99 protein-coding genes and 11 pseudogenes (1 of these 110 cut by a window edge) are annotated in these 115343 nt (G+C 60.7%); 49 read left to right on the top strand and 61 right to left on the bottom strand.

Annotated features, from left to right (window positions below):
* The 7 genes in view from ACN9MO_RS31760 to ACN9MO_RS31730 are tightly spaced (at most 23 nt apart) and all read right to left on the bottom strand, a layout consistent with a single transcriptional unit that may run on beyond the window.
* Positions 1-1651, bottom strand: partial view of an electron transfer flavoprotein-ubiquinone oxidoreductase gene (locus ACN9MO_RS31760; protein ID WP_425989190.1) — the 5' portion only. It extends 14 nt beyond the left edge of the window; only the first 1651 of its 1665 coding nucleotides appear in the window; its start codon is at positions 1649-1651; its stop codon lies beyond the left edge, outside the window.
* Positions 1652-1658: 7 nt separating this feature from the next.
* Positions 1659-2600 carry an electron transfer flavoprotein subunit alpha/FixB family protein gene (locus ACN9MO_RS31755; RefSeq protein WP_057251393.1) on the bottom strand — a complete coding sequence of 314 codons (942 nt, stop codon included), beginning with the start codon at positions 2598-2600 and terminating at the stop codon, positions 1659-1661.
* A gap of 23 nt (positions 2601-2623) precedes the next feature.
* Positions 2624-3388, bottom strand: coding sequence for an electron transfer flavoprotein subunit beta/FixA family protein (locus tag ACN9MO_RS31750; RefSeq protein WP_057251392.1), 765 nt, complete (start codon positions 3386-3388; stop codon positions 2624-2626).
* 17 nt (positions 3389-3405) lie between these two features.
* Entirely contained in the window at positions 3406-4263 is an 858-nt protein-coding gene (locus tag ACN9MO_RS31745) for a sugar phosphate isomerase/epimerase family protein (RefSeq protein WP_057251391.1), read from the bottom strand.
* A 2-nt stretch (positions 4264-4265) separates the two neighbouring features.
* Positions 4266-5414, bottom strand: a complete 1149-nt coding sequence (locus ACN9MO_RS31740) for a dihydrodipicolinate synthase family protein (RefSeq protein ID WP_057251390.1) — start codon at positions 5412-5414, stop codon at positions 4266-4268.
* 7 nt (positions 5415-5421) lie between these two features.
* A complete protein-coding gene (locus ACN9MO_RS31735) occupies positions 5422-6201 on the bottom strand; it encodes a 3-ketoacyl-ACP reductase (RefSeq protein WP_057251389.1) in 780 nt (259 codons plus the stop codon).
* Positions 6198-7340 carry an acyl-CoA dehydrogenase family protein gene (locus ACN9MO_RS31730; protein ID WP_057251388.1) on the bottom strand — a complete coding sequence of 381 codons (1143 nt, stop codon included), beginning with the start codon at positions 7338-7340 and terminating at the stop codon, positions 6198-6200. Before ACN9MO_RS31730 ends, ACN9MO_RS31735 begins: the two co-directional genes overlap by 4 nt.
* 155 nt (positions 7341-7495) lie before the next feature.
* On the opposite strand from ACN9MO_RS31730, the gene ACN9MO_RS31725 reads away from it, so the two are divergent.
* Positions 7496-8512, top strand: coding sequence for an aldo/keto reductase (locus tag ACN9MO_RS31725; RefSeq protein ID WP_057251387.1), 1017 nt, complete (start codon positions 7496-7498; stop codon positions 8510-8512).
* A gap of 39 nt (positions 8513-8551) precedes the next feature.
* Here ACN9MO_RS31725 and ACN9MO_RS31720 read toward each other — a convergent pair whose 3' ends face one another.
* From ACN9MO_RS31720 to ACN9MO_RS31710, 3 genes are read right to left on the bottom strand one after another with little or no spacing between them, the layout of a single operon-like run.
* Complete coding sequence (locus ACN9MO_RS31720) at positions 8552-9811, bottom strand: glycerate kinase type-2 family protein (RefSeq protein ID WP_057251386.1); 1260 nt, start codon at positions 9809-9811, stop codon at positions 8552-8554.
* Positions 9812-9861: 50 nt separating this feature from the next.
* Entirely contained in the window at positions 9862-10635 is a 774-nt protein-coding gene (locus tag ACN9MO_RS31715) for an enoyl-CoA hydratase/isomerase family protein (protein WP_057251385.1), read from the bottom strand.
* Positions 10632-12203: an acyl CoA:acetate/3-ketoacid CoA transferase gene (locus ACN9MO_RS31710; RefSeq protein ID WP_057251384.1), complete on the bottom strand. Its 1572-nt coding sequence runs from the start codon at positions 12201-12203 to the stop codon at positions 10632-10634. The genes ACN9MO_RS31715 and ACN9MO_RS31710 overlap by 4 nt, the downstream gene beginning before the upstream one ends.
* Before the next feature lie 134 nt (positions 12204-12337).
* Here ACN9MO_RS31710 and ACN9MO_RS31705 point away from each other — a divergent pair, with 134 nt between their 5' ends.
* Entirely contained in the window at positions 12338-13156 is an 819-nt protein-coding gene (locus ACN9MO_RS31705) for an aldo/keto reductase (protein WP_057251383.1), read from the top strand.
* Positions 13157-13208: 52 nt separating this feature from the next.
* Here ACN9MO_RS31705 and ACN9MO_RS31700 read toward each other — a convergent pair whose 3' ends face one another.
* From ACN9MO_RS31700 to ACN9MO_RS31670, 7 genes are all read right to left on the bottom strand, one after another.
* Positions 13209-14804 (bottom strand): GMC family oxidoreductase, encoded by a 1596-nt coding sequence (locus ACN9MO_RS31700; RefSeq protein WP_057251397.1) that lies wholly within the window; start codon positions 14802-14804, stop codon positions 13209-13211.
* The gene (locus ACN9MO_RS31695) at positions 14804-16300 is read right to left on the bottom strand and encodes an aldehyde dehydrogenase family protein (protein ID WP_057251382.1); all 1497 of its coding nucleotides are present in this window, start codon (positions 16298-16300) and stop codon (positions 14804-14806) included. Before ACN9MO_RS31695 ends, ACN9MO_RS31700 begins: the two co-directional genes overlap by 1 nt.
* A 22-nt stretch (positions 16301-16322) precedes the next feature.
* Positions 16323-17357 carry a zinc-dependent alcohol dehydrogenase gene (locus tag ACN9MO_RS31690; RefSeq protein ID WP_057251381.1) on the bottom strand — a complete coding sequence of 345 codons (1035 nt, stop codon included), beginning with the start codon at positions 17355-17357 and terminating at the stop codon, positions 16323-16325.
* A 9-nt stretch (positions 17358-17366) separates the two neighbouring features.
* Positions 17367-18308, bottom strand: coding sequence for an ABC transporter permease (locus ACN9MO_RS31685; RefSeq protein WP_057251380.1), 942 nt, complete (start codon positions 18306-18308; stop codon positions 17367-17369).
* A gap of 7 nt (positions 18309-18315) precedes the next feature.
* Complete coding sequence (locus tag ACN9MO_RS31680; protein ID WP_057251379.1) at positions 18316-19821, bottom strand: sugar ABC transporter ATP-binding protein; 1506 nt, start codon at positions 19819-19821, stop codon at positions 18316-18318.
* 8 nt (positions 19822-19829) lie between these two features.
* Positions 19830-20795, bottom strand: coding sequence for an ABC transporter permease (locus ACN9MO_RS31675; protein ID WP_057251396.1), 966 nt, complete (start codon positions 20793-20795; stop codon positions 19830-19832).
* 76 nt (positions 20796-20871) lie between these two features.
* Positions 20872-21981: a sugar ABC transporter substrate-binding protein gene (locus ACN9MO_RS31670; RefSeq protein WP_057251378.1), complete on the bottom strand. Its 1110-nt coding sequence runs from the start codon at positions 21979-21981 to the stop codon at positions 20872-20874.
* A gap of 273 nt (positions 21982-22254) precedes the next feature.
* Here ACN9MO_RS31670 and ACN9MO_RS31665 point away from each other — a divergent pair, with 273 nt between their 5' ends.
* Positions 22255-22914, top strand: coding sequence for a TetR family transcriptional regulator (locus ACN9MO_RS31665; RefSeq protein ID WP_057251377.1), 660 nt, complete (start codon positions 22255-22257; stop codon positions 22912-22914).
* Positions 22915-22977: 63 nt separating this feature from the next.
* Here the strand turns inward: ACN9MO_RS31665 and ACN9MO_RS31660 are convergent, their stop codons facing one another.
* The 8 genes from ACN9MO_RS31660 to ACN9MO_RS31625 form a co-directional block, all read right to left on the bottom strand.
* On the bottom strand, positions 22978-23964 hold the full coding sequence (locus tag ACN9MO_RS31660; RefSeq protein WP_425989174.1) for a zinc-binding dehydrogenase: 987 nt from the start codon (positions 23962-23964) through the stop codon (positions 22978-22980).
* A 91-nt stretch (positions 23965-24055) separates the two neighbouring features.
* A complete protein-coding gene (locus ACN9MO_RS31655; protein ID WP_057251375.1) occupies positions 24056-24574 on the bottom strand; it encodes a VOC family protein in 519 nt (172 codons plus the stop codon).
* 254 nt (positions 24575-24828) lie between these two features.
* The gene (locus ACN9MO_RS31650) at positions 24829-25902 is read right to left on the bottom strand and encodes a lipocalin-like domain-containing protein (RefSeq protein WP_113133917.1); all 1074 of its coding nucleotides are present in this window, start codon (positions 25900-25902) and stop codon (positions 24829-24831) included.
* The gene (locus ACN9MO_RS31645; RefSeq protein WP_057251373.1) at positions 25892-28303 is read right to left on the bottom strand and encodes an ABC transporter permease; all 2412 of its coding nucleotides are present in this window, start codon (positions 28301-28303) and stop codon (positions 25892-25894) included. Before ACN9MO_RS31645 ends, ACN9MO_RS31650 begins: the two co-directional genes overlap by 11 nt.
* Positions 28300-28953 carry an ABC transporter ATP-binding protein gene (locus ACN9MO_RS31640; protein WP_113133924.1) on the bottom strand — a complete coding sequence of 218 codons (654 nt, stop codon included), beginning with the start codon at positions 28951-28953 and terminating at the stop codon, positions 28300-28302. The genes ACN9MO_RS31645 and ACN9MO_RS31640 overlap by 4 nt, the downstream gene beginning before the upstream one ends.
* Positions 28954-29049: 96 nt before the next feature.
* Positions 29050-29337, bottom strand: coding sequence for a hypothetical protein (locus ACN9MO_RS31635; protein ID WP_057251372.1), 288 nt, complete (start codon positions 29335-29337; stop codon positions 29050-29052).
* A gap of 199 nt (positions 29338-29536) precedes the next feature.
* The gene (locus ACN9MO_RS31630; protein ID WP_113133918.1) at positions 29537-31981 is read right to left on the bottom strand and encodes a class I SAM-dependent methyltransferase; all 2445 of its coding nucleotides are present in this window, start codon (positions 31979-31981) and stop codon (positions 29537-29539) included.
* Entirely contained in the window at positions 31978-32730 is a 753-nt protein-coding gene (locus ACN9MO_RS31625; RefSeq protein ID WP_112996711.1) for a protein-L-isoaspartate(D-aspartate) O-methyltransferase, read from the bottom strand. The genes ACN9MO_RS31630 and ACN9MO_RS31625 overlap by 4 nt, the downstream gene beginning before the upstream one ends.
* A gap of 319 nt (positions 32731-33049) precedes the next feature.
* Between ACN9MO_RS31625 and ACN9MO_RS31620 the strand changes: the two genes are divergently transcribed.
* The 12 genes and pseudogenes from ACN9MO_RS31620 to aac(3) form a co-directional block, all read left to right on the top strand.
* The gene (locus tag ACN9MO_RS31620) at positions 33050-34075 is read left to right on the top strand and encodes a BMP family protein (protein ID WP_057251369.1); all 1026 of its coding nucleotides are present in this window, start codon (positions 33050-33052) and stop codon (positions 34073-34075) included.
* A 126-nt stretch (positions 34076-34201) separates the two neighbouring features.
* Positions 34202-35731 carry an ABC transporter ATP-binding protein gene (locus ACN9MO_RS31615; RefSeq protein ID WP_057251394.1) on the top strand — a complete coding sequence of 510 codons (1530 nt, stop codon included), beginning with the start codon at positions 34202-34204 and terminating at the stop codon, positions 35729-35731.
* Positions 35721-36770, top strand: a complete 1050-nt coding sequence (locus ACN9MO_RS31610; RefSeq protein ID WP_057251368.1) for an ABC transporter permease — start codon at positions 35721-35723, stop codon at positions 36768-36770. The genes ACN9MO_RS31615 and ACN9MO_RS31610 overlap by 11 nt, the downstream gene beginning before the upstream one ends.
* Position 36771: 1 nt before the next feature.
* Entirely contained in the window at positions 36772-37713 is a 942-nt protein-coding gene (locus tag ACN9MO_RS31605; RefSeq protein ID WP_057251367.1) for an ABC transporter permease, read from the top strand.
* Positions 37710-38997 (top strand): annotated as a pseudogene (locus ACN9MO_RS31600) (amidohydrolase family protein). Before ACN9MO_RS31605 ends, ACN9MO_RS31600 begins: the two are co-directional and overlap by 4 nt.
* A 46-nt stretch (positions 38998-39043) precedes the next feature.
* Positions 39044-39258, top strand: a pseudogene (locus tag ACN9MO_RS31595) (type II toxin-antitoxin system VapC family toxin); the annotation flags it as partial.
* A 176-nt stretch (positions 39259-39434) separates the two neighbouring features.
* On the top strand, positions 39435-40130 hold the full coding sequence (locus ACN9MO_RS31590) for a UdgX family uracil-DNA binding protein (RefSeq protein ID WP_425989163.1): 696 nt from the start codon (positions 39435-39437) through the stop codon (positions 40128-40130).
* Between the two features lie 766 nt (positions 40131-40896).
* Positions 40897-42201 (top strand): sn-glycerol-3-phosphate ABC transporter substrate-binding protein UgpB, encoded by a 1305-nt coding sequence (gene ugpB, locus ACN9MO_RS31585; protein ID WP_057251363.1) that lies wholly within the window; start codon positions 40897-40899, stop codon positions 42199-42201.
* A 65-nt stretch (positions 42202-42266) separates the two neighbouring features.
* Positions 42267-43148 (top strand): sn-glycerol-3-phosphate ABC transporter permease UgpA, encoded by an 882-nt coding sequence (gene ugpA, locus ACN9MO_RS31580; protein WP_057251362.1) that lies wholly within the window; start codon positions 42267-42269, stop codon positions 43146-43148.
* A gap of 7 nt (positions 43149-43155) precedes the next feature.
* Positions 43156-44004: a sn-glycerol-3-phosphate ABC transporter permease UgpE gene (gene ugpE, locus ACN9MO_RS31575; protein ID WP_113133920.1), complete on the top strand. Its 849-nt coding sequence runs from the start codon at positions 43156-43158 to the stop codon at positions 44002-44004.
* The gene (locus ACN9MO_RS31570) at positions 44004-45056 is read left to right on the top strand and encodes a sn-glycerol-3-phosphate import ATP-binding protein UgpC (RefSeq protein WP_057251360.1); all 1053 of its coding nucleotides are present in this window, start codon (positions 44004-44006) and stop codon (positions 45054-45056) included. The genes ugpE and ACN9MO_RS31570 overlap by 1 nt, the downstream gene beginning before the upstream one ends.
* 255 nt (positions 45057-45311) lie before the next feature.
* A pseudogene (aac(3), locus tag ACN9MO_RS31565) lies at positions 45312-46087 on the top strand (aminoglycoside 3-N-acetyltransferase); the annotation flags it as partial.
* Between the two features lie 23 nt (positions 46088-46110).
* Here aac(3) and ACN9MO_RS31560 read toward each other — a convergent pair.
* The 5 genes and pseudogenes from ACN9MO_RS31560 to ACN9MO_RS31540 form a co-directional block, all read right to left on the bottom strand.
* A pseudogene (locus ACN9MO_RS31560) lies at positions 46111-46328 on the bottom strand (ABC transporter permease); the annotation flags it as partial.
* 86 nt (positions 46329-46414) lie between these two features.
* Entirely contained in the window at positions 46415-47011 is a 597-nt protein-coding gene (locus ACN9MO_RS31555) for a hypothetical protein (protein ID WP_162728157.1), read from the bottom strand.
* On the bottom strand, positions 46989-47510 hold the full coding sequence (locus ACN9MO_RS31550) for a hypothetical protein (RefSeq protein ID WP_113133921.1): 522 nt from the start codon (positions 47508-47510) through the stop codon (positions 46989-46991). The genes ACN9MO_RS31555 and ACN9MO_RS31550 overlap by 23 nt, the downstream gene beginning before the upstream one ends.
* Before the next feature lie 90 nt (positions 47511-47600).
* The gene (locus ACN9MO_RS31545) at positions 47601-48083 is read right to left on the bottom strand and encodes a SyrB-like regulator (protein ID WP_255571497.1); all 483 of its coding nucleotides are present in this window, start codon (positions 48081-48083) and stop codon (positions 47601-47603) included.
* 566 nt (positions 48084-48649) lie between these two features.
* Entirely contained in the window at positions 48650-49579 is a 930-nt protein-coding gene (locus tag ACN9MO_RS31540) for an adenylate/guanylate cyclase domain-containing protein (RefSeq protein ID WP_057251356.1), read from the bottom strand.
* Between the two features lie 323 nt (positions 49580-49902).
* Here ACN9MO_RS31540 and ACN9MO_RS31535 point away from each other — a divergent pair.
* A pseudogene (locus ACN9MO_RS31535) lies at positions 49903-50079 on the top strand (helix-turn-helix domain-containing protein); the annotation flags it as partial.
* A 131-nt stretch (positions 50080-50210) separates the two neighbouring features.
* On the opposite strand, the gene ACN9MO_RS31530 reads toward ACN9MO_RS31535, so the two are convergent.
* On the bottom strand, positions 50211-51122 hold the full coding sequence (locus ACN9MO_RS31530) for a LysR substrate-binding domain-containing protein (RefSeq protein WP_057251354.1): 912 nt from the start codon (positions 51120-51122) through the stop codon (positions 50211-50213).
* Between the two features lie 104 nt (positions 51123-51226).
* Between ACN9MO_RS31530 and ACN9MO_RS31525 the strand changes: the two genes are divergently transcribed.
* On the top strand, positions 51227-52375 hold the full coding sequence (locus ACN9MO_RS31525) for an acyl-CoA dehydrogenase family protein (RefSeq protein WP_057251353.1): 1149 nt from the start codon (positions 51227-51229) through the stop codon (positions 52373-52375).
* Here the strand turns inward: ACN9MO_RS31525 and gltA are convergent.
* Positions 52372-52542: pseudogene (gltA, locus tag ACN9MO_RS31520) on the bottom strand (citrate (Si)-synthase); the annotation flags it as partial. The gene ACN9MO_RS31525 and the pseudogene gltA overlap by 4 nt on opposite strands.
* 98 nt (positions 52543-52640) lie before the next feature.
* Between gltA and ACN9MO_RS31515 the strand changes: the two are divergent.
* Entirely contained in the window at positions 52641-53183 is a 543-nt protein-coding gene (locus tag ACN9MO_RS31515; protein ID WP_244495620.1) for a ProQ/FINO family protein, read from the top strand.
* Positions 53184-53371: 188 nt separating this feature from the next.
* Here ACN9MO_RS31515 and ACN9MO_RS31510 read toward each other — a convergent pair whose 3' ends face one another.
* Complete coding sequence (locus ACN9MO_RS31510; RefSeq protein WP_112996702.1) at positions 53372-53626, bottom strand: hypothetical protein; 255 nt, start codon at positions 53624-53626, stop codon at positions 53372-53374.
* Positions 53627-53993: 367 nt separating this feature from the next.
* The gene (locus tag ACN9MO_RS31505) at positions 53994-54521 is read right to left on the bottom strand and encodes a hypothetical protein (RefSeq protein ID WP_309239077.1); all 528 of its coding nucleotides are present in this window, start codon (positions 54519-54521) and stop codon (positions 53994-53996) included.
* Between ACN9MO_RS31505 and ACN9MO_RS31500 the strand changes: the two genes are divergently transcribed.
* Positions 54405-54698 carry an SHOCT domain-containing protein gene (locus tag ACN9MO_RS31500; protein ID WP_425989336.1) on the top strand — a complete coding sequence of 98 codons (294 nt, stop codon included), beginning with the start codon at positions 54405-54407 and terminating at the stop codon, positions 54696-54698. The genes ACN9MO_RS31505 and ACN9MO_RS31500 overlap by 117 nt on opposite strands.
* A 101-nt stretch (positions 54699-54799) precedes the next feature.
* Here ACN9MO_RS31500 and ACN9MO_RS31495 read toward each other — a convergent pair whose 3' ends face one another.
* Complete coding sequence (locus ACN9MO_RS31495) at positions 54800-54982, bottom strand: hypothetical protein (protein ID WP_057251349.1); 183 nt, start codon at positions 54980-54982, stop codon at positions 54800-54802.
* A 502-nt stretch (positions 54983-55484) separates the two neighbouring features.
* The gene (locus ACN9MO_RS31490) at positions 55485-56252 is read right to left on the bottom strand and encodes an alpha/beta fold hydrolase (protein WP_057251348.1); all 768 of its coding nucleotides are present in this window, start codon (positions 56250-56252) and stop codon (positions 55485-55487) included.
* A gap of 172 nt (positions 56253-56424) precedes the next feature.
* Between ACN9MO_RS31490 and ACN9MO_RS31485 the strand changes: the two are divergent.
* Both ACN9MO_RS31485 and ACN9MO_RS31480 read left to right on the top strand, forming a co-directional pair.
* Positions 56425-56517 (top strand): annotated as a pseudogene (locus ACN9MO_RS31485) (MarR family transcriptional regulator); the annotation flags it as partial.
* 30 nt (positions 56518-56547) lie between these two features.
* Positions 56548-56859, top strand: coding sequence for a MarR family transcriptional regulator (locus tag ACN9MO_RS31480; protein ID WP_375374153.1), 312 nt, complete (start codon positions 56548-56550; stop codon positions 56857-56859).
* A gap of 318 nt (positions 56860-57177) precedes the next feature.
* Here ACN9MO_RS31480 and ACN9MO_RS31475 read toward each other — a convergent pair whose 3' ends face one another.
* Positions 57178-58221 (bottom strand): sulfate/molybdate ABC transporter ATP-binding protein, encoded by a 1044-nt coding sequence (locus tag ACN9MO_RS31475; RefSeq protein WP_057251346.1) that lies wholly within the window; start codon positions 58219-58221, stop codon positions 57178-57180.
* Between the two features lie 778 nt (positions 58222-58999).
* Here ACN9MO_RS31475 and ACN9MO_RS31470 point away from each other — a divergent pair.
* Complete coding sequence (locus ACN9MO_RS31470; protein WP_113479946.1) at positions 59000-59440, top strand: hypothetical protein; 441 nt, start codon at positions 59000-59002, stop codon at positions 59438-59440.
* Between the two features lie 236 nt (positions 59441-59676).
* Here ACN9MO_RS31470 and otnK read toward each other — a convergent pair whose 3' ends face one another.
* The 4 genes from otnK to ACN9MO_RS31450 form a co-directional block, all read right to left on the bottom strand.
* Entirely contained in the window at positions 59677-60957 is a 1281-nt protein-coding gene (otnK, locus tag ACN9MO_RS31465) for a 3-oxo-tetronate kinase (protein ID WP_057250138.1), read from the bottom strand.
* Positions 60958-60960: 3 nt separating this feature from the next.
* On the bottom strand, positions 60961-61737 hold the full coding sequence (gene otnI / locus ACN9MO_RS31460; RefSeq protein ID WP_113737380.1) for a 2-oxo-tetronate isomerase: 777 nt from the start codon (positions 61735-61737) through the stop codon (positions 60961-60963).
* Positions 61738-61750: 13 nt separating this feature from the next.
* Entirely contained in the window at positions 61751-62695 is a 945-nt protein-coding gene (ltnD, locus tag ACN9MO_RS31455) for an L-threonate dehydrogenase (protein WP_057250135.1), read from the bottom strand.
* 67 nt (positions 62696-62762) lie between these two features.
* Positions 62763-64073, bottom strand: a complete 1311-nt coding sequence (locus tag ACN9MO_RS31450) for an MFS transporter (RefSeq protein ID WP_425989332.1) — start codon at positions 64071-64073, stop codon at positions 62763-62765.
* Positions 64074-64289: 216 nt separating this feature from the next.
* Between ACN9MO_RS31450 and ACN9MO_RS31445 the strand changes: the two genes are divergently transcribed.
* Together ACN9MO_RS31445 and ACN9MO_RS31440 are read left to right on the top strand one after the other, a co-directional pair.
* The gene (locus ACN9MO_RS31445) at positions 64290-65288 is read left to right on the top strand and encodes a LacI family DNA-binding transcriptional regulator (protein WP_112995785.1); all 999 of its coding nucleotides are present in this window, start codon (positions 64290-64292) and stop codon (positions 65286-65288) included.
* Between the two features lie 15 nt (positions 65289-65303).
* Positions 65304-65972 carry an aldolase gene (locus tag ACN9MO_RS31440; RefSeq protein WP_057250129.1) on the top strand — a complete coding sequence of 223 codons (669 nt, stop codon included), beginning with the start codon at positions 65304-65306 and terminating at the stop codon, positions 65970-65972.
* Between the two features lie 24 nt (positions 65973-65996).
* On the opposite strand, the gene ACN9MO_RS31435 is transcribed toward ACN9MO_RS31440, so the two are convergent.
* The 7 genes from ACN9MO_RS31435 to ACN9MO_RS31405 all read right to left on the bottom strand — a co-directional run bounded on the left by ACN9MO_RS31435 (position 65997) and on the right by ACN9MO_RS31405 (position 73157).
* A complete protein-coding gene (locus ACN9MO_RS31435) occupies positions 65997-66896 on the bottom strand; it encodes a carbohydrate ABC transporter permease (protein ID WP_057250127.1) in 900 nt (299 codons plus the stop codon).
* 15 nt (positions 66897-66911) lie between these two features.
* The gene (locus tag ACN9MO_RS31430) at positions 66912-67844 is read right to left on the bottom strand and encodes a carbohydrate ABC transporter permease (RefSeq protein WP_053249896.1); all 933 of its coding nucleotides are present in this window, start codon (positions 67842-67844) and stop codon (positions 66912-66914) included.
* 95 nt (positions 67845-67939) lie between these two features.
* Positions 67940-69256, bottom strand: a complete 1317-nt coding sequence (locus ACN9MO_RS31425; RefSeq protein ID WP_112995784.1) for an ABC transporter substrate-binding protein — start codon at positions 69254-69256, stop codon at positions 67940-67942.
* 157 nt (positions 69257-69413) lie between these two features.
* Complete coding sequence (locus ACN9MO_RS31420) at positions 69414-70481, bottom strand: ABC transporter ATP-binding protein (protein WP_112995783.1); 1068 nt, start codon at positions 70479-70481, stop codon at positions 69414-69416.
* 98 nt (positions 70482-70579) lie between these two features.
* Positions 70580-71356 (bottom strand): SDR family oxidoreductase, encoded by a 777-nt coding sequence (locus ACN9MO_RS31415; protein WP_057250120.1) that lies wholly within the window; start codon positions 71354-71356, stop codon positions 70580-70582.
* 1 nt (position 71357) lies between these two features.
* A complete protein-coding gene (gene denD, locus ACN9MO_RS31410; RefSeq protein WP_112995782.1) occupies positions 71358-72341 on the bottom strand; it encodes a D-erythronate dehydrogenase in 984 nt (327 codons plus the stop codon).
* Between the two features lie 39 nt (positions 72342-72380).
* A complete protein-coding gene (locus ACN9MO_RS31405) occupies positions 72381-73157 on the bottom strand; it encodes a FadR/GntR family transcriptional regulator (RefSeq protein ID WP_113737383.1) in 777 nt (258 codons plus the stop codon).
* 565 nt (positions 73158-73722) lie between these two features.
* On the opposite strand from ACN9MO_RS31405, the gene ACN9MO_RS31400 reads away from it, so the two are divergent.
* Positions 73723-73926 (top strand): hypothetical protein, encoded by a 204-nt coding sequence (locus tag ACN9MO_RS31400; RefSeq protein ID WP_113737382.1) that lies wholly within the window; start codon positions 73723-73725, stop codon positions 73924-73926.
* Positions 73927-75201: 1275 nt separating this feature from the next.
* Here ACN9MO_RS31400 and ACN9MO_RS31395 read toward each other — a convergent pair.
* From ACN9MO_RS31395 to ACN9MO_RS31385, 3 genes and pseudogenes are all read right to left on the bottom strand, one after another.
* Positions 75202-75697 (bottom strand): annotated as a pseudogene (locus ACN9MO_RS31395) (ferritin-like domain-containing protein).
* Positions 75698-75871: 174 nt separating this feature from the next.
* Positions 75872-76180 carry a DUF982 domain-containing protein gene (locus ACN9MO_RS31390; RefSeq protein WP_113737384.1) on the bottom strand — a complete coding sequence of 103 codons (309 nt, stop codon included), beginning with the start codon at positions 76178-76180 and terminating at the stop codon, positions 75872-75874.
* 229 nt (positions 76181-76409) lie between these two features.
* On the bottom strand, positions 76410-77012 hold the full coding sequence (locus ACN9MO_RS31385; RefSeq protein WP_309140596.1) for a hypothetical protein: 603 nt from the start codon (positions 77010-77012) through the stop codon (positions 76410-76412).
* Positions 77013-77622: 610 nt separating this feature from the next.
* Between ACN9MO_RS31385 and ACN9MO_RS31380 the strand changes: the two genes are divergently transcribed.
* The 4 genes and pseudogenes from ACN9MO_RS31380 to ACN9MO_RS31365 all read left to right on the top strand — a co-directional run bounded on the left by ACN9MO_RS31380 (position 77623) and on the right by ACN9MO_RS31365 (position 80265).
* Positions 77623-77808 carry a hypothetical protein gene (locus tag ACN9MO_RS31380; RefSeq protein ID WP_082615811.1) on the top strand — a complete coding sequence of 62 codons (186 nt, stop codon included), beginning with the start codon at positions 77623-77625 and terminating at the stop codon, positions 77806-77808.
* Between the two features lie 654 nt (positions 77809-78462).
* Positions 78463-78753: pseudogene (locus ACN9MO_RS31375) on the top strand (PepSY domain-containing protein).
* Positions 78754-78782: 29 nt separating this feature from the next.
* Entirely contained in the window at positions 78783-79388 is a 606-nt protein-coding gene (locus tag ACN9MO_RS31370; protein ID WP_057250099.1) for a general stress protein, read from the top strand.
* Positions 79389-80016: 628 nt separating this feature from the next.
* A complete protein-coding gene (locus tag ACN9MO_RS31365) occupies positions 80017-80265 on the top strand; it encodes a hypothetical protein (protein WP_082615809.1) in 249 nt (82 codons plus the stop codon).
* 485 nt (positions 80266-80750) lie between these two features.
* Here ACN9MO_RS31365 and ACN9MO_RS31360 read toward each other — a convergent pair whose 3' ends face one another.
* On the bottom strand, positions 80751-81227 hold the full coding sequence (locus ACN9MO_RS31360) for an Hsp20 family protein (protein WP_057250097.1): 477 nt from the start codon (positions 81225-81227) through the stop codon (positions 80751-80753).
* A gap of 385 nt (positions 81228-81612) precedes the next feature.
* Between ACN9MO_RS31360 and ACN9MO_RS31355 the strand changes: the two genes are divergently transcribed.
* The 3 genes and pseudogenes from ACN9MO_RS31355 (at position 81613) to ACN9MO_RS31345 (ending at position 83669) form a co-directional block, all read left to right on the top strand.
* A protein-coding gene (locus ACN9MO_RS31355) for an IS3 family transposase (RefSeq protein WP_113738009.1) occupies positions 81613-82832 on the top strand; the annotation gives its coding sequence in 2 pieces (ribosomal slippage) (positions 81613-81946 and positions 81946-82832; 1221 coding nt in all).
* Positions 82833-82899: 67 nt separating this feature from the next.
* Positions 82900-83201: pseudogene (locus ACN9MO_RS31350) on the top strand (DUF982 domain-containing protein).
* Positions 83202-83447: 246 nt separating this feature from the next.
* The gene (locus ACN9MO_RS31345; RefSeq protein WP_425989140.1) at positions 83448-83669 is read left to right on the top strand and encodes a PAN domain-containing protein; all 222 of its coding nucleotides are present in this window, start codon (positions 83448-83450) and stop codon (positions 83667-83669) included.
* 164 nt (positions 83670-83833) lie between these two features.
* Here the strand turns inward: ACN9MO_RS31345 and ACN9MO_RS31340 are convergent, their stop codons facing one another.
* From ACN9MO_RS31340 to ACN9MO_RS31330, 3 genes are read right to left on the bottom strand one after another with little or no spacing between them, the layout of a single operon-like run.
* Positions 83834-87100 carry an error-prone DNA polymerase gene (locus tag ACN9MO_RS31340; RefSeq protein ID WP_425989137.1) on the bottom strand — a complete coding sequence of 1089 codons (3267 nt, stop codon included), beginning with the start codon at positions 87098-87100 and terminating at the stop codon, positions 83834-83836.
* Positions 87097-88620 carry a Y-family DNA polymerase gene (locus ACN9MO_RS31335; RefSeq protein WP_113737924.1) on the bottom strand — a complete coding sequence of 508 codons (1524 nt, stop codon included), beginning with the start codon at positions 88618-88620 and terminating at the stop codon, positions 87097-87099. Before ACN9MO_RS31335 ends, ACN9MO_RS31340 begins: the two co-directional genes overlap by 4 nt.
* Positions 88535-89296, bottom strand: coding sequence for an ImuA family protein (locus ACN9MO_RS31330; RefSeq protein WP_057250094.1), 762 nt, complete (start codon positions 89294-89296; stop codon positions 88535-88537). The genes ACN9MO_RS31335 and ACN9MO_RS31330 overlap by 86 nt, the downstream gene beginning before the upstream one ends.
* A gap of 230 nt (positions 89297-89526) precedes the next feature.
* Here ACN9MO_RS31330 and ACN9MO_RS31325 point away from each other — a divergent pair, with 230 nt between their 5' ends.
* Complete coding sequence (locus ACN9MO_RS31325; protein WP_113737917.1) at positions 89527-90198, top strand: SOS response-associated peptidase; 672 nt, start codon at positions 89527-89529, stop codon at positions 90196-90198.
* 52 nt (positions 90199-90250) lie between these two features.
* Positions 90251-91291 (top strand): DNA polymerase IV, encoded by a 1041-nt coding sequence (dinB, locus tag ACN9MO_RS31320; protein WP_113737923.1) that lies wholly within the window; start codon positions 90251-90253, stop codon positions 91289-91291.
* Between the two features lie 70 nt (positions 91292-91361).
* Here dinB and panD read toward each other — a convergent pair whose 3' ends face one another.
* Positions 91362-91814, bottom strand: coding sequence for an aspartate 1-decarboxylase (gene panD, locus ACN9MO_RS31315; protein ID WP_113737916.1), 453 nt, complete (start codon positions 91812-91814; stop codon positions 91362-91364).
* 616 nt (positions 91815-92430) lie between these two features.
* Between panD and ACN9MO_RS31310 the strand changes: the two genes are divergently transcribed.
* The 10 genes and pseudogenes from ACN9MO_RS31310 to ACN9MO_RS31265 all read left to right on the top strand — a co-directional run.
* Positions 92431-92736 (top strand): DUF982 domain-containing protein, encoded by a 306-nt coding sequence (locus ACN9MO_RS31310; RefSeq protein WP_082615807.1) that lies wholly within the window; start codon positions 92431-92433, stop codon positions 92734-92736.
* A gap of 142 nt (positions 92737-92878) precedes the next feature.
* Positions 92879-93220: a hypothetical protein gene (locus tag ACN9MO_RS31305; protein ID WP_156414627.1), complete on the top strand. Its 342-nt coding sequence runs from the start codon at positions 92879-92881 to the stop codon at positions 93218-93220.
* Between the two features lie 456 nt (positions 93221-93676).
* A complete protein-coding gene (locus tag ACN9MO_RS31300) occupies positions 93677-94984 on the top strand; it encodes a hypothetical protein (protein WP_057250082.1) in 1308 nt (435 codons plus the stop codon).
* On the top strand, positions 94971-95750 hold the full coding sequence (locus ACN9MO_RS31295; RefSeq protein ID WP_113737914.1) for a hypothetical protein: 780 nt from the start codon (positions 94971-94973) through the stop codon (positions 95748-95750). Before ACN9MO_RS31300 ends, ACN9MO_RS31295 begins: the two co-directional genes overlap by 14 nt.
* Before the next feature lie 192 nt (positions 95751-95942).
* Complete coding sequence (locus ACN9MO_RS31290) at positions 95943-96275, top strand: hypothetical protein (protein ID WP_162728089.1); 333 nt, start codon at positions 95943-95945, stop codon at positions 96273-96275.
* Between the two features lie 92 nt (positions 96276-96367).
* Entirely contained in the window at positions 96368-97456 is a 1089-nt protein-coding gene (locus ACN9MO_RS31285) for a YihY/virulence factor BrkB family protein (RefSeq protein WP_113737913.1), read from the top strand.
* A gap of 1512 nt (positions 97457-98968) precedes the next feature.
* Positions 98969-99349: a hypothetical protein gene (locus ACN9MO_RS31280; RefSeq protein ID WP_113737912.1), complete on the top strand. Its 381-nt coding sequence runs from the start codon at positions 98969-98971 to the stop codon at positions 99347-99349.
* A gap of 423 nt (positions 99350-99772) precedes the next feature.
* Positions 99773-101884 carry a catalase gene (locus tag ACN9MO_RS31275; RefSeq protein ID WP_113737922.1) on the top strand — a complete coding sequence of 704 codons (2112 nt, stop codon included), beginning with the start codon at positions 99773-99775 and terminating at the stop codon, positions 101882-101884.
* A gap of 351 nt (positions 101885-102235) precedes the next feature.
* Complete coding sequence (locus ACN9MO_RS31270; protein ID WP_113737911.1) at positions 102236-103333, top strand: extracellular catalytic domain type 1 short-chain-length polyhydroxyalkanoate depolymerase; 1098 nt, start codon at positions 102236-102238, stop codon at positions 103331-103333.
* A 42-nt stretch (positions 103334-103375) separates the two neighbouring features.
* A pseudogene (locus ACN9MO_RS31265) lies at positions 103376-103584 on the top strand (SDR family oxidoreductase); the annotation flags it as partial.
* Between the two features lie 787 nt (positions 103585-104371).
* Here ACN9MO_RS31265 and ACN9MO_RS31260 read toward each other — a convergent pair.
* Together ACN9MO_RS31260 and ACN9MO_RS31255 are read right to left on the bottom strand one after the other, a co-directional pair.
* Positions 104372-104710 carry a response regulator gene (locus ACN9MO_RS31260; RefSeq protein ID WP_309140547.1) on the bottom strand — a complete coding sequence of 113 codons (339 nt, stop codon included), beginning with the start codon at positions 104708-104710 and terminating at the stop codon, positions 104372-104374.
* Complete coding sequence (locus ACN9MO_RS31255; RefSeq protein ID WP_113737908.1) at positions 104700-109079, bottom strand: PAS domain-containing protein; 4380 nt, start codon at positions 109077-109079, stop codon at positions 104700-104702. The genes ACN9MO_RS31260 and ACN9MO_RS31255 overlap by 11 nt, the downstream gene beginning before the upstream one ends.
* Before the next feature lie 305 nt (positions 109080-109384).
* Between ACN9MO_RS31255 and ACN9MO_RS31250 the strand changes: the two genes are divergently transcribed.
* Positions 109385-109903 carry a sigma-70 family RNA polymerase sigma factor gene (locus ACN9MO_RS31250; RefSeq protein ID WP_057250062.1) on the top strand — a complete coding sequence of 173 codons (519 nt, stop codon included), beginning with the start codon at positions 109385-109387 and terminating at the stop codon, positions 109901-109903.
* 613 nt (positions 109904-110516) lie between these two features.
* Here ACN9MO_RS31250 and ACN9MO_RS31245 read toward each other — a convergent pair.
* Together ACN9MO_RS31245 and ACN9MO_RS31240 are read right to left on the bottom strand one after the other, a co-directional pair.
* Positions 110517-111008, bottom strand: coding sequence for a ferritin-like domain-containing protein (locus ACN9MO_RS31245; protein ID WP_113737906.1), 492 nt, complete (start codon positions 111006-111008; stop codon positions 110517-110519).
* A 333-nt stretch (positions 111009-111341) separates the two neighbouring features.
* Positions 111342-111656, bottom strand: a complete 315-nt coding sequence (locus ACN9MO_RS31240; protein ID WP_113737905.1) for a plasmid stabilization protein — start codon at positions 111654-111656, stop codon at positions 111342-111344.
* Between the two features lie 599 nt (positions 111657-112255).
* Between ACN9MO_RS31240 and ACN9MO_RS31235 the strand changes: the two genes are divergently transcribed.
* The 4 genes from ACN9MO_RS31235 to ACN9MO_RS31220 all read left to right on the top strand — a co-directional run bounded on the left by ACN9MO_RS31235 (position 112256) and on the right by ACN9MO_RS31220 (position 114223).
* Positions 112256-112423, top strand: a complete 168-nt coding sequence (locus tag ACN9MO_RS31235) for a hypothetical protein (protein ID WP_113737904.1) — start codon at positions 112256-112258, stop codon at positions 112421-112423.
* A 196-nt stretch (positions 112424-112619) separates the two neighbouring features.
* Entirely contained in the window at positions 112620-113477 is an 858-nt protein-coding gene (locus tag ACN9MO_RS31230) for a TIGR02587 family membrane protein (protein WP_113737920.1), read from the top strand.
* Between the two features lie 7 nt (positions 113478-113484).
* The gene (locus ACN9MO_RS31225; protein WP_057250055.1) at positions 113485-113892 is read left to right on the top strand and encodes a hypothetical protein; all 408 of its coding nucleotides are present in this window, start codon (positions 113485-113487) and stop codon (positions 113890-113892) included.
* A 124-nt stretch (positions 113893-114016) separates the two neighbouring features.
* Positions 114017-114223, top strand: coding sequence for a hypothetical protein (locus ACN9MO_RS31220; RefSeq protein WP_162771043.1), 207 nt, complete (start codon positions 114017-114019; stop codon positions 114221-114223).
* On the opposite strand, the gene ACN9MO_RS31215 is transcribed toward ACN9MO_RS31220, so the two are convergent.
* On the bottom strand, positions 114220-115302 hold the full coding sequence (locus tag ACN9MO_RS31215) for a zinc-binding metallopeptidase family protein (RefSeq protein ID WP_113737902.1): 1083 nt from the start codon (positions 115300-115302) through the stop codon (positions 114220-114222). The two genes, ACN9MO_RS31220 and ACN9MO_RS31215, sit on opposite strands and share 4 nt — an antisense overlap.
* Positions 115303-115343 lie beyond the last annotated feature (41 nt).

The following is a 115343-nucleotide window of genomic DNA, read 5'->3' as shown; positions in this document are numbered from 1 at the left end:
AGACCGGGCCTTCGCCGCCCTGTGGCGGCACCCAGTCGATGTTCTGGTTCGGGTCCTTGATGTCGCAGGTCTTGCAGTGCACGCAGTTCTGCGCGTTGATGACGAAGACAGGCTTGCCGTCCTTCTCCACCCATTCGTAGACCCCGGCCGGACAGTAGCGCGTCGACGGGCCGGCAAAGACGTCGAGTTCCGACGTGCGCTGCAGCTCCGGATCCTTGACCTGCAGGTGGATCGGCTGGTCTTCCTCGTGGTTGGTGTTCGACAGGAACACCGAGGAGAGCCGGTCGAAGGTCAGCACGCCATCGGGCTTCGGGTAATCGATCTTCTGGTGCTGCGCTGCCGGCTCCAGCGACTGGGCATCGGTCTTGCCGTGCTTCAGCGTGCCGAAGAACGAGAAGCCGAACAGCTGGTTGGTCCACATGTCCAAGCCGCCGAGCGCAACGCCGATCGCCGTGCCGAACTTCGACCACAGCGGCTTGACGTTCCTGACCCGCTTCAGGTCCTGGCCGATGGCGCTGTCGCGCCAGCCGCGCTCGATCTCGATCGGCTCGTCATTGGCGCGGCCCGCTTCGATCGCCGCCGCCAGCTTCTCGGCCGCGAGAATGCCCGACAGAACCGCATTGTGGCTGCCCTTGATGCGCGGCACGTTGACGAGACCGGCCGAACAGCCGATCAGCGCGCCGCCGGGGAAGGACAGCTTCGGCACCGACTGGTAGCCGCCTTCGGTGATCGCACGCGCACCATAGGAGAGCCGCTTGCCACCCTCGAAGGTGCCGCGGATCGCCGGATGGGTCTTGAAGCGCTGGAACTCCTCGAACGGGAAGAGATAGGGGTTCTTGTAATTGAGGTGCACGACGAAGCCGACCGCGACCAGGTTGTCTTCGAGATGATAGAGGAACGAACCGCCGCCGGTCTTCATGCCGAGCGGCCAGCCGAAGGAGTGCTGCACCAGCCCGGGCCGGTGGTTCTCGGGCTTCACCTGCCAGAGCTCCTTCAGGCCGATGCCGAATTTCTGGACGTCGCGATCCCTGGAGAGATCGAATTTCGCAATCAGCTGCTTGGCGAGCGAACCGCGCACGCCCTCGCCGATCAGCGTATATTTGCCCAAGAGCGCCATGCCACGGGCGAAGTTCGGTCCCGGTTCGCCGTTGCGCTCGACGCCCATGTCGCCGGTGGCAACGCCGATGACGGCACCTTCGTCGTTATAGAGCACTTCGGTCGCGGCAAAGCCCGGATAGATCTCGACACCGAGGGCTTCGGCATGGCTTGCCAGCCAGCGACAGACGAGCCCAAGCGAGACGATATAGTTGCCGTGATTGTTCATCAGCGGCGGCATCATGAAATTCGGCAAGCGGATTGAGCCGGCCGGGCCCAAGAACAGGAAGTGGTCGTCCGTGACCTCGGTCTTGAACGGATGATCCGCCTCGTCGCGCCAGCCCGGCAGCAGCCGGTCGATGCCGATCGGATCGACGACGGCGCCCGAGAGGATATGCGCGCCGACTTCGGCGCCCTTCTCAAGCACGACGACCGAAAGCTCCGGATTGACCTGCTTCAGCCGGATCGCCGCCGCAAGACCGGCAGGCCCCGCCCCGACGATGACAACGTCGAACTCCATGCTCTCGCGTTCGGGCAGATCAATCATCTCGGCCATGTGTCTTTCAAAGTGCTTTTTCGAATTCAGGCAACGCTTCGAACAGATCGGCAACCAGGCCGTAGTCGGCGACCTGGAAAATCGGTGCCTCTTCGTCCTTGTTGATCGCGACGATAACCTTCGAGTCCTTCATGCCGGCGAGATGCTGGATCGCCCCGGAGATGCCGCAGGCGATGTAGAGATCGGGTGCGACCACCTTGCCGGTCTGACCGACCTGCCAGTCGTTCGGCGCGTAGCCGGCATCGACGGCAGCGCGCGAGGCGCCGACGGCAGCACCGAGCTTGTCGGCAACCGGCAGGATCACTTGCCTGAACTTTTCCGAGGAACCGAGCGCGCGACCACCGGAGATGATGATCTTGGCCGAGGTCAGTTCCGGGCGGTCGGACGACGACAGCGCGTCGGCGACGAAGGAGGAAACACCCGGGTTGGCGGCAGCCGCGACGCTTTCGATCGCGGCCGAACCGCCTTCAGCGGCGGATGCGAAGGAGGCGGTGCGCACGGTGATGACGCGCTTGGCTTCCGTCGTCTGCACCGTCTGGATGGCGTTGCCGGCATAGATCGGGCGTTTGAAGGTATCGGCAGAGACCACCTCGATGATTTCCGAGACCTGGGCGACGTCGAGCAGCGCTGCGACGCGCGGCAGGACGTTCTTGCCGACCGAGGTCGCGGCTGCGACGATCGTGTCGTAGTTGCCGGCGAGCGAGACGATGAGGGCTGCCAGCGGCTCTGCGAGGTTGTTGGCAAGCGAGGCGTCGTCGGCGACTAGCACCTTGGAGACGCCAGCGAGCTTGGCGGCCTGCTCGGCCGCGACCTTGGCGCCGGCACCGGCAACGAGGATGTGCACATCGCCTCCAGTCCCACTGACGATCTTGGAGGCTGCGGTCAGCGCCTTGGCGGTCTGGTCGGAAAGGTGGTTGCTGGCGTGGTCAGCCAGAAGAAGAATGGCCATGATGATGTCTCCCTTTCCTGAACTTAGAGCACGCCGGCTTCGACTTTAAGCTTTTCGACGAGCTCGGCGACCGACTTGACCTTGATGCCGGCCTTGCGGCCCGACGGCTCCTCGGTCTTCAGCACCTTGAGGCGGCCAGCGGTGTCGACGCCGAAGTCCGCAGGGGTGTGTCTGTCGAGCGGCTTCTTCTTCGCCTTCATGATGTTCGGCAGCGAGGCGTAGCGCGGTTCGTTGAGGCGCAGGTCGGTGGTGACAACTGCCGGCAGCTTGATGTCGATGGTCTGCAGACCGCCGTCGACTTCGCGCGTCACCCTTGCTGTGCCCTCTGGTGCCTTGCCATCGCCGATCTCGACCTTGGAGGCAAAGGTGCCCTGGGCCCAGCCGAGCAAAGCCGACAGCATCTGGCCGGTCTGGTTGCTGTCATCATCGATCGCCTGCTTGCCGACGATGATCAGGCCCGGCTGTTCGGCCTCGGCAACGCCCTTGACGATCTTGGCCACAGCGAGCGGCTCGACCTGGTCTTCGGTCTCAACCAGGATGGCGCGGTCAGCGCCCATGGCAAGGGCCGTGCGCAGCGTCTCTTCGGCCTTGGCCGGACCAACGGAAACGACGACGACTTCCTCCGCCTTGCCGGCTTCCTTCAGCCTGAGCGCCTCTTCGACCGAGATTTCGTCGAAGGGGTTTATCGACATCTTCACGTTGGCGAGCTCGACGCCCGAACCGTCTGCCTTCACGCGGATCTTGACGTTGTAGTCAACGACACGTTTGACGGTGACCAGGATCTTCATGCATGCCTCCCATATCGTCAGCAGAACGTGCGGAAGCGTTCGACCATCACGTCGAGGACTTCGCCTGGGTCCCGCTTCCACCAGTTGTTTGCAGAAAAAATCTCCACTTCGCAGGGACCGGTATAGCCCGCGTCTTCGACGCTCCGCCGCAAAGCCCTTAGATCGGCTACCCCATCGCCCATCATGCCGCGATCGAGCAACACATCGCGCGTGTCGGGAAGCCAGTCGCAGAGGTGATAGCCGAAAATGCGGTCGGCGCCCGCACGCTGCAAGTGTGCCGCGATCTCACTGTCCCACCACACATGGTAGACATCTATGGCGACGCCGAGGTTGGCCGCGCCGACTGCCTCGCAGATATCGACGGCTTCGCGCAGTGTCGTCAGGCAGGAACGGTTTCCTGCATAAACGGGATTGAGCGGCTCAAGTGCCAGCTTGACGTTTCGGCCCGCGGCATAGGGCGCGATCTCGCCGACACGGTCGGCGACGATCTTCAGGCTCTCGCCGGTGCCCTTGGTGCCCGGATGCACGCCGCCCACCACGATCGTCAGCACCGATGCTCCAAGGCCCGCAGCCATGTCGATCGAGGCCTTCGCCTCGTCGATGACCCTTTGTCGATCGACGGCTTCCGTGCCGACAAGAAACGGCGTCCGGCAGAGACCGGCAACCGAAAGGCCGCTTGCGCGCACTCGTTCGCCAATTTCAATCGCCCGCGAACCGATTTCGCGGCGCCAGAAAACGATCGAGCCGAAGCCGCGCTCGGCGCAAGCATCGATGATACGGTCAGGCGACCACCCTGCCCCGTGACCTTCGAGATTGTGTCCCAGGCTTGCGGTGTTGAGCGCAAGGGCGGAATGGTCCGTCTTGAATTCACGCATGGCTACACTCCATAGAGCGCAAGCAGCTTCTTCATCCGGTCCGCGGCGAGCGTCGGATCGCGCAACAGGCCGCACTGGTCAGCGAGCCGGAAGAGCTCGACGAAATGCGGCAGCGGGCGCATGGCCTGCGCACCGTTCAACATCACGAAGTGATCCTGGAAGCCGTTCAGCCAGGCAAGGAAGACGACGCCGGTCTTGTAGTACTGTGTCGGCGCCCGGAAGATCAGCCGTGCGAGCGGAACAGTCGGATCGAGCGTCGCGCGGAAGCCTGCGCGGTCTCCTTCACCAAGCCGCTCCACCGCGTAAGCCGCAGCCGGCGCCAGGGGATCGAAGATACCGAGCAAGGCGTGCGAGAAACCTTCACTGTCGCCCTCAATCAGTTCAGGGTAGTTGAAATCGTCGCCCGTATACATCTTCACGCCGGCCGGCAGCCGGCGGCGCATGACGATCTCCTTGTCCTTATCGAGGAGAGAGATCTTTATGCCGTCGACCTTGGCCGTATTCTCGTCGATGACGGCAAGTGCGGTTTGCATAGCCGGTTCGAAATCTCTGCCGCCCCAATAACCGGCGAGCTGCGGATCGAACATCTCGCCGAGCCAGTGCAGGATCACAGGCGCGTCGCAGGCGGCCAGCACATCGCAGTAGACCTTGATGTAATCTTCGGGTCGCTGCGCGACCCGCACCAAGGCGCGAGACGCCATGAGGATAAGGCGCCCGCCGACCTTCTGGATCGCCTCAACTTGCTCCAGGTAGGCTCTTCGAACGTCATCGATGCTGGTGACGGTCGCTGGATCGAGGTGGTCCGTACCGCAGCCATTGGCGACAAGGGCGTCCGGCAGCTCCTCACGCGTGCGACGGATGAGTTCCAGGGCGCCTGGCCAGTCGAGGCCCATGCCGCGTTGCGCCGTATCCATCGCCTCGGCGATCCCGAGCCCCAAGCTGGCAAGATAGCGGCGGAACTCCATCGTCTTTGCCCAGTCAATCGCGGCTCTACCGGACGGGTCATTGGCGGCGAATGGGTCGGCGACCACGTGAGCTGCGGAATAGACAACGCGCGCCGGGTTCTTGCCAAGTGTCGCAGCCGCGATCGGCTTGCCACTCAGGGCATAGTCAGACAGGCGGCCATCGGTATCGGGAAGCGCGATTTTCATGGGAACCTCAAAAGCGCGGGACGAGCATGCCGGCATCGGCCGGGATCGTCATTCCGGTGGTGTAGGGAAGACGTCCCGTCGCAAGCGATGCGATCAGGGCGCCGACTTCTTCAGGTCTTCCGACACGCGGAAAGAGCGTGAGCCCCCGTTCCGCCCGCTCGCGATAGGCATCGATGACGGGTGCCGTCATCTCCGTTGCAATCAGACCCGGCTGGACGTCGTAGACGGCGACCTCCTCCCGTCCGAGCCGGACGGCCAGCGCCTTCGAGACCATCGCGGCGGCGGCTTTCGACGCGCAGTATTCCGACCGCTGTTCGGCCACGGCGACAGCGTTCGACGAGGTGACGTTGATGATCGCGTGGAAGAGCGGCCCTTTGCTGCGGGCAAGCAGCCGCCGCGCAAAAGCCTGGCTCAGAAAGAACATGCCTTTGGTATTGACGGCGAAGCAACGGTCCCAGCTGTCCTCCGACACCTCCAGCATGTCGCCACGCCGGAGAACACCGACACCCGCATTGTTGACAAGCGTGGTGATCGGACCGAGTTCAGCCTCAATAGCCGCAAGTGCCGCGCCGTGGCCAGCGATCGCGCTGACATCGAACGCCGCAGCCATGACCGGAACCCCGTGGGTGGCTAGGCGCTCGACCGCCGAGGGCAGCTCTGCATCGCCCGGCGGTCCGTTGACCGCGACAGCGAAGCCTTCGCGCGCCAGAGCTTCAGCTGCAGCAAGCCCGATACCGCGCGACGAACCGGTCACGAGCGCGACCGGGCGAAGGTCAGACCCGGTCATGCCCGTGCGCCCTTCTTCAGCAGTTCGCGCGCGATTATCATGCGCTGGATCTGGTTCGTGCCCTCATAGATCTGCGTGATCTTGGCATCGCGGTAGAGGCGCTCGACCTCAAAGCCGCGAATGTAGCCGGAGCCACCGAAGACCTGCACCGCATCTGCCGTCCGCTGTACGGCGACATCGCCGGCAAAACACTTGGCGATCGAACACGCTTTCGTGGCGTCCGCGCCGCTGTCGATCTTGGAGGCGGCCGAGTGGACGAGCAGGCGCGCAGCCTCGATATCCTTCGCCATGTCGGCCAGCAGCCACTGCACGCCCTGGAAATCGGCAATGGCCTTGCCGAACTGCTTGCGTGTTCCGGCATAGTCCAGAGCCGCCTCGAGGCCCGCCTGAGCGATACCGACCGCGAGCGACGCGATGCCGACACGACCCTTGTCGAGCACCGACATCATCATGTGGAAGCCGCGCCCTTCCGTGCCCAAGAGAGCATCGGCCGAAAGCTTGACGTCGGCGAAGTTCAGCGCGCCGACCTGGCTCGCCCGCTGGCCCATCTTGTGTTCCTTGGGCCCCTTCTCGACGCCCGCCGCGTGCAGGTCGACGATGAAGATCGACATGCCGCGGTTTCCCGCCTCCTTATCGGTGCGTGCCAGCACGAAGCCGTAATCGGCGACCGGCGCATTGTGGATCCAGATCTTGCCGCCATTGAGCCGCCAGCCGTTACCATCGCGTTCAGCCGTTGTGCGGATGCCCGAAACATCGGTACCGGCCTCCGGCTCGGTGATGCAATAGGCGACCTTGGCGCGCATACCGAGGATATCCGGAAGCATGGCCTGCTGGCTTTCGGTCCCGTGGCGGACGAGCAAGGTCGAGATGAGCTCGATCAGGCCGCACTGATCGGCAACCGAAGCGTAGCCACGGCTGAGCTCTTCCATCACCAGCGCGTAGGTGAGCGTATCGAACCCTGGCCCACCAAGCGCTTCCGGCACGCCAATACCGAAAAGCCCCAGCTTTGCCATTTCGTCGTAAAGCCCTGCGGGGAAGCGCTCCTCACGATCGAGCTCCTCGGCCATCGGGCGGATCATTTCGTCGGCAAAGGCACGCGCCATCTCGCGCACCTGCTCCTGCGTTTCGGTGAGATACATCTGCCTCGCCTCATCTCTAGTAACTATCTAGTTACATATATTCTGAGGCCAGATGTCGTCAAGACGAAAAACTTGGAGACCGGAAAGGATGCTGCTTGCACAGCTGGTTAGGGGCATGCATAGTATTCACCATTCAGTTACTTAAGGAGGAAAACATGCACCCTGGCCAAAAGCGAAAATTCGGGCGGACTGATCTGGAGGTAACCGCGTTCGGCTTCGGAACAGCACCGCTCGGAAACATCTTTCGCGAGATCGACGAGGCGACCTCGGAAGCGATGTTCGCACGCGCCTGGGAGGCCGGCGTCCGCTTCTTCGACACCGCACCGATGTACGGCCACGGCCTTGCCGAACTGCGCACGGGGCACGCGCTACGCTGGAAGGAGCGCGACGAATTCGTTCTTGCCTCCAAGGTCGGACGACTTCTGCGTCCGGCGCGACGCAATACCATCGATTTTGCCCCTTGGACGAATGCCGCACCCTTCACCATGCATTTCGACTACAGCTATGACGGCACCATGCGCGCCTTCGAAGACAGTCTGCAGCGGCTGGGGCTGGAGCACATGGACATGTGCTTCATCCACGACATCGACGTCTTCACGCGCGGCAGCGAGCAGCCGGAAGTATTCGAACAGGCTATGGACGGCGCCTGGCGGGCGTTGGAAAAGCTGCGAGCGGAAAAGGTCGTCAAGGCGATCGGCGTCGGCGTCAACGAATGGCAGGTCTGCCATGAAGCCTTGCTGCGTCACGACTTCGACTGCTTCCTGCTTGCCGGACGCTACACGCTCCTGGAACAGGAAGCGCTCGATACCTTCCTACCGCTCTGCCAGGAGCGCGGCGCAGCCGTCGTCGTGGGCGGTGGCTTCAACTCGGGCATTCTGGCAACCGGCGCCAAGGAAGGCGCCAAGTACAACTATGCGCCGGCACCGCGCGAGATCCTGGAGAAGGTTACAAAGATCGAGGCCGTCTGTGCCGACCATGACGTGCCGCTGGCCGCGGCCGCGCTGCAGTTCGTCGTCGCACATCCCGCCGTCCCATCCTTCATGGCCGGCACGCGCACGCTCGCGCAACTCGAACAAAACCTCGCCTGGTTCTCGCATCCGATCCCGTCAGACTTCTGGGCGGACCTCAAGCGCAAGGGCCTGCTGCGAGAAGACGCACCCGTTCCAGCCTGAGCAGCAACCGCACCCGCGCCGGCGACGGCGCGGGCTCTCTTATCGGATCAGGATTGCCCGGAAGTCGTTCACGTTGGTTCCGGTCGGCCCAGGCACGAACAGATCGCCCAGGTGATGGAAGGCTGTCCAGGCATCGTTGTCGGCGAGCAAGGTCGAAGGATCGCGTCCCAGTTTCCGCAAGCGTTCCATGCTCTGCCCATCGGCAAAAGCACCGGCATTGTCTTCGGAGCCATCGATCCCGTCGGTATCGGCAGCGATTGCCGAAAAGCCAATTCCTTCAGCCGCAAGGGCAAGGGACAGCAGAAACTCCGTGTTGCGCCCGCCTTTACCACTTCCCTTGATCGTAACGGTGGTTTCTCCGCCCGAAAGAATAACGATAGGGCGCGCGAAAGGGCGGCCGCGAGCAGCGACTTCACGCGCGATTGCCGCGTGAACGCGGGCAACGTCTCGGGCCTCGCCCTCGATGGAATCCGACAGGATAACGGCGGGCACGCCAAGTGACGCGGCGCGCTCAGCAGCGGCCTCCAGTGAAAGACTGGCCGAGGCGATCACCCGAACCTCGTTGCCGGCGAAGACCGGATCGCCCGGCAACGGTGCCAGGCCTTCGTTGCCTTCCAACCACGCGGCGACCCGCGCCGGAAGGTCAATGCCCCAGGTCTTGACCAGTGTACGCGCGTACGCGCGATCCGCCGTGTCGGGGATGGTCGGTCCACTGGCAACCTGCGCCGGGTCGTCACCCGGCACATCCGACACCACCAACGTCACGACCTTTGCCGGATGACAGGCGGCGCCAAGGCGCCCGCCCTTGATGCCCGAAACCTGTTTGCGAATGGCGTTCATGACCGAGATCGGCGCGCCACTCGAAAGCAGCGCTTCGTTCAGCATCGCTTCGTCTTCCAGTGTCAGCGGACCCGGCGGAGACGGCAGCAGGGCCGAACCACCGCCGCATATCAACGCGATAACGAGGTCGTCTTCCGTAAGATGCCGCACAGCTTCGAACAGCGCATTGGTGGCCTCCAGTCCAGCGGCATCTGGTACGGGGTGAGCGGCCTCGAGTACGCGGATGCGCTCGCACGGGACGGCATATCCATAGCGCGTCACGACAACACCTTCGAGTGGACCATGCCAGAGCCTCTCGAAAGCGGCGGCGAGTTGCGCCGCGCCCTTGCCCGCACCAATGACCACAGTCCGTCCCCGCGGCTCGCTCGGGAGATTGGCGCGCAGGGCATTCTCCGGATCTGCGGCTTCGATCGCCGCGTGAAAGAAGGTTGTTAGGAGTTCTTTGTCGTCAGGTTCCATGAGACACCGCCATGAAGGGCCGGGTTGCCGGGCTGGCGAACGGCACAGGTCTATCTGTCAAACTGGGGCGAACGCTTCTGGCGATAGGCCGCCAGGCCCTCCGTCAAGTCGCTCGAAGCCGCTGCCACAGCACCCGCAAGCGCTTCGACCACGCGTTCACTTTCCTCACCTTCCGCAGCATTGATCAACATCTTGGTGAGTTCCGTCGCACGGGGTGAACGTTGCAGCACGCGCGCGGCGGCGGCATCAGCCGCAGCAAGCCCCTCGCCCCTTGTCACGACCTTGTCGACGAGCCCAAGCGCCAGTGCCTCCTCGGCGCCGTAGACTTCGCCGAAGAGCGCCATGCGTCGCACCAGCTGCGCACCGAACCGCCGGGAAGAGCGCTGCGTGCCTGACCAACCGGGGATGATACCGAGGCCCGGCTCCGGTTGGCCGATCTTCACATGGGCCTCCGCGATGCGCAGATCGGCGCAGGCTGCGAGCTCCAGTCCACCGCCGAGCGCGTGGCCGTTCAGCACGGCGATCAGCGGCACGGAAAGGCGCGCCAATGCATCGAAGGCGTCGTGGCCGTCACGCAGCCAACGGCGAGAGAACACATCTGGGTCGAGACTGCTCCACGCGTCGATGTCGCCACCGGCGCAGAAGGATCTCTCGCCTTCGCCAGAGAGGATGGCAACGCGTGCATCCGAACGTTCGATGGTGCGACACGCCTGCATAAGCGCTTCCACCATGTCGGCGTCGATCGCGTTCAGCTTTTCCAGGCGACGGAGCGTCAGCCGCGCGACGCGGTCATGAACGACGAGTTCAATCCGCGGATCGCTCACAGCACGAGGCCCATGGCTTCGGGGCGAAACAACGCGCTGTCCATCCTCTTGAGCGCATTGGAAACGCGAAGGGGCGTAGCGGCTTGGTCAAGGACATCCCGTTGAAGGTCGAGACCCGGGGCGACCTCGGTGACAATCAGCCCTTCGCTGTCGAGGCGGATGACACAACGTTCCGTAACGTAGCTGATCTCCTGCCCTTGGGCCCGAGCGCGCTTGCCGGAGAAACTCACCTGGTCCACCTTCGGCACGAACTTGGCGATACGGCCTTCCTTGTCGATGACCAAACGGCCATCCTCGACACGCATCTTCGCACCGGCATTGAAGTTGCCGGAGAAAACGATCTTCTTCGCACGAGACGTGATGTCGACGAAGCCGCCGGCACCGGCCGTGCGGTGCGGGGTGGCCGCAAGACGGCTGACGTTGACCGAACCATCGGCATCGATTTCGAGGAAGGACAAGAGCGAGCAGTCGAAGCCACCCGCCTGGAAATAACAGAACTGGTGCGGCGAGGCGACGAAGGCCTCGGCGTTGGAAGCACAGCCGAACTTGAAGTCGAGCAATGGAACACCCCCAACGGCCCCCTGTTCGATCACCCAGGTGACCTTGCCGTGATTTCCTTCCTCGATCAGGATGCGCGGCACGTTCGCCGAAATGCCGAAGCCGATGTTAACCGCCCAGCCATCCTGAAGCTCCTGCGCCACCCGGCGAGCGATGACCTTGCCGACGTCAAGCGTCGGCATACGGAAGGTTTCAAGGGGTCGGAAAAGCTCGCCCGAAATAGCCGGATCATAAGGCGTCGCAGTCGTTTGCAACTGATCCGGCGCCTCGACGATGATGTCTACGAGAATGCCGGGAACCCGCACGTCGTGGGGACGCAACGTCCCGCTTGCCGCTACTCGTTTGACCTGCGCGATCACCAGGCCGCCGGAATTGCGGGCGGCGAGCGCCATTTCCATCGCCCCGAGCGTCGCGCCCTCCTGTTCAAAGGTCAGGTTGCCCTTCTCGTCGGCGGTCGTTGCCCGGATGATCGCCACATCGGGGCGGATGGCCGGGAAATGCAGCCAGTCCTCGCCCTCAAATGACACGCGCTTGACGATGGGCTCGGCGCGCGCCCGGGCGTTCATGGCACAGCCGTCCTGCTCAGGATCCACGAAGGTCTCCATGCCGACTTTCGTCAACACGCCTGGACGCTTGGCAGCCCCTTCGCGCAGCATGTCGAAGACGATGCCGGAGGGCACGTTAAAGGCGGCGAGTTCCTCCTTCAGGATCATCTGCCAGATGAGCGGCGGCTCGGCATTGCTCGGCCCCGAGGGATAGGAACCGCCGATGATCTTCACCAGCATCCCAGGCTTGGCGATGTGATCGACGCCGCGGGTGCCGAAGAAGTCGCCAGCGGCGATCGGATGAATGGAGGTAAGCCCGCGCGGATGGCCCTCGCTATCGAAGCGTTCGCCGAGCGCCTTCAACACGGCATCGGGGCAGCACAGACCCGAGGAAGAGTTCACGGCGACGACCGAGCCATCCTTGATGAGCCGGACCGCCTCCTGCGCGCTCTTCACCTTCTTCATCGCCTGACCCTCCGTTTTTCATTGCCTGAAGTAACTAACTAGTTATATGTTAATTACGGACAAGACAAGCCGGTAAGCGCGATTTTCGGGCCGCCGGCAAATGACGCCGGCTCATCACCAAACAAGGGGGAGGCATGAACATCTACTTCCAGAAGACCTTTCAGCGCGGCTTCGGCACCTATCCGCTGAAGGGGAGCGAACTTCGAAGCGCAATCGACGCCGCAATCGACGTCGGCTATCGGGCATTCGACACGGCGCAGATGTATGCCAACGAGGCCGACACAGGCGAGGCGCTGGCCGAATGTGGTGTTCCCCGTCACGAGCTTTGTATCACCACCAAAGTGCATCCCGACAATTACACGGAAGAGAAGTTCGTCTCTTCGGTCGAGGCGAGCCTTGAAGCGCTCAAGATCGATTGCGTCGACATTCTTCTGTTGCACTGGCCGCCGGCGAACGGAGAGATCGCGCCCTCCCTTCGTTTGCTTCGATCCGCGTTCGCGAAAGGGCTGGCGACGTCGATCGGCGTGTCAAATTACACGGCGGCCATGATGCGAGAGGCGCGGTCCATCGTCGATGTTCCGCTTGTGACCAACCAGGTGGAATTCCACCCGCTTCTCAACCAGGAAAAATTGCTCGCGGCTGCCGCGGAAACAGGCATCCCGATCTCTTCCTACGCATCGATTGCACGTGGCGAGATCTTCAAGCACCGCCTTTTCGCCGACATCGGCGAGACCTACGGCAAGTCCGCGGCACAGGTGGCGCTACGCTGGATTCTCCAGAAAGGCGTGCCGCTCAACACCATGTCCACGAAACCGGAAAACATCCGCGCGAACTTCGAGATCATGGATTTCACCCTCTCGTCGATCGACATGAGCAGGATCGACGCGACGACGGCCACCGGCTACCGCATCATCAAGCCAGGGCAACTGCCCTGGGTTCCGGAATGGGACTGACGTAAGAAGGGCGGCTCCAGAGCCGCCCTTTCTCGTTGTCGATCAACGACTATCAGGCATTGCCGCGGATCATGTCCGCGGCTTTTTCGCCGATCATGATCGTCGCCGCATTGGTGTTGGAGCCCACCAGGCTCGGCATGGTGGAACTGTCGCAGATGCGAATGCCATCGAGGCTATGCACGCGCAACTGCGGATCGACCACCGACATCTCGTCGCGCCCCATCTTGCAGGTGCAGGTCGGATGATAGGACGTGCGGCCGTATTGGCGGGCATAGGCGACGTAATCCGCTTCCGTACGGACATCGCGGCTCGGGAAGTGCGTCACCTTGATGTATTTCTGAAGCGACGGCTGGGCGAAAATCTCCTGGCTGATCTTCACCCCTTCAACCGAGACCTTCACGTCTTCGGAGTGGGCAAGGAAGTTCGGATCGATGATCGGAAGATCACGCGGATCCGCCGAACGCAGGGTCACAGTCCCACGAGACTTGGGACGCAGCGTGTAGGAGTTGAGCGTGATGCCTGAAGAACCCTTGGGCACGCTGGGCACACCGGCTTCCGCGCCTGCACCTGCAAGGAAATGGAACTGCAGATCCGGATAGGGGCTACTCTTGTCACCGTACCAGAATGCCCCGCCCTCCACCACGTTGGAGGTGATGGGACCGGACTTGAACAGGGTATATTGAAGGCCCGCCCAGATCGACCAATGCAGCTTGTTGTACTTGTCGAGACTGTCGTGGTCCTTCAGCTCCGCAACGATGTCGACACCGAAATGATCCTGCAGGTTCTCGCCAACGCCGGCCAGGTCCTGGATGATGTCGATACCATGTCTGCGAAGCGTTTCGGCCGGGCCGACACCTGAAAGCATCATCAGCTTCGGCGTGCCGATTGCGCCCGAAGTCAGCAGAACCTCACTATCCGCCCGTGCAGTCACCCGCTTGCCATCGACCTGATAGTCGACGCCGACGGCACGTCGTCCTTCGAAGACGACGCGAAGCACGAGCGCTCCGGTGATGACCGTGAGGTTCTTGCGCTTTAGAGCCGGTCGCAGGTAGCCGACCGCCGCAGAGCAGCGGCGATTGTCCCGCGTCGTGGTCTGGTAGACGCCGGAACCTTCCTGAACCGGGCCATTGAAATCCGGGTTGTAGGGTATGCCGCGTTCCTGGCAGCTTTGCACGAAGGCACGCGTCATGCGCTGCGGGTCGGGAATGTTCGATACCCCGAGCGGACCATCCGTTCCGTGCCATTTACCCGAGAGGATCGAATTGCCCTCGGAACGCAGGAAATACTTCTGGATGTCCTTGAAGCCCCATCCTTCGGCACCCTCTTCGACCCAACGGTCGTAATCACCTGGATGCCCGCGCGTAAATACCTCGGCATTGATCGACGAGCCGCCACCAAGCACTTTTGCCTGAGCGTAGAGGATTTCGCGGTTGTTGGCGTGCTTCTGGGGCGCCGTCTTCAGCCCCCAGGTCAACGGGCCGGCGGTCATCTTGGCAAAGCCGACGGGCATGTGGATCAGCGGGTGGCTGTCGCGCCCGCCCGCCTCGATGAGGCAGACGCGCGCCGACGGATTTTCGGAAAGCCGCGCCGCCAGTACGCAACCGGCGGAGCCACCGCCGACGATCACATAGTCATAGCCTTTCGACATCATGCGATCCAATGCGAACGCTTGCCGATCTCGACGTGAACGGACTTCACCTGCGTGTATTCCTCCACCCCGTACATGCCGGCCTCGCGGCCCCAGCCGGACTGCTTGAAACCGCCGAGCGGCATTTCGGGGCCCCCCGCCATGATCGTGTTGACCCAGAATCGGCCTGCACGCACCTTCCGCGTCACTGTCAGCGCCTTGTCGATGTTCTTTGTCCACACGCTCGCCGCAAGACCGTAGACCGTATCGTTTGCGAGCTGAATGGCCTCCTCCACCGTATCGAAATGCATTGAGCACAGAACCGGACCGAAAATCTCGTCTCGCGCGATCGCCATGTCGCGGGAAACGCCGGAAAAGAGTGTCGGCGCGATATATTGGCCACGGCCAAGGTCGATCGGCTCGCCGCCGGTGAGGAGCTTGGCGCCCGCAGCCTTGCCCTTGGCGATATAGTCTAGGATCGTGGCATTCTGGGCGTCGGTGGTGATGGCGCCGACCTGGGTGCCATCATCAAGTGGGTCGCCGACGCGAATCTTTGCCATCTTCTCGACCAGCAGTTTCTCGAACTGTGCAGCGACCGAACGCTCGACGATCAGGCGCGACGACGAGACGCAGCACTGCCCGGTATTGAAGCTGATGCCGAAGGCAGCGCCGTCAGCCGCGTCCTCGAGATCGGAATCGGCAAAGACGATGATGGGGTTCTTGCCACCGAGTTCGAGGCCAAGCTTCTTGAAGTTGCTGTCGGCAGCTGCGTGGACGCAGGAGCGGCCCACAGCCGTCGATCCCGTGAAGGAGAGCATGTCGACATCGGGATGTTCGGCAAGCGCCTGACCGATCGAGCGGCCCGAACCGGTGACGACATTGTAGACGCCGGCAGGCAGGCCGGCTTCAGCCAGTACCTCGGCCAAAAGCAGCGTGGTCACAGAGGTGACTTCGGATGGCTTCACCACCATCGTGCAACCGGAAGCCAGGATGAAAGGCACACGCTCGCACAGGATCAGGAACGGGAAATTCCACGGCGTGATCAGGCCGATGACACCGATCGGCTCGCGCAGGACCATGCCGAACAGATCGTCACCGAGCGAATTGAAGCTGTCGCCGTGCAGAAGGCGCGCAGCACCGGCGCCGACCTCGAAGCAGGCTATGCAATGGTCAATCTCACCGCGTGCCTGCGAGATCGGCTTACCGTTTTCGAGCGTCTCCCAGTAAGCGATCTCGTCCCTGCGACGTCGCAGGATTTCGGCGACGCGCAAGAGCACGCCGGCGCGCGCGGCACCGGAAAGACCGGACCAGCGGCGGTCTTCGAAAGCGTGGCGCGCCGCGGCGACGGCGGCGTTTAGATCATCGACCGTGCAACGAACGGTGCGGGTCACCGGCGTGCCATGGCCCGGCGACGTGCGCTCGAAGTGGTCGGTTCCTTCCTTCCACTGCCCGTCGACGAAGAAGCCGAAGCTGCGCGCTGCGGTCGGGGGAGCAAGAAATGTGTTCGTCTGGTCCATCTGGTACCTCCACTTCGATAGTTTACGCCGCGATGGCGATCTGGGTCTTCAGGTGTTGCGGCCGCTCGGCGATCGTTTCGAAGGCCTCCTGGATGGCCTCCAGCGGATAACTTGCCTTTGTGAAATCCTGCGTTCGGAACCGGCCATGCGACAGAAGCGTGAGCGCGTCGTGCATGTCCTCACCCATGCCGGCAACAGAGCCTTTGAGGCTGCCTTCTTCCAACACGGTCCGCAGACTGTCGAGGGCAACGGTCTCTCCGGGTGGCGTGATGCCGAAAAAGGCGACATGGCCGCCGCGGCGCATGAGATCGAACGCCTGTTCGTAGAGCTTTCGACTGCCCACACTTTCGATTACCAGATCCGCCCCGCGTCCGCCGGTCATCTTGTGAACCACTGCCTTCAGTTCGGCGGGATCCGAGACGGCCGCATCGGCCCCAGCCTCGGCCGCCATCCGGCAACGTTCTGGCGAAAGATCAGCAACAATGATGGGCGCTGCGCCAACGAGCCGCATCATCTGCACGTGCAGGTTTCCAATCGGTCCTGCACCGAAGATGAGCACCGACTGGCCGAATGTTGCTTGCGCCTTGCGCGCCGCGCGAACGACACAGGCGACCGGCTCCGTGAGCGCAAGCACAGCATCGGCGATGTCAGCCTCAACCGGGATCGCCAGTCTTGCAGGTACGGCGACATATTCGGCAAAGGCGCCATCCCGGCCGATACCCACCTGCGTGACCTCGGCGCAGTTGAGAACCTCGTTGCGACGGCACCAAAAGCAGCTGCCGCAACCGATGTTGATATCGACCACCACCCGCGTTCCGACCGTAAGATGGCGAACGTTAGCACCACGCTCGGCAATCGTGCCGCAGAACTCGTGGCCGGGAACCAGCGGAAGCCGATCGGCTGCGTAGTGGCCGTTGAAGATGTGAATATCGGTGCCGCATATGCCGGTGCGTGCCACCCGGACGAGCACATCGTCCGGCCCGATGATCGGCATGGCGACCTCTCGGACCTCGAAACGTCTCGGGGCGGTCAGAACGGCGGCGCGCATGGTCGTCATGACTGCCCCCTACTTCACGGTGCGCAGTTTGGCGCGGTCGATCGTCAGTGCAATAGCGACGATCAATACGATGCCGAAGACGATCTGCTGGCGGGTCGCGTCGATCTCGAAATAGAGCATCGAAGCACGAATGACCGCAACGATGAGGGTGCCGACGACGGTGTTCATCACGCCGCCGACACCGCCCGTCAAAGGCGTACCGCCGACCAGCACGGCAACGATTGCCGGCAGCAGGAACCCATTGGCGATCGTTGGCGCGCCGCCGGAGAGCTTTACGGCGAAGAGTAGGCCGGCGATCGAAGCAAGCGCACCGGAGATGGCGAAGGCGAGAATCTTGTAGCGCGCGACGTCGAGACCGGACGCGGCGGCGGCAAGTTCGCCAGCACCGACCGCCTTCAGAACGCGGCCGAGCGTCGTGCGCCGCTCGATGAAGAGGCAGAGAGCCACAAGCCCAGCGGCAATCAGGAGCTCATTGGGAACGCCCCAGGTATGACCGATCATCCAGCCGAAGGTTTCGTTGCGCTGGACGGCATCCATGTTGAGTGCGCGCTGACCGGAAAGCCATTGCGCGACCGAGAAGGCAACGCCTCCCACGGCAAGCGTGGAGATGAACGACGGCACGTAAAGCCGTGTCGTCACGAATCCGGACAGCATGCCAAGCAGAAATCCTGCAGCAATACAAAGCACGGCAACCCAGGCACCGAGCGAGGCGAGGTAGATGGAGGCGATTACGGTCACCATGTTCGCCATCGACTGGGCCGACAGATCGATGCCACCAATATAGATGGCGAAGGTGAGCCCGAGCGCCATGATGAAAAGCGGCACGATATCGCCGGCGATCCCAAGCAGGTTTGTTGGTCGAAGGAAACCGGGATCCGTGATGCCGACGATTGCGACGAGCACCAGGAGCGTTATCCAGGGAAGGTGCGGTTTGAGGCGCTGAATATCCATTGGTCCCTCAGATCATGTAATGCAGAAGGTCATAGGGCGTGGGCTTGGAACCCGGCTCGCAGGCAAACTGCTTCTGAATGCGCCCGTCCTTGACGACGATGATGGTGTGCGAGAGGCCAATCGCCTCTTCCAGCGTATCGGCGACCAGCACGATACCGACGCCGGCCGCATTCATGGCGCGGATCATGTCGTAGACATCCTCCTTGGCGCCAATGTCCAGGCCGCGCGTCGGATGGTCGAGAAGCATGATGTCGGAGCCGGCCGATCGCCACTTGGCCAGAACCACCTTCTGCTGGTTGCCACCTGAAAGATTGCCGCAATCCGCTAATTCGGAATGCGCCTTGATCGACAGTTTCTTGATCCATTCGCGGGCAAGCGCCCGCTCCTCCCCGACGCGCAGCACGCCACCCTTCGAGCGGCTCTTCATCTGCGAAAGGGTCATGTTTTCGTAGACGTTCATCCCGGCGACGATGCCCTCGATCTTGCGCTCGCGGGGAACATAGCCGACGCCGCGGGCGACCGACTGTCGCGGAGAAAGATCGGTCGCGTCCTCGCCCTTGATGCTGAGACGACCCGTGGTCGGCGTCAGCATGCCGTAGATCGTCCTGAGGATTGCCTCGCGACCGGAACCTTCCGTTCCGACCAGGCAGAGCACTTCGCCGGCGTGCAGCTTGAGCGAGATATCCTGGATGCGGCCGGGAAGGCCGACACCGTCCAACTCGGCGAGCACCTTCGAAGCGTCGAACGGCTTTTGCAGATGCTCACGGTAATATTGCTTGTCGACATTGCGGCCGACCATCTTGTGCTGGATGGCCTCGGCTGGGGCGGCGCCACGATCAACGACATCCACGACCTCGCCGTCTTTCATCACGTAGATCCGGTCGGATAGCTCCATCACCTCGTCCATGCGGTGCGAAACGAAGATGAAGGAAGCTCGCGCCACCAGTTCCCGCACGAGCTTGAAAAGCAGCTCCACCTCTTCCTTCGACAGGACCGAAGTCGGCTCGTCGAGCAGGATGACGAGGTCACCTTCCACCCGCTCCTCCAGCGTCAGCACCTTGGCAAGTTCGACGAGTTGGCGTTGCGCAAAAGAAAGCTTCGACGTCACCATTGCCGGGTCGATATCGAGTTTCACCTTGGCAAGCTGCGCCTTCGCCGCTTTCGCCATGGCCTTCCAGTCGACGACACCGAAGCGGGTGAACTGCCGCTCGTAGCCGAGAAAGATGTTTTCCATGACAGTCAGGTTCGGGATCAGGGACTGTTCCTGGAACACCATCCCGATCCCCTTCTCCATCGCCTGGCGCGGATTGGCGAAGCGAACGGGCGTTCCATTGATCAGCACACGCCCGCCATCCGGCTGGTAGGCACCGTAGATGACCTTCATCAAGGTGGATTTGCCGGCGCCGTTTTCCCCCACAAGCCCGACGATTTCGCCGCGCTTGATGTGGAAATCGATCGCCTTCAACGCATGTACGCCCGGGAATTTCTTGTCGACGGCCTTGAGCTCGTACATGGCGTGCCTCACTTGACGAAGGAAAGCATCTTGCGATCGGTCGAAAGCACGACGGCAAGAATGACGAGCAGGCCGAGCATGCCGTCCTGAATGAAGTCGGGCAGCCCAATGACGACCATCCCGTTGTCGATGACGTTAACGATGAGCACCCCGACGAGTGCATTCCAGACACCGCCGATGCCGCCCCAGAGGGCCACACCACCGACGACGACCGACGTGATCGAGACGAACATGAAATTCGCGCCGGTCACCGATTCCGCCTGACCGATACGGGCCACCACGAGGATCGCGGCAATCGCATAAAAGATGCCGGCAAGCGCGAAGCCCGTGACCCGGACACGGGTGACATTGAGACCGGATGCGTGAGCGAGATCCTCGCCGCCGCCGACGGCATAGAAGTTACGGCCCAACGTCGTATGGGTCTGAATGAACCAGGCGACGAGGAGGAAGAAGGCGGCGATATAGACCATCAGCGGGAAGCCGAGCCAGCGCACGGTCAAGAGCCCGCGGAACGTTGCATCGCTTACCTTCACGATGTCGCCACCAGTCAAAAGGATCGCAGCGCCCGTGCCGACGAAGCCCATGGCAAGGCTTGCCATGAAAGACGGTATCTTGAGCTTCACATGGACCAGTCCGTTGAGCAGTCCAATGAGGCCGCCGAGAAGGAGTACCAGCGGAATGGCGACCCAACCGGAAGGGGCGAGCGAGCCGCCGAGGTAGGCAAAGATGAATGCAAAGGCCACGGCCGTCAGGGAGACCGTTCCTTCCATGGAAAGGTCGATCGATCCCATGACGATGATGAAGGTAACGCCGACGGCGACCATGAGCGCCGGGGCCGCCGCAATCGCGATGCGGGCGAAATTCCGCTGGGAAAAGAATGTAGGGTTGAGCGCGGTGAAAAAGATCACGAGCGCAATCAGCACCAGGAGCGGCGCCCATTTAATCAAGGTTTCGCGCGATAGGCGACGTGTCACGTCAGACACCCCTCTTTTTGAAGGTCACAAGGGGAGGAAGCGGCAGCCTCCAGGCTGCCGCCTTACCGGTCGAAGGTCAGTACTGGATCTGCCCGTTCGACGGGCCCCAGAAATCCTTCCAGTCGTAGGTCGGGACTGAGTCGAGGTATTTGGCCTTGAACTCGGCAGCGTCCTTGGCGGTGACCAGGATCGTCGGACCGTAGAACTCGCGGTGTTCCTTGGGCTCCTCGGACGGCTTGAAGCTGCCAATTGCCGCATGATAGGCGAGTGCTGCACTGATGCCGCCACCCCAGTGTGGGTTGGTGAAAACGGTCGCCAACAGTTTTCCGTCCAGCACCATCTGCACTGCTTCCGGATTGCCGTCGTAGGAAACGATCGGCATGTCCTCGATGCCTTCGGCGCGCAACGCCTCGATGACGCCATAGGCGATGTTGTCGTTGGCGCAGTGGACGCCCTTGATCTTGTCGCCGTAGCGGGTCAGGAACGATGCCATGAGGGCTGCACCCTTCTGTGTATCCCAGTCGGCCGGCTGCGCATCGAGCAATTCAATGTTCGGGAAATCCTTGAGCGCATTCTTGAGGCCGTTCAGGCGTTCGACCGCAGGGTTGTTGGCGGCGATGCCGCCGAGATGAACCACGCCGCCTTCGCCGCCCATGGCTTCAAATAGAATGCGCGCCGTCTGCTCGGCCGGCTTTTCGTCCGACCAGGTCATGTGGGAGACGTAGTTGTCGCCGAAATCCCAGGGATGCAGGTCGTCGGTCTTGTTCCAGATCGTCGAAATATAGGCGCCGGCGGCCTGAGCCGCCTCGACGACGGGTCTTGCATTGGGGCTGTCGTTGGCATCGCAGGCGATCGCGCAATTGCCGTTGTTCTTGGCGAGAAACGCCTTGATGTCTGAGAGCGATTTCTCGGTCGACCCCTCGTTGATCAGACTGACGAGCGCGCTTTTCGGCTTGCCGAGGGATTCTACGAAGGCCTCACCGCCCGAGACGACCGAATTCCAATAGGCAGACGCCCTGTCGCGATAGCTCCACGCAATCGCCGGATCCGTGAGCGCAGCCTGTGCCGTGCCACGGCCGAACGCCATCGGCACTGCCATGGCGCCGACGCCGGCGGCGGCGGCAAACAAGAAGTTGCGACGGCTTACCGTCTCGCGTTCGATAAAATCCTTAATAAAGGTCGACATGCCAATCCTCCCATATCCTCGGTGAGCGTTCCCCGTCCCACACGGGTTGAAAATGCAGGCTCGCAGGTGGCGGCGAACGCTTGTCGCCCTGGCCTCCTCCGGCCTCGTCAATCCCACTTAACGCACTAACTAGTTACTTCTTTACAAAACCCCGAGTCAAGTGCTTTTAATAGGTGCACGCGCCGACCGATCCGACGAACCGCTTTGACGGATCAGCTTTCCGGCGTGTATGACTTCAAGCGCAGCAGGCGCGAGGGCGATGGAGGAAGGGCTTTGAGCATCACGAACGAAGACACGGAGAAACCAGCCCGAAAGCCACGCACCAGAGACGCCGAGGCAACGAAGGCTCGCATTCTGGAAGCGGCAAAAAAAGAGTTTTCGAAGAATGGCTTAGGTGGCGCACGGGTCGACGTGATCGCCGAGAAGGCCAATGCCAACAAGCGGATGATTTACCACTATTTCGAGAGCAAGGAGCGCCTGTTCCAGACCGTTCTTGAAGATGCCTATATCGACATCCGCACGGCAGAACAAAAACTCAAGCTCGACGACCTGGAGCCGAAGGCAGCGCTTGCCAAGCTCGTCCAGTTCACCTGGGAATACTACTTGAAGAACCCGGAGTTCATTACGCTGGTCAACAGCGAGAACCTTCACCGCGCCAAGCACCTGAAGAAATCCGAGGTCATCAAGGTCGCCAGTCGCAAGTTCGTCAATATGGTCGGCGACATTCTCGAGCGGGGCGCCTCTAAAGGTGTGTTTCGACCCGGCATCGACCCGGTACAGTTGAACATAACCATAGCGGCAATCGGCTACTACTACCTGACCAACCGCTTCACCGGATCGATCATTTTCGAACGCGACCTCATGGCCAAGGAAGCGATCGACGAGCGACTGCAGTTCAACGTCGATACCATCATGCGTCTGGTGTGTGCCTAGCGCATCGCGCTAGGCATCAGTATCGACGACTGTAGGGCGATGCGTCAGCCCCTCGCGAACGACTTACGTCCAATCGATAACGATAAAGGGCTCTTCGATTTCCCGTCGCGAGATCTCCGAATAGAGCGACGCGGGATCGTCTGGCCTCACATGGCGTATCAAGCCTTCACTGTCGATCAATCCCTCGGACAGCCAGTCGAGCGCACGCGAAAAGCCGCCGAAGATGCTGTGCGGCGCATTGTTGTATCCTTCGAGGAGTTCCTCCCAAACGAAGTCGCGACCATGCAATGAAACTTCCCATTCCCAGCCGGAACGCAACGTCACCAGGTTGAAGAAGACCGCCTGCATGAGTTCATGTGCCGAAATCTCCGTTGCCCGCTTCCAGGGAACACCGACCATGACGACCTCGCCGAGTTTGTGAACGACACGGCAGGCGTCGATGATCGCGCCCTCGTGGCCTGAGCAATCAACGACGAGGGAGACATTTCCGACCAGTTCCGATGCGTCACCGACCGACGCCCGGCAATCCGCGATTCCGCTTCGCATGATCTGGGTGCGCCTTACCGGATCCGGATCGACCACGGTGACCCGATATCCACCGATCCTGAAGAGATGCGCAGCGAGGAAGCCAACCGGACCGGCCCCCGAAATCACGACACGGTCCCCGGGGCGGGCCTTCGTTGTCATCAGGCTCGTCATCGATACGCCCATCAAGCGGGCAAGCACCGCGCGATCCGGAGACAATCCATCCGGCAACGCCAGGGTATACTGCACATTATGGGTCTGCGTGCTGCGGTGCTGCCCCATCGCGAAACGCCGGTCGCCGACGCTGACGCCGACGACACCCTGTGCGACCCCGGTCACCTCAAACACGGCCGCATAACCGGGCCGGATGGGGAAGACGTCGCCATTGGCCCAGCCAAGCTCCGTGCCCTGACTGATCAAGGTGCAGAGCGTTCGTCCACGGATCTGTCCGGGCTCAAGTGGACCGTCTTCGTAGTCGCCAAGCTCAAAGGTCTGCTTTGAGCTTATCAGGATTTCTTGAGGCACGGCTCTCCTTTCCGGCCCCTTGGGCCAGTGGTTGCGTGTATTTGCTTTGAGATGACCACGGGACCAGATGCCGCGATCTACGAGTGGGAATTCAGCTGCCGCTGACGGGCGACCACTGCCGTGGACCGCCGGCGCTTTCGTATCCGAGTGGCCCGGGCATGCTGACGATCTCCAGGAATTGTCCCCAGGGAGCCTTCAGATAAAGCCACGTGAGTCCGGCCATCGCACCGCTCTCGACAAGGGTGGGACCTTCCAGCACCTCAACGCCGGCGGCGCGCAACCGCTCTGCTGTGCGCTCGCAATCATCGACCTCGAAGGCCATGTGAAATCCGCCGGGCTGGCTGTTGCGTTTCAGCGGCTCCGGATCGCCTGTCTCTCCGGAATACTGGAATATCTCGAGGTTCGTGCCGTTCCCGATTCTCAGAACCTTGATGTTTTCTATCCGTCTGCCCTCAGGAACACCCAGGCGTCGAAGCATGAACGCATCGTCAGCCTCCACTCTGCCGGTTTCGAGACATGTTACCGCACCGAAGATTGTCACGAAAAAGCCGACCGCCTCGTCAAGGTCAGGCACGGTGAAACCCACATGCTGCATCCCGTATATCTTCACTCGAACCTCCCAACTCGCGATGAATGCCGATTATCAATTATGTAACTAGTTAGTTATTATCAAGTCAAGAGATGGCGGACCGGACGTTGGCGAAACCCGGCCCGTGACGGGGACTTACCACTCCGGGCGGTCTCAAAACTCTCCGCCAGCACGACACGATCGCAAAGCGTGGTTCTTAGGCCATGGTCACGCAACCATCAGGCAGGTGCGATAGAAGCTGCCCCCAATCACCTTCCCGCTACGCTTGGTTTGGGCTAGTACCCGGTCATCTCCAGGTAACCCCTGCCACTGACACTGCCCTCGAAGGCGATCGGGCCTTCCCAGTACGGGATGGACGTTGACATCCACGCATGGTCGTTCAGAGGCTGGGTCGTGACGTCAAAGCCGCGACTGGGAATCTGGACGTTCCAGGAAACAGGAATTTGACGCCCTGCGACTTTGGCGGTTCGCACGGGAACGATCTTGAGAGCTGTCGCGGGTAAAGGGTCCGGTCGCCCGTCGGCAGTGATCCAGGTGGCGGAGGTATATCCCTCCCCTTCATCTCTGAGGCGGAAGCCCATGAACTTCTCCCCTGTATCGAGATGCAGCGAGAACCAATCCCAACCGGTCTGGTCCTCCGCGAGCGGCTGTGACGACCACTCGCGGTCAAGCCAAGCCTTCCCCGTCACCTCTACATTCCCGCTCGGTAGCGAAAGCGAGCCGACCACCGCATAGAACGGTTGCGAATAGTAGTAGCTGGCCTGTCCCTTCGCTGATTTCACCGAATAGCCGTTAATGCCCTGCGGCACCAGCGGGCCGGTAGCCGATAGGCGGAGTTCATAGCCGAATTCCTCGGCCGTCGCAGTCAGGCTGAGATCGGCCAGTTGATCCGCTCCCGGGGCGGCATGTCCCTCCATCTGCCAGTCATCGATCCAGGCCGAGAACGGCGCCGCGACAACACCAGCCTGCCCCACTCCCCCGCGTGAAATACGTTCTGCGACGAAGTGGTCTTCTGAAGTGGTGACGGCTGCGTGACCCATCCAGAGCTGTGGGCTCGACCACGCGTTGGTCTCACCCGGAGCAAGCGCTGAGCGGAAAAGGGTCCACTGCGCCCCGTATTGAGTTCCGTCGGGGGCTTCAAGATTGGCCGTTAGATACCACCACTCTATCCGGAAGTCCGGATGTGGGCCGTGGTCGGCGGGGAAACGGAACAGCAGGCCAGGCTGCGGCACCGAAAACCCTTCGACCGTCGAGCCAAGGCCACCAAAACCCTCGGAGGCCGCTTGGCTCCCGGACAAGCTGGCCATGGTCGTCACCGCAAAAGCGATCGCAATCGATCTAACGCTCATTGGCGAATACCTTCAGAAGTTCCGATGGCGTGACTCGCGCCAGCCGGCGAAGCGGGATGAATACGGAAACGACAGCAGCGCCGAGCGCGACTAGACCGAGGCGAAGCCACTCGTAAGGAAAGAAATACATGGGCAGACGCCAGCCGAAGGCTTCGACGTTCACCACCGCGAGAAGCACCCACGCCAACGCCAGGCCGAGGGGCAAAGCGGCAATAAATGTCGCCAGCCAGAGCACGAGCGCCCTTAGAACCTCAAGAAGAGCGAGATCACGTCTCGTGACCCCCGTGGCCCACACAGGCGCAAGCTGGGGGAGGCGCATTTCCGACAGCGTGAGGAGGCTTGAGAACATCGCCAGTGCTGCAACCCCGAGCGTGAATATGTTCAACGCGCCAGTAACCAGGAATGTGCGATCGAAGATCCGCCGTGACTGTTCCTTTAATGCCGCTTGATCGACGACGTTGTCGGCTGGTAGTCCGAATTCGTCCGTGAGCCTCGATCGTAGGTCCGCGACCTGATCAGGCTGGATCCGCAGACCGTAGCGCAGGCGCGAGACCTGCGGGTAACGAGAGGTCAGAGCGTTTATTCCGGCGATGACCTGGCCCTTTGGGTTTCCGTAATCCGAATAGACCCCGACAACCGCCGGCTTCCAGTCACCCGGCAGATCCAGCTGATCGCCGATGCGGAGCCGGTCCCGCCTCCAGAACTGTTCGTTGACCAGCACCCCTTGACTGGACGCCACCTGATCCCAAACGTCCGGCATGCCAACGATCAGGGGCCAGTGCATCCTGTAGGTCGGATCGTCAGCGACACCGAAGATCTGCATCGGCTGCCCCCGGATCTCGGCGTCTACGCTCAAGATCGGCAACACCGATTCCACCTTCGTTGCGAGCCATGTCCTGAGCCTGTCTGCCTCGCCCTCGTTCCGGGCAGCGACGTAAAGCTCGGCGGCGAGACGCTGGTCGAGCCAGCCGACGAACGTGAGACGGAAGCTCGAGACCATGGTTCCGACGCCGACGTTTGCCGCCAGCGCAAGAAGCAATGCCATGAGCGCAAGCGAAAGTCCGGGGAGTTGCTGCCGCGCGTCGGCCCAGAACCACGTGACGAGCGCGCGCGAAGACGCCCGCTGCATCACGGTAAAGAATCCAGAAAGTACGGTGGGAAGAAGTAGCGACGCCCCGAGCAGAAGACAGCCAAGAACGCCAAAGCCCGCCTCAAGTCCTTCAGCCCACAGAAGAAGAGCTCCCGAGAGGGCTAGCAAAGCCGCTGCGGCTAGCACCTGAAACCGCCGCCCCGCTTGCCACGATCGTCCCCAGGTCTGGGGTTGGGCCGCCGCGAGCAAAGGCACCCTCCTCAAGCGCAACAGGCTCTGTGCCGACGACACCAATGTGCCGGCCACCGCGATGGCAAAACCAGAAACCCACCACTCCGGACGCAGGGAAAGCGTGCCAGGCACGCTGGCTCCGTAGAGTCCTTCGAGGGTTGCGGCCACTCCGGGCAGCAGCAGCGACGCGACCAGATATCCTATCGCGACGCCGACCGCCCCGGCGGCAAGGGCGAAAAGGACAAGTTCGGCGAGCAGCAGAACCGCAAGCGCACTTAACGAAACTCCAAGGCAGCGAAGCGTTCTGAAGGTCGGCCGCCGTTGCTCGAAGGCGAGACCGATCGTCGCGTACACGATGAACAGCCCCACCGCGAAGGCGAGAAACCCGAAGGCGGTCAAATTGAGATGGAAGCTCTCGGTAAGATGCTCGACGTCGGTTTCTGCATTCGGCTCGCGAACTGAGAGCGTTGGAACAAGCTTTTCAAGCGGCTCCAGACCGGAACGTTGGTTTTCGGCAATCACAATCCGACTGAGTTCGCCCTCTCTTCTTAACAGCTTCTGGGCCAAGCCAATGTCGATGAAGGCGGCGCCGTCCAGCATCCGATCCGAAACACGCAGTGCGAGGTCCGTCTGTCCTCGCATTTTTTCCGCTGTTCTGGGAGAGACAAACAGCATGCCAGGAGGCGTGATGAAGGAAAGCAAGTCCCCGGCATTTCCCAGGTCGACGGTGTTAGTCTCCGCGGGCATCGTCAGTGGCTCGATGCCGATCACCCTTAACCGGATGACTCCGAACCGATAGTCTCCCTCCAAAACTGGTGACACGTTCCAGCCCGCCCGCCTGAGCCGCACGAAGGCGGACTGAGGAATCGAGCTGCCGTTTGGAGAAACGAGGTTCGCCAATCCGTTCTGGTCGAGCACAACCGCGGCGCGGGTATAGCTGGCGCGAGCTTCTGCGTTGATCGCCTGCACTCCGCACCACAGGGCCGTCGCCAGCGCCAGGCCGGACAAGAGAGCGCCGAGCTGCAGCGGTCGTCGTCGCCAGTGGGACAGAAGTGCCGTGGCTGCGGTCCACATCTTCATTCGATCTTCCCGAACCGCAAATGCACCTGCCGGTCGAGCCTGTCCGCCAGTCTTTGCGAGTGTGTCACCAGGAGAAGTGTCGATCCGCTTCCCTTCGATAGCGAGAGCATCAGTTCCAGGACAGCGTCTCCGTTGGCCTCGTCCAGGTTTCCTGTGGGCTCATCCGCCAGAACTAAGCCGGGACGCGCGGCAAGGGTTCGTCCGATCGCCACCCGCTGCTGCTGTCCGATGGAAAGTTGTTCGGGATACCTGGTCAGCAACGTCCCGATTCCGAGGCGCTCCACGAGTTCATTTTCCCACTCTCTGTCGTGGCGTCCCGCGAGCTTGGCGTGGAAAGCAATGTTCGCGGCTACGTCTAGTGACGGGACAAGGTTGAACTGCTGAAATACGAGACCGACTTTTGTCCGTCTGTAGGCAGCGCGTTCCCGGTCGTTCAGCTTGGAAATGTCTCGCCCCCCGATCGTGATCTCGCCTGAGTCCGTTCGGTCGAGGCCGGCTACGAGATGCAGGAGCGTGCTCTTTCCGCTACCGGACTCCCCCATCAGGGCAACTCTGTCTCCCGCGCCGAGATCGAGATTGACCCCTTTCAGCACTTCAAGCCGCCCTTCGGCAGTCTCATAGGATTTCCTAAGATTGCGGAGAGCGATCACCGTAGCGGCCAAAATTAGGACGATGGAACATATTTAACTCTCCACAGCCGCTTGGAAAGGCCTGCAGTGAGAAGATGCGAATACTGACGTCGAACGTCACATGGCGACGCGCGAGCCCGGTGATTGCGAGCGTTGATATATCGTCAGCGCCCACTGCGTTCGGAGTACGTCCAGATACAAAATGTAAACGTCACCCTCGCTGCCCCTGACCTTGAGGTATCGGTAGTCGGCCCCATGCCACTGATCGAGGTTTTCGACCACTTCGACCTTCCGGCCGTTGAGGTAAAATCGGCGGATCTTTTCGACCCCACCTTCGTCCACAAAGGTTTCGACCTGAACTCGCATGACGCGCTCGCTGTTCTTCTCGGCCGAAAGGCGGCGCACCGCGCCTCCTGCCAGTCGGAGCAGGATTGTTCTTGGATAAATAGCTGAGGGTGGACGAGAAGAAAGGGGCACGGCGCCCCTCGCCGCATGTATGGGACGCCGCACGGCTGCTTGGGACGCCCTCCCCCTGTTTGCACGGGTGCCGACATCAATTGCAGGATTGCCCGTTTCGCCTATCTCGCGAACAGTTCGATCTGGATTAACGTGTTGCGACGTGATCCCGCGACCCGGCGAGTAAGGCCGGCGCGGCAAGATAGAGGATCACGGCCATCGTCACGACGCCAGTGAACCCGATATGCATTGCAAGCAGTGCGGCGAGGATCGCGCTTAGCACCGACGCACAGCCATTGATCCCCCACGCCCAGGGAAGAAATTCCTCCGAGCGCGCGCCGACGTGGCCGAGGCCTAGGGGGAACGGCATACCCATGAAGACAGCGAGCGGTGCTATGAGGAGGAGCGCGATTGCGATCTTCGCGGCATCCGGGAGTGCCAGCAGCCGTTCGAATATCGAAGGCAGCGCGAGCAGGTAGGTCCCAGCCAGGAATGCGATTACCACGACAGCGAGGGTGATGCCGCGCACCGCGGATCCGCATCCGACCGCCGCCACCCAGCGTGCAGCCAAGGCGCTACCGAGACCTGCGAAGGCGAGGAAACCCGCAAGCACGACAGCGACGGCGTAGAGCGGATGGCCGAGGAACAGCACGAAGCGCTGGATGAAGGCGATCTCGATGAAGAGGAAGGCCAGGCCCAAGGCAAGGAAATAGAGCCCGAAGCGCAGCCGGGGTATGGCTCTCCCGAGTGCGCGCCGGCGAAGCCAGAGCGGCAGCAGGATCAAGACGGCACTGAGGATCACGGCCTGGACGAGCGTCGTCACCAGGATCAGGTAGCCCCAGTCGAGCATCGCTGCCCCACCTTGGGTGCGTAGCGTCAGGAGCTCGGGCAGCGCACGCCAGCGGAAAAAGTCGAAGAAATATGGTCGATTGTCCGTGGCCGGCGCAATATCGAACTTGTAGCGCTCCGTGAAGTCGGCTCGTTCAGGGCCAAGGAGAGCGAGGGCTCCCTCGTAGAGATATTCGCGGTCGAGTTGATTGTAGCGGTTCACGTCGCTCGCGGAGATGCCCGGCGCCCAGGAGATGTCGAAGAAATTCTCGTCCGCGAAGCCGCCGATGGCTGCGACGTCCTCACCAGTGAACGGCGACGTGGCGACGAGCAGGGTTGCGGTATTCCAGCTCCGGATCAGCGCCAGGTGCCGGCCAGGCTGGGCCACGCCGTCCGCTTCAAGCGCTTCGGTAGCCGTGGCGAACAGCTTAAGGATGTCGCGCGGCGGCACCCGCAGCCATCGCGTGATGGCGACGACGCCATCTGGTTTCAGTACCGTCAGGTAATCCCGCAGTGCCTCCACGGTGTAGGTGTAATTCTCGTGCATGCTTTGCACGCCGGCCGCGGCCGCGCTGAAGGAGTCAAGGAGCGGCATCTGGATCAGGTCGTAACGCTCGCCAGCGGTCGCAGCGAAGGCGCGCGCCTCGGCTAGATGCAGATGCACGTTCGGTCGGCTGAAGATGCCGCCGACGAAGTTCGCGAAGCGATTGCGAGCCAGGTCGATCATCTGCGGGTTGACCTCTACAGCGTCCACGAGTTCGGCTCCGGAGCGCAGCGCCAGCAGCACCTGCTCGCCGCCACCAGCACCGAGGACCAGCACTCGCGGCCGTGCAAGAATGCGGTACGGGAGCGCCGCCGTTGTCCGGTCGAGATAAGCGACCGTCGCCGGATCGCCGCTATAGGCAGTCATCGCTGTAACACTATCGCCATCGCTGAAGACGGCGAGTTGCGTGGGGGGCTCTTGGGTGTTGGCGAGGCTGAGGCCCGGCGCGTGCCGGAATGGGACGCTCGGGCTCTCCACGACTGTCAGTAGTCCGAGCGGGCTTGATCGCTCCTCGACCACCCGCGCGTTGGGGACGTCGAGAGCCATGCTTAGGCCCTTGTATTGCGACATGTGCGGGCCGGTGGCCGTAAAGGACGGTGGCAGCCACACCGCGATGACCGCGGCTGCAAGCCCGAGGCTGCCCGCGGCGAGCCGCCGATGGCGAGCCATGCCCGTCGCGGCAAGGGCAGCCGCCGCAAATCCCAACGCCGCGACGAAGCGCAGTGCCGCAGCGGGAAAGACCAGGAACAGGAGTCCGACGATGCCCAGTGCACCGACCCCAGCGCCGACCAGGTCGAAGGCATAGACGCGTCCGATCTGGCCGGGATGGCGGCTGAAGGCAAGGCCGATACAGGTGGCACCAAAAAAGAACGGCAGGACCAGGAGAGCATAGCTAGCCGCGAGCCAACCAAGCTGGCCCGGATTCCAGACGACCTCGAGCGCGTTGAACGGCAGGCGTTCGGCACCGGCGAAGCTGGCAACCGCAGTGATGCCGAACAGCGCTGCCGACGCTGTGAAGGCGGCCGGGTACCGTTTCACCAGAGGGCGGCGGGCCAATGCAACGAACGTACCGCTCGCGCCGAAGCCCAGGAGTGCTATGCTTATGATCATATAGGCAAATTGATGCCACTGAATGATCGAAAAGAGCCGCATCAGCAGCACTTCGTGAGCAAGGGTTGCCGCCGATATGAGACCAACCGGCAGCAGGCGCCCCGCTCTCATTGGGCTCTACCTCCCCTCAGCGGCACAAAGGCCACCGGCAGCAGCTGCCGGGTCGTGATGCTTCCGTCCCGTCGCTTCTCGACCAGCATGAGAAACTGGGTCGCGAAGGGGCCTCCAACGGGGACGACCATCCGGCCGCCCTTGGCGAGTTGCTCGACCAGCGGTGGCGGGATGTGACTTGCAGCGGCAGTCACCACGATACCGTCGAAAGGCGCGAGCGCAGGCCAACCATAGTAGCCGTCGCCCACCCTCACCTCGACATTGTCGAAGCGGAGCTCCGCCAATCGGGCGGCCGCCCTTTCGCCCAGCTCCGGTATGATCTCAATCGAGTAAACCTTCGCTGCGAGCGGCGACAAGACGGCTGCTTGATAACCCGAGCCAGTGCCGATCTCAAGGACAGCGTCGCCAGGCCCAACGTTGATCAGGTCCGTCATCAGCGCGACGATGAAGGGTTGCGAGATGGTCTGTCCGTATCCGATCGGCAATGGCCGATCTTGATAGGCCGCGCCACGTTGCTCCTCGGGCACAAAAAGGTGGCGCGGCACCCTTCCCATCGCCTCCAGCACAGCCGGATCGACGCCCTGGCCCTCGACCGCTGACGGCGCCGAACGGGCGTGCAATTTGATCGTCTCGATCATCGCCGCACGCTCGCCGAGTCGATCCTGAGCGGGCGCGGATGTCGAAACCACGGCGGCCGCACTTGCGAGAACCACCGCCATTAACGCTTGGCACTGGGCTAGAGGACGCATGAACTCTCTCCCGGTTATATCGCCGGAGTATAGTGGCGGCAGCGGGGCAATTTGTTGACCATTGAACGCCCGCTTTATGTCACACAGGACGCTGAGGGCAGTGTTCGCGAAGCTTTCGCACTACATGGGCCTCTGCGTATGGCGCGCGACACTTCCAGAGCCTTTCGCGCCAAAATACTTATGAATTGTCGCGGAGGTCGCGTCGTTTCTGTTTGAATGGTATGCCGCGTCCAATTGCTGCCACCCTCAACTTCACCTACATTGACCAAGTGGTAAAAAGACGCGTTCCAAAACGCGCAATCAATCAGAGGGGAAGTTCATGCATAGCAATTCCTTCAATTTCGCCATTTCCAGAAGAAATCTGATCAAAATTGCCGGCGCCTCCGCCGCGGTGGCTGCAGCGGGTATTCCAAGCCGCCTGCTCGCTGCCGACCCGACAAAGGTGGCAGCCGTTTATACCGTCCCGGTCGAGCAGCAGTGGGTTAGTCGTATTCACAAGGCGGCCAATACCGCCAAGGAGCGCGGCGACATCGAATATGTCTATTCGGAAAACACCGCAAACAACGATTACGAGCGCGTCATGCGCGAATATTGCGAGGCGGGCCACAAGCTGATCCTGGGCGAGGTCTTCGGCGTCGAGGATGCCGCCCGCGCCGTCGCCAAGGACTATCCTGACGTCGCCTTCCTAATGGGCTCGAGCTTCAAGCCCGATGCCGCCGTGCCGAACTTCTCGGTGTTCGACAACTATATCCAGGACGCATCCTATCTGTCTGGCATCATCGCCGGCGCGATGACCAAGTCCAAGAACATTGGCATGGTGGGAGGCTACCCGATCCCGGAGGTCAACCGGCTGATGAACGCCTTCATGGCCGGCGTGAAAGAAGTTGCCCCGGACACCAAGTTCCAGGTCGCCTTTATCGGCTCGTGGTTCGATCCGCCCAAGGCCAAGGAGACGGCGTTCGCCCAGATCGATGGCGGTGCGGATCTGCTGTATGCCGAGCGTTTCGGCGTGTCCGATGCCGCCAAGGAAAAGAAGATCCTGGCGATCGGCAATGTCATCGATACCCAGGCAGACTATCCGGACACCGTTGTCGCCTCCGCGCTGTGGCATTTCGAGCCGACGCTCGACAAGGCGATCGCCGAGGTGAAGGCCGGCAGTTTCAAGGCCGACGACTACGGCGTCTATTCCTTCATGAAGAACGGCGGCTGTTCGCTAGCACCTCTCGGCACCTTCGACAGCAAGGTTCCGGACGACATCAAGGCCAAGGTCGCTGAGAAAGAAAAGATGATCAAGGACGGCGCGTTCACCGTCGAGATCAACGACGCCGAGCCTAAGTCGAGCTAGCCTGTGCTCCCGTTCATGGGAGAGGTGGGCAACCTTGCCGGAGGGGATAACCCTTCGCCGGAAGCGACCACTCTCTCCCTGGACGGGAAAGAAAGCCTTCCCACATCGCCACTTCCGGTCACCGCCGTGTCAAGCAAACCTGCCCTTCGTCTTTCCGGCATCAGCAAGCGCTTCGGCCCACTCAGGGCAAACGAGGCTATTTCCTTCGAGCTGAAGCGGGGCGAAATCATAGCACTTCTCGGGGAGAACGGTGCCGGCAAAACGACGCTGATGAACATTCTCTTCGGCCACTATGTCGCTGACGAGGGAACCGTCGAGGCCTTCGGAAAGCCGCTTCCGCCGGGAGATCCGCGCGCGGCTCTCGATGCCGGCATTGGCATGGTCCACCAGCATTTCACCCTTGCTGACAACATGACGGTGCAGGAAAATATCGCGCTTGGCACGCAGAGCCTCTGGCGCATGCGGCTCGACAGGGCCGCAGCGCGGCGGCGCATCGAGCAACTGTCGGCCGATTTCGGCCTCGCCGTCGAACCCGCCGCCACCGTCTCCACGCTCTCGGTCGGCGAACGTCAGCGCGTCGAAATCTTGAAGGCACTCTATCGCGAAGCCCGTCTCCTGATCCTGGACGAGCCGACGGCCGTTCTAACACCCGCAGAGACCGATGCGCTGTTCCGGACACTGAAGCTGCTCGTCGCAAAGGGCCTGTCGATCATCTTCATCTCCCACAAATTGCACGAAGTAATGTCGGTCAGTGATCGGGTGCTGGTTCTGCGCTCCGGCCGGCTCGTTGGCGAGCGTGAAACGGGTTCAACCGACCGCAAAGAACTAGCCGCCCTTATGGTTGGCCAGGAGGTCAAGCCGGCGGAGGTCAACCCGGTAAAGCGGGGTGCACCGCTGCTGGCGCTCGAAAGGGTCTCCACGACGCCGTATAACGGGGCCGGCCTCGATCAAGTGTCGCTCACGCTCACGGCCGGCGAGATCACCGGCCTTGCCGGCGTTGCCGGCAATGGCCAGGCTGGCCTTGCGGCCCTCATCGCCGGCATCCGGCGCCCGACCACCGGGAGCATCTCCATCGCCGGGAGGGAAGTCGCCGACTGGTCGCCGCGCGCAGCACTCGCCCACGGCGTGGCCCGGATTCCAGAAGATCGCCACGCTATCGGCAGCATCGGCGACATGAGCGTGACGGAGAATGTCATCGGCGAACGCTACCGCAGTCCGCGGTTCAGTCGCATGGGCTTCCTGAACTGGAGGGCTGCCCGCGGCTTCGCCGAGAAACTCATCACCGACTACGAGGTCAAATGCCCCTCGCCCGAGGCTCGCATGCGCCTGCTTTCGGGCGGCAACATGCAGAAGCTAATCCTCGGCCGGGCCCTTGATCCCGACCCGACGGTCATCCTTGCAAGCCAGCCGACCCGTGGCCTCGATGTCGGCGCCGTCGCATATGTACACCGCATGCTGCTCGAAGCACGCGACAGGGGCGCGGCTATATTGCTGATATCCGAAGACCTCGAGGAGGTCCTGGCATTGTCCGACCGCGTCATCGTCATGTCCAAGGGACGCCTTTCGACGCCGTCTTCGCGCGGCGAGCGCAGCATTCGGCAACTGGGAGAGCTGATGGCGGGCCACGACGGGGAGCGCGGCGACCATGCGGCTTGAGCCAAAGCTTGCACCGTCCTTGGCGGTCACCTTGCTGTTTCCGCTGGCAGCCATCGCCACAACGCTGGTGTTGACGTCGATGCTCGTTCTCGTCGCTGGCGCTTCGCCGCTGTCCGTCTTCTATCTCGTGGCCAAGGGAGCGGCCGGCTCACAGTTCGCGCTTATGGAAACCCTGACCCGTGCGACGCCGCTGATCTTCACGGGCCTGGCGATCGCCGTCGCCTTTCGGGCCAAGCTCTGGAACATCGGCGCGGAAGCCCAACTCTACATCGGTGGCGTCGTCACCGTGGTGCTGGGAACCGGCACACTACCGCTACCTTCGGTCGTTCTGATCCCGGTGATCATGGTCGCCGTCATGGCCGCAGGCGCGCTGCTTCTGCTCGGCCCGGCCGTGCTGAAGACCCGCTTCGGCGTCGATGAGGTGGTCACCACGTTGCTGCTCAACTTCATCGTCCTGCTGTTCGTGTCGATGCTGCTTGAAGGTGTACTCAAGGACCCGATGGGGCTCGGCTGGCCGCAATCGCAAAAGGTCATCGCTGAAGCCCAACTGCCGCGCCTCATCCAGGGCAAGCGCCTGCACTACGGCTTCGCCATAGCGCTTGTTTCGGCCGTTCTCGTCTGGGTCGTCATGAAAAGGACGGTTCTCGGCTACGAAATGCGCGCCGTCGGCCACAATCCCGAGGGGGCACGTTTTGTCGGCATTCTGGTCAACCGCACGCTGATGAAGACGGCCTTGCTTTCGGGCGGGTTGGCCGCACTTGCAGGCTTTTCCGAAGTCTCGGGGCTCAAGGGAAACCTGACGCTCGACCTGTCGCCAGGCTACGGTTACACCGGCATCGTCGTCGCGATGCTCGCCATACTCAATCCGCTCGGCGTCATCGCATCGGCCATCTTCGTCGCCGGCATCTTCGTCGGCGCCGATGCCATGAGCCGTGCCGCCAAAGTGCCGAGTTACATAGCCGACGTCATGGTTGCGACTTCGCTTCTGTCGATGGTTGTCGCGATCCTTCTGGCGCGATTCCGGATCAGGTGGAGGTGACATGGACGCGCTTGAAATCCTCTTCACCGCCTCCTTCTGGGTTGCCGCCATCCGGATCGCATCCCCGCTGATCTTCGCGACCATGGGCGAGTTGATATGCGAGCGCGCGGGCGTTCTCAACCTGGGCATCGAAGGGATCATGACGGCCGGGGCTTTTGCCGGCTGGTTCACCGTCTATTCTGGCGGCGATCTTTGGGCCGGCGTGCTGGTCGCGGCCATTGTCGGCGCCATGTTCGGCTTGCTGCACGCCACGCTCACCGTACCGCTCGGCCTGTCTCAACACGTCGTCGGCATCGGCATCACGCTGCTTGCCACGAGCTTGACCTACTTCACCTATCGGCTTGCGCTGCCCGAGGTGACGTCGCCGCCGAAGATTGAGCCGTTCCAGCCGTTGCCGATCCCGGGTCTTTCCAGCCTTCCCGTCATTGGCGAGGCGCTGTTTTCCCAGACGCCGCTGACCTATCTCGCGTTCGTGTCAGTCGCAGCCGTCGCCTGGATCCTTTACCGCACGCCCATTGGCCTTGCCGTTCGCGCTGTCGGCGAAAACCCCTCGGCGGTCGAGGCCCAGGGCATTTCCGTGACCGGCATCCGCACGGGTGCCGTCGCCATCGGCAGCGCGCTGATGGCGGTGGGTGGCGCCTTTCTCACTACTTCGGCCTTCAATTCCTTCTTTTTTCAGATGATCAATGGGCGCGGCTGGATTTGTATCGCGCTGGTCGTCTTCGGCTCCTGGCGGCCAGGGAAGGCGCTGATCGGCGCCATACTGTTTGCCGCCTTCGATGCCTTTCAGGTTCGCCTGCAGCAGATATCGGGCGGTATCGTTCCCTATCAGGTTTTCCTGATGATGCCGTATGCGTTGTCGATCCTGGCGCTGATCCTGGTCGCGCGTCGCGCCACCTATCCCAAAGCTTTGATGATCCCGTACCAGAAAGGCGAAAGATGAGTTTCGACTTGATTGTAAAGGGCGGCACGCTGCCCGACGGAACCGTCGCCGATATCGGCATCAATGGCGACAGGATCGCCGCGATCGAGCCCAGCATCGATGCCGAGGCCGGTCGCGTCGTCGATGCCTCGGGCAACCTCGTCAGCCAGCCTTTTGTCGATCCGCATTTCCATATGGACGCAACGCTGTCCTATGGCCTGCCGCGTATCGCCTCGGGCACGCTCCTCGAAGGCATCACGCTGTGGGGCGAACTCAAGCCGGTCCTGACCCATGAGGCCGTAAAGGAGCGCGCGTTGGCCTATTGCGATTGGGCGGTGTCGATGGGGCTCCTGGCCATCCGCACCCATGTCGATACCGGCGACGACCGCCTCCTGGCAGTGGAAGCCCTGCTCGAAGTCAAGAAGCAGATCGCGCCCTATATCGACCTTCAACTCGTCGCCTTCCCCCAGGACGGTCTCTATCGCTCGCCGAATGCGCGCGAGAACATCATTCGCGCCCTCGACCTGGGAGTCGACATCGTCGGCGGCATCCCGCATTTCGAGCGGACCATGTCCGAGGGCATGCGGTCCGTTACCGAACTTTGCGAGATCGCGGCCAAGCGTGGCCTGATGGTCGACCTGCATTGCGACGAAACTGACGACCCGCTTTCGCGCCATATCGAACAGCTTGCCTATGAAACTAAGAGGCTCGGCCTGCAGGGCCGGGTGGCAGGTTCGCACCTCACCTCGATGCATTCGATGGACAACTACTATGTCTCGAAGCTGCTGCCGCTGATTGCGGAGGCCGGTGTCTCGGCAATTCCCAATCCGCTCATCAACATCATGCTGCAGGGGCGGCACGACACCTATCCCAAGCGCCGCGGCATGACGCGCGTGCCCGAAATGCTCAAGGCCGGCATCCGCACCGGCTGGGGCCAGGATTGCGTGCGATCCATGGTACTCCCTCGGCACAGCCGACATGCTCGACGTCGCCTTCATGGGATTGCACGTCGCCCAGATGTCCTCGCCCGCGGACATGCGCACCTGCTTCAACATGGTCACCAAGGTCAACGCCGAGATCATGGGGCTCGATCATCTCGGCCTGGCCGTTGGCAAATCCGCAAGCCTGGTGGTGCTCGATGCGGGCAATCCGATCGAGGCGGTGCGCTTGCGCGCCGAGCGGCTTTGCGTCGTGGCGAATGGGAAGGTCGTGGCTGAACGCGAAAAGCACGATACGACCCTGTCCATCAAGGGCCGCCCGGCGACCATCAACCGCCGCCACCTCGTTCCACGGTTGGCGCGTTGACCGGACTGGACGAGAACAAGCTTCAACAGCTGATCAAACCGGATTTGAACTGGCACCAATGCCGCGAAAGGCTCTCTTTCTGGCAAGCAAGGTTTTCACACGATATCGCAAAGCAGGGGAACGAGAACTGGCGTTCTCCCAGACTTCTTCATCGGTGCGCATGCGGCGGTCAGCGGGCTGCCGTTGCTCACGCGTGACGTTGGTCGCTATCGAACCTATATCCCGACATTGACATTAATTGCCCCGGATTTGCCGACTTAGTGGCCCTGGCGGATCGGGATTGAGCAACGGTCGCACCAGGCAACCCACTCCACCTTCGTCGCGCTCGGAAGCGGTAATGGGAACGAAACTACGCACGACCTGTTGGGATCAAGGAACGCGACGGCGAGTTTCATATCGCCGAACCGAGCCGCGCAACATTCGTGGATCCCCGGGCGATGGCAACGACTAGAAACAGTCCAGAACATTCGGCCACGCAGGGGCCGGCTCTTGAGAACCCCCATATGAGCGGTCTTTCGCTTGGTGATATCCGACAGCAAGCCGAGGATTGCCGCCGCTGCGACCTCTACAAGCATGCGACCCAGCTTGTCTTTGGTGCGGGTCCGGAAAACGCGAAACTTATGCTTGTCGGTGAACAGCCTGGAGACAAGGAAGATCTAGCGGGAAAGCCCTTTGTCGGCCCTGCAGGCACCGTATTGACCGAATGTTTGGAGGAAGCCGGCATCGAACGCGAGGCCTGCTATCTGACCAACGCGGTCAAGCACTTCAAGTATGAGCAGCGTGGCAAGCGCAGACTGCATTCGAAGCCCAATGCCGGCGAAGTTCAGCGTTGCTCCTGGTGGCTCGGCGCCGAACTCGCCCGCCTGCGACCAGCCGTAGTCGTGGCGCTCGGCGCTACGGCAGCAAGAGCACTGCTCGGAAGATCGATCAGGGTGACCAAGGATCGTGGGCGGCCGCTGGAAGTTGGTTCCCGGTTTCTGATCGTCGTAACAATCCACCCATCATACCTGCTGCGAATTCGCGATCGATTGAATGCCAATCGCGAGCGGGAGCATTTTGTTGCCGATCTGCGCCTTGCCAATGAACTGCTGTCTGGGAAAATTGAGCCGGCTGCGCGGCGACAAACAAGGTGAAATTCGCGTCCTGATCGTCGCACTATGGCCGGCCTCCAAAGGAGGAGTTTCGGAACCATTTGAGCATCTGCCCGTTTTTCGTTCGTCCTTCGGGCCACATTGATGGGCGCGGGGTACTAGTCCGAATGAATACCGAGTGGATCCAATGGCCGATAAACTGGACGAGCGCGGCGAGCCGCTGTCAGCAACGCACGATGCCGAAAGGACTACCTTCTCTGCCAGGGAAACGCGCCAGGCGGGAATGGGCAGGCGCGTTTTTTTGGTTCTTGCGGCGAGCCTAGCCCTCGTCCTGCTTGCGTGGGGAGCGGTAGAACTGACAAGCCGTGCCACCGGAGACCAGTCTAGTAGCGAAGGCAGTGTCACTGCGGCGCAACCCAAGTAATCGAGCCGCAGGTGCCAGGTTAGAATTTCACAAGGTTGGTAGCCAAGCAGGCGCGATCCGGGAGAATCGACGCCGCGTTGCTCGTTGCCGAAGATGGCGAAGCTGAAGCAGCTCGAGAATGAGAACGCGCGGCTTATAAAGATTGTCGTGGACCTGACCATGGACAGCTAGATGCCGCAGGACGCCATTCGGCTCGAGGGCATGAACAGAACGAAAATTCCACCGAAAAGCAGGAAGGAATTCGCCATTCCATTTTCTCTTGCAGGTTCGTTCCCGTTCGTTTTTAATCCGCCTACTTTCGCCACGAAAGTCAGTCGCGTTTGATCGAGGAGGGTCGACGCGATCAAGACAGACATCGTCGTCTTAATAATCGGAGGAACAACCATGTCAGCTTTCAAATGGACTCTTGCGGCCACATCCACGCTTTCACTCCTTGCTGCTTCCAATGTCTTCGCGGCGACGGAACTTCAATGGTGGCATGCCATGACGGGCGCCAACAACGAAACGGTTGAAAGGCTTGCGAAGGAATTCAACGAGAGCCAGTCGGACTACAAGGTCGTTCCAGTGTTCAAGGGTACCTATGCTGAAACATTGAACGCGGGCATCGCTGCTTTCCGTTCCAAGCAGTCGCCTGCAATCCTGCAGGTGTTCGATGCCGGCAGCGGCGTGATGCTGGGCGCCGAGGGCGCTGTGGTGCCGGTGGCGGACGTTCTTCAGAAGGGCGGCTACGAGTTCAACAAGGATCAGTACCTGCCAGGCATCGTCGCGTACTATTCCAAGGCGGACGGGACCATGCTGTCCTTCCCATTCAACTCGTCCTCGCCGATCCTCTATTACAACAAAGACGCCTTCACGAAGGCCGGCATCGATACCGCAAAGCCACCGGCCACATGGCCCGAGGTCTTCGAGGCGGCCAAGAAGATCAAGGCGAGTGGGGCGGCAAATTGCGGCTTCACATCGACCTGGCTGACCTGGATCCAGACCGAGAACTTCTCCGCCTGGAACAACGTGCCCTACGGCACGAACGAGAACGGCCTCTCTGGCCTCGAAGTCGAACTAAAAATCGACGCTGCGCTCTTCGTCGAGCATTTCCAGTCGATTGCCGACCTCGCCAAGGATGGAACGTTCCGCTATGGCGGCCGCACATCGGAAGCAAAGCAGCTGTTCATGTCGGGCGAATGCGCCATCCTGACCGAATCATCCGGCGGTCTCGGCGACATCGTGAAGTCGGGGATCAACTATGGCGTCGGCCAGCTTCCCTACTATGAAGGCCATGGTCCACAAAACACCATCCCCGGTGGCGCAAGTCTCTGGGTCTTCGCCGGCAAGAGCGACGGCGAATACAAGGGCGTGGCCGAGTTCTTCCACTTCCTCTCGAAAACGGAAACCCAGGCCCAGCTACACCAGGTTTCGGGCTATCTGCCAGTGACGCTGGCAGCCTATGAAGAAACCAAGAAGTCCGGCTTCTACGAAAAGAATCCGGGCCGGGAAACGCCGATCAAGCAGATGATGGGCAAGGCTCCCACCGAAAATTCGAAGGGTGTTCGCCTCGTCAACCTCCCGCAGGTTCGAGACATCCTCAACGAAGAGTTCGAAGCGATGCTTGCTGGCCAGAAGGATGCAAAGACGGCGCTCAGTGAAGGTGTAACGAAGGCAAACGCGGCAATCAAAGCAGCGATCGGAAACTGAACCTCTAAACGAAATGTCCGCACCGCAAAGCGGTGCGGACTGGTATTCCCTGGAGGGGACGTTTCATGCAGTCCGTCGTGTTTCCCAACAAGGTGCTGCCGTATCTTCTGCTTGCGCCTCAGATCGTCCTGACGATCGTCTTCTTCTTTTGGCCCGCAAGCCAGGCTCTCTACCAGTCGGTCCTGCGCGAGGATCCGTTCGGCCTGAAATCCGGTTTCGTCGGCCTCGCCAACTTCCAGGCGATCCTGTCCAATCCGGACTACCTGCATTCGCTGAAGGTCACGGTGGTCTTCAGTCTCGCGACGGCCCTGTTGTCTATGGCTCTCGCTCTCCTGCTGGCCACGTCGGCAGACCGCGTGGTGCGGGGGCGCAACATCTATCGTACGCTTCTGATCTGGCCCTATGCGGTCGCCCCCGCCGTTGCCGGCATGCTCTGGCTCTTCATGTTCAATCCGGCGATGGGAACGTTCGCCTACATTCTGCGCCGGAACGGGTTTGTTTGGGATCCGCTCCTCAATGGCAACCAGGCGATGTGGCTGGTCATCGTTGCGGCGGCCTGGAAGCAGATCAGCTACAACTTCCTGTTCTTCGTCGCCGGCCTGCAAGCGATACCGAAATCGCTGATCGAGGCCGCCGCGATCGATGGCGCCCGCGGCAGCAAGCGGTTCTGGACTATCGTCTTTCCGCTTCTTGCGCCCACGACGTTCTTCCTGCTGGTCGTCAACACCGTCTACGCCTTCTTTGATACCTTCGGCATCATTCATGCCGTCACCGGCGGGGGACCGGCAAAGGCCACCGAAACGCTCGTCTACAAGGTTTACAACGACGGTTTCGTCAATCTCGACCTCGGCAGTTCGGCGGCCCAATCAGTGATCCTGATGATCATCGTCGTTGCGCTGACGGCCTTCCAGTTCCGCTTCGTCGAGAAGCGGGTCCATTACTCGTGAGACCCCGATGATCGAAAATCGCCCCATTTCCACCCTGATCAGCCACCTGGTGCTCGTGATCGGGATCATCATCGTTGCGCTTCCGATCTACTACACGTTCGTCGCGTCGACGCACACGTCGATCGAGATCGTGCGCCCGCCGATGTCGCTCGCGATCGGCGACCATCTCGTGGAAAATTACAAGGAAGCAGTCGGTGGCGGCGTCGAGCGCGTCGTCGGCGTCAGCCTCGAGCGGCTGCTTTTCAACTCGACGGTCGTGGCGATCGCAATCGCGGTCGGCAAGATCGTGATTTCCTTTCTCTCCGCCTTCGCGATCGTCTTTTTCCGCTTTCCGCTGAAGATGCTGTTCTTCTGGATGATTTTCATCACGCTGATGCTTCCGGTCGAGGTGCGCATCCTGCCGACCTACAAGGTGATCGTGGACCTAGGCCTGATCGACACCTATGCGGGCCTGACGCTGCCGCTGATGGCTTCGGCGACGGCGACCTTCCTCTTTCGCCAGTTCTTCCTGACGATACCGGGAGAACTGGTGGAAGCCGCGCGCATCGACAATGCCGGGCCGTTTCGCTTTATGCGGGACATCCTGCTGCCACTCTCTGCAACGAACATCGCCGCGCTCTTCGTCATCCTCTTCATCTACGGCTGGACCCAGTACCTCTGGCCCCTGCTCGTCACCAACGACGCCAAGATGAATACGATTATCATTGGGCTCAGGCGGATGATCGACTTCACCGACGCCTCGACCCCCTGGAACTATATCATGGTCACCGCGATCCTGGCGATCATCCCCCCTATCCTCGTCGTGGTGCTAATGCAGCGCTGGTTCGTCAAAGGTCTTGTGGAGACAGAAAAGTAATGGCTGAGATTACCCTTAAAGACGTCCGCAAGACCTACGGCACGGTGGAAGCGATCAAGGGCGTCTCGCTCGACATGACGGATGGCGAATTCGTCGTGCTGGTCGGTCCGTCGGGCTGCGGCAAGTCCACGCTCCTGCGCATGATCGCCGGGCTCGAAAGCATCACCGGCGGCGATATCCTCATCGGCACGCGCCGGGTCAACGATGTGGAACCGGCCGAACGCGATATTGCCATGGTCTTCCAGAACTATGCGCTCTACCCGCACATGAGTGTGCGCCAGAACCTCGCCTACGGGCTGAAGAACCGCAATACACCGGCCGCCGAGATCGACCGGCGAATAGCGACCGCCGCCAGGACGCTGGAGATCGAACCCTACCTGGACCGCAAGCCGCGCCAGCTTTCGGGCGGCCAGCGCCAGCGTGTCGCGATGGGGCGGGCCATTGTCCGGCAACCGGCCGCCTTCCTCTTCGACGAACCGCTCTCCAATCTGGACGCAAAGCTGCGCGGACAGATGCGCATAGAGATCAAGCGGCTGCAGCGGTCGCTCGGAACGACGAGCGTGTATGTCACGCACGATCAGATGGAAGCGATGACGCTCGCCGATAGGCTGGTCGTCGTTAATGCCGGCCGGATTGAACAAGTCGGTACACCGCTGGAGCTCTACGAGAAACCCGCGACAACGTTCGTTGCCACTTTTATAGGCTCGCCCTCGATGAATCTCTTGCAAGGCAAGGACATGTCGGCGGGGTGGTCGCTCTCCCCGGATGTGGTGCGCCCGAATGCCGACTATACGCTCGGCATCCGCCCCGAGGATCTTTCCCCGATACCCGCCGATTCACCAGGTTTGCCATTCGCGGCCACGGTCCGGATCGACGGTATCGAACTAGTCGGGGCCGAGAGCCTCCTGCATGGTCGGCTCAAAAACGGCAGCGAATTGATCTTCCGAGTTTCCGGGCGAGCACACAACGAGATCGGCGACGAGGTGAAAGTTGGCGCCGGTGCGGAAGCTCTCCATATGTTCAGTGCAAACGGCGGCCACCGACATGGATAAGTCGCTCGCAGATTGCAATCGAGCCTGACCGCCACCCCCGCTCATATATTAGTAGTTGGAAAGGTACGATTTCGCCATCACGTTTGACCTTTGAATCGCACATGGTCTGAACTTCAGCAGCCAGCGGCACCAATGAAAATGGCGGACATCTGTGCTCAGGAAAAGCCAAGGTCCCCAACGATGACATTATGCGATCCTCAGGATGGAGTGCTCTGCTGAGCTTTCAAACCGACGCCCTGACGAAGAGAAGTTCCAATGAAAACCAGGATAGAAATCGCAGCGGACCTTCAAAGACTGGGCATCCAACCGGGCGACCTGGTGATGGTCCATGCCTCTTTGAAAGCCATCGGTGGTGTCGAGATAGGCGCGGCCACTGTCGTCGGCGCTCTTGTCGACGCTATCGGGCCAACGGGCACCGCGATGGGATATGCCTCATGGGACCGATCACCGTATGAGGGACACTGAACGGCGCTAAGATGGATGAGAAACTGCGTCGTAACTGGCCACCCTTTGATCCTGGGACCTCGGCAGCATATCGCGGTTTCGGCATGCTCAATCAGTTCCTCGTCCAAAATCGCAGTACGCGACGAAGCGCTCACCCGGACGCATCAATGGTCGCGATCGGTCCTCTAGTGGAAATACTCACAGAGCCACAATGTCTTGGACAGGCGTTGGGAAAAGGCTCGCCTCTTGAACGTTTTGTCCGCCTGGGTGGAAAAGTTCTGTTGCTTGGTGCTCCGCTCGCCTCCGTGACCGCGCTGCACTATGCCGAGGCTATTGCCAATATTCCCGGTAAACGCCGCGTGACCTACGAGATGCCGCTCCTAGGTCCAGACGGTCAAACGATCTGGGAATTGACGGAGGATTTCGACTCAAACGGCATCCTGGATTGCTTTGCGGTCGATGGACAGCCGGACGCGGTGGAAACGATCGCGCGCGCATACATTGCCCTCGAACGGCACCAGATTGGCCGAGTAGGAGACGCATTCAGCTATTTATTTGATGCGCAGGACATCGTTTCCTTCGGCGTTTTGGCGAGAGGCCATCGTCACAAGTTCGGGCCTGCGCAGAAGAGCGTGAGGACGACTTCGTCCAACGACGTCGCAAAGGCGAGCACAGCGCCAGAGAGTACGCCCGGCATGGCGAGCGGCAGGGTAATACGGCGGAACACCGTGGCCGGCGAAGCTCCGAGGCTCTGGGCCGCAAGCTCGACGCGTTCGCGCTCACCACCGCAAAAGGCACTGCCACGACTGTGTGGGCGATGATCAGCCCATGTAGGGGGACGATCGGCCAACCCCGCAGCTTAAAAGCACGAGTCTAAATGATGACCTTCCAAGCGAAGATCATCAATCTGCAGCTCAGTTTGTTCCGAACCGTTCAAGCATCTTTCGCAACTGGACGTTCTCTTGTTGAAGCCGATGCGCGAGCAGCCCTTTCAGCCGACGGTTCTCTACCTCGAGCACGGCAAGCTCGTCGTAAAGTGCTTCGGGAGCAGCGGTAGTCGTCCTGCTACCAAGGGGACGACCACGGCGCGTTGGCCCTTGGCGCTTCGGCTTATCTTCTGGTGGAATCGTCTTCGTGCGGTTTGCCTCCATCGGCGAGATGGAAGCAGGACCGGAAACATCCTCGGTGCGAATGTTCTCTTCTGTCGGGGCCGCCGGATCTGAGGTCCGCTCAACGGCGCCGGTCCCAGCGCTCTCGTTCGGGCAAACCTCCGCACTTTGCCCCGGAGAAGGCTCGTCGGGGCACTGAGCCGGTTCGAACAGTTGCGGCGCTTCGGTCTCCGCCTGGCGCACGAGGGCTTTCAGGTCCGTATCGCCCCAGATGGAAGATGGATTGGTTGTCGTCCGCCGCCGGGCCGATTTGACTTCGACGATAAACTTGCGCTGCTGCGGTTTCATAGGGATCCAACGTTGAAGGCGCGCCATCAGCTTACGACGCGTCAAAGCGCTCAAGCATTTTCTTGAGCTGCATGTTCTGCAACAGCAACTTCTCTGCCAGCCGGCGTCTAAGTTGCCTGATGTCCTCGTCCAGTGTGGTCATCTCATCGGCGAGTGTCATCGGCGGCTGAGGAGCACTGGAGTCGCTATCTCCATACTCGACGGCATCGGCCACGGCAACATCGCTGGCGCTCGTTTTCCGGCTGCGCCTTTGCCTTTTCGTCGGCGGTGGTCGCGTTGGTCCGGCGGGTTCCAGAAGCGCCACGCGATCGTCGGGACTTGACCGGTCGACCGTTGTGGTGGGCGCCCGTTCACCGCCGACAGTCGCGGCGTCGAGATTACCTGCAGCCTCGTTCGGGGCTTCCACTATCGGTTCGTCAACTTCGCCGAGCGGTTCCTCGATCGCGATTTCACGCGGGCTTTCCGGCTCCTTGACCGTTCGCCCCAAAGACGCCAGTTGGACCAGATATTTCCATGGTGATTTCATATGTGCCGCCACCTCGAGCAATGGCACCGAATCCTCCGCTGCAGCTCTCGACGAACGGCAGCGAGAATGTGATGAGGAGGGCCGATCGCTTAAATCCAATCAGCCCTTCACCGATGATCAGGCAAGACCCAGTCGCTTGCGCAGATCGGCGTTCTCAGCTCGGAGTTTTTCGGCCAGCGCCTTGCGGAGCCGAGCGTTCTCTTCTTCAAGCTGACGAAGATCAGCAATGTCGTCGAGGACTGGGACCGGAGCCGGCGTTTCGATCGTTTGCTTTGCCCCACGGGTTTTTCCGGTGCCCTTGCCGACCTTCTTTCCCCTGGTTTTGGCAACGGCCGGCGCCTCTGCCGACCTGTCTGCGCGCTTCCTGCGTCCTCTCATGGGCTGGGCAGCAACTGCCTCCGGTGTTTCAGCAGTTGCGTCTGAAACGACATTTTTCGGCCGCGGTCCTCGGCGCTTCCTGGGCGGCGCTGCTTCCGCCGGTGGCGCCGTCTCTGTGGTCTCGGTATTGCTCTCGTCTGCCATGAGTGTTTTCCCTCTCGAACTGATGATCTTTTCCAATGAGTAGCGAGCAGAGTCAACAATCACACCTAGCGAGGTCATCCCTGCTTTAGCGTGAAGCCGTCGCCAGCAGCGGGAAAGCGTACCAGGTACCGGCCGCGAATGCGGCCAGGGGCGGTCCGCGCTGTTCCGCTGGCAAACCCATTTTTTTTGCGGCAGCGTACCGGAATCGGGGAAGCAGACCGTCCCTCTCTCGAGCTTGGCGGTTAGCGTACATGAGCAACTTATGTTGGATTGCGATCCCTGCCCGCGCCCAGTGAACCATCGGGCTGCGCTATTCGCCCCGCCTACGGCACATTGGATTAGCAAGCCAAACGTACACTGTGACCCGTAATCTGCGGTATGACTTCCTGCGCCTCCCGACCGCGCGCGGCCGCCATTCTCAGTTTACTTATTGCAATGCATTGGCGCCGGATCGCCCTAGCGATACGGCAGACGTGTCGAAAAGGAGGCCGAAAGCAATGCCAATGAGTAGGAGCAGAGCCACTTGAGAAACCATCTCAGAGGAGAAGTCCTCAAACACCTGGCCCTCCCGTCGCTTTCGGGACTTCGACTGCGCAAGCGCCTGAATTGTCCCGATTGGCGTTCACGAAGTCGTTGCGAGATCGTTAGGCGTTTGATTTCGCTCGAATGTCCGCCAGCAATATATTCGCGAGATCGACGAACTGGCCCTGCGGAAACTTTGACAAATACGCTTCAATCATCTCGACGTTACCGGTGTCTCGAACTGTTTCCCAGAATGAAACCTCGATACCAGGGTCGGCGTCGCCAGCCCCTCCTTGCGCAACGCGTGCGGCTGCCAGTTCGGCGAACTGACCCGTCGGGAACCGCTTCAGGTAAAGGAGATACTCGGCCGGGTCGTCGCTCTCCTGTACCGCCTCCCAAAAGGCCACCTCGACTCGACGCACCTCGTCGCTTTTGTCATCTACTGAGAAGGGCTCTTCGACAGACGAGGATCGCTCGGCGGTGTCGACGGACGATAGCTCCACATTCAGGCTTGGTTCGGCCTGCGGGTCGAACAGGACGCGGAAGACCCGGAGTGGACGCGCAATGTTCTTGACTTGGTGCTCACCCAAATCCTCGAAGGTGGTATCCACGCGATCGCGCAGATGATCTCGTACCCCTCTTGTCACGCAGATACCGCCGGCATCAGCGAGGCCTTCGAGCCGGGCGGCGATATTGACGCCATCCCCGAAGATATCGCCGTCTTTCACCAGAACGTCGCCGATATTGATCCCGATGCGGAAGTTCATCTTCCGGTCGTCGGCAAGCGCCTGATTGGCACGCCACATCGCCTGCTGAATGGCGACTGCGCAGTTGAAGGCATGGAGGATCGATGGAAATTCCGCCAACACGCTGTCGCCGGCGGTCCCGAAAATCTGACCATGGGCGCTTTCGATAAGACCGTCGACAATAGTGCGGTGCGACGTCAAAGTCGCAAGCGTCTGCTCTTCGTCGGCATTCATCAATCGAGAATAACCTTCGATATCGGCCGCAAGGATCGCTGCAAGCTTTCTTTCAAGTGGTGGCGCCTCCATGTGAACGGTCCAATCCAACGCCTTCGTTTCCACTGTGCAGTCGAACCATCAACCGATGGGAATGCAGCTTTGTTCCCTTCCGCAGGCGCTGGAAGCCGGCTATGTTCGGCATGAACCGATCCGAATGACACGCGCCGCCAGACGCTCGTGCTTACCGCCAAGGCTGACGAAGTGCTGCGGCGATCGCGCACCATTCACCAGACCGAAATCCGTGACACGGCCCAGCGCCTGATAGAGCCTCTCAGCGATCTCCGAGAGAACGGCCCGCGTCAGCCGCTTGAGCAAGCCAATGTCAAAGACACCTTTCCCTATGAAGGCCGCCAGGCAGCATCGACAAGGAGACGATGCGGACCTTCGATGAGGCCTGCCTGTCCGTCCGGCAAGAGCTGACCCCAGGCGAGATCAAGGCGCTGCGCGAGTAAAATCACGTTAGCCAGCCAGTCTTCGCGCGCTACCTCAATACCAACGAGTCGACCGTACAAAAATGGGAAACCGGCGCGATCATTCACTGGGAACCGACTTGCTGCAGCACAGCTGCGGCATTCCTGCCATTCGGGGTCGGCGCGAAGTATCGATTGAGATCATCTTCTGTGCGTGGGAGCCGGCGCACGCGCATGTTTGACAATCGGCTTCACGCGGAGGCTTGCCGCTGCATCCAGCGAAGCAGGGCTTCCAAGGCCCCGCGCCTCGGGTGCTCGGCCCGATAGACAAAGTAGAAGCCGTAGCCGGGCAGAACGATATCGCTGACTCGCAGAAGACGGCCATCGCGAAGCTCCCGTGCAACGAGCACGTCACTACACAGCCCAAGACCCTGTCCGGCTACGATCGCTTCGATCCCGTGGTGCTCTTCGTGGATTTTCAGTTGCGGTGGCCGGACGGTGCCGCTGATTCGGTAGCCTGCCGCTCGGGCCGCAGTTTCCCAGTGACGCCAAGTGGGCGCACCTACGTCGGTCAGGGGCCAGCCGACCTCGACACGTGGCAGATCGAGGATCGCCTGAGGCTCGATCATGCGGACGCCTCCCTGAAGAACCGACGGCGCCGCAACGACGTGGAAGGTATCGCGAAGTAGCTCCACCGCGACTCCGTCTGTCGGGGATCGCCGCGCATAACGGATCGCAACGTCAACTTCGCCCGTGCGAAGGTTCAGTACCGTATCCGTTCCCACAAGGTCGAGTGTCGATCCCGGCGCTTCCGCTCGCCAGCTTTCCAGGCGCGGCAGCAGCCAGCGCGCGGCGAAGGCACTGGTTGTCGTCACCCGAAGATGGCCGATCGGGCTGCCAGGGGTAAGGCGCGCAAGCTCGTCCGAGATCGACAGAAAAGCGTCCCGGACAACCGGCAGAAGCTGTGCGCCCGCAGTGGTGAGCTGCAACGGCCTCGGCTGGCGCTGAAAAAGGGGCTGGCCGCAATAGCGTTCCAGTAGCCGTATCTGGTGGCTGACGGCTGTGGGTGTGACGGACAGTTCCTCGGCCGCCTTCCTGAAGCTCAGAAGGCGGGCCGCGGATTCGAAGGCCTGAAGCTCTCGAAGAGGCGGAAGGCGGTGCATGCATCGAATTCTAGATGAATTGTACTCACCTTGCCTCGAATTCTTTGCTGTTGCCGCGCATCTCATCGAGTCCGATCATTCCGGCATTCTGGAAGGAGATCATCATGCTGGACGGACAATCGGCATCGACCGCTGCAACCATGATCGAAAGGTTTGAACAGATCCGCCCTTTGCTGGCAGAGCAATCCGGGCGCTTTGACGCGGATCGAAGGCTGTCGGACGAGGTGTTTGGTGCCTTGAGCGAAGCGGGGTTCTTCCGCCTCCTGCTGCCAGCTCAACTGGGCGGATGCGGGCTTTCGCCCCTCGACTTCATGGCCGTGGTCGAGCATGCCGCAGCAGTTGATGGAACAATCGGCTGGCTCGTCGGAAACGGAGGCGGCATTTCGCGCGCTGGCGGCTATCTGCCTTTGGACGCCGCACAGAAGGTGTTCGGGAAACCGTCGGCCTTCGTCGCCTCAAGCACAGGCGCGATTGGCAAGGCGGTCCCTGCTGAGGGTGGATACCGAATCACTGGCCGGTGGCCTTTTGCCAGCGGCGCGCCACACGCCACGACCTTTGCCCCGCTTTGTGAAGTGAACGAAGGCAGTGGGCGGATCGTTCTAGCGTTCTTGCCCCGTGAGGCCGTCAATCTGATCGACAACTGGCATGTGTCAGGGATGAGAGGCACCGGAAGCTGGGACTTCGAGGCAGACAACGCGTTCCTGCCAGCCGAATTCGTTTGCGACTTTCAGCCAAATCCTACCCACGCCGGTGTCGTCTATCGCCTTCCGGGCATTTCCGCCTTTGTCTGGACTGTTGCCACAGTGCCGCTTGGGATCGCGAAAGGCGCAATCGACGCGCTCATCTCGTTAAGCTCCGGCCACCGTCGTCAGGGCATGACCGTCCCCGTCGCAGAACGCGAACTGGCTCACGCAGAGATCGGGCGCTGCCTTTCGCAGTGCAGGGCGGCTGGCGCCTACATGCGGTCAGCCATGTCGGCCTTGTGCGCGTCCGTCGAAAGCGAAGGCTCTGACCTGGTTGCGGCCCGGATCAACTACCGGCTTGCCTGTTCTCACGCCGCTGAAGTCGCAGTGAGCGTCGTACTGCGGGTGAACGATCTGATCGGAGCCCGGGCCCTTGCCGAGTCCCAGCCCTTCGAGAGGCGCGAACGCGACGTTCGCGCGGCGGCCAAACACATCGCCATGAGTGCCGAGCAGTTTGTGATCGGTGGCCGCTACGCTCTTGGCGGCGATATCAGCGGCGCAAGCTTCTAACGATCAGCGCGCGCTGGTCCCGACGTAATCCGCCGCGTCGGTCCGCTGTAGAGATGCCGGGGCCGGCCGATCTTCGGCGGCGGGTCCGTGATCATCTGTTTCCACTGGCTGATCCAGCCCACCGTCCGTCTGATCGCGAGGATCGCCGTGGGGAAGCGCATCGCCTCAGGCGGCCGCTCCGCCTCAGAGGCTTTGCCCCTTACCCGGAAGCGCCCAGCGGCCGCGAGCGGCGAGCCTATGGGCGCTAAGCTGATGTCATTGGTTCGTGGTACCGAATGGCATATCCTGGAATGACGATATTCCTGGATTGGCACGGACTGCGATGCGTCAGAAGTCACCGAAGACGAAATCTCCGCGAGAGAACTCCGACCCGGTTCTCGCCCGTGAACGAGAGGTCGCCAAGACCGTGGCAATCAATGCTCTTCTCACCCGGCCGATCGCAGTTCTTCCAGCCAAGATTGGCGACCCGATCCGACCCTTTGCACTCGGGCTCTGGGATGAAATCCGCCCTCTCCTGAAACCGGAATTCAGCGTCACGGCTCTGCGCAAGACGATGGCAACTTATGTGCATTCGCGGAGCTATCAGATCGCGGTCGCGCGACCCGGATCCGTCCGCCATGACATCAATGGTACACCGGTCGGTCCTGTATCGGACGCCGACAGGTTGGATGCACAACAGAAGTACGAGGGTTTCAAGGCGCGCGATGGATCACGCAATCCAAAGTCGGCACCTCCCCTCCCCACCCCAGCGTCAAAGTCGGACGTGATCCGCGCTGGCCTCCTCAAACGGAAGGACACCCCGCGCTAGACAAGCGGCGGCCTCCCTGACGGCCGAGCAGTGAGAAAGTGACGCGCAGTCGAAATAGGAAGCCAGCTCCGTTGTGATTCCTCTGGACTTATTTGCTACCAGCAAGCATGCGGTTTTCAACACCGGAGCTACGGCGCGAAGGCCCCGGGGTTGCCTGCGGGGCCATTCGTTAGGGCTGCCTGAACCCGTCACATAGGGTCATTTCCCTTCATCGCGTTCGACATATGCGTCTTGCATTTGTCGTTGTCGTTTGAGGCAAGTGCTTCCTTCGCCATCGCCAATTCCTTATTGGCGTAGTCCTTCTTCATCTCGTCTGTCATAGCCTTGACGTCAGTTTCGAGCTTCGACATGTTGGCTTGATCACACACGATATCGGACAAGGCAAAGGCAGAAGGCCCAGCAAGCGCGAGTAGCACAGTCGCCGTCAGTAGTGTCTTCAACATCGTTATTTCCTCTTCGACGCGTGGAATGTCGGGCCAACCATCGAGCGAGAGTGACGTTCCGTCGGGCGAGAACACATCGTCGTGATCTGACCTGCCGCCGGTCTCCTTCCTGATACGCCAATCGCAGTCGGTAGGTGGATCGTTGTCGTTGGGACTGCCCCTGTCTTCTGATCCGAAATGGCGACACAACCGGTGGCGAGGACACCTATGATTGAGACGATGATCGAAGTCGCGGGATCCCGGTATTCATCGGATGTCCTCCGAACGGAATGCATTTTTCGCCGCTTGTAACTTAGACACGAACCTCGCCGTTATTATTCCGTGGTTTTTGTGATCCGAGGTTCGCGCCCTGCGCGGCCAATCCACCCTACCCTTGCGGAGCAAGGCTCGTTCTGATGCCAGCCGCGGCAAAGCGGGTGAGCTGAATCTGGGTTGCATCCTCGGTGTAAAGGACGTGAACCGCGCGGCCGCTCGCCGTGAGCTTTTCAGCTTCCTTGAAGGCGTCTTCAAAACTGACAGGTATTGCATCACTGGGCGTAGGGGGATCGTCCGGTTCCAACACGTAGAATGTGGCGTTTCGGATGTCTGTCATCGGTGCGCTCCTTTCGCGCAACAATAGCTGGCGAGCGCGATAGTTCCGGATCATAGGAGATTTGGCGGTCGCTGCATCATCGATGGCAGACCAAAACAGTCTCAGGCCGGTGATACGGCAGGGCGGCAAGGAACCGGCAGACACGCCGGCGACCGAAGCATCCGCCGCCAAGGCTGCGCCGTCGTTATTCGCATCGTCCGCGTCGGAATCCGCCTCGCCACAACAGGGGCACATCCAGCGCCGGAGGCGGTTCGGTCGGATGCGGACATCTTCGACAGGATCGAACGCCTCGCGGCACTTCACGCGAAAGGCATTCTCACGGCTCAGGAATTCGAGGCCACGAAATCGGAGTTCCTCAGCCGACTATCGCATCCGATGAACGGGGCTTGCCACGGAGATCAATTGGAGGCTTCCATCGAGCCGCGCCGGGCGATGACGGCCGTCAATGAACTGCAACCGGGTCAAGGCGTCGCCGACTAAAGTCCCGATTGTGGTAGGGAATCGAAGGATCACGACAGTCCCTACCAAAGAAATGAGCCCTTCCATTTTACCGCACCCCCTGCCCTTCTTCGATGGCAGGTTTATGAGGCGAAGGCCAGAACGATTGCGATAACGAGCAGCAAGGGGCCCAACCACTTGAAGTGGCGGGCCAGCGGCAGTTGGTTTGCCGGGTTTCTCGACAAAGTCACATACCCAAAGCCCACGGACGTCATCCACAGGCCGGCGCAAAACATGATGAATTCGTCAATATAGTCTGCGACCATGACTCTCCTGCTTTCTTCGAGGCTTTGCCATCAGTCCTTCTCAACCTCGCCAGTGTCTTCGCAGTGGCAGTGCGCATATCCCTCACGTCGGCGGGGCACCGTCGCTTTGGGGATTGTCGTGCTGGCTTCACACGGGTGACACGCCAAAAGCCCGTCTCCATAATTCCGATCATACCAACAAGACCGAGACCCATTAGCAAATTATAGAAGGTCATGGATATAGACCGCTCGTGCCTTACAAAAGCACATATGTGCTCCCCTCGGTGTTGCAAGCGGATAGTACGGTCCAGATTGCGGCGCCAGAACCCGCTTAGGCCCTTGCTTGAAGGCTGGGACCGCACCTCAGCCGTCGGGCGAAATGAAAATGCATGAAGCCGGGAAGCATGCTGACAACGCGAGCAAGGTTGACGCCCTGAAACAGGCGTAGCCGCAGTCCCTGCTCTTACGCCAAAGCCGCCACCCTTCCGGATGACGGCCTTTGATCACCAGCAATTTACAAAGATTACTGTGCAGCCTCTTCGATTAGGTCCGCGACGGCTTGGGGCTGTGACACCATCACAACATGGGATGCACCCTTGATCACGACAGTGTGCTTTGAGCCTGCCCGTTCGGCCATGAAGCCGAGTGCCTTCGCTGGGATGTTCTTGTCGCCGTCCCCATAGATGAAGTAGGAGGGCAGCGTTTTCCAGGCCGGCGAACCGGACTTTTCCGTCAAGGCAGCTTCGGTGATCGGGCGCTGGCCGGCGGCCATCAATGCCGCATCCTCAATTGAAACGTCGTGGGCGAACTGGTCGTGAAACTTCGCCTGGTCGATGGAAAGATCGACGCCGCCATCTACCAGCTTGACCGGAGCGGCGAGCGCTTGGCCAAGTGTTCCGCCCGGGAACTTACCGGCGAGATCGGCAGCTGCTTCCCCTGCTTCCGGAGCGAACGCTGCCACATAGACCAGCGACTTGACATTGTCCTTGCCGTTGGCAGCGGTCGAGATCACCTGGCCTCCGTAAGAATGCCCGACCAGGACGACGGATCCTTTGATGCTCGAGATGATGTCTGAAACATAGGCCGCATCACCGGCGACACTGCGCAGGGGATTGGCCGCGGCAACGACCGTGTAACCGTCCTTCTGAAGGATCTTCGTCACACCATTCCAGCTCGACGAGTCGGCGAAAGCGCCGTGGACGAGAATGACTGTGGGCTTTGCGGGCTGGGCAATTGCACTGCCGGACAGGAGAGCGGCGGCAAAGGCAACGGTGGCGGCGAGTTTGAACATGACGATATCCTTCGTGGCTCGGGATCTAGGTTCAGGCGTGAAGCTGTTAATTTATTTGTGTGCGATTCATTTGTGTGCAACATATATGTTTCCGGAATGAGTATGTCAACTGCTTGCAAATAGATCGTGGGCGAATTATTTGTGCGGAAAGGAGATCGCGATGACGAAGCCAGACGACCATCGCGGCGTCGCCGGAATGCTCTGCTTTTCCCTCTATTCCGCGAGCCACGCATTCACCCAGCTTTATCGGCCATTACTGGACAAGCTAGGCCTGACGTACCCGCAATACCTGGTCATGGTGTCGCTCTGGAATCGCGACGGCCAGAACGTCAAGGAGCTGGGTAACAATCTCTTCCTTGATTCCAGCACGCTTACGCCGTTGCTCAAGCGCCTGAACGTTGCCGGCTTAATCACGAGAACGCGCAACCCCCAGGACGAACGCGAGGTGCTTCTGCACCTGACGGAGAAAGGCCGCGCCCTGCAGGGTCAGGCCGATGATGTCATGCATTGCATCGGCGATGCGGTTGCGCTGGAAGCGGACGCTCTCGATACCCTCCGCGCCACGATCGACGGCCTACGCAACAGGCTTCAGGCACGGGCGAGATAGTTCGAAACCCTCCTCGTTGAACGCTTCGCGATAGCAAGCCGGTGGCGGTCCAACCCCGTACCAAACAGGGGTCCCGCCAGCGGACGCGCTCACCAACGTTTCGTTCGATTCGCGGCACCGCAGGCCGCTATCGACCCCTGATGTAGGAAACGCACCCGCTTCCCTCTTCTTTGTTAACTAAGCGAGTGAGTCATTTAACAAAATAGCTGTTTCGTTTATTTCGAAGAGATCTGTCAGGCCGAGGGCGGATATCATTGCTCGCCCGCGTTACTCACGCGGGCGCTGTGTCCAGGCTCTACCGGTCGGCCGCGACCGCTCTTATTCGCTGCAGAACAGCCTCCACTTGGTGGGCCTGAAGGCGATTCGGCTTCTGTGTGCAAAAGACGCGCGCTCCGGCGGCAACTCGATTTCGACGGCCGCATGCGTATTGCCCAGATCTAGCTCGAGATGGCGCGTACCGGCAACCCGCCGGCTCCCGATGATGAAGCCTTCAAGGCTGCCCCGAGAGCCATCGACGAGTTCTATGTCGTGCGGGCGGAAATACAGTAAAGCCTCGCCATCGCCTTCGGTTGCAGCACGCAGCCCTGTGGGCAGATCTTCGAACCGGATTTCGCCGTTTGAAAGCATGACCTTTAAGCAATTCGACTGGCCAATGAACCCGTAGACGAAAGTAGAGATTGGGTGATCATAGATTTCGTCCGGCGTACCGGATTGCTCGATCATACCTTTGTTCAGCACCACCACGCGATCAGCCAGTTCGAGCGCCTCCTCCTGGTCGTGGGTGACAAATACGGTCGTGTATCCGGTCCGATCATGGATTTCACGCAGCCACTGGCGCAATTCCTTGCGCACTTGAGCGTCAAGCGCACCGAAGGGCTCGTCGAGCAACAAGACGGTCGGCTTAACCGCCATGGCCCGGGCAAGCGCCACGCGCTGGCGTTGGCCGCCGGAGAGATGAGCGGGGTAGCGATTTTCAAATCCTGACAGCTGTACGAGCTCGAGTAACTCGAGTGCCATCTTGTGAAGTTCTGCCGGTGGTTGCCGCCGATTGGAGCGGCGAACCTTTAGACCGAAAGCCACGTTCTCCAGCACAGTCATATGCCGAAAGAGGGCATAGTGCTGAAAGACGAAGCCGATATTTCTTTCCTGCACCGTCTTCATCGACGCGTCCTCGGCATCGAAGAAAATCGTGCCATCGGTCGGGCTCTCGAGGCCGGCAATCAACCTAAGCAACGTCGTCTTTCCGGAGCCGGAGGGTCCAAGCAAAGCGATCAACTCACCAGAGTGGATGTCAAGAGAAACGTCGGCGAGCGCAGGGATGCGGTCATATTCTTTGCGTAGGCCTTGGATTCGTACTTCCATATACCCAGGTCCAAGTGAGTGCCATTCATTGCATCATTTGAACGCGCCAGCACAGAGTTGGTTCGATGTGCTCTCAGGGGAGCTGGCGACTTCGCATTGGAAACCGGAAGCGGAGACATGGTGCAACTGCTCGCGGCTGCCGCGTCCGCGTAAAAAGGCTCTGGCACGTCTCTCAAACTCAGCCCTGATCCTGCATGGAATGAGCGGGGTCCGCGGCGCAACGAGAGGGATTGGCGCTTGCCCGTCCGGATTCGGCCACAACGCTTCAGCCCCCAAGGGCGCCGAAGGGATACCAGGCGCAGTCGGCAGCAGACAGCGAGGCCATGAACAATCGTGTGAGCCGCGCGTTACCTGTCAAATGATGAGGTAAAGTCATGGCTCGAACCTCTCGAAACAACGGCCGCCGAGCGGAACTACTCCACATTGGGCTCGTGGTATTTGCAATGTTGATTATCGCGGCAATGGTGGCGCTTCTGTAAGGCGATGACCCAAGCAAAGAACTCGCTCGCAACAAGCCGTGCTCAGGAACGGCTCGGTTGTGAGTTGTTAAATTTGCAGCTTTGCAGATTTCCTGCAGGCAGTCCTGAGTCAGCCGAGCGTCGGCTGCCACCGAGACTATGTTTGCCATCCGCCTCGTTTCGTGGCGGCCCTCTCGCAGCCGGCTTCGGGCCGCGTGCTTGGAACTAATGACGGGCAAGGCTGTTTCAGCTGTGACTTTGGCATGACGCTGACGCGCCCTCCTGGCTGGGTAAGCCTCGATTATGAGGAGACTCGCATCATGAAGATTTCGTCCAGATTTCGTTCAGTCGCGGCTGCGGTTATCGCTGCAGCAGGAATCAGCTTTGCCGGCTCCGCGCATGCCGACAGCGGTACGATCAGCTTCTCAGTCTACAAGGCTGCCTTCTTTGTGGGTGGTTCTGGCGGCGAGGGCACGCTGACCTTCCATGGTCGCCGCTATCCCATCTCTGTCGGCGGCATCTCGGGCGGCCTCGCCTTCGGGGCTTCTAAGACCTATTTCCATGGTACCGTTCGCCACATTCGCCGCGCCCGAGATGTGACGGGGGTCTACGGTGCGGTAGGCGGTGGCAGCGCGGTCGGCAAAGGGGCCCAGGTGATCGCCATGACCAATGACAAGGGTGCCCAACTCGAGCTCTCAGGCAAGCAGGTAGGCCTGCAAGTCAACGCCGATCTCAGCGGACTTGCCATCACGGTGAAGTAAGGTTCGTCGTCCCTGCCCGCTACGCTGAATACAAAGGTCGGCTTTCAGCGCTCTGGCGACAAGCAGAGCAATCCCGGTGACCTCATTGAACATGCCGAAAGCCGCTCCGCGCAGTTCGTCCGGAGCGGCGTCGGCAATCGGCGTCGCCAGAAGCCCTTGCGTGAAGCCCATACCACAGCACGACGCCGATACCGCCCTCCTGCGATGCTGGTGCAAAGGCGAGGACCAGATCAGCCTCAATGCATCATCGCCAGCGCGGCCGTGAAGAAATCCTCGCCTCCGAAGTTTCCCGATTTCAGCGCCAGCAGCATATCGCCCTGCGTGTTGCCGACCGTTCGCAGCACCGGCACGCCGGGCGCGATCTCCGGGCCGATCAGGAAGGCCGGAATGGCCAGCCTGTCGACCGCGGCACCGGAGGTTTCTCCGCCGGCGATCACCAGGCGCCGCACGCCTCTTGCCACCAGTTCGGCGGCGATGACCGACGTTGCAGATTCGATCGCGTGACCGGACGCCTCGCGCCCATATAGTGATTGCAACCGGGACACGGTTTCCGGCGCTGCGCTCGCGGCGACGACGATGGGACCGGCCGAGATGCGGTCTCCGGCCCAGGAAATTGCCGCGGCGATCTCATCCGGGCCGGCAAGCAGCCGCTCCGGGTCGAGCCGCAGGACGGGCATCGACCGTTCGGCGACGTCGAGCTGATGCAGCGTTGCCTTGGAACAACTGCCGGCAACGACGGCGGAAAGCCCGCCCACGGGGCAAATGGCGTTCGCCGTTGTAGCGCCGCTGGCAGGAGCCCGGCCGGAGCGGACGAGTGCACGGGCAAGGCCAAGTCCGAGCCCCGACGCACCGGTGGATACCGGCGTTTCCAGTGCGATCGCGCCGAGCGTCTCGAGATCGCGTTCGAAGATGGCGTCGGCGATTGCCGACCCGACACCTGCCTCACGCAAGGCCTCGAGCCGGGCCCTGACTGTATCCGGTCCCGCCGCGATTGCCGGCAGATCTATAAGCCCGACGGCACCGCGCGACTGTCTGGCCATCACCCGCACGAGATTGGCGTCGTGCATCGGATTGAGGGGATGGTCCTTGAGCGGGCTTTCGTTTAGCGGCTGTCCGCCGACGAAGAGATGGCCGAGATAGACGGTTCGGCCCGTTTCCGGAAAGGCAGGCGTCACCAGCACAAGTCCACCGCCCGCGGCATCACTCAAAGCCTCGGTGACCGGACCGATATTGCCGGCATCGGTGGAATCGAAGGTCGAACAGACCTTGTAAAGCACATGGGCGGCGCCGCTCCGGCGCAGCCATCGTTCGGCCGCGGTCGCGGCTGTTACGGCGTCAGCGGCAGGTACCGAGCGGATCTTCAGGGAAACGACAACCGCGTCTACATCCGGCAGCGCCAGCGACGGGTCGGGGATGCCGACCGTCTGCACCGTGCGCAGTCCGTTTTTCGTAAGCGTGTTGGCGAGGTCGGAGGCACCCGTATAGTCGTCAGCGATCGATCCGAGCAATATAGCCACCGTCTAGCTCCTTGCAAAAGGTCTGAACCAGCCAAGACCGTCCAGTGTGTGGCCGCGCGGGATGTATTCGCAGCCGATGAAACCGTCATAGCCAAGGCGGTCGATTTCGCCGAACAGATAGGGATAGTTCAGCTCCTCCCCGTCCGGCTCGTTGCGTGACGGCACGCTGGCGATCTGGATATGGCCGGTGATCGGCATGAGGCGGCGCAAGGCCACGACCACGTCACCATGGATGATCTGACGATGATAGACATCGAACTGGAGCTTCAGGTTCGGCAGGCCGAGTTCCCCGATCAGGCGCTCGGCTGCGCCGAAATTATCGAGGAAATATCCCGGCATGTTTCGCCCGTTGATCGGCTCGAGCAACAGGTCGATGCCCTTCTCTGAGAGCCGCCCCGCAACGTAGACGACGGAGCGTCGGTAAGATGAGGCTGCGTCCTCGTCGTTTGGATCAGCAAGGCCAGCCATCAGGTGCAGCCGCCCGACACCCGTCGCCGCCGCATAGTCCAGCGCGCGCTCGACGCCCGCTTTCAGCGCATCGAACCGTCCGGGAAGCGCCGCGATACCCCGCTCGCCGGCGGCCCAATCGCCGGGCGGCAGGTTGAACAAGGCCTGCTGCAGATTGTTGCGGGCGAGCCGTTCGGCGATTGCCTCCGGTGTGGCTTCATAGGGAAAGAGATATTCGACGGCGGCAAACCCGGCATCGGCCGCAGCGTCGAAGCGGTCGAGGAACGGCCATTCGTTGAACATCATGGTCAGGTTGGCGGCGAAAACCGGCATGGTGGTGTTCCTTTTACAGGCTCTGCAGCTCTTTGGTCGCACCGGGCAATGTTGCGCCCGAGAGCTGGGCGTAGAGGCGCGCGAGCGACGAATCGTCGTCGCGGCCCATGCCGGCTCCGGACGCGCCCAGATACATCTGCAGGGCCGCAGCTGCGAGCGGTACCGGATAGCGCTCTGAGCGAGCCATATCCTGGACGATGCCAAGATCCTTGACGAAAATCTCGATGCTGCTCAGCGGACTATAGTCTCCGGCCAGCACATGCGGCACGCGGTTTTCGAACATCCAGGAATTGCCGGCCGAGGCCGTGATCACTTCATAGACCTTGTGGAGGTCGAGGCCCTGCTTGGCTGCAAACGTTATCGCTTCGCAGGCGGCCGCGATGTGCACGCCGGCGAGAAGCTGGTTGATCATCTTGAAGGCGGCGCCGGTTCCGGCCGCGTCGCCGAGTTCGTAGACTTTGCCGGCCATGGCGTCGAGACCCGGGCGGGCCGTGTCGAAAGCCGGCTTGGAGCCGGATGCCATGATCGTTAGTTCGCCGTTTGCCGCCTTGGCCGCGCCGCCCGAAATTGGCGCATCGAGATAATGCAGACCGAGAGCCTCCACCCGTTGTGCCAGGTCGCGTGCCACAGCCGGGTCCATGGTGGCCGACGAAATGAAGACTGCTCCGGGCTTCATCGTCCTTGCGACACCCTCGACGCCGAACAGCACAGCCTCGGTCTGCGCACCGTTGACGACGACGGAGACGACAATGTCGGCATCCTTTGCCGCACCGGCGGGCGTGGCAGCGCCGCGTCCACCCTCGCTGGTGAAGCGGTCCACCGCCGCAGGAGTGATGTCATACCCAACGACGTCGAGGCCTGCGCGCTTCATCGACCGGGCCATTCCGAGCCCCATGGAGCCAAGGCCGATGACGGCCGCGACAACAGCGGGGCCTGTATTTTCAGCAAGCGGTGACATGACGAGTTCTCCAGTCTTGTAAGGAAAGAGCCGCCCTCCGGATGCTGCCACCCGGAGGGATTGGTGTTTAGCGGTTGACGGTTTTCGCCGGAACCGTCAACACGGCCAGCGAACCGATGACTAGGGCTGCGGCGAGAAGATACATGCCCGCGCTGTTGCTGCCCGTAAGATCTTTCAGATAGCCCACCAGAAACGGCCCGAGGAACCCGGCGAGATTGCCGACCGAATTGATCCAGGCGATGCCGGCGGCCGCTCCCGTGCCGGCGAGAAAAGCCGTCGGAAGCGACCAGAAGAGCGGCGCGCAGCTGATGGCGCCCGCAGCAGCCAGCGAGAGGCAGACGATTGAGACCGTCGTGCTTGTCGCCGTCGTTGCCGCGACAAAACCACCGGCGGCGATGAGCGCGGGGATGACCAGGTGCCACCGGCGTTCACGCAGCCTGTCGGCGGAGCGACCGAGCGCCAGCATGGCGAAGAAGGTGCAGATATAGGGGATAGCGGAAATCAGGCCGATATTCAGGTTCCCGCTGACACCAGAGGCCTTGACGATGGACGGCATCCAGAAATTCAGGCCATATTGCCCAAGCACGAAGCAGAAATAGACAAGGCACATCAGCCAGACGCGGCGGTCCGTCAGCGTTCCGGCAATGCTGTGCGGGCTCGAGGCCTTGGCCCGGTTCTCCGCCTCGATATTGGCCGCCAGCACACGCTTTTCGTCGTCGTTCAGCCATTTCGCATCACGGATCTTATCATCAAGGTAGAAGAACGTGGCGACGCCGAAAAGGATGGCCGGGATGGCTTCGATCAGGAACATCCACTGCCAGCCGGAAAGACCATGCGTGCCATGGAAGCTGTCCATCAAGAGACCCGACAGCGGATTACCGAAAATGGCGGATATCGGGATTGCGGACATGAAGGTGGTTATGATTCTGGCGCGGCGATGGGCCGGATACCAAGCGGTCAGATAGAGAATGATGCCGGGGAAAAATCCCGCTTCGGCAACGCCCAGCAGGAAACGCAGGACATAGAAGACGGCTTCCGACGAGGTGAACATGAAGGCGGCGGAAATGATGCCCCAAGTGACCATGATGCGGGCAATCCACACCCGCGCGCCGACCTTGTTCATGATAATGTTGCTCGGCACTTCAAACAGAAAATAGCCGATGAAGAAAATACCTGCGCCGATGCCATAGGCCGCTTCCGATAGGCCGAGCTCACTCGACATCTGCAGCTTCGCGAAGCCGACATTGACGCGGTCGAGATAGGCGACCACGTAGCACAGCATCAAAAAAGGAACGATTCTCCAGAATACCTTGCCATAGGCCCGGACGCGCCATCGACTGGCGCCTGCGTTTGCAGCGTCATGATATTCTCCTCCAATTGTTGCCGCGGTCTCCTTCCGCGGCACGCCGGGCCAATAATGGCAGCGCTGCCATTTTCTTTAATCCATTTTGGCAGCGCTGCCAACGCGAAATTGGTAGCGCTGCCAAAAAAATCTTGCTTCTTGAAGAGAGTGGTGAAAAATGAGGACCGCAATCGGAGAGGGATGACGGCTTAGCGGCTGAAGCGCCCACCCGAGGTGGGGTCGAAAGTGACTATGGAATTCAAACACCAGGCGACAGTGACGCTTGCCGAGGTCGCGGAAGCGGCCGGCGTCGGCGAGAGCACGGTCTCGCGGGTGCTGCGCAACCACGGCTCGTTTTCCGGCAAGACGCGGGACCGGGTGATGGCTGCTGTCGAGCGGCTCGGCTATGTGCCGAACCGGATCGCAGGAACGCTCGCCTCCACCGCTTCGCGCCTGGTCGCCTTCGTCATTCCCTCGCTATCCAACATCGTCTTTCCCGATGTTCTGCGCGGCGCCAGCGCCGTTCTGGAGGAAAACCGGTATCAGGCGGTCTTCTCCGTCACCGACTATGACCCGGGGAAGGAAGAAGCGCTTGCCGCCGCAATGCTCGCCTGGCGGCCCGCGGCTGTGATGCTGGCGGGGTACGAGCACACGGAGGGCACGGTGAAGATGCTGCGCGCAAGCGGCTGCCGGATCGTCGAGCTGCTCGATCTGGACGGCGATGCGCTTGATCTGGCGGTCGGTTTCTCCAACCGCGCAGCCGGACGCGAAAGCGCGGCTTTCCTGCTCAAGCGGGGCTATCGCCGGATCGGGTATGTCGGCCACGACCTCAACCGCGATACCCGCGCCAGCAAGCGGTTTTCCGCCTTTTTCGAAACGCTGGGCGCGCATGACGCCCCCCTCGCCGATCGCGAAATTCTCTCCGGGGCATCGTCGGTGGAAAACGGCAGGCTGGGACTGGAGCGGCTGCTCGCCCGGACGCCCGATCTTGATGCGGTCTATTTCTCCAACGACGACATGGCGCTGGGCGGCTATTTTCACTGTCTGGCGCGGGGGATTGCGATCCCCTCGCAGCTTGCCATTTTCGGCTATAACGGCCTCGATATCGGCCGGGCAACGCCGCAGCCCCTCTCGACGATCCGCACGCCGCGCGTCGCGACCGGACAGGTGGCAGCACAGCTTGTCATCACCAATGCGCCATCCCAGGTCGTCGATCTCGGTTTCGAGCTGATCGAAGGGGCAACCGCCTGATAGGGAGAAACTGTCATGTCCGACGCGCGCCTGCGTGAAGAAATCTGCCGCTATGGCCGTTCGCTGTTCGAGCGCGGGCTGACGCCCGGTTCGTCGGGCAATATATCGTTGCGGCTGGAGGATGGCGGCTGGCTGGTCACCCCGACGAACGCCTCGCTCGGCTTCCTCGACCCGGCCCGCATCTCAAGGCTGGATGCCGAAGGCCGGCACCTCTCCGGCGACAAGCCGACCAAGGAAATTCCGCTTCACACGGCGCTCTACGACACGCGCGGCAGTGCCCGCGCCATCGTCCATCTTCACTCCACCCATGCGGTGGCGCTGACCATGCTGCCGGAGATCGATCCGCGCGCCGCCCTGCCGCCGATGACCCCCTACTATCTCATGCGCGCCGGCGAGACCGCGCTGGTCCCCTACTATCGTCCCGGCGATCCGGCGGTGGCCGACGCGATCCGCGGGCTGGCGGGAAAATACTCGTCGGTGCTTCTGGCCAATCACGGACCGGTCGTCGCGGGCGACAGCCTGGAGGCGGCGGTTTTCGCCACTGAGGAATTGGAGGAGACGGCGAAGCTCTATCTCCTGCTGCGCAACCTCAACCCCCGTTATCTCACCCCGGCGCAGGTCAACGATCTCACCAAGACCTTCGGCCTCGACCTGCCGTCGCATCACGACCATGATCACGATTGATGCGCGATCACCTGAAGCAGGCACTCATTCCTTCACGGCCCCGGTCATGGACGAGACGTAATAATCGACGAAGAAGGAATAGAGGATCACCACCGGCAGCGAGCCGAACAGCGCGCCGGCCATCAGCGCGCCCCATTCGAACACGTCGCCGCGGACCAGCTCCGTCAGCACGCCGACCGGCACGGTCTTGTTTTCCGAAGACTGGATGAAAGTGAGCGCATAGATGAACTCGTTCCACGACAACGTGAAGGCAAAGATGCCCGCCGATATCAGCCCGGGGACAGCAAGCGGCAGGATGATCTTGATCAGGATCTGCCAGCGCGTCGCGCCATCCACTAGCGCGCTCTCTTCGAGCTCGAACGGGATCGACCGGAAATAGCCCATCAACAGCCAGGTGCAGAAGGGAATGAGGAAGGTCGGATAGGTGAAGATCAGAGCCAGCCTGGAATCGTAGATGCCGAACTTGAAGACAATGAAGGCCAGCGGAATGAACAGGATCGAGGGCGGCACGAGATAGGCGAGGAAGATCAGCAGCCCCACCGGCCGCGAGCCCGAAAACCGAACCCGCTCGATCGCGTAGGCCGCAAAGACCGATGCCGCCAGTGACAGGAATGTCGCGCAGGTCGCCACCAGCATCGTGTTCCACAGCCAGCCCGGATAGGACGTCTCGAACAGCAGGTACTTGATATGGTCGAGCGTCGGGCCGACCACCCAGAAGGGACTGTAGTTGTTGTAGTCGGTCAACTGCGAATTGGGCTTAATCGCCGTGATCGCCATCCAGTAGAACGGAAAGAGCAGGACGAAGACGAACACTGCCATCGGCAGATAAACCATCACAATCCTGCGCGGCAGGCGGTTGAGATAGCTCATGCCCTGCACGTCGTCGGTGAGAACGGCGTCTTCGGATTTCACGGTCGTGGTCATCGTCATTCTCCCCAATCAATCCTGGCCGCCCTGCTGCCATTTGCGCCGCTGCAGGCCGAAGAAGCTGAACATGATGGCGGCAAGGAGGAACGGGATCATCGCCACCGCGATCGCGGCCCCCTCCCCGAGCTGTCCGCCCGGAATGCCGCGCTGGAAGGAAAGCGTCGCCATCAGATGCGTCGCGTTTACCGGCCCGCCCTTGGTGAGCACATAGATGAGCTGGAAATCGGTGAAGGTGAACAGCACCGAGAAGGTCATGACGACGGCAATGATCGGCGTCAGCATCGGCAACGTCACATAGCGGAAGCGTTGCCAGCTCGTTGCACCGTCCAGCGACGCCGCCTCCTGCAGCGAGGCCGGAATGGTCTGCAGGCCAGCCAGCAACGAAATGGCGACAAAGGGAATGCCGCGCCAGACATTGGCTGCGATCACCGAGGCTCGGGCATTCTCCGGATCGCCCAGGAAGTTGATCGGACTATCGATCACGCCGAGCTGCATCAGCGACCATGAAATGATCGAGAACTGCGCATCGTAGATCCACCAGAAGGCCAGCGCCGAGAGCACGGTGGGAACGACCCAGGGTAAGAGTACGATTGCCCGGAAGAAGGACTTGAATGGCAAATTTTCATTCAGCAGCAGCGCCAGCCAGAGCCCGAAGACGAATTTCAGGATCGACGCCACAATCGTGTAGAGCAGCGTGTTGAAGACCGACAGCCAGAAGACCGAGTCCTCGGCAAGGAAGATGTAGTTTTCGAGCCCGATGAACACCCCGTCACGACCGATGCGCGTGTCGGTAAAGCCGAGCCAGACGCCGAGACCGAGTGGATAGGTGAGGAAGCAGACAAGGAAGACGGCGGCCGGAAGCATGAAGAGGAAACCAATCATGTTCCTGTTCTGCATGAGCGAGGCCATCGCGGATGGCGGCTTCCTGGATGACGCTGTGGACATCGGACATCTCCCGTATAGCGGATTGGGGAACGGGTATCGGCGGGGCATTTCCGCCGATACCTTGTCTCAGCGGCCTATGCAGGCCATGTTGGGATTTAGACCCGGTAGTAGCGGTTTGCCCGGCGCTCAGCCTCTACAATTGCCTCTTCCGGCGTCATCTGCCCCGTAACCGCGGTGGCGAACATGTCGACCAGCACGTAGTCGGCCATGACGCCGGCGGACGCATAGCCGAGCGGGCCGGCATAACCGTTCGGGCGCAGCGTTTCGGAGGCGCGCGCATAAGGCGCGTGGATCGGATCGGACGTCCAGACGGGATTGTCGGCGAAAGCCTTGAGAGGCTGGCAGCAATACGCGCTGGAGCCCGTGATCCAGGCATTCATCTGGTCGGCCTCCATCATGAATTTGATATAGGCCTTGGCAGCTTCCGGATATTTCGTATGGCTGAAGAGCAGCAGCGAACTGGTCTGATGCAGCTCGACGCTCTGGCCGACCGGACCGACAGGGAAGTTCGTGGTGCGGATGTCGGCTGAAAGTTCCGCCATCGCCGGGTCCTTCTTCGACGCATAGTAGAGCGAGACGCCGTTCGCCGTCAGCGACACCTGGCCCGCCAGGAAGGCCCGGTTGTTATTGATGTCGAGCCAGCTCTCGGTGCCCGGAATGAAGGTCTCGTAAAGCGCCTTGGCATAGTTGACCGCTTTGAGCGTCTCGGGGCTGTTGATGACGACCTTGCCGCCTTCATCGACCATCTTGCCGCCATGGCTCCAGAGCAACCAATGGGCATAGTTGTTGCCGTCGCCGACGGCCTTGCCGTGCGGGAAGCCGGCTGGCGTTCCCTTGGCCTTCATCGCCTTGCAGAGTTCGAGGAACCCGTCGGTGTCCTTCGGAAATTCGCTGAAGCCGGCCGCCTTAACATGGCTGTCACGATAGCAGACGGCGTTGCCAATCGCCGTCAGCGGCATGGCGATGAACTTGTCGCCGCGCGAAGCATAACCCTTTACGCCATCGTACCAGCCGCCGTATTTGCCGCCGAGGTAGTTGGCGAGTTCGGTCAGATCGACGAGCTTGTCGGGATATTGGTGGGCGTCGTCAAACCAGCACATCACCAGATCGGGCCCCGAACCGACATTGGCGGCGACGGCTGCCTTCGGGCGAATGTCTTCCCAGCTTTCCTTGTCGATGCGGACCTCGACCCCAGTCGCCTCAGTGAATTTCGCGGTGTTGGCAAGCCACGCATCCTCGTCACCCTTGACGAAGGGCGTCCAGCGCAACAGCCTCAGGCTCGCCCCTTCCTCCGGCTTGTAGGCCGGCTCCGCCCCTTGCGCGAAAGACGGGCGGATGCCGAAAGGCGAAAGCCCGGCGATCCCCGCCAGCGCGGCGGATGCAGTGAGAAAATCACGTCTCTTGAAAGTCATAATGCTCCTCCTGGTGACAACGGGACATCATCCTTTCCGGCACCCGCCGTCCCGTTTGGCGAATGCTGCAACGAAGGTTTCGGGTATGGCCGGAAACGCCGACCCGAGACCGGATGCGTCAGGGCTCCTCTTCCCTGACGCACAAAGCGGGGCAGTATCAGTCGGTCAGCCGCACGCCGGTTTCGGCGTCGAACAGGTGCACATGATCGGCATCGATAGATAGGTGGATTGCCTCGCCCGGCCGGGCGGTCACGCGCTCACGGAAAACGCAGGTGACGTCCGTGCCGCCGAAGCGCACGATCAACTGCGTCTCGTAGCCGGTGGGCTCGATAACCGCGACGGTCACGGGAAACCCGTTCGGGTCGAGCGACATATATTCCGGCCGCAAGCCGTAGATCAGATCACGCCCTCTTGCCGCCGATGGCGACCGCGCGACTGGCAGCGCCATGCCATCGGTTGCGATAAAGCACTTCGGATTTTGCGGGTCGAGCCTGCCCTTGATCATGTTCATCGCTGGCGAACCGATAAAACCCGCGACGAAAAGATTGGCGGGGCTGTCGTAGAGGTCAAGCGGCGCGCCGATCTGTTCGACAATACCGTCATGCATGACGACGATTTTGTCGGCCATGGTCATCGCCTCGATTTGGTCATGCGTGACATAGACGGTGGTCGTCTTCAGCCGCTGGTGCAGTTCCTTGATCTCGGCGCGCATGGCCACGCGCAGTTTCGCATCGAGGTTGGATAGCGGTTCGTCGAAGAGAAATACCTGCGGATCGCGCACGATCGCCCTGCCCATCGCTACGCGCTGGCGCTGGCCGCCGGAGAGCTGGCGCGGATAGCGGTCGAGCAGCTTGGAAAGCCCGAGAATGCCCGCCGCGGTGCCTACGCGCTTGTCGATATCGGCTTTCGGCGAGCCGTTCAGCATCAGCGAGAAGGCCATGTTGTCGGCGACCGTCATATGCGGATAAAGCGCGTAGTTCTGGAACACCATGGCGATATCCCGATCCTTGGGCGGCAGGGTGTTGACGACCTTGTCGCCGATGCGGATCTCGCCCGCCGAAATGTTTTCAAGCCCGGCCAACATTCGCAGAAGCGTCGATTTCCCGCAGCCCGAGGGGCCGACAAGGATCACGAATTCGCCATCCTCGATTTCGATGTTCACGCCCTTGATGACGGGAAAGGCTCCGAATGATTTTCTGACATCGACGAAGTCAACGCCTGCCATATGCTTTCCTCCCTGTGAATTTCATCTGACATCGGCGGACTGTCCGGCGGCCTCCTCATGCCGTTCTTAGACCCCGTCCAGTTTCCTCTCGACCGCCCTTACCCCCGCCCCACCAGCGGCATCTTCGTCGCCATGACCGTCATCGTCAGCACATTCGCCTCCAGTGGCAGGCTTGCCATGTAGACAACAGCCGCGGCGATATGGGCGACCGGGATCGTCGGCTCACTGGCGGTCTCGCCATTAGCCTGCAACACCCCGGAATTCATCTTCGACGTCATGTCGGTCGCGGCATTGCCGATATCGATCTGGCCGCAGGCGATGTCATACTTGCGCCCGTCGAGTGCGGTCGACTTGGTCAACCCCGTGATCGCATGCTTGGTTGCCGTGTAAGGTGCTGAGTTCGGCCGCGGCGTCTGGGCCGAAATCGAGCCGTTGTTGATGATCCGCCCGCCGCGCGGCGCCTGCGCCTTCATCAGCCGGAACGCCTGCTGCGTGCAGAGAAAGGCACCCGTCAGGTTTGCGGCAAGAATGCCGCTCCATTGCTCGAAGGTCACCTCTTCCAACGGCACGGCCGGCACATTGGAGCCGGCATTGTTGACCAGGAGGTCGAGCCGGCCGAACTCGGTGCGGATCGCCTCGAAAAGGCGGACGACCGCATTGGGATCGCCGATATCGGCCCTGACACCCCGCACGGTTCCTCCCGTTTGCGCCGCTATGCCGCCAGCTGCTTTATCGAGCACGTCGGCGCGCCGGCCGGCGATGACGATGGTATAACCCTCCGCACTTAAGGCCTCGGCGATCCCGCGTCCGAGGCCCGTGCCGCCGCCAGTCACCAATGCGATCTTGCCTTCGCCGGATTTTAAAGCGCGAACCATCTCAGATATGTCCTCCGAGTTCATCTTCGATATGGATCCTGATGATCTCATCGAAGTTGGTTTCGGCTTTGAAACCCAGTTCGCAAGCACGCCGCGCGTCGAAATCGGTCGGCCAGCCTGAAACAATCGAGCGGATAACCGGGTCGGGCTCACGGCGGACGAGCTTGACGGCCTTCTCACCGGCTACACGCCGAAGGGCCTGGATCTCTTCACCAACGAGGGCGGAAAGGCCGGGCATGGTCAGATTGCGTCTCGGGCCGATCGCGGATGTATCCATCCGCGCGGCATGAATGAAGAACCCGACGGCCGAACGCGGGCTTGCAAACCAGTGGCGTACGTTCTCGTCCACCGGCAACACCGCCTCCTGACCTGCCAGCGGCTCGCGGAGAATATTGGAAAAGAAGCCGGACGCCGCTTTGTTGGGTTTGCCGGGGCGGATGCAGATCGTCGGCAGGCGGATGCCGACGCCATCGAAAATGCCGCGCCTCGAATAGTCGGCGAGAAGCAGTTCGCAGATCGCCTTTTGCGTGCCGTAGCTCGTCAGTGGCGTGGTAAGGAACTCGTCGCCGATCTTTTCCGGGAAAGGCCTTCCGAAAACGGCGATCGACGACGCGAAGATGACCCGCGGAACGTAGGGCTCCCGCAAACTCTCGTGGCGGATCGCCTCGAACAGCGCCCGCGTTCCGTCAAGATTGACCTTGTAGCCCTTGTCGAAATCAGTCTCGGCCTCACCGGAAACGATCGCCGCGAGATGGAAGATCACGTCGGGCCGCAAACCGACGACTTTCTCGGCGGCGTCATCGGTCGAAAGATCAAGCACGAGTGTCTTTGCAATTGGCGACAGCCCCTGAGGCACAGGCGGCTCGATCACGTCCACCAGCGTCAGCCTAGAAATATCGTAGCCAAGCACGCCTTCCTCTGAGGCGAACTTCTCCACCAACTTGCGACCGACCATCCCGGCCGCTCCGATCACCATGACATCCATTTTCGACGAACCTCCCCGTCTGCCGCCGGCTCAGCCGGATCAGCCTGCCATCTTGCTCTTGCTCTTTTCCCGGTTTTTCTGCCCGCTCCCCGCGAGCAATTCCTTCGTCGTGTCGTAGATCCGGGTCAGATGCCGGCCAAATGCAGCGATTACCGCGTCCCGGTCGCGCCGCTCCAGTGCCTCCACGATCTCGGTGTGGTCGTCATAGCTGGCATCGATCGCGCCTGGCCGTGACATGGCGCTGCGCCGATAGTCCATCATGAAGGTGTAGAGATCGGTGACGAAATCGGACAGCAGCGGGTTTCCGCAAGCCCGATAGATCGCCATGTGGAATTCGCGGTCGCAGATCAGAAAGCGCATGGCGTCATCGCCACACAGCTTCTGCGCTTCGAGCAGGCTTTTGAGCTTGCCCAGCGTCTCTTCGTCAATCATGTCAGCTGCATCGCCGACGACCTTCAGCTCGATATGCAGCCGGGCCGCATGAACATCGTCAAGATCGTAGCTGTCGATGGCGTTGGGGGAAGCGATGGTAACGGTGAGATGGCTGAGATCGACATTGCAGACCCGCGTGCGACTGCCCTGAGACACCTCGACGATACCGCGCGCAGCCAGCGTCTGGATGGCACCGCGCACCGTCTCACGGCTGACATGAAGCACGTTGGCGAGCTCCCTTTCCCCCGGCAAGACGTCGCCGGGGCGCAGCATGTTGGTGGCGATCAGGACCATCAGCTTGTCGGCGATGAGGTCACGGGCCGTGCGCCGGTCGAGACTCTGCCCGACCTTTGGCATTTGCGTGAGTATCGGGCTGCCGTCCATCGCCGTCACCGCCTCCAACTGACCCACTGGTTGGTCCAGCAGATCAGTTTCTCCATGGAGCCGTGAAAAGTATGACTAGTCAAGACAGGTTCGTTGCTGCATCGCATCAAAGATCGGCCCTGGAACGGCGTCGCTGCCGGTCACCTCGCGCTTCGGCGGCTAGGGGAAGCCGAAGTCGCAGCGGCCCTTATCGTCGAGCACGACGGCCTCGCCGTCGAGGATCATGGAGGTCCCCAGTTAGCAAAGCCGCCAGTGCGACGGCCGTTCCATATCGCGCGATTTTAATGCGGCGCCCGCGTGCCACCATTCAAGTCGTAGCCCATCATGCTCCCAGCCGGCGTCATGCCGTGCGGGAATGGCGGCCTGTTTTTCTAACAAGGAGGTACTACACATGGCTCGGGACACTCTTACCGTCGCCTAGGCGTCGTTGCCTGCCATCCCCACCCACGATCAGGTGAAACCGATCAGCGTCATAACCGCACGGCAGGTTTGCTTAGACATCAAAAGATTTGAACATCATCGGCGGTCACACGTTATATCCTTGACCACGAGGCGAGGTTTTCCAATGTCTATTCATACGCGAGATATCGGCGAAGCGGTACTCGGGCTGTTCCATTTGCATCATTTCGATGAGCCGCGGCTGAGCGACGATCAGCGGCTGCTGATCGAGGCTTATCGGTCGGGACAGGTTCCAGAAGCCGCATGGCAGGAGCATCTGACGCTCGATCCTGAGCTTGCTCGTTACTGGCGGTCAGATGCAAAACACTGAGCATCTGATCGGGATGTGCCTACAGGAGTTCGGCGTCGGGACTTCGAATCCATATCGCACGATCCTCAAGCTGCGCCTGCGAGCGCCATTCCAATCATAGCCATAGCCTACGTTCGGCGTCGACGGCGGCTCCGGCCAAGGTGGAGGTCCAGCATCAGTCGGACCAGCCATCTCTGACATCCGGTGTCGCCACGAACTCATCCATATGTTCGACGGCGTATTCGAGTGAGAGCAGTTGCCGCGTTCGGTGAGGCCGTCAAGCAGCGCGCCCATGCCGACAGATCCGGCATCAGATCCACGATTTTGGTGCCACCGCCGCTTGAGGGCGGTGAAACGTCGATGGAGGAGCAAGCTTCATTCCATGCGTCTCGTATGCCGCTCATGAATAGATGGAGCGCCTCCCGAGCCAGCCACTCGCCTTCACCGCTTTGCCATCCATGACCCTCTCGAAGACCTCTGAAATCACAGTAAAGCCTTCAGGAAGGATGTATCCGGATTGCCGTTGATCAAACATGGCGCAACCTCCTCCAATTGGGGCGAAAGCGCTTATGATCTCTCAGCCGCCGGAGCCCGCAGCACTGTCCGGCGATGAGCAAAATATGCGCCGACAAAGCGCCTCTGACAACGTTCGGGGATCACAGCCTTTGTCGCATCGTTTTCGCTGCTTCGCGACACGACTCCAGCAGGTTCTCTTTTCCCATGCCGCGGATTGCGCCGCAGCGCCTGCACTGGATCAATTCTCTCGTCTCCATCTCGGAGAACGTAAGCCGCTCTCGCGTCCCGCACTTCTGGCACTGAATTTTAAGCTGTCGGAGTCATCCACTGCTGCCTCCCGTTGCTTTCAAATTACCCCCACAACCTGGCCCACTGAAAGGGAATTTCAAGATGACCAATGGTTCCAGCCGGTGAAGATGTCGCGTATCATCGCGCGTTGAGTGCCGGCGCTTATCGAGCCTCAGAACTCGACAAGGAGCACTATCACCTCATCGTAGAGGGATCTGGCAACGTGGTCCGCGGCACACGATTGCCGACAACCTGAACACCGCCGCCGACGACGGCCCACGCATCAAAGTTCTGAGTGTCGCGTCTACCAGCGATGACGGTTGGGTTGTTTCCGCTGCTGGTCCGGGGTTCGGCAAACGCCGACCTTCTCGAACGCGGAATTGACAACCATCACCGCCTGCCAAATCCAGCCGGCTCTCCGGCGGGGAAAGGTCGCTGCTACCAAGCCGCAAATATGAAGCGGGTAGTACGGTCAGGGCCCCCTTTGTTTCGTCACGCCGCCCTTGAACGCGCCGAGGTTTTGTTAATCGACGTTACAGCCAAGTTGGTGAGCTTGTTGTTCGTCGCCTTCTCTTGGTCGAGGATCTCACTCAGAAGCTTGTGCGCCTCATCATGGCCGAGGTCCTTGGCCCATTCCCGAAGCGAGCCATAGCGGGCGATCTCGTAGTGCTCGACAGCTTGGCAAGCGGCCAGAAGACCCACGTCCAACGCGGTCCCTTTAGCCTCTTTCATCAAACCGTCGGCCTCCTTGATCAGACCCTTCGATAGCGTCGCATTTTTCGCCAGATGCCGTTTTGCCGATCGACTTGAAGACCTGCTCCAGCTTCTTGATCTGGTCCCTCGTCTCCAAAAGGTGTTCCTCGGCCGCCTTCTTCAGTTCGGCGCTATTCGCTGCCTTAGCGACCTTTGGAAGCGCCTTCGTGATAGCGTTCTCGGCGAAGTAGAGATCCTGCAGCGTGTGTTCGAAAATATCAGCCAGCGATTTCATAAACTTTCTCCTTCGCAATGAAATGCAGGGCTCGGGAGGCTTCGTAAAAAACGATGTAAACAGTAACCACCGTGGAAGATCCCAGATTTCTCTGACCTCCCGCGGCGTCGGCGGCTGTGCAAGAGCATCATTAGAAAGCCTGCTAACGACCATTTCCACCAATCGTTGCTGGCTTCAGCGCAAAACCCCTGCATCACGGGCGGCTTTCTCGAACGCCAACCGGGCCATGTAACCAGGCACATCACCATTGACAGCTTCGAGACAGGCGGTCAAAGCCGCCTGATATGCGGGATCGGACTTGGATCCAGACCAATTGTTCTGCAAAACCGCTGCCGCTTGACTGGCCGATCCAACCAACAAGTGGTGGTATGCATCGGGCAGACAGATCACGACACTTTCATTCCAGGGTGCCGGTTGTTTGCCCCCTGCCCTCTCTATATCGCGTCCGTACCGTTCCTCGCGTTCCCAACGATCCTCTGCCATGACGTTCTCCTTCTCGAACGTCTCCAAATCGCCAAAACAGAATCGTGTTCCCGATATCGTTCAGTCGCCGGCTCGTGCACCAATAGCGCTGAAACAGGGGGCGCGCATATGCGCAGCGCGGTTACCGCCTTCGTCCGCCGACGTCGACATTGCTGTTATCTGCATCTCACTACGCACGTGATCCCGCAATTGGCCCAGAGACACGTGACAAGATCGAGCCTTGTTATACTCAGATCTGCACCGGCTTGATCGTGCCGACCGATATCTCACCTTTCAACAGGCCGCGTACCAGTCCTGCTTTTGCATGTTCGACTTCGATGACCGTGTATAGTTTTTCGTCCCGAAACGCGCTCGCATCCGAGGTGCTGACACCTTCGGCAGGGGCGGCGTCGACCTCCATATAGTCGAGTTCGCACGCGGACGCGACGATGCGGGCGTCCCCAGACGTGCGGGCAGCGACCACGACTTCGCCCTGGTTAAGTGCGCTCTGCCATCGAGGATCGGATTGTGCGGCGATCGGCACCAAGCGGTAGACGTTCAGTGTTTCAGCACCAGAATCGCTCGAGGCTCGGCATGCGTCGGCAATTTGAGCCTTGCTTTCCACCGATCTGCCAAATTCCGTGTGGCTTTCGCCGGTGGACTTCGCCTCGTCACCATATTGCGCATTGTTGGACATCGTCATCTCTTTCGTCGTTGAGTCAGAAACATTAATTTGCACGGAAAGTTCCCTTCCCTCGAGTGGCTGGCCTGAGGGCCTTTCGCAAATCGGCGCGGCGGCAAGCGCGGCTCCGCCGGTCGCGACAGGGATCAGAAGAGTTGAGGATGTGTCCATGGCAAACACCGTTCACGGACGCTACATTGCTTAGCGCCTTCGAGAGGCGGCAAGCGGAAGAGTCAGGCTCAGAGCTAAGACCGCGACAGAGATGATGAAGGGTAGGTTCGGCCACGATTGTCGTGGCGGCGTAGTCGAAGCGGCTGTCCGCGGGCAACAAGTGAAAAACCCGCGCCCCGGTCTCCGGTGGGAAGCTGCCGGCTGAGGAACATTTCGCAGGACCGGAAGTTTGCACGGCAGTAACAACAGAGCAGGCGTTAGTGCTTCAGCGGCACGATCGCTCCTGCAGAAATGAGCCCGAGGCGAGGCCAAGATCATGACATATGTTGCATCCCCCAGAACCCAGAAAGGTACTGCGGAGCGGCTTGCCGACTGCTACCAGTGCGTTTCGTCCACACTTTCAACTCACGACCCGACAGGTGCTTTGCGAGATTTCGACACCGATTTGATCACTGCCGCGGTACAGGCCGGATGGGATGAAGACGAGATACGCGCGGCTTTGAACGGTATTCGGTCGGGCAATGCGGTCGCGAGCGCGAATGCAGAAGGGCCTGAACTTAGCCCGGACCCCAGGCAAACGCTGTCTTCCGATCCTGCCTTCACTGAAACAGTGAAGGGACCGGCGTTTGAGGGCCGCGAGTCAGCGCAGGGCTTGCAAGAGAGCGCTGAAAGAGAAGAGCGACGGATCGAATGCCAGAAAGGAAGTCCCTTGGCCAAGGGGGAAGAACGCTTCGAGGAACGATCGAGGAGCTCGGACGGCAGAAGCGCGGGAGAGAAACAAAATCCTGGAGGATGAAAATCTTACACCTCACCTGCCAAGCGATCGCCAAGACCCGCCTGAGGATAAATTCTCAGCAATGCTTTGGTTTCGGGCTTCATGTCTAAAAGGAAGGCCGCTGACGGTCGCCGGCGAATACCGAAACTCGCGCCGTTCGAGTTCGCGCCACCACTGAGAGACTTGTTGGGACGCCCGCTGGTTGGGTTGGTTGTCCCGGCTAGCCAGACTATGTTCGACACGGGTGCGAGTTTGGAATGATATGACGGTGGACGTCCCGCTGTCCGAGATTACGTTCGCGCGCGGGCGAGGGCGCCACCCGAGACGCGTGCCGCCCTCGATCCCTGAAAAGAGCCTCCGCCAAATTGGTCGGAGGCTCAGTCAGGACGGCTGATCGCCCAAGCGACATCCGCAGCCGGCGAGACTGCGGCAGACGATCGTTAATTAGAATATACTTATATTTCTCGTTAACAAGTCGGCACATCGGGTGACGCTCAGACAGGCTACAGCGCCCCATACTGGAGGTCGAAGGCCAAATTCGCGTTCAAGCGCGATTGAGTGGTAATCCCGTTCAATGATCCCCGAGTGCCTCTGCGCCGGAACCAAATCGCACCCCCAGGGTTCGAGAGCCGGATCAATCCGATTTACAAGCAGAGGCCACGTTCATGAACCCCCATGACTATCGTTGCGGCGGCGCTGATGAGCGCTGTAACCGCCGCTGCGTTTGCGCAAACGACGCCTTCGACGAACGGAAACACGCCGGCAGCCACCACGCCCGACTCGCAAACACCCACTGTGCCCGTGGAGGGAGCTAAACAGTTTCACCGAGCGGATAGAGGCCGCCGGCTACACCGATGTCACCGCACTCAAGCTCGATGACAAGGGTGTGTGGCAAGCAAACGCGAAGAAAGGACAGTAAGTCCGTGACCGTCGCCCTCGACCCAAGACAATGTGACAGCCCAATAAGGTAAAACCCAAAGCTAGGGAGACTGAAGATGAGAACCGTGACAGGTCTTTTTGACGATTATGAAACGGCGCGAGATGCGGTGCGTGATCTCGAGGCGGCGGGCATACCGCCCGATGATATCAGCATTATCGCCAACAACAGCGGCGATTGGTATTCCGACGATACCTCCGACGCCGCCGGAGGCGCCAGCGCCGGAGCGGGTCTTGGTGCCGCGGGAGGTGGCATTGTTGGACTTCTCACTGGACTTGGACTTATGGCCATCCCTGGGGTGGGACCGGTTGTCGCGGCCGGTTGGCTGGCAGCGACCGCCGCAGGCGCCGCGGCTGGCGCTGTTGCCGGCGGTGCGGCAGGTGGCATCATCGGCGGATTGACCGAAACCGGCGTGGATGAAGACGACGCGCACGTTTACGCCGAAGGCGTTCGGCGCGGCGGAACCCTGGTGACAGCGCGGGTCGAGCATGATCTCGTCGCCCAAGCCGAAACAATCTTGCAACAACGGGATCGGGTTGATCTCGCCGCTCGTCGCAGCGCTTACACTGAGGAGGGATGGTCGCATTTTGACGAGGACGCCGATCCTTACACCGTGGATCAGGTCGAACGCGAGCGCGAGCGGTATCGCAGCATGATGCCCTAACCGACTTTCGCGGCGAGCCGAGAGGGCCGCGGAGGCCACTCCGGCCGCAGCCGCCTTTTCCATGCCGTGCCGCCCGAGCCGACCTGTCAGATATCGTTCCAGATGTCCCGCGTCGCTTGCTTCTTGGTGGGCCGGCGCGGCTTCTAATGAACCGCCACTTGGCGAGGACTTTCTTTGGCGTCCGGTCTCAGCTTCTCTGGAAGTACATCTCGCGCAGACTTCCGGATAACGTCGATCGCCGCCTCCGTCGCGTGGCTGACAGCATTACCGGTAATCCCCAGTGCCCGTTTGCTACTGCGGGCGCCCTTGCCGGCCGCATCGGCTATGTCGCCTCGTTCCTCGACAAGCACTGCGGCCGCTGCGGCCACGGCGGCCGTCAGGGCTTTGGCAGCACACTCCTACCGATATCGCTTGCCAGAAGCCCTTTTACGAGTCCCGTCTTCCGGATAGGTTTTGGGACTTAGTAGCCAGCAAGCTTCTTCGGGATCTTGCTCTTCTAAGCCATGACACCCTCCACGATGTGACCGCTGACAACCGGCAAATTGTAGTTTGGTTCCGCGAGAACACCGCTTCGGAACCGATGGCGCCGTCATCAGTTTGTCTTGCGCACTCGACAGGAGATACAAGCATGGCCAAAGACGACGATTTAAAAGCGGGCTCCACCGGCACACCCGATGAACCTCTCGCCGGCGTCCGTAAGGCTGCCCAAACAGCCACTGAAGCAGTGAGGCGAGAGACAAGCGCGGTAGCGACCGCAGCAGCAGAACATCCTCACACCGCCACCACTCTGGGAGTGCTTATTGGCGCCCTCGCCTTCACCATCGGCTATGTTTTGGGAAGGTCATCGGTCGATAGCGGGCGGGGCTACTGGCGATAAAAGAGGACCCGACCGGCGTGCGGCTTTGAATGATGTCACGGATGAAAACCCGTATCCTGGCGCGCAGGACCGCAGCCCAAGGACCCGGGGCTGCGGTTTTGTTTGTCGGGATTTCGTGCGAACGACGGCTGAGCCAGCGGTCGAGCGAACGACTTGCAATGGAGACGACCGCGTGTTGCACCGTCATCAGGGCGCCAGGCACTCTTCACAGATGCCACAGCCATCTGCATCCATGCTCGTGGCCGGGCGCTTCTTTCGACAACAGAGGCAGGTGACAATATCCGGCGCGCTCCAGTTGTAATGCTTGGGTGGTGTGATTTGAATTGTGGTGTCGGGAGCTACTTGTTTACCCAGTTGTTCCATCTGGAGGCTCCATGTCGAAGACGCCATTTTCGCTAGAGGGGGGTGCATGAACGGCATCCTACCTTTCCAACCCGGGTTCTAGATGGGCGCCAGGAGAACGGCGCCCAGTTCGTCGAGATCACCTATGCGGCATTTGATGCTTCGATTTGCGTCGGAGCTTGTGACTGTTCAAACACCGCCGCACTTTCGATCGCGATTTTGCGTGGCTTCATCTCCTCCGGGATTTCCCGCACGAGATCGATCTCCAGGAGACCGTTGTTCAGGTCAGCGCCGATCACCCGCACGTGGTCGGCAAGCTCGAACCGGTGCTCAAACGGTCGCCCGGCGATCCCGCGGTGCAGATAGGCTTCTGACGAGGATTCCTGCTTCTTGCCGACGACCGTCAGAAGGTTGGTTTGAAACGTGATGTCGAGATCGTCTCGCGTAAAACCGGCGACCGCAATCGAGATCCGATAGCTATCGTCACCGGTCTTGACGATGTCGTAGGGCGGCCAATCGCTCATCGAACGGGCCCGCTGGGCGTTTTCGAGCAGACTGAAGAGCCGGTCGAACCCGACGGTCGATCGGAAAAGCGGTGCGTAGTCGTAAGTTGTTGCCATAACCATATCCTCCTTGAGCAACATGGATATTGGAAGCGCCGAAAGACGACACTTCCAGCAAGTCCAGCCCTGATTCTAGCGGCTGGCGACAAGCGATTTGGTTTAGCAAAAGTTCAGTTTCAAGGGCTCGGAAAGAAAAAATGAGGGCGGCATAAGCGTCGCTCAAGACAGGCCGCTCAGCGGATGCACGCTGCTCCAGACAAGTGGCAGGGGCCTGTCAGATCGGTCAAGGGGCTTGGCACGGAACATTCATTGAGAGCGCTTGAACTCAAGGGGCTGCGAAATTAAATTTTTGACGGGCGCATCACGCGCCTTCCTGTAATGGCCCCATAAATCCCCGGACATGATCTCCCACTTGTTAAGTGTGAGGAGTAATGTCCCCATTATGAGTAGTCACAACCCGAAGATAGAAGTGCTGTCCGGCCCTGAGCGCCGCCGTCGCTGGTCGACGGCCGAGAAGCTCGCCATCGTTCAGGAGACGTATGAAGGGGATGCGACGGTCAGCATCGTCGCGCGGCGTCACGGCATCCAGCCGAACCAGTTGTTCAATTGGCGCAAGCTTGCAGCGCAGGGAGCGTTCACCGCAACCGCATCGCAGGAAGACGTCGTTCCGGCATCCGAATATCGAGCCCTTCAGAACCAGGTCAAGGAACTGCAGCGCCTGTTGGGCAAGAAGACGATGGAAGGCGAAATCCTCAAGGAAGCGCTTGAGATCGCCACCGGCCCAAAAAAACACCTGTTGCGCTCGCTGTCATTGCCGAAGGGCAGTTCGCGATGACGGCGGTGTGCGAGACTTTGGGTGTCGCCCGATCAAACATTGCAGAGCGCGTGAAGCAAATCCCTTCCAAAGCCCGTGGGCGACCGCCGCTTGCTGATCAGGGCCTGGTGGATGAGATCAAAACGATCATCGCCGATATGCCGACCTACGGCTATCGCCGGGTTCACGCCATTCTGCGCCGAAACGCCAGCAACGATGGCCGTTCCTGGCCAAACGTCAAACGCGTCTATCGGGTGATGAAGGTGCACGACCTGCTCCTTCAGCGCCATACTGGTGCGAGTGATACCCGTCGCCACGACGGCCGCGTCGCTGTGGAGCAGTCGAACCTACGTTGGTGTTCGGACGGATTCGAAATTGGCTGCGACAACAGAGAGAAGGTGCGCGTTGCCTTTGCCCTCGACTGCTGTGACCGCGAGGCCATTGCCCACGTCGCCACCACTGAAGGCATCAAGAGCGCGGACGTTCAGGACCTTGTCATCACCGCCGTCGAGAACCGCTTCGGTCGCATCAACGCCCTTCCAAAGCCCATCGAATGGCTGACTGACAATGGCTCGTGCTTCATTGCGAAGGACACGAAATCGCTGCTGCTGGATATCGGGATGGAGCCTTGCTCGACACCCATTCGCAGCCCGCAGTCAAACGGAATGGCGGAAGCCTTCGTCAAAACCTTCAAGCGCGACTACGTCTCGGTCAATCCCATTCCGGACGCCGAAACCGTCATCGCCCAACTGCCCTTATGGTTCGAGCATTACAACACGCTTCACCCGCACAAGGCTTTGGGATATCGATCACCGCGCGAGTTCTTAAACCGTCAAACAGAAACCTGATCCTGTCCGGTTTTTATGGGGCAACTCCACTTCCTTGTTGAAAACCCGCGAATTCAGTGAGGTAGAAATGCACACGAAGATGTTTGACCGGCCAGTTTACCTGCGTGAAAGGAAGGATCTGGTCCTCGAAATCACCAATCTCGACGACGCGATCGATTTCCTTGAGAGTGGTCCAAAGGAGATCGCGACATCATCCACGACGCGACCCTGAAGACGTGCTATCTGGCCCATGACGGGCACAAGCCCGTTCGGGTGGCGCGAGACGCATTCCGCTCCTTCGCGAAGAAGAAGGGCATACTCGCGAAAGCTCCCGCGGTTCTGCCGTGGATGGTCAAGACCAAGTCCGGTGGCGGTAGGATTTCACCCTAAACTGACCATCAACAGTGAGAGGCTGCGCTTGCGGCCTCTCTGCCCCTCGTTCCCGACATTCTGCGACTTCGGACGCATGAAACGAGAACATCTCGCGATGTGCGCCGAACATGACCGCTCGAGACTCCAAGAAGCCGCCGCGCGCAAATAGCGCAAGCTTGGCGTAATGAGCGCGCAGAAGCGCACGGTCTGGAGCCGGATAGTTGAACTGACCCCAAAAAGTTGGATGCCACTTTTTGAGTTGATATGAAGGATTCGGAGAAGCAGAAGTTAGCAGCCGTGGAGGCCTACATCGAGGGCTGCCAAGGGCTGATCGATCCGAAGAAGGCGCGGTTCGATCTACCTGAAGGCGATCTGGGGGTCCGTGCGTATATTTTGAACGCAACGCCTTTGCAGTGCCTACTGGCCTGCATCGACAATGACCGGTGTGTTGCGTTCACCTACATCAAGAAAGAGAGGGAATGCTGAAGGGCGCTGTCGGCACACCTCTTTTCAAATCCGGCATGATTTCCGGTATGAAAACTTTCCAAACCTTCGCGCCAGCGAAGATTGTCGGCCTCGACTGACGCGGCCGCGTTTCGCCCGACTTGAAAGGATACGAGTCGTCGTCCTGCGAAGGGTCAACTTTCCCCTCACCGAAAGTCCCGCGTCTTCACCTTGATCGCATCGAGATGCAGATAGGGATCCACGATGTCGCGAGGCCGCGGCCCTTTCGGCAGCCCGCGCGGATCGGGCGTCGGCGCCCCATGATGAAACTCGTCACCTCGCCCATGCGGAAGCGGAAAGCCGGCATCCCGATCGCCGACGCTGGCAAGCTCTGCGGATAGATCGGTCAGCCGATGGGCGACGAGATGCACCACCTCGCCTTCCCGCTGGATACGGCCATAGACGCCGAGCATGCCTGCACCAAGCACCACGCGGCGATACTTCTCGAAGGTCTTTGCCCAGATGACGAGGTTGGCAATGCCGGTCTCATCCTCGATGGTGATGAACATCACACCCTTGGCCGAGCCCGGCCGCTGGCGGACGAGCACCAAGCCCGCGGCTTCCAACCATTTTCCGTCGCGCGTCAGCATCGCGTCGCGGCAGGTGATGATGCGACGTTTCGAAAGATCAGCGCGCAGGAACGAGAGCGGATGGTTGCGCAGCGTCAGCCCGACATGCCCATAGTCCTCCACCACCTCCGCACCCGAAGTCATGGGCCTCAGCGCCACAAAGGGTTCATCGAGTTCGGCGACAGTCCGGCTTTCACGGGCCGAAGCGGCGGCAAAGAGCGGCAGCGGCTCGTCGCGCAATGCCTTGATCGCCCATAGCGCCTCGCGCCGCGCAAGCCCCAGCGAAGGTTGGAAGGCGTCGGCTTCGGCAAGCTCGACGAGCGAGGCAGCCGGCACGCCTGCCCGGCGCCAGAGATCGTCGACGCTCTCGAAAGATCGTTCCTCGCGCGCGGCAACTATTGCCGCAGCATCGGTGTTCGCGAGCCCCTTGATCATGCGAAAGCCGAGACGAACGGCAAGACGGCTTTCATCGGCCGTTGCCTCGAGCGTGCAATCCCAGCGGCTGGCGTTCACACAAACCGGGCGGACTTCGACACTGTGGTCGCGCGCATCCCGCACGATCTGGGCCGGGGCGTAAAATCCCATCGGCTGAGCATTGAGGAGAGCCGCACAGAATACGTCCGGATGCCAGCATTTCAGCCAGGAAGAAGCATAGGCAATCAGCGCAAAGGAGGCGGCGTGGCTTTCAGGAAAGCCGTAGCTTCCGAACCCTTCGAGCTGCTTGAAGGTCTTCACGGCAAAGTCCGGTTCATAGCCGTTTGCGACCATGCCCCGGACAAGCTTCTCGCCGAACTTCGAGACACCACCTGTATGCTTGAAGGTCGCCATGGCGCGCCTGAGCTGATCGGCTTCTCCGGGCTTGAAGCCGGCGCACTCGATCGCGACCCGCATCGCCTGTTCCTGGAAGAGCGGCACGCCGAGCGTCTTGCCAAGAACCTGCTCCAGTTCCGGCTTCGGATAGACAACCGCCTCTTTTCCCTCGCGCCGACGAAGATAGGGATGCACCATGTCGCCCTGGATCGGGCCGGGCCGCACGATCGCCACCTCGATAACGAGGTCATAGAAGGTGCGCGGCTTGATCCTCGGCAGCATCGACATCTGCGCGCGGCTCTCGATCTGGAAGGTGCCGAGCGTGTCGGCACGCCTGATCATCGCGTAGGTGCGCGGGTCTTCGGCCGGGATGCTCGCGAGATCGAGATTGATGCCCTTGTGCAGGGCGAGAAGATCAAAGCCGCGCTTCATGCAGGAGAGCATGCCGAGCGCCAGGCAATCGACCTTCATGAACTTGAGGATATCGATATCGTCCTTGTCCCATTCGATGACCTGACGGTCGGCCATGGCGGCCGGCTCGATCGGGACGAGTTCGTCGAGGCGGTCATGGGTCAAAACGAAGCCGCCCGGATGCTGCGACAGGTGGCGAGGTGCTCCCATCAGCTGCCGTGCCAGGTCCAGCGTCAGGCGCAATCGCCGGTCAGAAAGATTGAGATTGAGCTCCTCGGCATGTTTCTCGCCGACGTCCTCGCCCCAGCCCCAGACCTGTGACGACAGCATCTTCGTCATGTCCTCAGGCAGCCCAAGCGCCTTGCCGACATCCCGAATGGCGCCCTTCGACCGGTAGCGGATAACCGTCGAGCAAAGGGCCGCGTGATCGCGGCCATAGGTCTCGAACACCCATTGCATCACGATCTCGCGGCGCTCGTGCTCGAAGTCGACGTCGATGTCAGGCGGCTCGCGCCGCTCCTCGGAAACAAAGCGCTCGAAGAGAAGGTCGTTTATGTCAGGGTCGATCGAAGTAATACCAAGCACATAGCAGATGGACGAATTGGCAGCCGATCCCCTGCCCTGGCAGAGAATGTCTCTTGAACGGGCAAAACGTACGATCGCGTTCACCGTCAGGAAGTAGGGCGCATATTGAAGCTTCTCGATTAGTCGAAGTTCGTGCTCGAGGTTCTTTCGGACCTTGGCCGGCAACCCTTCGGGATAGCGCCAGGCAGCGCCCTCCCAGGTGAGTTGCGCCAGCGTCTGTTGCGCCGTCAGCTCCGGGTTGGATCGCTCCTCCGGATATTGATAGGCGAGCTCGTCGAGCGAAAAGCGGCACCGCTCCATGATCTCGATGGTGCGGCCCAGGGCTTCGGGGTAGCGCGCAAAGAGGCGCGCCATTTCTTCGGGCGGCTTCAGGTAGCGGTCGGCGTGCCGCTCGCGGCGGAAACCGGCCTCGTCGATTGTGATGTTGTGTCGAATGCAGGTGACGACATCCTGCAGGATGCGGCGCTCGGGCACATGAAACAGCGCATCATTGGTGACGACCGTCGGCACCCCGATCGAAATCGCCATGTTGGAAAGCTGGTGAAGCCGCAACTGGTCGTTCGGCCGGCGGCGCAGCGTCAGCGCCAAGTAAGAACGATCGCCAAACGCTTCCTTCAGACGCCGTAGGCGCAACGCGCAGTCCTCATCAGCAGCATCGGGAATGAGGACGGCGATCAGTCCTTCGCCATAGGCAACGAGATCGGACCAGTCGAGCCGGCATTTCGCCTTGCCGCCGCGCTTCTTGCCGAGCGACAGCAGCCGGCAAAGTCGCGCATAGGCCGGCCGGTCTGTCGGATAGACGAGCACCGAGAGGTCGCCTTCAAGATCGAGGCGGCAGCCGACGACCAGCCGAACGCCAGCATCCTTGGCCGCCTGATGGGCGCGCACGATGCCGGCAAGACTGTTGCGGTCGGCCACTGCCAGCGCCTCGATGCCGAGCGCTGCTGCGCATTGAAACAGCTCTTCACAGGAGGAAGCACCGCGCAGGAATGAGAAATGGGAGGTAGCCTGCAGCTCGGCATAGCGCGGCGTCGTCATCCGAAGATCCCGTGCAGGAACCATTGGTGGCTGCCGGTCTCGCTGTGTTCGCCGTCGCCTGCGCGATATATCCAGTAGCGCTCGCCGGCGTCGTCCTCGACCTGGAAATAGTCGCGCACGGCGACGAGCTCGGCGTCACGTTTCCACCACTCGCCGAAGACGCGCTCCGGCCCATCGGCGCGTCTCACCCGCCGGCGCACGCCGCGCCAGGTGAAGCTGACCGGCGGATGATCGGGAAGCAGCGCCATCGTCTCGATCGGTTCGGGATGGACAAGCAGGCGCACCGGCCTTGGCCAATGGCCGGGCCAGGTCTGGCCTTCGTCCGGCGCCATCGGCGCGATGCGGTTGATGGAGCGCTCGGGCACGTCGCTTGCAACCGGTGCAAAGCGATAGAGCCGACGTGCGCCGATACGGTTTCCCAAGATGTCGATCAGGCCGGAAACATCGGCGTCCGGCTCATCGACCAGCGAAGAGATGATCTGGCTCGCCACAAGCGGTTCGGCCTGGGTTGCCGTCAGCGACATGATCTCGATCCCGAAGCCAGGGTCGATCGTTTCGATCCGATCGGTAATAAGCCGCGTCAAGCGCTTGGCGTCGCGAACAGGGGTCGCGGTACCTGCGCGGATCGCCTGGTAGGTGTTGTCGACGCGATGGAAGAGAAGATCGACGCGACGCGCGCCAAGACCCTTTTCTTCCAGTACCCGACAGAGCATGAGCACCAGCTTGGCTGTATAGCGCGCGATGGTCTCGGCAGCCGCAATTGGTTCACCAAAGGAGCGGCGAACCTCGATGAGATCGGGCGTGCGCACCGGGTCGATCGGTTCGACAGTCTTTCCCAGGGCCTGGTCGAGACGACGGCCAAGCTCGGGTCCAAATCGGAGAGCAAGCGGCGCCCGCGGCACGCCGGCCACCTCGCCGATCGTGTTGAAGCCAAGCACGCGAAGGCCATGAACGATTGCCGGATCGAGGCGCAGCGCTGCGATCGGTAGGTTCTGGATGATGTCCTCCTGCGCGCACGGCGCGATGACAAGCGTCGGATGAGCGAGAAACCGGGCGCCGGCATGGGCCGCCCCCCACGTATCGGCAACGGCAGCCCGTGCTTCGATGCCGGATCCGAAGAATCGGTTGACCATGCCCGAAAGCATCAGGTCTTCGCCGCCATGCAGGTGATCGGCACCGGTCGTGTCGATCACCAAGCCGTCGGGCGGGTCGGCAGCGACGATCGGCGCGTAGCGCTGCAGCGCCCAGAGCGCCAGGCGTTCGAGCGCTTCTGCATCAGCCGCCGGATCGGCGTCCATGACGACAAGATTTGTGACGAGCGCCTGGGCCTTCGTGGCAGCCATGCCCGGCCTCAGGTTAGCGGCTATCGCCGCAGCATTCGCCGAGAGCACCACGCGCCGGCGTTTTTCGCGACCGACGAGGACGAGAGGCGTTTCAGCCGGTGGCGCTGCGTCGCCGAGCTTGCGCCTCAGGCGATCCGTGGACCAGCTCGGGAGGAAGAGCGATACGACCCTTGGCATCTGGGGCCTCCACTTCGAAATCTGCACTTTCGCCGGCGCGGCAGCGGATAAGTTCGACCAGCCAACGCGCGCGGCCGACGCCTGGAACCGGCAAGGGGGCCGACGGCAGGACGGACACCCGCCAGCGCGTGACCGATGCCGTCGGCTGCCCGAAATCCGAAGCCTCGGCCTGTCGTCGCCAGCGGCGGATCGCGATACCCATCGTGCCTGAGCTTTCGGCCGCAAGCTGCAAGCGGCGTGAAGAGGTCATCGAAAGGCGGGCGAGTTCGCCGACGACGGCCCCAAGTCCGCCGTGGCGAAGCCCTTCTTCCATGCAGGCGAGAAGCGCCTTTTCGTCGCCGGCCTCCACATAGATGACGCGGCTCGGCGAAAGACCTACTTGAGCCAGCGCCGGCGCGAAGAGATCCGGCCGCGTCACGCACCAGAGCACCTTGCCCTTCGAGCGGGCGGCAATGCCCGCCGAAAAGAGGGCGGCTGCAGCGCCGTCGATTGCACCGTTGCCGCCGCCGGCGACCTCATGCAACGAACCGAGTGTGAGCCCGCCGCCCGGCAAGCGCCGATCAATCTCGACGACACCAAACGGCAGGACCTGCCGTCCACGGCCGCTCGTGCCCTCGAGGCGCTGGATGCGCTCGCGAAGTGCTGAGACGACGATATTGTCGACTGGACGGGACATTTTGGAAGGAACAACTCCTCAGGGCTATGCATTAGCGCTTCCTGTTGATATGTTCTCTATTTGTTCCTATTTGGGTTGCGAGTCAACGAAGTTCAGAAAAGAGCCTGTTGATTGCGATCCGCACGGAGACGCGGCCTCGCGCAGACGGATGCGTCGGCCGCCGGGAACGGCGACAGAGGCGCGCGGGCGCTGGTATGAAGGACGATGAGAAAAGCGGAGGATCAGAGCCCGTGTGCAATCTCTACAACATCACGACGACACGCGATGCCGTGATCGCATTCACCAAAGCCTTCCGCGACAAGGCCGGCTGGAACCAGCCATCCTATGACGTTTATCCCGGCTACCAGGCGCCGGTTGTTCGCATCGGCGACGACGGTCAACGCGAGATCACGCGTGTCACCTGGGGCATGCCCTCGCCGCCGGCTTTCGTGAAGAACTACGATCCAGGCGTCACCAACATCCGAAACGTCACCTCTCCGCACTGGAGACGCTGGCTCGGGCCGACCAGTCGCTGCGTCGTACCCTTCACCTCCTTTGCCGAGCCGGATCCGGCAAGCTTAGTTCCCGGCGGGAAAATCCCGAACGCCTGGTTTGCCGGCAACAAAGAGCGGCCGCTGATGTTCTTCGCCGGCTTCTGGACACCGTGGAAGGGTGTCAGGCGCGTGCGCTATGGTGAGCGCGAATATGAGCTTTTCGGCTTCCTCACCACATCCCCGAACGAGATCGTCGCGCCGATCCATCAAAAGGCCATGCCGGTGATCCTGACCACACCTGAAGAGGTCGACCTGTGGCTCACCGGATCCTGGGATGAGGTGAAGCACCTGCAGCGGCCGCTTCCGGGCAACATGCTTGTTGTCGTCGAGCCGCCTGCGCCATCGCCGGGCGAGGAACTATTGCTGTGAGCCAACCGTGACAGATACTTTCAGGCAGCCGCGCAAGATCATCCATGTCGATATGGATGCCTTCTACGCCTCGGTGGAGCAGCGGGACAATCCCGAGCTTCGCGGGCTTCCGATCGCCGTCGGCTTTGGCGAGGCCCGCGGCGTGGTGGCAGCCGCGAGCTATGAGGCGCGCAAGTACGGCGTCCATTCGGCCATGCCGTCCGTCACCGCCAAGCGGAAATGCCCGGATCTGGTTTTCGTGAGGCCGCGGTTCGATGCTTACCGCGCAGTCTCACAGCAGATCCACGCGATCTTTGCCGAATACACACCATTGATCGAACCGCTCTCGCTCGACGAGGCCTATCTGGATGTTACCGAGAACCTCAAGGGAATGGAGGTTGCGACCGAGATCGCCGAGGAGATCCGCGCAAAGATCAGGGCAAGGACAGGCTTGACCGCTTCGGCCGGCGTTTCCTACAACAAGTTCCTTGCCAAGATGGCTTCCGACCAGAGGAAGCCGGACGGCCTCTTCGTCATCACCCCGAAGAACGGTCCGGCTTTCGTCGAGGCGCTGCCCGTCAAGAAATTCCATGGCGTCGGCCCGGCAACCGCCGAGCGCATGCACAAGCTCGGCATCGAAACGGGCGCCGATCTGAAGGCTCACGATATCGCCTTCCTGCAGCAACACTTCGGAAAATCAGGGCCTTACTTCTACTGGATCGCCCGCGGTATCGACGAGCGCCAGGTGAAGGCCGACCGGGTGCGCAAGTCCATCGGTGCGGAAGACACGTTCTTAGTGGACGTCCACGATTTTGAAACCGCGCGAGCCGGTCTCGAACCGCTGATCGAAAAGGTCTGGCGCTATTGCGAGGCGAGCGGCATTCGCGCCAAGACCGCTACGCTCAAGGTAAAGTGGGCGGATTTCACGCAGATCACGCGAAGCAAGACAACTGCAGCACCGATCGCGAGTGCCGCCGAGCTTGCCGCGGTCATGACGATGCTGTTGTCTCCGCTCTTCCCTGCTCCGAAAGGCATCCGGTTGCTGGGCGTGACCCTGTCGTCGCTTGAACCAGCCAAACTCGAAAGCGCGCCGCAGTTCTCATTAGCGCTTTGAGGAAGACGCAAAAGGCCGGCCGCGCCAGAGACCACGGGGCCTGACATGCTTGCGGACTCTCAGCGAACCATCAGCTACCGGACACCATGAGCGGTATGGGCAACGCCGTCTCAGCCTCGCCGAGGATTTCGAAGGTGTATTTGCTCGATGCATCGACCCCCACCGAGTAGCAGAGGCGATCCTGCACGTGGTTGTTCTCGTCGAAGGTCAGCACTTTCGGCTTTAAGGAAGTAAGCCGGCTTTCGTCGAGGTAGACCGAGTTGCATATGATGATCTGGTCGCCGGGCTGGCAGGTCCTTGCGGCCGCACCATTGAGGATGCAGCACCTGGATCCGCGCTCACCGAGGATGACGTAAGTGGAGATGCGCGCGCCGGAATTCTTGTTCCAGATCTCGACGAACTCCATCGGCAAGATGCCGGCCTCCTCACAGTGGTCCGGGTCAAGAGTTATCGACCCATGATAGTTGAGGTTCGCCTCGGTGACATAAATGCCATGGAGCTTCCCTGCGACCAGCTTTCTCATGCTTTTTCACGCCTCGCGGTTGATCAGGTTCCTCGCGCCTTGGCGCTGCCGACCGACGCGGAGATCTTCGCGCTCCGACAATCGCCAAGCGGAAATTGAAAAGAAAGCCCCGCCGGGGAAGGCGGGGCAACGTTCGCACCCAGATGGCTCTCTGAACGCGGGGAAGAAAAAGTCCATCGGCCGAGCCGATGCACTCAGATACGAACAAAGGTCCCCGCAAGGAAGGTCGCTTTCGGCAATTCCGGTACGGTTTTGCTAATATATCAACCTGCTCAAATGACGACCCCGGATCTCGTGACACTCGGTGCCCGCCACAAAAGCGCCGAGTATTCCTTGATCGCTGCTTACCTGCATCCGGAGGCGGTTTGCGCGGCAGCGATCAGACAAGCTCCATCGTCCTTCCGTAGTCCGCCGCGGACATCTCGCGATAGCCCATGGCCGGAGGCCGGCACTAGGTTCCCTCACCGCGTTCTCGCAATCCGTACGGCGAATGTACTAGGCCTGTCCCCCGAGATGACTACTGTATCAACGTTGAAGGATGGGGCTTGTCGCTATATAATTTCATTTCTAATTTATGTTAATTTTTCAATCCGTTAACCTGCGGAAGGAGGACATTATGCGCCTTCCTGAGATACCTTGGGCGGTCCCGTTATCTGTTCGTTTGCAGTCAGGATCGAACCGCATTTTCGCATCGGTCTACGACGCGCTGGATTTTCTGGAACATGAATGGCCGATACGGCACGGACAAGGCTATGAACGAGCCATGATAACGTGCCGCTGTGCGTTGAATCGCTCCGTTCCAGCAGCGGTCGCCCGAGATGCCTTCATCGGTGCGTGTTTGGAGGCTGGCATGGCAACGTCAGCGGTTGCTGCCCACTACCATGCGCGCTCGGGACCCCACGGCAACAAGCCATTGACCTGACAACGCCAATTTGCGCACGAAAACCGCATCGCACCGACAAGCAGGAAAGTCGGGTTCCAAGTCATCGAGACCTGGCATTGGAGTTCGTTGCACCACATAGCCGCTCTGCCCCGGTTACTCAGCTACTGGAAACCTTGTTCCCGTGGCGAGCCATCTCGGTGAAGAAAGAGGGTCTGGACGAGTGCCTCGCGAGTTTTCCTGGTTCCAAGGCGCGCTGCGCATCGTGGAACATGTCGCTGGCAGCCTCGTTCTTCTTCAGTACGAATGGGAAGAGCGATGTGGCGACGAAACGACTATGGTTCACCTGAAGAACGAGCATCCGGGATGTTTCCTGTTTGGCTCATCCTGTTCGGGCTTTGTGCTGTTCTGGTTTATTTGGCCGTGGGCGGAGCGCTCCTGGGAGATGGCGCCCCGCAAGCTGTCTTCCTGCCACCCGTTGCTGGTGACTAGTCTCCAACAACGGCGGACGGTCGGGATCGAGTAGTCCGATGGGAGGCGACACACATGTCGATAACGGTCCTGATAGCAGCCACGTGTGTGACATTTGGCGTCGTATGTATGGCATGGGCGGCGCTTAGCCGACGCCCTCTCAGCGATCCACAGGACACAAAGCCGACACTTGAACCCAAAGGGCAGGGTTTGCGCTTTCTCGGCTTGCCCAGAAACGCGCTCGGCCTCGGCCTGATCTTGATCGGGTTGGCGTTGTTTGTTGTGTACGCCTGGACAGATTGAATTTCGGCCGAGGATCCCTTCCTGCTTGGCCATAACCGCCTCACCCAATGTTCGCGCGCATTGCTAACCTGTTTTTGGACAGGAGATCTGCATCCAATTCTTCATGGTCTGATGCGAACCCCGACGTCACGGCGAAGAATCCGGCCTTTATTCCGCCCGTTTCTTCATACTCTTTTAAGGAATACATTCCTTTTGCGGAGAGCTGACCATGGCGACCGGCGCATCCCAACGTTTGCACGACGGGGTCGCTGCCGTCGAGACGATGACGCGGTTTGCCGTAGCAGTTCTTGCCCTTGCCTCAGGCGTCTACACATACCTCGGTGTACGCAGCATCCTGGATGGCTCGCCGACTGCGGTGTTCTTTGCTGCGGTCATCTACTCGGCTTCTGTCTCGGTCGGAATCTACGCCTTTTGGTCCTATATGGCCCGCTTCTATCCGCATATCACCACCCATAGGGGCCGCGCCTCCATGCTCGGCGTCATGGCGCTTGGCGCGGCCATGATCCTGGCTATGTCTAGCTGGCTGAATGCGGCGGCGCTCGCGGGTTCTGCCGCGCTCGAGCAGCATCTTGCAGAAACCGTTGAAGACTATACGGCAGACCTTGACCAGGCCCACCAGAACGCGCTGGCCGCCCAAAGCCTTTTGCCCGACATCCAGCGCGCATCCGAACGGTTTGCTCAGCTTGCTCAATCTGAACGGCAATCGGGCGCCCTCACCGGCACAACAGGTTCAGGAAGCGTCGTGCAGCTGCTGTCTCAAATGTCAGCACAGATGAAAGATCTCGAAAGCGGGATCAACGCCTCACGCGAGCAGGTGACGACCTTGTTCAATCAAGGACAAAAGCGGCTGGAGGCTATGCGCACCCTGGTCTCGGCGCCCGGTGCAATCGAGCCGCGCGCCGATCAATTCTCCTCGGAAGTCGTAGCGCTCACAGGCGTCATAGCCTCGCTCGGGCAGACGTCCATCGCACCTTCGATCCGTCGCGCGGCCGACGATCTTTCTCTCGGCTTTATTGCTCCGGTTGCTGACGGTGGTGATGCAGACCTTGTCGACCGTCAGGACAGAGTAATGGCAACCGTGCGCGCTTCAGTGGCGGCTCAGTCGAAGGTGCTTTCTGAGGCTGCCGACGAGATCCTTGCGCGCACACCGGTTAAGGAACACCGGTTCGTGCCATTGTCATCTGCAGAAGCGGTGTTGCGCTACGCCGCCGACTTCATTCCCGCCTGGGCAGGCGCCGTCTCCATCGATCTCCTGCCCGGCGTCTTGGTCTTCATTCTGGCCGTCGTCCATGGCGCAATCCGCAAACAGGAGGAAAGCATGCCGTTTGCGGAGCGCATCACGGCGGCCGAACTCTTGCAGGCTTTGGAAGTGCGGCATGCCTTGACGAATAACGGGGTAAACCTCGAACAGGCCGTTGCGGAGCCGGAACCGGAGAAAGGGCTAGAGGAACCAAACAACATCACCAGTCTCGATCCACGAACACGTCCGAAGGATCGATCGAATGAGGATCGATGAACCGATCAGGATGCTGAGCCGCCTGGACGATGGCGCCTTAATGCGGGGGGCCTTCCTGCTGCTATTGGCGTTGACGACGGTCTTTCTCCTTATCGATGTTCGCGAAATCGCAACGAAGAGACAGCTGCCAACCTTCGATCCATCCCACCCGATGCCCTTCTTACCACCTGCCGGAACCAAGGCGGATCCGGACCGGCCTACGGTAAACCCGGCAAGCCCAATCGAAGATCTAGCCAAGCCCATGACGTTCAATCTTGGTCCAGGGGGCTCCTTGCTTGCTGAAGGAACGCTCGACCTAGGCGCAGCCTTGCGATTTGCTCGCGAGGTCGAACAACGCGGCGAATATATCAAAACCGTAGAGCTCAACTCGCCGGGGGGCTCGGTAGACGACGCATTGGCGATCTCCAGGCTGATCCGAGAAAAGCGGCTGAACACCAAAGTGGCATCGAGAGCACTGTGCGCATCCTCATGCCCGATTATCCTGTCAGGCGGAGTCGAGCGCCTTGCGGAATCCGACGCGGTCGTCGGCGTGCATCAGCTCTTCAGCGACAGCAATGATCGGCCGACGCTACAGGAAGCCATGTCGGCAGCCCAGTCCGCCACTGCCCGGATCGCGCGCCATCTCGACGCGATGGGTATTTCTGCCAACCTTTGGTTCCACGCTTTGGAAACCCCTCCGGATCATCTCTATTATTTGACGGCGCAGGAAATGGCCGATTTTCGGCTCACGACAAAGGCCGCGGCTCGCGCCAAGAAGAAGAACTAGGTCGACGCAAGCGATCCAAGAGGGCGTTCGGCCAGGCTCCGCCAGCAACGACGGGTTCTCTCGTCCGGTCTTTCGAGGTCAAAGTGGCTCTCAAAAGCATCAGGTTTCGGCGCGCTCGGTGCGGCTCAGGAGCGCGATGGTGGAACAACGGTTATCCTCCTCGGTTGAATGGAACCAGAGGAGGGCCAGGCCATGACGGATCAGACACATGATGAAAGCGTTGTCCAAGCATCGCAGTTGGCCGACACGCCAAGCGACGAGAGTGATCGTGCGACATCAGGCAGCGCTGACGTCCGATCCTACTATCCTACTCGAGAGGCGCAGCTAGAGGCTTTGCGAACAGACGTGATCCGGCTTAGCACGGAACTCGCAGCCATCGCGGCCGGAACCTCGAGGCTGGCCGTGCTTGAGGCGAACGTCGTCGTCCAAGCGGTAGAAAACAAGCTCAGACGCCACATCGTTCCGGCAATCGTTGTGGCTGGCGTCGTGGGGTACCTCTGGACCGCGCTCGCGCGGCCTCGCTGAGCCCTTGGGGTCCGACGGCACTGGCCACGACGTTTTCGCCGCATCCACTTCGCGTGGCGCGCATTAGAAAGGAAAAGCGAGAGGAACCTTCGATGGTCCTGAAATTTACCGATCGTCAAATCGCCGTCAGCATTTGTGCGATCGCGGTGATCGCACTTTGCCTCAACCGATCAAACGGGCGAACTCTGCGCGCCAGGCAGGACGAGCCTCTCTATCCTCTGAGTGAAGATACAGACCAAAGTCGCGGCCGCAGCGCCGATGTTCCCGAGGACATCCCTCGAAAGGGGCTCTATGACGTGCTTTGGCGCGTCGTACACGAAGTGTCCGGTGACCGGGTCGCGCTCGTCGCGGCTGGAGTCACGTTTTATCTGCTTCTTGCGCTGTTTCCAGCATTGGGCGCGATCGTGGCCCTTTACGGACTGCTCGCCGATCCCGTCGATATTGCGGAGCACTTGAGAACGCTCGCTTACGTCCTCCCCCCGGGGGCCTTCGACATTCTCGCCACCCAGGTTCGCGCACTCGTGCAGATACGTGACGCGACCTTGAGCCTTGCTTTTTTCATCGGCTTCGCCGTTGCCCTTTGGAGTGCCCGAAACGGTACGCTCGCGCTGTTCGACGCAATGAATGTTGCGTACCAGGAAGTCGAAAAGCGAGGATTTGTCAGACTCAACCTCATTGCCATCGTCTTTACGCTCTGCGCCATGATCGCCCTCATCCTGATGATAGTCATCACCGCCGTGCTATCCACACTACTTCGAGTTGCGTTCCTTGATCCAACGAACGAAACCGTGGTCCTCCTGGCTGGCTGGTCCCTTGTGGTCGTCGCCGCATTGACGGGAGCGGCGGTGGTGTATCGTGTCGGTCCCAGTCGCCAGCCGGCGAAACTCCGCTGGTTGACGTGGGGATCGGTCTTCGCAACATCCGCGTGGATTGTGATGTCTCTGGGCTATGCCTGGTATCTCAACAACCTTGCTGACTACGCAGCCAGTTACGGTGCGTTGGGCGGCCTTGTCGGGTTCCTCATATGGCTCTGGTTGTCAGTGACCCTGCTGATCGTGGGTGCGGAGCTCAATGCTGAACTTGAGCATCAAACCGCAAAGGACTCAACTACCGGCAGGCCGCTTCCCATGGGCCTTCGTGGAGCCCATATGGCCGACACTATCGGCAAAGCGGCAAGATGATGGCGTGTGCGCTGCGGATGTCTCCGTCCTTCGAACTTCGGGGACGAGTCCTGAGGCTCGGGACGGTGGACGGGCCGTGGGTTTGCAAAAACACCAGCGCCCGGCTTTCGCTAGCCGGTCGAACTGCGAGCATCCGACCTCGATAGGCCCCACACCGAGCGGGGACACTGATGACAACAGTGGGGGCCAGAGGCGCCTCGATCGATCGGGTCGAGGATCGAGAGCATCCCCAAACCTAGGCGCGGCGGAACAGGTTCTTCCATGGGACTTCAGTCCCAGACGAGAACATTCCGGGACGGTGGCCGTTCCGAGAGCGGTACGTTTTCCTCTAACGAAGTCCATCGAGGCACTCGCTTGGCCCCATCGTCGTCCTTGTGGGCCGGTCCACTCCCTGCCAGCAGGAACCTTTGCGTCGGAGGTGCGTTTTTGGCGTGTCGTGGTCCCACCCCCGCTCGCGATCATGGCAGACTTCACCAAATCCCCCGAGTGAAGTCCGAAGGTAGCCTCTGGCCTCGTCACCCCGGCGGGCCATTTCTTTTCATGCCCTGGCCCCTAGACTGGTGCGCCGGGCACCAGCAACGGCGCAAGCCGCCGGCAATTAGCAGCCGGGCCTATTGATCTTTGATTCGCGCGATTAACCCAAAAAGGTACAATCCTTCAGTGTCCCGCCTGGACGGCTTAGCGAGCGAGTTTGGCCGCTCGCCCTAACTTGGAGGGTTAAAATGCTATCAGCCTACTCTCGAATGCTGCTTCCTGGCGACCTTGAAAAGTTGCAGGCCGTGTTTGATGAGGTTCTCAGAGAATACAGACTTCCGGCTGATTGCGAGGATGCGCAGTTTCTCGCGTCGCGGCTGATCCAACTGTATCAAGACGTTTGCGACCCCGCCTCGCTTCGAGCGAAGATGGGATCCAGCCCGCCGCCGGCCTAGACGCCACATCCGGAACCTTTTTTGACGATGCGCGTTCATTGCGTGCCTACGATCCACTACCCCCCGGATCTAGGCTGAGGCTCCATCCACTATGCCCAGAATGGAGCCCATTGGCACTACTCCGTGCCGAGGCCCCGCTCTCCCCGGACGGGGCCGTTTCTTTTTCCGCATGGGAACCACTTTTAGAGACTGTGGTTTGAGGACCGGCGATGATCCTCCCCCAAGGATCCAGCCGGGCTTCATGGGGTAATCCCTTTCCCCGCGTAGGAGCCCATCAATGCCATGATGCAGCCTCGTTGGCCCCGACGCCCCGTCGGGGCCATTTCTCTTCGAGGAACATGCGCGTTTGGCTCGCCAATGATCCAAAATCCTTCGGATCAAGGTAGAACTCCGAGGTTCAAGCGGAGGTGGGGCTATTCTATTGCAACTTAGGGAACACGCCCTGGCGCTCTGCCGCCATGCAGAAGGGGGCACCAGCTTCGCCGCTCAAGCAGCAATCTGGTGCGGAACAAATGCATTCGCCTCGCCGTTGGACTTTGGAACGGCAGCAGGCAGGCGCAGAAGTAGATCAGGAAGAATTCCGATGGCCCGCAGGATCAAAGATGAGAAGGTACAGAAAATTAACCTCATGTTGAGCCAGGCCGTTACGGCAATGCGCGTTAACGAAAGATTGCTATGCGAATTGTTGCGGTGGGCTGCCGACCAATGCGATGATCCAAACCGGTTCATCCATGACCTCGTGGAGAAAGCTAGAAACGATCTGACACGTGCCGGCACGGACGACAGTATGACGTCTTTGATCACCACTCACGAAGCGCTCGAATACCTCGATCATCTCGCCACGGAAATCCAGGAGATTCGGGCGAAGGGCTCTCCAGCCGCAAATGCCGGCGAGGGCAGCGATATACCCCAACTATCCACATTCCAGTTCCATGACTTGCGCGGTCATGCCCCTGACACATGAGGCGGCGTGCCAACGCTCTTAACCGGCCTGTCGATGGCTGGCAGCACCGACCTGGTGCCGTTCGGTTTCACACAAGTCATCACCTATGCGCTGTCGGTCGCAGCGATTGTGATCACCAGCGTCGTTTTGATCCAAGGCTATCGCGATACGGCGGCAATCCACAAACACAGAAAGCGGTACCGATGGACCTTCCGCACGCCTTCGCGTCCAGAACTTGCTTCGTGGCCTGTGGCGACTCCCTCGCCGGCCTTCTGGCGGGCCTCGTTCGGAAAAGACATCGTCTGCCCGCGCCATCTAACCCGCGTAGGGGGCGAAATAGGTCGCGCCGGCCGCAACACGCACGGCTGCTCGGAACTTACACGTTCTCTGGGGATTGGGGAGAACGTCCAGAATTCGTTTCACTCATTCTCAAGGAATATGGAGATGGCCAGATCTGCCAGGCAATCATCGGGCAAGCCCGCGACGATCCATGATCAAAAGCTCGCACGCGGAAACGGCGGCGAACTCCATCAGTTCGCCGATGGCGACGCGGAGGTCCTGACGACAGCGCAGGGCGGACCGGTTTCCGATGACCAGAATACGTTAAAAATCGGCGAGCGCGGACCGGCGCTTATCGAGGATTTTCATTTCCGCGAGAAGATTTTCCATTTCGATCACGAACGCATTCCCGAGCGCGTCGTGCATGCGCGCGGTTACGGCGCCCACGGATACTTCGAGACCTATGAATCGCTAGCGGCTCACACCCGCGCCGACATCTTCCAACGCGCCGGAGAGAAGACGCCGGTCTTTGTGCGATTTTCGACGGTCGCAGGATCCAAAGGCTCGTTCGATCTCGCGCGCGACGTGCGCGGCTTTGCAGTTAAATTCTATACGAAGGAAGGCAACTGGGACCTCGTCGGCAACAATATCCCAGTCTTTTTCATTCAGGATGCAATCAAATTTCCCGACGTCATCCACTCGGTGAAGCCAGAGCCTGACCGCGCCTTTCCGCAGGCGCAATCGGCCCATGACAATTTCTGGGATTTCATTTCGCTGACGCCGGAATCAATGCACATGATCATGTGGGTGATGTCGGACCGCGCCATCCCCCGTTCCTTCCGTTTCATGCAGGGGTTTGGGGTTCATACCTTCCGGCTGGTCAACGCGAAGGACGAGTCAACCTTCGTCAAGTTCATTTGGAAGCCGAAACTCGGCATGCAGTCGGTCGTCTGGAATGAAGCGGTCAAGATCAATGGGGCTGATCCGGATTTCCATCGACGCGACTTATGGAATGCGATCCGCTCCGGCGATTTCCCAGAATGGGAGTTGAACCTTCAGCTGTTCGACCAGAATTTTGCCGATAACTTCGACTTCGACGTGCTCGATCCGACCAAGATCATCCCCGAGGAGATTGTTGAGCCGCTACCAGTCGGCCGGCTAGTGCTCGACCGGATGCCCGACAATTTCTTTGCCGAGACCGAGCAGGTGGCGTTCATGACACAAAACGTACCGCCCGGCATAGACTTCTCAAACGACCCGCTGCTCCAGGGCCGCAACTTTTCCTACCTCGACACGCAGCTTAAGCGTCTCGGCGGCCCGAACTTTACTCATATCCCGATCAACGCGCCGAAGTGTCCGTTCCACCATTTCCAGCAGGACGGCCACATGGCCACGCGCAATCCCGTGGGACGGGTCAATTACCAGCCGAACTCGTGGGGCGAGGGCCCGCGAGAAAGTCCACAACAGGGATTCCCGACATTCGCGAAGTTAGAGGAAGGCCAGAAGGCCCGGCTCCGTCCCCAAAGCTTCGCCGACCATTATAGCCAAGCGCGGCAGTTCTTCATCAGTCAGACCGCAACGGAACAACGCCATATTGTGACGGCGCTTACGTTCGAGCTGAGCAAATGCGAGAATCCGGTAATACGCGAGCGTATGGTCGCCCATCTCCTCAATATCGATGAAACGCTCGGCACGACGGTCGCGGGCAAGCTTGGTATCAAGAAGCTTCCTAAGCCTGCCGATGCGGCAGTGCCGCCTCGCGACGACCTGCCGGCATCTCCGGCCCTCAGTATCATTGGGAACGGGCCCAAGAGCTTCGCCGGGCGGAAAGTGGGCGTGCTGGTCACTGCCGGCGCAGACGCGGCACTTCTTAAGAAACTGCAGTCGGCGATCGAAAAGGAGGGCGCCGTCATGGAGGTGGTCGCACCGAAGGTTGGGGGCGTAGAAGCAGCGGATGGCAGCTGGATAGAGGGCAAACACATGGTCGACGGCGGACCGTCCGTCCTCTTCGACGCAATAGCACTGATCCTTTCCGAGAACGGCGCTGAGCGGCTGACAAAAGAAGCCGCGGCTCACGATTTCGTTTCCGACGCCTTCGCCCACTGCAAGTTCATAGCATTCTCGCCCCAGGCGCTTCCGCTCCTGAAACACGTAGGCGTCGACCCGGAACTGGACGAGGGAGTGATTGCACTCAGCGATCCGAAAGCAGTTCATTCATTCATTCAGGCCTGTCGCGAGCTCCGGCTCTGGGGCCGAGAGACAGCGGTCAAGCTTTAACCGAAACCAACAACGAGAGCTTCTTATGTGATCAATACGGAAACCTCTGTGCCTCACAATAGATCGTGCGACGCACGCGACGAACTGCAGGATGGCTATCGTACCGAGATTTCGGTCTCGGTGGTGAGCAGGGGAAACCGATCTCGGTTGCCACCCTCACATTTAGCAACCGTTGGCTTGGTTGATGCATTTTCTGAGCACCCCGTTCCGGGTCGCCACCTGCAAGTTTAAGCATCTCCCATTGAAACATTGCGCCGCAGCATTATCTTGTGCAGTGCAGCAATATATTCCTGAAGCTACCTGAGGCCGCTATGATCGCCATCCTGGCCGTTACGGCCTGGAGATTTTGTCATGCGCTCGCTGGCCAACACCCTCGCCTTGCTCAAGCAGTTCCGCACAAATCAAGCTGCCCCTCGGGGTGAAAGCCTCCTGGCTCCATTCGAAGCCTTTGGATCGAACCCCGGCGAGCTTGAGGCAAGAGTTCACGTGCCATCCACGGTGGTTCCGCGGCCGGCGCTTGTCGTGGTGTTGCACGGCTGCACCCAGACGGCGGCGACATATGATACTGGATCTGGATGGAGCAAATTGGCCGACGATCACGGCTTTGTCGTTTTGTTTCCTCAGCAGACCCGCAGCAACAACGCCAATCTCTGCTTCAATTGGTTCCAGCCGAACGATATCGCGCGCGGCCGAGGCGAGGCCCTTTCAATCTACCAGATGATCGTGACCGCCGAAGCGCGCTACGGCATCGATGCCAGCCGGGTCTATATCACCGGCCTGTCGGCAGGCGGCGCTATGGCGAATGTGATGCTGGCGACCTATCCCGAAGTCTTTGCCGGCGGGGCAATCATAGCGGGCCTTCCCTATGGAACTGCATACACGATACCCCAGGCGTTCGACCGTATGCGGGCGCACGGTATGCCCGACGGAAAGTCGCTTCAAAACCTGCTTCGATCTGCGTCCAAATCAAAGGGTCCCTGGCCTTCAATATCGGTCTGGCAGGGAACCCAAGACACTACCGTCAACTCCGCCAACGCAGACGCGATTGTCGAGCAATGGCAGGGCATTCACCAGACAAGAGCGTCCCCTCGGGCAGACCAACCAAGGTCACGGCTTGAACGCCTGGTCTGGGTCGATGCTGACGGGACGGAACGCCTTCAGCTCTATCGCGTCAAGGGCATGGGCCACGGCACGCCAATCGACGTCAAAAGCGGTTACGGGCGGGCGGGGCCATATATGCTCGACGTTGGCATTTCGTCGACCGAGGAAATTGCGCGGTCATTCGGAATTTTAGCACCGGCTTTGAACCACGCGTCGCATGGCGCCAACATTGACGTCCCTGCGCCCATCTCAAGCAGCAATGGTGACAGCCCGCGTCAAGCAGGACCGACGGACGGCATTCGGCGGACCATCGAGGACGCGCTGCGTGCGGCGGGACTGATGCGCTAGCCGCACCCGCATCCCTCCCCGTGTCTCTGGCAAAGCGACCGAAAGGGTATTCGGGTGAACGCGGGCGGGCCGGGTCCGCCCCAGCGACAAGGAGGCGCAGGATGTATCGAAGTTCGGTGCCAACGTGCCGATGAAACGTCCAGCCCAGCCCGAGGAGATTACTCCTGCCTACGTCTTTTTTGGCTCTCCCATGCTCCAGCTGCATCACCGGTGAGATATTGGCGATCATCGGTGGTTGGGTCCCACCTTAGCTTGCCCCGTTTGATCCGGGATGCTCTTCGTAGAAGAGCTCCTAGTTGCCGCAGGCATTAACCGGACTTTCTCGCCGGCGTTCCGCTGGTTGATGCCATAAATCTCCCATCGGTTTTTGCCATGTCGTGGCATCCCGGCAAACACCCAAGATCAGGACAATGAATTTGTGATGGGAACAAACCTGCCATCCAGCGATTTTGCGTTTGCAAACCAACAGGTGGATAATGGCTAGTAATACACAGCAATCGATCGAAGATCAGATCGCCGACTTGCGTTCCCAGGTCGAAGAGGTGAGGCAAGCTTTCAGTGCGCGAGTCAGCTCAGCGACCGAGGAGGCATCAGAACTCGCCAGGAGCGCAGTCCAAACGGTCCGCAAGCAGGGACAAGGGGCGATAGGGGCCGCGCGCGACAATCCCGGTACGGCAACGGCAATTGTAAGTACCGCCGGCTTGCTCGGATTCGGCATAGGCCTGTACTTGGGGCTTTCTACGGCGAGCCGGCTTCGGATGTGATGGCAGTTATCGCATCAATTCGGCTCCAAGGCTTCCAACCCGAAACGCGCGAACATCACTCAAGTCGAGCTTGGGCAGGGCGTTGGGCAACCGCAAACGTTCATCTCCAAGTCTGAGTTTGGGAAGCGCCGGTTGGATATTGCCGCGTTCGTGGCGGTCAGCCGCGCTGTCGACCCCGAACCTCATGCGATCATGCGCAAGGCAGACGCTCGCAATGATTGAGCACTTCCGATCAATCATCCGTCGTAGAGGCGTGTCGATAGCATTGCCGACGTCAGTCAGCCACACCCGCGCAAGCTTCCGTAAGTGCCCGCCTCAATTCTCGGGGTTCATAGGGCTTCTGCAACGTGGGCGTGTCGCGAAATTCATCCGAAAGGCCATCTGTGCCGTAGCCGGTGGCAAAGACAAACGGGATGTTGCGCCGGCGCAAGATTGCGGCGGCGGAAAAGGACGTTTCGCCGCCCAGGTTGATGTCGAGAAACGCAAAATCGATATCTGCGCGAGTGGCGAGTTGCACTGCTTTGTCGAGTCGGGTGGCGCAGGCCACCACACAATGTCCCATTCCTGTGAGAAGGTCCTCAAGGTTTAGCGCGACGAGAACTTCATCCTCCACGATCAGGATCCGCCTCGCCTCCGCTCGGGCCACTTCGCCCTCCCAACAACTCTTCGCCAGCGGATATTGGTGCAACGATGGTGCACTCAAGGCCGGAGGACTTGTACCCAACGCGCACCTCTCCTCGAAGTTCCGACGCCAGCGCCCGTTCGATCAGGAGCGAGCCAAAACCCTTGCGTGTTGGCTGAACAACCGGAGGTCCGCCGCTCTCCTGCCAACGCAGAACGAGCTGCCGCTCGGCCCCGTTGCCCTCGAGTTGCCATGCGATCAGGACGTGACCGTTTTCCGAGGTGAGCGCGCCGTATTTCGCAGCATTTGTGCTGAGCTCGTGCAGTGCCATGGCAAACGCCAACGCGGCACTCGGCGACAGTCGGATCCTCGGCCCTTCGATCTCGAAGCGGTTTTCTCCCCCGGCATGGGGCCCGACGGTATCGGCGACGATTTCGCGCAGGTCCGCGCTTTGCCAGCTCTCTCGCGTCAGCACGTCGTGCGCCTTGGACAGATTGATCAGCCGCGACCCGAAAGCCTCGCGGGCTTGTTCTAGCGTCGATGCGTGGCCAAGCGTCTGGGCCGCGATGGATTGAATAACGGCCATCGTGTTCTTGACGCGGTGGTTGAGTTCCCCCATCAGCGTTTTGCGGTGTTCGTCGGCGCGCTGGCGCTCGGTCATGTCCCGCGCGATCGTGGAGGCACCGATGACAATGCCTGCGGCATCCTTCAGCGGCGATATGGTCAGCGACACCCAGACCTCGCTCCCGTCCTTCCGCTGGCGCAGCGTCTCGTAGTGCTGAATGTGTTCGCCCCTTCGGACGCGCTCCAGGATATCCAACTCCTCGTCGTGGCGGTCCGGGGGCACCAGGGTCATGATCGATCGGCCGACAACTTCATCGGCAGCATAGCCGAACAGCCGGGCCGCTCCGCTGTTCCAACTTTTGACGATGCCGTCGAGGGACTTGCTGATGATCGCATCGTCCGATGATTCGACGATCGCGGCGAGGCGTTGCGCCACCGCCTCGGCCTGCTTGCGCTCGGTGATATCTACCAGCATGTTCACGCCCCCGGTGACCTTGCCCGAAGCATCGCGCAAGGGCGTCGGATAAGCCAGGAAAGGCACGCGCACGCCGTCGGGTCGCTCGGCCACCGCTTCGGCACCGTGTATCGGCCTCTTCTCCCTCAGTGCGACCGCCATGGGGCACTCGTCATGCGACAAGGGCGCGCCGTCCGGTCGATACAAGCGCCAGGATCCGCACCATTCATCCGTGCCCAGCTCCGGAGTGCGGCCCCACAATTCGGCAGCAGCCGGATTGTAGGAGGTGAGCCGGCCCGCGGCGTCGGTGGTGTAGACCGCGCCCGGCAGCGACCCGACAAGATCCCTCAGGCGCTGCTCGCTGGCGCGAATCGTACCATCCGCCTCCCTGCGTTCGGTAATGTCCTCGATGGCCAGCAGGATCAGCGCGTCGCGGCCGTCGCCTTCAGAGAGTTGGCGGGCGTTCAGCATCATGCTGCGCCGGCCGAGGTCGCGAAATTCGTGCTCGACCTCGTAGTCGGTTACCGATTTATCCTTCGATAGCACTTCCTCGAGGAGCGTCCGCAGGGCCGGAATGTCCCATTGCCCATTGCCGAGCGCATAGAGCAGCCTGCCGTCGGTGTCTTTCGGCAAAACCCTGAACAGTTCGTAAAAGGCGGGATTGGCCGAGACCACGCGCTGTTCGGCGTCGAGGACGATCAAGGGCTGCCTTACCGTCCTGACGATCGCTTCGGCATAGCGCCGCGCCTCGTCGACGGCCTGGGCTGCCTTGCGTCGCGCGGTGATGTCGCTGAAGGTGATCACCACGCCGGCGATGTGGTTGTCGCGCGTGCGGTAGGGGAGCATGCGCCTGAGGTACCAGCGTCCGGTGTCACCACGAACCTCGGCCTCGATGGTCGTGAGCTTTTTCAACACCGTCTTCGCGTCGGACAGCAGGTTTTCGTCCGAGAACTTCCGCGCGAAGTGGGTAATTGGCCGCCCGATGTCGGAACTCACGAGATTGAAGAGCTCCTTCATCGCCGGCGCAAACCAAGTAATCGCCAATTCGTCGTCGAGAAACAGCGTTGCCGTCTCCGAGCCCGCCAGCAGGTTGTTCAAATCGTTGGTGGTGCGCTCCAGTTCCACGATCTTGTGCTGGAGCTGGCTGTTGACGGTATTCAGTTCCTCGTTGAAGGACTGCAACTCTTCCTTGGAGGTTTCGAGCTCCTCGTTGGTGGACTGAAGTTCCTCGTTCATCGAGATCGCTTCCTCGTTTGAAGCCTTCAGCTCCTCGTTGGCGGTCTCGAGGTGCTCGATAGTGTCGCGCAGCTCGGCGCGCATCGACATCAGTTCCTCCTGAAGCGCTCGCTCGCCGGACGTCGTTTCCATGGCATCGCGGACAGGCGGGTCGTTGGATGCGGCAGCAGACTCATCCGGCGCGAAGCTGACCAGAGCCAGTTTCCCGCCTTGTGGCGAGACGGGCAGCGGCATCACGGTCATGGCGATCCTACGGGAAGATCCGTTCTGAAGTACGTGCGCATGTGCCGTGACGGTCTTGTCGCCCCTCGTGGCTTCGCGTATCGCGCCGCGAAGTTTGAGGCCCAGTCCGTCCCGCGTCATGGCGATGAGATCTCTGGTCGGCTGTCCCGAGGGCTGCTCCAGGTAGTCGCGTGTCGTTCCGTGGAAATAGACGACGCGGCCCTTGTGATCGATCAGCACCGATGCAGGGGCGTAGCGCTCCAGCAGGGCCCGGCGTGCGATTTCAGCCAGTGGCGCCGTTTCCGATGGTACCGAGCGCGGCTCGCCCGTGGCCCCGGTGCTGGCGGATCCACGCAGCGGCCGATAATCGATGAGATCGTGCCGGGTTGGTCCAGTGCGGCGATAGATGCGCCATTTCTTCGATATGGTGTCGAAGAGATCGTCATGCCGCCCGATCGTCTCGGCATTGCCTAAAAACAGATGCCCGTCCGGGCGCAAGGCGAAGTGGCATTGGGCGATGACGCGCTGCTGCGCCACCGGCTCCAGATAAATCAGGAAATTGCGACAGGAAATGAGGTCGAGCCGCGAGAACGGCGGATCGCGAAGCAGGTTCTGTGCGGCGAACACGACCGTATCGCGAAGCTCCTTGGTGACCTGGAACGAGCCGTCGAGCTTTTCGAAGAAGCGGCGGAGGCGTTCGGGCGAAAAGCCTGCCAGGGCGGCGGCGGGATAGATGCCGTCACGCGCCTTGCGCAGATTGTCCTCCTGTGCGTCCGTGGCGAAGACCTTCAGGTCGAAGCGCTTTGCGGCAGCTTCGGCGTGCTCGGTTATCAGCATGGCGGCGGCGTAGGCTTCTTCTCCCGTGGCGCAGGCAGGAACCCAGACCCTAATCTGTGCGCCGCTCTCGCGCCCTGCAACGAGGGGGACGATCACAAGTTTGGCGAGTGCCTCCCATGCCTCGGGATCGCGGAAAAACCCGCTAACGCTGATCATCAGGTCCGCCACCAAAGCGGCGGCCTCGTCCGGATTGGCCCGCAGATCGTTGAGATAGTCCGCGGTCGTGTCGATGTTCCTCAACCCCATGCGACGATGGATACGCCGCCTCAGTGTGTTGCGCTTGTAGTTGCCGAAATCGTGCCCGTTTCGAGCGTGCACGACCTTCAGAATCTGTTCGATCGTCGCTTCCCCGTTCGCGCGGTCGGTCTCTACCTCGGCGGGATCGGAAACGTAGCCATGGTTGACGTAGGCGATCAGGGTCGCGGGCATTCTGTCCGGCGCAAGAACGTGGTCGGCAAGACCGGCAGCGATCGCGCTCCTCGGCATGCCATCGAATTTGGCCGTCTCCGGCGCTTGTATCAGGCTCATGCCGCCTTCGGCTCGGATGTCCTTCAGGCCTTCGGTGCCGTCGCTCCCTGTCCCGGAAAGCACGATCGCGACCGAACGCTCGCGCTGCTCCGCGGCGATCGAGGCAAACAGCACGTCGACGGGATGCCGCTGCCCGCGAGGCTCCGCCGGCCTTGATACTTTCAATGCCCCTTCCGCCAAATTGAGATCGGTGTCGGGGGCGATGACGTAAACGTGGTCAGGCACGAGCGTCATTCCGTCCTCGACCTGTACCACCGGCATCCTGGTGTGGCTGCTCAGAATGCGGGCCATTTCGCTTTCGCGCTTCGGATCGAGATGCAGCACCACGACGAAGGCACAACCGCTGTCGGCCGGCATGGCGTCGAAGAAGTTGCCCAACGCCTCGATGCCGCCGGCAGACGCGCCGATTCCGACGACGGGAATGCCCGCGATAGCGGCGGGACCTGCCTCGCTCGTATCGTCGATGCGCCTTCGTCCAGCTGTCGCTGTGTGACCAGTTACAATTGAATTGCTTGCCATGGGTACGCCTGTTCATGATGCACACAGCGGTCGAACGCGACGAGAAAGCGTGCGCACGCGCAGGCACCACCGTTGCATAGATGCCATTCTAGCTTATTCAAACCTCTGTGTATCAATGTCGCCCGCGTGAAGATCAAGGCTGCCTTGTTCTAGCACCCGCGGTCTTGCCGGGCTTTGATCTGTCCCGCTGAATGCGGGAGGCAAGGGCGCCTGTCGCTTCTGCCCTCTGCATTGTAGCGGGAACTTAAGTGCCGACCGCGCATTGTTAGAAAGAGCAAATTCAGCTATTGCGAAAGGCAGTTACAATGCCTTCTGTCCACGAAACGGTCCAGCGGTCTCGGCCGCTGGAGAGCCAGGTTGTTGACCTCATTCCGGCGCTTAGGGCCTTTGCGCGCACCTTTGTGTCGTCGAGCTTCGAAGCGGATGATCTGCTGCAGGAAACGCTTTTTCGAGCACTGCGCGGCATTGACGGTTTCCAACCGGGAACCAATCTTAAGTCCTGGCTTTTCACCATCATGCACAACGCTTTCCGGACTCAGTACAAGCTGCGCCGGCGCGAGTCCCCGGGCCTCGTTAACTGCGCCGAGCTACCGATCCCGATGCCGGCACCGCAGGACTGGTGCGTCTTAACCGTGGAACTGTGCAGCGCTCTCGACACTATGGCACCCGACCATCGAGAGGTGCTGATCCTCGTTGCTGGATATGGGCTGAGCTACAAGGAAGCCGCCGACATCTGCGACTGTGCTGTCGGCACGATCAAGAGCAGGCTCAGCCGAGCGCGCGAGGAGCTTGCCTACCGGATGAGCGGCGTTCCGCTTCCCTGAAATTGCCTCCACCGCTTCCTTAAACAGAACGGACAAACACTTCGGATCAGGATACCAGAATCCAGCATGACCCCCGTTTCGCCCCGATTTGTGGGTGGCTGGAATCGGTGGGGTCGCCCCGGGGGCGCAATATCGTTTGCGACGATGAATTCATGCTTGCAACCAGTACCCGCAGTTGCTGCAAGTCCCGTATCATTTCTCATCCTCGATCCGCTTCACTTCACTGGTCGCCTCGATTCTCCTTGAAGCTTGGGCGTTGGGCATTGGCCACAACTCGACGCGAAGCGAAGGCTTTTTGCAGCCTGTTTGCGAGTATCAGCAGACGATTCGGTATATCGTCGATTTCCGCGTACCCGGCGCCAACGTGATCGCCCGGAGGGTCCGTCGCCAACCTATTCGCGGGGTGGTCGCTCGTCTTCTTGCCGGAAGCCATCTTCGTCCTACATTTCGTTGCGAGTTGCGCTCGTTCGTCACTTTCGATGACGAGACCTGGACCTCCTGGGACCACTCGCTTCATCACTACGCCTTGGGCGGTCTACAGAGTTGAAACTGATATTCGATGAAGCGGCAAGGACGCTTGGAGGCGACGGCGCCCTCAAGCGTCCAAACGCCATCAGGCAGCGGCCTTGATGTTCGCCGCCGTCACCGCAAGCTTGCTAAGGGCCTTGTCGGTGGCGCCTTCTTCCTGCAGGGTCTGATCGAGAAGCGACACCGCCTCTTGCAGCCCGAGCTGCTTGGCCCAGGTCTTCAGAGTGCCATAGCGAGAAATTTCATAGTGCTCGACCGCCTGGGCCGACGAGATGAGGCCAGCGTCAAGTGCGGGGCTCCCCTTGAATTCCTCCATGATCTCCTCGCTCTCTGCAATAATTCCCTGAATGGCCTCGCAGGTCTTTCCCTGGGCGCGCTTGCCGAAAATTTCAAAGACCTGTTGCAAGCGTTCCACATGGACTTCGGTTTCGTCCCGGTGCTTTTCGAACGCTGCCTTGCTGTCCGGCAGTTGCGCCGCGCGTGCCATCTTCGGCAGCGCTTTCAGGATCTGCCGTTCAGCGTAGTAGATGTCCTTCAGGCCATCATGAAACAGCGTTTCAAGCGTCTTCTCTGGCATGGCAACCTCCTTTACGGTGTGGTGGAGCCGCTCCAACATCGCCCAGCTGCAATGGTTCCGAACGGGAACAAAATGCGGTTTGGAAGACTTGGCTCGTAGGCGCACGACCTTCGCTCGGCACAGGTTCAGGCGGAGCGTCGATCGCGCCCGAGGAAAAATGAGTGAGAACCAACGCAGCCGAGCGCCTATTCGGTTTTGCTTTGCGGGGTCGGCTGATTGGAAAGGGGCTTGCCTTAGACCCGTACCAAGTCCGCACGGTTCCGCCCAAAATCCCTGCTGACGATTGCGTCAAACGATGACTTCACGATTGCGGCAAGCTGAGCCTCAATGGCACTAGTGACGGGTGCTGTGCTCGTTTCGCTTGCGCGTTGCGGCGGCCTTCTTTGCGGATGCTGAGCGCTCAGCTTTAGGGCGTCCCGCGGCAGCCCGACCGCCGACGTGCCCGCCCTTTTTGGCGGATTCGTTGGTGTCGGGCTGGCCGCGGCCCGAACCGGACTTGTTGCCACCGCCGCTGTCCTTGTTCACAGTGGCCCAGGCACGGCGCTCCGCCTCCTTCTCCGACACGCCACGTTTTTCGTAGCCTTCGGCGATATGGTCCGCCTTGCGTTCCTGTTTGTCGGTGTACTTCGATTTATCTCCGCGGGGCATGGCGTATCTCCCTCTCTTGAGGCCCCGCCCAACCGGCGCGCCGATCAAACGTTCCCTTGCTGGCCCTCCACACGCCGCCGGTGGGAACCAAGGCGGCGAAGTCTGGTTTGACGTACATCGCTCCGGTGGCCTCCCTTGGGGGGCCATATTTTGAGGAGGCCGTCGACCGGTAATAAAGGCGGCCGGGCTCTGCCCGGCAGCACCCGCCGCTCGAATCTCAGCCGCCGCGCCTCAATCGGGCGGACAATTGATCCTGACGATGACGCGGCCGGGGTCGGCGAGACTTTCAGCAAGCCGCTGAACGACGTCTGCGCCCCCCGGGCAGATCGACTGCCCCTTCAATAACGACGCTGTTTCCAAGCACCCTGAATGTGAGGTTTCGCGTCTCCAAGAATGCCTCCGCATTCAGATAGACGCAACGAGGCCCGAGATGTCGGCTCCCTCGCCGCCTCGGCAATCGAACTCCGGTAGGATCAAGACCATCGCCAGCCTCCTCCTTTCCTGCGCCCAACACTCTGATTGGTGCGATGTTCCGCAGGCTTGGTATGCCGGCTGAGCCGGCGCGATCCGGGAATGACCGACCTTAGCTAGGAGCAGCCGTGCGCATCGCCCTTCTCGTCAACAACGTCACGAAAGAGATGCTGACAATCGCGGAAACTCTGCACCAGAAGCTCGTTGAGGACGGTACGTTCCTGGTCGGCCTCGATATCGTCGGGGCAAGTTGCTGGAGATCAGTTTACACCCGGCGGGCTTCAGACCATTCGTGAAACTTTGTGATGTCGACTTCTGCGAAGGACATCCTGGATTCGCTGGAGAACAAGGTCCAGATCAGGAAAACGGATCGTGGCGCGCTGAGCAACCGCATCCTTTCACTTCGGCCGCAAAAGGGGTTCCGTGCCGCCAAGCCCAGGAACTTGCGGAGCTTGTCGACGTTTTGAGATGGCAGCCGAAAAGGGGACCGGAATGGCGATCAAGCAAACGCATGTCAATTTCGACCACAGTCGATTTTCCAAGGGCCTGGCGCGCGGATTGGCTGGCGCACTGCTCTTTGCGCTGCCCATGTTCCTGACGATGGAGATGTGGGAACTCGGGCTCTATATCGACCGATCAAGGCTCCTTCTGTTGCTCCTCGTCAACATCCCCTTGCTCATCCTCCTGGCGCGCCGGATCGGGTTTGAAAATATTTCGACCTGGCATGAGGCAGTGCGCGATGCCAGCATTGCCTATTTCCTGGGTCTGTTGGCCAGCGCCTTCGTGCTGTCTGCCCTAGGCGTTCTGAGCGTCGGGCACGCTCTACCCGAGGCGGCAGGCATGATCGCCATTCAGACGGTTCCGGCCAGCATCGGTGCGTTGCTTGGTCGCAGCGAATTGGGCGGGCGCGACGATGATGACGAGGACGCACAGGACCCCCTCGACGATGATGCGCAAAGTGGCTACGGCGGCGAGCTCTTCATGATGGCCGTCGGCGCCTTGTTTCTCGGATTGAATGTCGCCCCGACCGAGGAAATGATCCTGATTTCCTTCAAGATGTCACCCTGGCACGCAATCGCACTCATCGTTTCGTCCATCGTGCTGATGCATGGTTTTGTCTACGCGCTGTCGTTTTCGGGCGGACACGAACTGGAAGAAGGCACACCCGTTTGGCATGCCCTTATCCGCTTCACGCTCCCCGGCTACGCCGTCGCCTTTGCGATCAGCTTCTACTGTCTCTGGACGTTTCATCGGCTGGACGGCATCGAACTGACCCAGGCGATCATGAGCACGGTGGTGCTTGCATTTCCAAGCGCAATCGGCGCCGCGGCAGCGCGGCTCATTCTCTAGGTGATCTATGGCAAAACCGTCGAAATCCCGCTCGATCGAAAGTGGCGAAGGTCACTGGATCGAATGGCTTACCGGGTCGGTCTCAGCCATCGCTGTGATCGCCCTGATCGGGTGGGTCGGCTTTGAAGCTGCGACGCAGAGCGATGGAGCGCCGGACCTGTCAGTCAAGACGATCAGCAGCGCAAGCCGGGACGGCGGATATCTTGTCATGTTCGACGTCGAAAACGCGGCCGACCGGACTGCCGCCGACGTCGTCGTGCGTGGCGAGATCACGGCCGGAAACACTGTTGTCGAAACGGTCGAGATTACACTCGACTATGTCCCGATGCATTCAAGGACGCGTGCTGGATTGATCTTTCGCAACGAGCCTGCGGGGCGATCCCGGATTTTTGCCACCGGCTTTAGCGAACCGTAGCTTATGGCGACATTGTTCGGGAACCCAGGTTGGTCTCACCTATACTGCCCGTCCAAGCCTGCTCGGCAAGCCCGGCACATTCATTGAAATTGAAGGGAACGCCTCTCTCCTCAAGGACCAAGAGATGTTCAAGAAGCGCTGGGTGAGCGATCTCGAACGCTGGTTCCCGCAAGGGGTGGACACACCCTGGCCTCTTGCTGAAGTCCGCGCGCAGCAGATCAGGTATCGGGATGGTGACGGAGACAAGAAAAATCCCGATCCCGTAGCCAGGAACATGGCTCTCAATATCGTTTCGTCGCATCGTCCCGCCCGGCCCTTGCATCCGGGTTAAAGGCGACCTGTTTGAAGGCGCGCTTCCGCAATCAGCCGATTGATAAAATCGAGTTTGGCTATGACCGGTGGCGAAAGAACGAACGGATAAATGTCCCGTTCGCCCATGGATCGCTGGAAGGTGTTAAGGGCCAGGCTGATCGGAACCCAGGCGTCCACCAGTTGCTGAGCATTCTCCGCCCGATAAGGGTCGAAATCGACCTCGACTTCAAGGGCGTGGTGACTTAACGGCTCTATGGATAGCCCGAATGATCTGGTCGTCTCCAGCGTATCGACAATGTGAAACAGGTGGGCCCAGCATTCGGCAAAATCTTCAGATGGGTGGCTGCTTGCGTAAGCGGAAATGAAGGTATCCTGCCAGTCCGCAACTGGCCCGTTGTCGTAGCTTTTTTGGAGCGCTGCTGCGTAGTCTTCGCGCTCGTCACCAAAGAGAGCACGTGCCTCTTCAAGCAAAGCGCCCTTTCGCACCAATTGCTGAAAATAAAAGTGACCGATCTCGTGGCGAAAGTGTCCAAGCAGGGTTCGGTAGGGCTCTCCCATCGAAACACGAACGGTCTCGCGAACGATGTCATCGGCCTCGGCCGCTCGAAGACTGATCAGACCGCTCCGGTGCCCGGTCATTGCAGGGCTGACACCGCCGCCTTCATTGATCGCATCTTCCAGAAAGTCGAAGACCAGGCCGCCCTCCGGGTCGACGTCTCTTCCGGGACACGGAAGGCCAAAGCGCAGAATGGAATAGAACAGATGGCGCTGGGCCGCGCCTATTCTATGAAACCTTGCGAGGCCCTCCGGGGTATTGGTGTTGGGGATGAGCCGATTGTAACGTGCAGGAATTGCCAGAAGAATTGGATCGTCGGCCGCAACCAACCAGTTGCTCCCGTCTATGGCTGCGTTGGCACAGAACCGCCAGGTTTCGCCAGGCCGTGAGGGAATGCTCCACAAACCCTCGCCTGCTTCCAAGAGAGTGTGCAGCGTCAATGTGTCTGCAACAAACCCGACCGGCGCATTGTTGGCCCCGACGCTGAAATGATTGTCGAAATAGAGCGGAAACCCGCTGATATCGCATTGGTAGAGCCGCATGCCAAACACCTCTTGCAATGTCGCCGCATCGCTTAACGCGC

The sequence above is a fragment of the Ensifer sp. R-19 genome (assembly GCF_049905105.1).
Taxonomy (GTDB): Bacteria; Pseudomonadota; Alphaproteobacteria; order Rhizobiales; family Rhizobiaceae; genus Ensifer.
The sequence above is the reverse complement of the archived record's forward strand: the minus strand, read 5'-3'. Positions and strand labels throughout refer to the sequence as shown.

What these genes read in the sequence shown, in the direction of transcription:
- ACN9MO_RS31755 (WP_057251393.1), bottom strand. Translation starts at nt 2,600, where the DNA reads ATGGCCATTCTTCTTCTGGCTGACCACGCCAGCAACCACCTTTCCGAC.
- ACN9MO_RS31750 (WP_057251392.1), bottom strand. Translation starts at nt 3,388, where the DNA reads ATGAAGATCCTGGTCACCGTCAAACGTGTCGTTGACTACAACGTCAAG.
- ACN9MO_RS31745 (WP_057251391.1), bottom strand. Translation starts at nt 4,263, where the DNA reads ATGCGTGAATTCAAGACGGACCATTCCGCCCTTGCGCTCAACACCGCA.
- ACN9MO_RS31740 (WP_057251390.1), bottom strand. Translation starts at nt 5,414, where the DNA reads ATGAAAATCGCGCTTCCCGATACCGATGGCCGCCTGTCTGACTATGCC.
- ACN9MO_RS31735 (WP_057251389.1), bottom strand. Translation starts at nt 6,201, where the DNA reads ATGACCGGGTCTGACCTTCGCCCGGTCGCGCTCGTGACCGGTTCGTCG.
- ACN9MO_RS31730 (WP_057251388.1), bottom strand. Translation starts at nt 7,340, where the DNA reads ATGTATCTCACCGAAACGCAGGAGCAGGTGCGCGAGATGGCGCGTGCC.
- ACN9MO_RS31725 (WP_057251387.1), top strand. Translation starts at nt 7,496, where the DNA reads ATGCACCCTGGCCAAAAGCGAAAATTCGGGCGGACTGATCTGGAGGTA.
- ACN9MO_RS31720 (WP_057251386.1), bottom strand. Translation starts at nt 9,811, where the DNA reads ATGGAACCTGACGACAAAGAACTCCTAACAACCTTCTTTCACGCGGCG.
- ACN9MO_RS31710 (WP_057251384.1), bottom strand. Translation starts at nt 12,203, where the DNA reads ATGAAGAAGGTGAAGAGCGCGCAGGAGGCGGTCCGGCTCATCAAGGAT.
- ACN9MO_RS31705 (WP_057251383.1), top strand. Translation starts at nt 12,338, where the DNA reads ATGAACATCTACTTCCAGAAGACCTTTCAGCGCGGCTTCGGCACCTAT.
- ACN9MO_RS31700 (WP_057251397.1), bottom strand. Translation starts at nt 14,804, where the DNA reads ATGTCGAAAGGCTATGACTATGTGATCGTCGGCGGTGGCTCCGCCGGT.
- ACN9MO_RS31695 (WP_057251382.1), bottom strand. Translation starts at nt 16,300, where the DNA reads ATGGACCAGACGAACACATTTCTTGCTCCCCCGACCGCAGCGCGCAGC.
- ACN9MO_RS31690 (WP_057251381.1), bottom strand. Translation starts at nt 17,357, where the DNA reads ATGACGACCATGCGCGCCGCCGTTCTGACCGCCCCGAGACGTTTCGAG.
- ACN9MO_RS31685 (WP_057251380.1), bottom strand. Translation starts at nt 18,308, where the DNA reads ATGGATATTCAGCGCCTCAAACCGCACCTTCCCTGGATAACGCTCCTG.
- ACN9MO_RS31680 (WP_057251379.1), bottom strand. Translation starts at nt 19,821, where the DNA reads ATGTACGAGCTCAAGGCCGTCGACAAGAAATTCCCGGGCGTACATGCG.
- ACN9MO_RS31670 (WP_057251378.1), bottom strand. Translation starts at nt 21,981, where the DNA reads ATGTCGACCTTTATTAAGGATTTTATCGAACGCGAGACGGTAAGCCGT.
- ACN9MO_RS31650 (WP_113133917.1), bottom strand. Translation starts at nt 25,902, where the DNA reads ATGAGCGTTAGATCGATTGCGATCGCTTTTGCGGTGACGACCATGGCC.
- ACN9MO_RS31645 (WP_057251373.1), bottom strand. Translation starts at nt 28,303, where the DNA reads ATGAAGATGTGGACCGCAGCCACGGCACTTCTGTCCCACTGGCGACGA.
- ACN9MO_RS31630 (WP_113133918.1), bottom strand. Translation starts at nt 31,981, where the DNA reads ATGAGAGCGGGGCGCCTGCTGCCGGTTGGTCTCATATCGGCGGCAACC.
- ACN9MO_RS31625 (WP_112996711.1), bottom strand. Translation starts at nt 32,730, where the DNA reads ATGCGTCCTCTAGCCCAGTGCCAAGCGTTAATGGCGGTGGTTCTCGCA.
- ACN9MO_RS31620 (WP_057251369.1), top strand. Translation starts at nt 33,050, where the DNA reads ATGCATAGCAATTCCTTCAATTTCGCCATTTCCAGAAGAAATCTGATC.
- ACN9MO_RS31610 (WP_057251368.1), top strand. Translation starts at nt 35,721, where the DNA reads ATGCGGCTTGAGCCAAAGCTTGCACCGTCCTTGGCGGTCACCTTGCTG.
- ACN9MO_RS31605 (WP_057251367.1), top strand. Translation starts at nt 36,772, where the DNA reads ATGGACGCGCTTGAAATCCTCTTCACCGCCTCCTTCTGGGTTGCCGCC.
- ACN9MO_RS31590 (WP_425989163.1), top strand. Translation starts at nt 39,435, where the DNA reads ATGGCAACGACTAGAAACAGTCCAGAACATTCGGCCACGCAGGGGCCG.
- ugpB (WP_057251363.1), top strand. Translation starts at nt 40,897, where the DNA reads ATGTCAGCTTTCAAATGGACTCTTGCGGCCACATCCACGCTTTCACTC.
- ugpA (WP_057251362.1), top strand. Translation starts at nt 42,267, where the DNA reads ATGCAGTCCGTCGTGTTTCCCAACAAGGTGCTGCCGTATCTTCTGCTT.
- ugpE (WP_113133920.1), top strand. Translation starts at nt 43,156, where the DNA reads ATGATCGAAAATCGCCCCATTTCCACCCTGATCAGCCACCTGGTGCTC.
- ACN9MO_RS31570 (WP_057251360.1), top strand. Translation starts at nt 44,004, where the DNA reads ATGGCTGAGATTACCCTTAAAGACGTCCGCAAGACCTACGGCACGGTG.
- ACN9MO_RS31545 (WP_255571497.1), bottom strand. Translation starts at nt 48,083, where the DNA reads ATGACCTCGCTAGGTGTGATTGTTGACTCTGCTCGCTACTCATTGGAA.
- ACN9MO_RS31540 (WP_057251356.1), bottom strand. Translation starts at nt 49,579, where the DNA reads ATGGAGGCGCCACCACTTGAAAGAAAGCTTGCAGCGATCCTTGCGGCC.
- ACN9MO_RS31530 (WP_057251354.1), bottom strand. Translation starts at nt 51,122, where the DNA reads ATGCACCGCCTTCCGCCTCTTCGAGAGCTTCAGGCCTTCGAATCCGCG.
- ACN9MO_RS31525 (WP_057251353.1), top strand. Translation starts at nt 51,227, where the DNA reads ATGCTGGACGGACAATCGGCATCGACCGCTGCAACCATGATCGAAAGG.
- ACN9MO_RS31510 (WP_112996702.1), bottom strand. Translation starts at nt 53,626, where the DNA reads ATGTTGAAGACACTACTGACGGCGACTGTGCTACTCGCGCTTGCTGGG.
- ACN9MO_RS31495 (WP_057251349.1), bottom strand. Translation starts at nt 54,982, where the DNA reads ATGGTCGCAGACTATATTGACGAATTCATCATGTTTTGCGCCGGCCTG.
- ACN9MO_RS31490 (WP_057251348.1), bottom strand. Translation starts at nt 56,252, where the DNA reads ATGTTCAAACTCGCCGCCACCGTTGCCTTTGCCGCCGCTCTCCTGTCC.
- ACN9MO_RS31480 (WP_375374153.1), top strand. Translation starts at nt 56,548, where the DNA reads ATGGTGTCGCTCTGGAATCGCGACGGCCAGAACGTCAAGGAGCTGGGT.
- ACN9MO_RS31475 (WP_057251346.1), bottom strand. Translation starts at nt 58,221, where the DNA reads ATGGAAGTACGAATCCAAGGCCTACGCAAAGAATATGACCGCATCCCT.
- ACN9MO_RS31470 (WP_113479946.1), top strand. Translation starts at nt 59,000, where the DNA reads ATGAAGATTTCGTCCAGATTTCGTTCAGTCGCGGCTGCGGTTATCGCT.
- otnI (WP_113737380.1), bottom strand. Translation starts at nt 61,737, where the DNA reads ATGCCGGTTTTCGCCGCCAACCTGACCATGATGTTCAACGAATGGCCG.
- ltnD (WP_057250135.1), bottom strand. Translation starts at nt 62,695, where the DNA reads ATGTCACCGCTTGCTGAAAATACAGGCCCCGCTGTTGTCGCGGCCGTC.
- ACN9MO_RS31445 (WP_112995785.1), top strand. Translation starts at nt 64,290, where the DNA reads ATGGAATTCAAACACCAGGCGACAGTGACGCTTGCCGAGGTCGCGGAA.
- ACN9MO_RS31440 (WP_057250129.1), top strand. Translation starts at nt 65,304, where the DNA reads ATGTCCGACGCGCGCCTGCGTGAAGAAATCTGCCGCTATGGCCGTTCG.
- ACN9MO_RS31435 (WP_057250127.1), bottom strand. Translation starts at nt 66,896, where the DNA reads ATGACCACGACCGTGAAATCCGAAGACGCCGTTCTCACCGACGACGTG.
- ACN9MO_RS31430 (WP_053249896.1), bottom strand. Translation starts at nt 67,844, where the DNA reads ATGTCCACAGCGTCATCCAGGAAGCCGCCATCCGCGATGGCCTCGCTC.
- ACN9MO_RS31425 (WP_112995784.1), bottom strand. Translation starts at nt 69,256, where the DNA reads ATGACTTTCAAGAGACGTGATTTTCTCACTGCATCCGCCGCGCTGGCG.
- ACN9MO_RS31420 (WP_112995783.1), bottom strand. Translation starts at nt 70,481, where the DNA reads ATGGCAGGCGTTGACTTCGTCGATGTCAGAAAATCATTCGGAGCCTTT.
- ACN9MO_RS31415 (WP_057250120.1), bottom strand. Translation starts at nt 71,356, where the DNA reads ATGGTTCGCGCTTTAAAATCCGGCGAAGGCAAGATCGCATTGGTGACT.
- denD (WP_112995782.1), bottom strand. Translation starts at nt 72,341, where the DNA reads ATGGATGTCATGGTGATCGGAGCGGCCGGGATGGTCGGTCGCAAGTTG.
- ACN9MO_RS31405 (WP_113737383.1), bottom strand. Translation starts at nt 73,157, where the DNA reads ATGGACGGCAGCCCGATACTCACGCAAATGCCAAAGGTCGGGCAGAGT.
- ACN9MO_RS31400 (WP_113737382.1), top strand. Translation starts at nt 73,723, where the DNA reads ATGTCTATTCATACGCGAGATATCGGCGAAGCGGTACTCGGGCTGTTC.
- ACN9MO_RS31390 (WP_113737384.1), bottom strand. Translation starts at nt 76,180, where the DNA reads ATGGCAGAGGATCGTTGGGAACGCGAGGAACGGTACGGACGCGATATA.
- ACN9MO_RS31385 (WP_309140596.1), bottom strand. Translation starts at nt 77,012, where the DNA reads ATGGACACATCCTCAACTCTTCTGATCCCTGTCGCGACCGGCGGAGCC.
- ACN9MO_RS31370 (WP_057250099.1), top strand. Translation starts at nt 78,783, where the DNA reads ATGAGAACCGTGACAGGTCTTTTTGACGATTATGAAACGGCGCGAGAT.
- ACN9MO_RS31365 (WP_082615809.1), top strand. Translation starts at nt 80,017, where the DNA reads ATGGCCAAAGACGACGATTTAAAAGCGGGCTCCACCGGCACACCCGAT.
- ACN9MO_RS31360 (WP_057250097.1), bottom strand. Translation starts at nt 81,227, where the DNA reads ATGGCAACAACTTACGACTACGCACCGCTTTTCCGATCGACCGTCGGG.
- ACN9MO_RS31345 (WP_425989140.1), top strand. Translation starts at nt 83,448, where the DNA reads ATGAAGGATTCGGAGAAGCAGAAGTTAGCAGCCGTGGAGGCCTACATC.
- ACN9MO_RS31340 (WP_425989137.1), bottom strand. Translation starts at nt 87,100, where the DNA reads ATGACGACGCCGCGCTATGCCGAGCTGCAGGCTACCTCCCATTTCTCA.
- ACN9MO_RS31335 (WP_113737924.1), bottom strand. Translation starts at nt 88,620, where the DNA reads ATGCCAAGGGTCGTATCGCTCTTCCTCCCGAGCTGGTCCACGGATCGC.
- ACN9MO_RS31330 (WP_057250094.1), bottom strand. Translation starts at nt 89,296, where the DNA reads ATGTCCCGTCCAGTCGACAATATCGTCGTCTCAGCACTTCGCGAGCGC.
- dinB (WP_113737923.1), top strand. Translation starts at nt 90,251, where the DNA reads ATGGATGCCTTCTACGCCTCGGTGGAGCAGCGGGACAATCCCGAGCTT.
- panD (WP_113737916.1), bottom strand. Translation starts at nt 91,814, where the DNA reads ATGAGAAAGCTGGTCGCAGGGAAGCTCCATGGCATTTATGTCACCGAG.
- ACN9MO_RS31310 (WP_082615807.1), top strand. Translation starts at nt 92,431, where the DNA reads ATGCGCCTTCCTGAGATACCTTGGGCGGTCCCGTTATCTGTTCGTTTG.
- ACN9MO_RS31300 (WP_057250082.1), top strand. Translation starts at nt 93,677, where the DNA reads ATGGCGACCGGCGCATCCCAACGTTTGCACGACGGGGTCGCTGCCGTC.
- ACN9MO_RS31295 (WP_113737914.1), top strand. Translation starts at nt 94,971, where the DNA reads ATGAGGATCGATGAACCGATCAGGATGCTGAGCCGCCTGGACGATGGC.
- ACN9MO_RS31290 (WP_162728089.1), top strand. Translation starts at nt 95,943, where the DNA reads ATGACGGATCAGACACATGATGAAAGCGTTGTCCAAGCATCGCAGTTG.
- ACN9MO_RS31285 (WP_113737913.1), top strand. Translation starts at nt 96,368, where the DNA reads ATGGTCCTGAAATTTACCGATCGTCAAATCGCCGTCAGCATTTGTGCG.
- ACN9MO_RS31280 (WP_113737912.1), top strand. Translation starts at nt 98,969, where the DNA reads ATGGCCCGCAGGATCAAAGATGAGAAGGTACAGAAAATTAACCTCATG.
- ACN9MO_RS31275 (WP_113737922.1), top strand. Translation starts at nt 99,773, where the DNA reads ATGGCCAGATCTGCCAGGCAATCATCGGGCAAGCCCGCGACGATCCAT.
- ACN9MO_RS31270 (WP_113737911.1), top strand. Translation starts at nt 102,236, where the DNA reads ATGCGCTCGCTGGCCAACACCCTCGCCTTGCTCAAGCAGTTCCGCACA.
- ACN9MO_RS31255 (WP_113737908.1), bottom strand. Translation starts at nt 109,079, where the DNA reads ATGGCAAGCAATTCAATTGTAACTGGTCACACAGCGACAGCTGGACGA.
- ACN9MO_RS31250 (WP_057250062.1), top strand. Translation starts at nt 109,385, where the DNA reads ATGCCTTCTGTCCACGAAACGGTCCAGCGGTCTCGGCCGCTGGAGAGC.
- ACN9MO_RS31245 (WP_113737906.1), bottom strand. Translation starts at nt 111,008, where the DNA reads ATGCCAGAGAAGACGCTTGAAACGCTGTTTCATGATGGCCTGAAGGAC.
- ACN9MO_RS31240 (WP_113737905.1), bottom strand. Translation starts at nt 111,656, where the DNA reads ATGCCCCGCGGAGATAAATCGAAGTACACCGACAAACAGGAACGCAAG.
- ACN9MO_RS31230 (WP_113737920.1), top strand. Translation starts at nt 112,620, where the DNA reads ATGGCGATCAAGCAAACGCATGTCAATTTCGACCACAGTCGATTTTCC.
- ACN9MO_RS31225 (WP_057250055.1), top strand. Translation starts at nt 113,485, where the DNA reads ATGGCAAAACCGTCGAAATCCCGCTCGATCGAAAGTGGCGAAGGTCAC.
- ACN9MO_RS31220 (WP_162771043.1), top strand. Translation starts at nt 114,017, where the DNA reads ATGTTCAAGAAGCGCTGGGTGAGCGATCTCGAACGCTGGTTCCCGCAA.
- ACN9MO_RS31215 (WP_113737902.1), bottom strand. Translation starts at nt 115,302, where the DNA reads ATGCGGCTCTACCAATGCGATATCAGCGGGTTTCCGCTCTATTTCGAC.